The organism is Pseudomonas sp. R2-37-08W (assembly GCF_003851705.1).
In the GTDB taxonomy this organism is placed as follows: Bacteria; Pseudomonadota; Gammaproteobacteria; order Pseudomonadales; family Pseudomonadaceae; genus Aquipseudomonas.
In genome coordinates, this window is record NZ_CP027728.1 from 642627 (window position 1) to 757969 (window position 115343).

102 protein-coding genes, 2 tRNA genes and 2 pseudogenes (2 of these 106 cut by a window edge) are annotated in these 115343 nt (G+C 61.5%); 47 read left to right on the forward strand and 59 right to left on the reverse strand.

Annotated elements, in window-relative coordinates:
• Positions 1-684 carry the 5' portion of an iron ABC transporter substrate-binding protein gene (locus C4J93_RS02695; protein ID WP_124369395.1) on the reverse strand. The gene continues 342 nt to the left of window position 1, outside the view, so 684 of the gene's 1026 nt are visible here — the first part of the coding sequence; it begins with the start codon at positions 682-684; its stop codon lies off the left edge, out of view.
• A gap of 141 nt (positions 685-825) precedes the next feature.
• Positions 826-912 (reverse strand) — tRNA-Leu (locus tag C4J93_RS02700).
• On the opposite strand from C4J93_RS02700, the gene C4J93_RS27060 reads away from it, so the two are divergent.
• The gene (locus C4J93_RS27060) at positions 887-1057 is read left to right on the forward strand and encodes a hypothetical protein (RefSeq protein WP_164485227.1); all 171 of its coding nucleotides are present in this window, start codon (positions 887-889) and stop codon (positions 1055-1057) included. The genes C4J93_RS02700 and C4J93_RS27060 overlap by 26 nt on opposite strands.
• 8 nt (positions 1058-1065) lie before the next feature.
• Here C4J93_RS27060 and C4J93_RS02705 read toward each other — a convergent pair.
• Positions 1066-1152, reverse strand: a tRNA-Leu gene (locus tag C4J93_RS02705).
• Between the two features lie 226 nt (positions 1153-1378).
• Between C4J93_RS02705 and rnr the strand changes: the two genes are divergently transcribed.
• From rnr to dnaB, 7 genes are all read left to right on the forward strand, one after another.
• Positions 1379-4012, forward strand: a complete 2634-nt coding sequence (gene rnr, locus C4J93_RS02710; protein WP_124428524.1) for a ribonuclease R — start codon at positions 1379-1381, stop codon at positions 4010-4012.
• Positions 4009-4770 carry a 23S rRNA (guanosine(2251)-2'-O)-methyltransferase RlmB gene (gene rlmB / locus C4J93_RS02715; RefSeq protein WP_124428525.1) on the forward strand — a complete coding sequence of 254 codons (762 nt, stop codon included), beginning with the start codon at positions 4009-4011 and terminating at the stop codon, positions 4768-4770. The genes rnr and rlmB overlap by 4 nt, the downstream gene beginning before the upstream one ends.
• Before the next feature lie 308 nt (positions 4771-5078).
• Positions 5079-5501, forward strand: coding sequence for a 30S ribosomal protein S6 (gene rpsF / locus C4J93_RS02720; RefSeq protein WP_003236224.1), 423 nt, complete (start codon positions 5079-5081; stop codon positions 5499-5501).
• Positions 5502-5529: 28 nt separating this feature from the next.
• The gene (gene rpsR, locus C4J93_RS02725; protein WP_002551829.1) at positions 5530-5760 is read left to right on the forward strand and encodes a 30S ribosomal protein S18; all 231 of its coding nucleotides are present in this window, start codon (positions 5530-5532) and stop codon (positions 5758-5760) included.
• Between the two features lie 36 nt (positions 5761-5796).
• Positions 5797-6690, forward strand: coding sequence for a hypothetical protein (locus C4J93_RS02730; RefSeq protein ID WP_124361031.1), 894 nt, complete (start codon positions 5797-5799; stop codon positions 6688-6690).
• An 18-nt stretch (positions 6691-6708) separates the two neighbouring features.
• Entirely contained in the window at positions 6709-7155 is a 447-nt protein-coding gene (gene rplI / locus C4J93_RS02735; RefSeq protein ID WP_003171376.1) for a 50S ribosomal protein L9, read from the forward strand.
• Between the two features lie 111 nt (positions 7156-7266).
• Positions 7267-8664: a replicative DNA helicase gene (dnaB, locus tag C4J93_RS02740; protein WP_003188079.1), complete on the forward strand. Its 1398-nt coding sequence runs from the start codon at positions 7267-7269 to the stop codon at positions 8662-8664.
• 6 nt (positions 8665-8670) lie between these two features.
• Here dnaB and C4J93_RS02745 read toward each other — a convergent pair whose 3' ends face one another.
• Together C4J93_RS02745 and C4J93_RS27280 are read right to left on the reverse strand one after the other, a co-directional pair.
• Positions 8671-11610: a DUF6543 domain-containing protein gene (locus C4J93_RS02745; RefSeq protein ID WP_256660127.1), complete on the reverse strand. Its 2940-nt coding sequence runs from the start codon at positions 11608-11610 to the stop codon at positions 8671-8673.
• A 29-nt stretch (positions 11611-11639) separates the two neighbouring features.
• The gene (locus C4J93_RS27280; protein ID WP_256660128.1) at positions 11640-12626 is read right to left on the reverse strand and encodes a dermonecrotic toxin domain-containing protein; all 987 of its coding nucleotides are present in this window, start codon (positions 12624-12626) and stop codon (positions 11640-11642) included.
• Positions 12627-12843: 217 nt separating this feature from the next.
• Between C4J93_RS27280 and C4J93_RS02750 the strand changes: the two genes are divergently transcribed.
• The 6 genes from C4J93_RS02750 (at position 12844) to C4J93_RS02775 (ending at position 23738) form a co-directional block, all read left to right on the forward strand.
• Entirely contained in the window at positions 12844-15147 is a 2304-nt protein-coding gene (locus C4J93_RS02750; RefSeq protein ID WP_012721927.1) for a YgiQ family radical SAM protein, read from the forward strand.
• A 209-nt stretch (positions 15148-15356) separates the two neighbouring features.
• Positions 15357-16286, forward strand: a complete 930-nt coding sequence (locus tag C4J93_RS02755) for an NAD synthetase (protein WP_124428526.1) — start codon at positions 15357-15359, stop codon at positions 16284-16286.
• Entirely contained in the window at positions 16274-16723 is a 450-nt protein-coding gene (locus C4J93_RS02760) for a hypothetical protein (protein ID WP_124365636.1), read from the forward strand. Before C4J93_RS02755 ends, C4J93_RS02760 begins: the two co-directional genes overlap by 13 nt.
• 187 nt (positions 16724-16910) lie before the next feature.
• Positions 16911-20201: a DUF2126 domain-containing protein gene (locus C4J93_RS02765; RefSeq protein ID WP_124428527.1), complete on the forward strand. Its 3291-nt coding sequence runs from the start codon at positions 16911-16913 to the stop codon at positions 20199-20201.
• A gap of 160 nt (positions 20202-20361) precedes the next feature.
• Entirely contained in the window at positions 20362-22848 is a 2487-nt protein-coding gene (locus C4J93_RS02770; protein ID WP_124428528.1) for a circularly permuted type 2 ATP-grasp protein, read from the forward strand.
• Positions 22848-23738, forward strand: a complete 891-nt coding sequence (locus C4J93_RS02775; RefSeq protein WP_124365639.1) for a transglutaminase family protein — start codon at positions 22848-22850, stop codon at positions 23736-23738. The genes C4J93_RS02770 and C4J93_RS02775 overlap by 1 nt, the downstream gene beginning before the upstream one ends.
• A gap of 115 nt (positions 23739-23853) precedes the next feature.
• Here C4J93_RS02775 and C4J93_RS02780 read toward each other — a convergent pair whose 3' ends face one another.
• On the reverse strand, positions 23854-24036 hold the full coding sequence (locus C4J93_RS02780; RefSeq protein WP_057724239.1) for a hypothetical protein: 183 nt from the start codon (positions 24034-24036) through the stop codon (positions 23854-23856).
• 332 nt (positions 24037-24368) lie between these two features.
• On the opposite strand from C4J93_RS02780, the gene azu reads away from it, so the two are divergent.
• Positions 24369-24815, forward strand: coding sequence for an azurin (gene azu / locus C4J93_RS02790; protein ID WP_124428529.1), 447 nt, complete (start codon positions 24369-24371; stop codon positions 24813-24815).
• Positions 24816-24940: 125 nt separating this feature from the next.
• Here azu and nadE read toward each other — a convergent pair whose 3' ends face one another.
• The 3 genes from nadE to C4J93_RS02805 form a co-directional block, all read right to left on the reverse strand.
• Positions 24941-25768 (reverse strand): ammonia-dependent NAD(+) synthetase, encoded by an 828-nt coding sequence (gene nadE / locus C4J93_RS02795; protein WP_124428530.1) that lies wholly within the window; start codon positions 25766-25768, stop codon positions 24941-24943.
• A 3-nt stretch (positions 25769-25771) separates the two neighbouring features.
• Positions 25772-26986: a nicotinate phosphoribosyltransferase gene (gene pncB, locus C4J93_RS02800; protein WP_124428531.1), complete on the reverse strand. Its 1215-nt coding sequence runs from the start codon at positions 26984-26986 to the stop codon at positions 25772-25774.
• Between the two features lie 208 nt (positions 26987-27194).
• Positions 27195-28085: a LysR family transcriptional regulator gene (locus tag C4J93_RS02805; RefSeq protein WP_124428532.1), complete on the reverse strand. Its 891-nt coding sequence runs from the start codon at positions 28083-28085 to the stop codon at positions 27195-27197.
• A gap of 154 nt (positions 28086-28239) precedes the next feature.
• Between C4J93_RS02805 and C4J93_RS02810 the strand changes: the two genes are divergently transcribed.
• From C4J93_RS02810 to C4J93_RS02855, 9 genes are all read left to right on the forward strand, one after another.
• Positions 28240-29730 (forward strand): aldehyde dehydrogenase family protein, encoded by a 1491-nt coding sequence (locus tag C4J93_RS02810; RefSeq protein ID WP_124402909.1) that lies wholly within the window; start codon positions 28240-28242, stop codon positions 29728-29730.
• Positions 29731-29898: 168 nt separating this feature from the next.
• Entirely contained in the window at positions 29899-31182 is a 1284-nt protein-coding gene (locus C4J93_RS02815) for an FAD-binding oxidoreductase (RefSeq protein ID WP_124428533.1), read from the forward strand.
• A 374-nt stretch (positions 31183-31556) separates the two neighbouring features.
• Positions 31557-32693 carry a branched-chain amino acid ABC transporter substrate-binding protein gene (locus C4J93_RS02820; protein WP_124361046.1) on the forward strand — a complete coding sequence of 379 codons (1137 nt, stop codon included), beginning with the start codon at positions 31557-31559 and terminating at the stop codon, positions 32691-32693.
• A 200-nt stretch (positions 32694-32893) separates the two neighbouring features.
• Positions 32894-33808, forward strand: coding sequence for a branched-chain amino acid ABC transporter permease (locus tag C4J93_RS02825; protein ID WP_048727385.1), 915 nt, complete (start codon positions 32894-32896; stop codon positions 33806-33808).
• 2 nt (positions 33809-33810) lie between these two features.
• Positions 33811-35088 carry a high-affinity branched-chain amino acid ABC transporter permease LivM gene (gene livM, locus C4J93_RS02830; RefSeq protein WP_124361047.1) on the forward strand — a complete coding sequence of 426 codons (1278 nt, stop codon included), beginning with the start codon at positions 33811-33813 and terminating at the stop codon, positions 35086-35088.
• Entirely contained in the window at positions 35085-35960 is an 876-nt protein-coding gene (locus tag C4J93_RS02835; protein ID WP_124384883.1) for an ABC transporter ATP-binding protein, read from the forward strand. Before livM ends, C4J93_RS02835 begins: the two co-directional genes overlap by 4 nt.
• Positions 35957-36673 (forward strand): ABC transporter ATP-binding protein, encoded by a 717-nt coding sequence (locus tag C4J93_RS02840; RefSeq protein WP_124361049.1) that lies wholly within the window; start codon positions 35957-35959, stop codon positions 36671-36673. The genes C4J93_RS02835 and C4J93_RS02840 overlap by 4 nt, the downstream gene beginning before the upstream one ends.
• A 772-nt stretch (positions 36674-37445) precedes the next feature.
• On the forward strand, positions 37446-38210 hold the full coding sequence (locus C4J93_RS02850; RefSeq protein ID WP_124361050.1) for an SDR family oxidoreductase: 765 nt from the start codon (positions 37446-37448) through the stop codon (positions 38208-38210).
• A 187-nt stretch (positions 38211-38397) separates the two neighbouring features.
• Positions 38398-39303 (forward strand): cation diffusion facilitator family transporter, encoded by a 906-nt coding sequence (locus tag C4J93_RS02855; protein ID WP_124428534.1) that lies wholly within the window; start codon positions 38398-38400, stop codon positions 39301-39303.
• A gap of 108 nt (positions 39304-39411) precedes the next feature.
• On the opposite strand, the gene C4J93_RS02860 is transcribed toward C4J93_RS02855, so the two are convergent.
• The 5 genes from C4J93_RS02860 to ureE all read right to left on the reverse strand — a co-directional run bounded on the left by C4J93_RS02860 (position 39412) and on the right by ureE (position 43084).
• Positions 39412-40512, reverse strand: coding sequence for an AGE family epimerase/isomerase (locus C4J93_RS02860; RefSeq protein WP_124428535.1), 1101 nt, complete (start codon positions 40510-40512; stop codon positions 39412-39414).
• Positions 40513-40682: 170 nt separating this feature from the next.
• The gene (locus C4J93_RS02865; RefSeq protein WP_124428536.1) at positions 40683-41255 is read right to left on the reverse strand and encodes a HupE/UreJ family protein; all 573 of its coding nucleotides are present in this window, start codon (positions 41253-41255) and stop codon (positions 40683-40685) included.
• Between the two features lie 20 nt (positions 41256-41275).
• Positions 41276-41890, reverse strand: coding sequence for an urease accessory protein UreG (ureG, locus tag C4J93_RS02870; protein WP_057724209.1), 615 nt, complete (start codon positions 41888-41890; stop codon positions 41276-41278).
• A 22-nt stretch (positions 41891-41912) separates the two neighbouring features.
• Positions 41913-42587 carry an urease accessory protein UreF gene (locus tag C4J93_RS02875; RefSeq protein ID WP_124428537.1) on the reverse strand — a complete coding sequence of 225 codons (675 nt, stop codon included), beginning with the start codon at positions 42585-42587 and terminating at the stop codon, positions 41913-41915.
• Positions 42584-43084 carry an urease accessory protein UreE gene (gene ureE / locus C4J93_RS02880; protein ID WP_124428538.1) on the reverse strand — a complete coding sequence of 167 codons (501 nt, stop codon included), beginning with the start codon at positions 43082-43084 and terminating at the stop codon, positions 42584-42586. Before ureE ends, C4J93_RS02875 begins: the two co-directional genes overlap by 4 nt.
• 339 nt (positions 43085-43423) lie before the next feature.
• Here ureE and C4J93_RS02885 point away from each other — a divergent pair, with 339 nt between their 5' ends.
• Complete coding sequence (locus tag C4J93_RS02885) at positions 43424-43921, forward strand: C40 family peptidase (RefSeq protein ID WP_124361056.1); 498 nt, start codon at positions 43424-43426, stop codon at positions 43919-43921.
• Positions 43922-43925: 4 nt separating this feature from the next.
• Here C4J93_RS02885 and C4J93_RS02890 read toward each other — a convergent pair whose 3' ends face one another.
• Positions 43926-44558: a TetR family transcriptional regulator gene (locus C4J93_RS02890; RefSeq protein WP_057702615.1), complete on the reverse strand. Its 633-nt coding sequence runs from the start codon at positions 44556-44558 to the stop codon at positions 43926-43928.
• A 151-nt stretch (positions 44559-44709) separates the two neighbouring features.
• Complete coding sequence (locus C4J93_RS02895) at positions 44710-45081, reverse strand: hypothetical protein (RefSeq protein WP_124428539.1); 372 nt, start codon at positions 45079-45081, stop codon at positions 44710-44712.
• Positions 45082-45438: 357 nt separating this feature from the next.
• Here C4J93_RS02895 and C4J93_RS02900 point away from each other — a divergent pair, with 357 nt between their 5' ends.
• Positions 45439-47505: an AsmA family protein gene (locus tag C4J93_RS02900; protein ID WP_124428540.1), complete on the forward strand. Its 2067-nt coding sequence runs from the start codon at positions 45439-45441 to the stop codon at positions 47503-47505.
• Positions 47506-47623: 118 nt separating this feature from the next.
• On the opposite strand, the gene C4J93_RS02905 is transcribed toward C4J93_RS02900, so the two are convergent.
• Positions 47624-48154, reverse strand: a complete 531-nt coding sequence (locus tag C4J93_RS02905; RefSeq protein ID WP_124402921.1) for a bacterioferritin — start codon at positions 48152-48154, stop codon at positions 47624-47626.
• Between the two features lie 235 nt (positions 48155-48389).
• Between C4J93_RS02905 and C4J93_RS02910 the strand changes: the two genes are divergently transcribed.
• On the forward strand, positions 48390-48689 hold the full coding sequence (locus C4J93_RS02910) for a PsiF family protein (RefSeq protein ID WP_124361061.1): 300 nt from the start codon (positions 48390-48392) through the stop codon (positions 48687-48689).
• A gap of 177 nt (positions 48690-48866) precedes the next feature.
• Positions 48867-49880 carry an AI-2E family transporter gene (locus tag C4J93_RS02915; RefSeq protein WP_124361062.1) on the forward strand — a complete coding sequence of 338 codons (1014 nt, stop codon included), beginning with the start codon at positions 48867-48869 and terminating at the stop codon, positions 49878-49880.
• Between the two features lie 123 nt (positions 49881-50003).
• On the opposite strand, the gene C4J93_RS02920 is transcribed toward C4J93_RS02915, so the two are convergent.
• Positions 50004-51272 carry an Hsp70 family protein gene (locus C4J93_RS02920; RefSeq protein ID WP_124365657.1) on the reverse strand — a complete coding sequence of 423 codons (1269 nt, stop codon included), beginning with the start codon at positions 51270-51272 and terminating at the stop codon, positions 50004-50006.
• A gap of 236 nt (positions 51273-51508) precedes the next feature.
• On the opposite strand from C4J93_RS02920, the gene C4J93_RS02925 reads away from it, so the two are divergent.
• A complete protein-coding gene (locus C4J93_RS02925) occupies positions 51509-52447 on the forward strand; it encodes a DnaJ C-terminal domain-containing protein (RefSeq protein WP_124428541.1) in 939 nt (312 codons plus the stop codon).
• 122 nt (positions 52448-52569) lie between these two features.
• On the opposite strand, the gene ureC is transcribed toward C4J93_RS02925, so the two are convergent.
• From ureC to C4J93_RS03020, 19 genes and pseudogenes are all read right to left on the reverse strand, one after another.
• Positions 52570-54270: an urease subunit alpha gene (ureC, locus tag C4J93_RS02930; RefSeq protein WP_124428542.1), complete on the reverse strand. Its 1701-nt coding sequence runs from the start codon at positions 54268-54270 to the stop codon at positions 52570-52572.
• 135 nt (positions 54271-54405) lie between these two features.
• Positions 54406-54711: an urease subunit beta gene (locus C4J93_RS02935; protein WP_124428543.1), complete on the reverse strand. Its 306-nt coding sequence runs from the start codon at positions 54709-54711 to the stop codon at positions 54406-54408.
• The gene (locus C4J93_RS02940; RefSeq protein ID WP_124428544.1) at positions 54708-55241 is read right to left on the reverse strand and encodes a GNAT family N-acetyltransferase; all 534 of its coding nucleotides are present in this window, start codon (positions 55239-55241) and stop codon (positions 54708-54710) included. The genes C4J93_RS02935 and C4J93_RS02940 overlap by 4 nt, the downstream gene beginning before the upstream one ends.
• A 5-nt stretch (positions 55242-55246) precedes the next feature.
• A complete protein-coding gene (locus tag C4J93_RS02945; protein ID WP_124428545.1) occupies positions 55247-55759 on the reverse strand; it encodes a GNAT family N-acetyltransferase in 513 nt (170 codons plus the stop codon).
• A 9-nt stretch (positions 55760-55768) separates the two neighbouring features.
• Positions 55769-56071: an urease subunit gamma gene (gene ureA / locus C4J93_RS02950; RefSeq protein ID WP_003171437.1), complete on the reverse strand. Its 303-nt coding sequence runs from the start codon at positions 56069-56071 to the stop codon at positions 55769-55771.
• Positions 56072-56215: 144 nt separating this feature from the next.
• Positions 56216-57055 carry an urease accessory protein UreD gene (locus tag C4J93_RS02955; protein ID WP_124428546.1) on the reverse strand — a complete coding sequence of 280 codons (840 nt, stop codon included), beginning with the start codon at positions 57053-57055 and terminating at the stop codon, positions 56216-56218.
• Between the two features lie 31 nt (positions 57056-57086).
• Positions 57087-57785: an urea ABC transporter ATP-binding subunit UrtE gene (urtE, locus tag C4J93_RS02960; protein WP_124428547.1), complete on the reverse strand. Its 699-nt coding sequence runs from the start codon at positions 57783-57785 to the stop codon at positions 57087-57089.
• A 77-nt stretch (positions 57786-57862) separates the two neighbouring features.
• A complete protein-coding gene (gene urtD / locus C4J93_RS02965; RefSeq protein ID WP_164484508.1) occupies positions 57863-58696 on the reverse strand; it encodes an urea ABC transporter ATP-binding protein UrtD in 834 nt (277 codons plus the stop codon).
• The gene (gene urtC, locus C4J93_RS02970; protein WP_124428548.1) at positions 58693-59760 is read right to left on the reverse strand and encodes an urea ABC transporter permease subunit UrtC; all 1068 of its coding nucleotides are present in this window, start codon (positions 59758-59760) and stop codon (positions 58693-58695) included. Before urtC ends, urtD begins: the two co-directional genes overlap by 4 nt.
• Positions 59760-61261, reverse strand: a pseudogene (gene urtB / locus C4J93_RS02975) (urea ABC transporter permease subunit UrtB). The gene urtC and the pseudogene urtB overlap by 1 nt, the downstream one beginning before the upstream one ends.
• Positions 61262-61337: 76 nt before the next feature.
• A complete protein-coding gene (urtA, locus tag C4J93_RS02980) occupies positions 61338-62603 on the reverse strand; it encodes an urea ABC transporter substrate-binding protein (protein ID WP_124428549.1) in 1266 nt (421 codons plus the stop codon).
• A gap of 196 nt (positions 62604-62799) precedes the next feature.
• On the reverse strand, positions 62800-64161 hold the full coding sequence (locus C4J93_RS02985) for a PepSY domain-containing protein (RefSeq protein WP_124428550.1): 1362 nt from the start codon (positions 64159-64161) through the stop codon (positions 62800-62802).
• Positions 64162-64300: 139 nt separating this feature from the next.
• Positions 64301-66361, reverse strand: a complete 2061-nt coding sequence (locus C4J93_RS02990) for a TonB-dependent copper receptor (RefSeq protein WP_124428551.1) — start codon at positions 66359-66361, stop codon at positions 64301-64303.
• Positions 66362-66454: 93 nt separating this feature from the next.
• Complete coding sequence (locus C4J93_RS02995; protein ID WP_124406175.1) at positions 66455-66844, reverse strand: DUF2946 domain-containing protein; 390 nt, start codon at positions 66842-66844, stop codon at positions 66455-66457.
• Between the two features lie 10 nt (positions 66845-66854).
• A complete protein-coding gene (locus tag C4J93_RS03000) occupies positions 66855-67337 on the reverse strand; it encodes a copper chaperone PCu(A)C (protein ID WP_124428552.1) in 483 nt (160 codons plus the stop codon).
• Between the two features lie 47 nt (positions 67338-67384).
• A complete protein-coding gene (locus C4J93_RS03005) occupies positions 67385-67777 on the reverse strand; it encodes a DUF2946 domain-containing protein (protein ID WP_124428553.1) in 393 nt (130 codons plus the stop codon).
• A 382-nt stretch (positions 67778-68159) separates the two neighbouring features.
• Entirely contained in the window at positions 68160-68483 is a 324-nt protein-coding gene (locus C4J93_RS03010; RefSeq protein WP_124365671.1) for a DNA-binding protein, read from the reverse strand.
• A gap of 5 nt (positions 68484-68488) precedes the next feature.
• Positions 68489-68821 carry a type II toxin-antitoxin system RelE/ParE family toxin gene (locus C4J93_RS03015; protein ID WP_124428554.1) on the reverse strand — a complete coding sequence of 111 codons (333 nt, stop codon included), beginning with the start codon at positions 68819-68821 and terminating at the stop codon, positions 68489-68491.
• Between the two features lie 255 nt (positions 68822-69076).
• Positions 69077-69367, reverse strand: a complete 291-nt coding sequence (locus tag C4J93_RS03020; protein WP_124428555.1) for an addiction module antidote protein — start codon at positions 69365-69367, stop codon at positions 69077-69079.
• A gap of 432 nt (positions 69368-69799) precedes the next feature.
• Between C4J93_RS03020 and C4J93_RS03025 the strand changes: the two genes are divergently transcribed.
• Positions 69800-70045, forward strand: coding sequence for a DUF6124 family protein (locus C4J93_RS03025; protein ID WP_124428556.1), 246 nt, complete (start codon positions 69800-69802; stop codon positions 70043-70045).
• A 58-nt stretch (positions 70046-70103) separates the two neighbouring features.
• Here C4J93_RS03025 and C4J93_RS03030 read toward each other — a convergent pair whose 3' ends face one another.
• From C4J93_RS03030 to cbiE, 4 genes and pseudogenes are all read right to left on the reverse strand, one after another.
• Positions 70104-70592, reverse strand: coding sequence for a PIN domain-containing protein (locus C4J93_RS03030; protein ID WP_124428557.1), 489 nt, complete (start codon positions 70590-70592; stop codon positions 70104-70106).
• A complete protein-coding gene (locus C4J93_RS03035; RefSeq protein ID WP_124369427.1) occupies positions 70589-70867 on the reverse strand; it encodes a hypothetical protein in 279 nt (92 codons plus the stop codon). Before C4J93_RS03035 ends, C4J93_RS03030 begins: the two co-directional genes overlap by 4 nt.
• 125 nt (positions 70868-70992) lie before the next feature.
• A complete protein-coding gene (locus tag C4J93_RS03040; RefSeq protein ID WP_124428558.1) occupies positions 70993-71718 on the reverse strand; it encodes a cobalt-precorrin-6A reductase in 726 nt (241 codons plus the stop codon).
• Positions 71715-72919: pseudogene (gene cbiE / locus C4J93_RS03045) on the reverse strand (precorrin-6y C5,15-methyltransferase (decarboxylating) subunit CbiE). The gene C4J93_RS03040 and the pseudogene cbiE overlap by 4 nt, the downstream one beginning before the upstream one ends.
• A 38-nt stretch (positions 72920-72957) precedes the next feature.
• On the opposite strand from cbiE, the gene cobG reads away from it, so the two are divergent.
• The 5 genes from cobG (at position 72958) to C4J93_RS03070 (ending at position 78308) form a co-directional block, all read left to right on the forward strand.
• Positions 72958-74304, forward strand: a complete 1347-nt coding sequence (gene cobG / locus C4J93_RS03050; RefSeq protein WP_124428559.1) for a precorrin-3B synthase — start codon at positions 72958-72960, stop codon at positions 74302-74304.
• A complete protein-coding gene (locus C4J93_RS03055; protein ID WP_124361086.1) occupies positions 74297-74923 on the forward strand; it encodes a precorrin-8X methylmutase in 627 nt (208 codons plus the stop codon). The genes cobG and C4J93_RS03055 overlap by 8 nt, the downstream gene beginning before the upstream one ends.
• Positions 74923-75654 (forward strand): precorrin-2 C(20)-methyltransferase, encoded by a 732-nt coding sequence (locus C4J93_RS03060; protein WP_124365677.1) that lies wholly within the window; start codon positions 74923-74925, stop codon positions 75652-75654. Before C4J93_RS03055 ends, C4J93_RS03060 begins: the two co-directional genes overlap by 1 nt.
• Positions 75654-77291: a precorrin-3B C(17)-methyltransferase gene (cobJ, locus tag C4J93_RS03065; protein WP_124428560.1), complete on the forward strand. Its 1638-nt coding sequence runs from the start codon at positions 75654-75656 to the stop codon at positions 77289-77291. Before C4J93_RS03060 ends, cobJ begins: the two co-directional genes overlap by 1 nt.
• A 237-nt stretch (positions 77292-77528) precedes the next feature.
• A complete protein-coding gene (locus C4J93_RS03070; RefSeq protein ID WP_124369432.1) occupies positions 77529-78308 on the forward strand; it encodes a hypothetical protein in 780 nt (259 codons plus the stop codon).
• On the opposite strand, the gene C4J93_RS03075 is transcribed toward C4J93_RS03070, so the two are convergent.
• From C4J93_RS03075 to C4J93_RS03085, 3 genes are all read right to left on the reverse strand, one after another.
• On the reverse strand, positions 78305-78901 hold the full coding sequence (locus C4J93_RS03075) for a MarC family protein (RefSeq protein ID WP_065883442.1): 597 nt from the start codon (positions 78899-78901) through the stop codon (positions 78305-78307). The genes C4J93_RS03070 and C4J93_RS03075 overlap by 4 nt on opposite strands.
• Before the next feature lie 138 nt (positions 78902-79039).
• Positions 79040-79498, reverse strand: a complete 459-nt coding sequence (locus C4J93_RS03080) for a hypothetical protein (protein WP_124402942.1) — start codon at positions 79496-79498, stop codon at positions 79040-79042.
• Positions 79476-79859 (reverse strand): polymorphic toxin type 44 domain-containing protein, encoded by a 384-nt coding sequence (locus C4J93_RS03085; RefSeq protein ID WP_372238158.1) that lies wholly within the window; start codon positions 79857-79859, stop codon positions 79476-79478. The genes C4J93_RS03080 and C4J93_RS03085 overlap by 23 nt, the downstream gene beginning before the upstream one ends.
• A gap of 431 nt (positions 79860-80290) precedes the next feature.
• On the opposite strand from C4J93_RS03085, the gene C4J93_RS03090 reads away from it, so the two are divergent.
• Positions 80291-80545, forward strand: a complete 255-nt coding sequence (locus C4J93_RS03090) for a DUF6124 family protein (protein WP_124402943.1) — start codon at positions 80291-80293, stop codon at positions 80543-80545.
• Positions 80546-80905: 360 nt separating this feature from the next.
• Here the strand turns inward: C4J93_RS03090 and C4J93_RS03095 are convergent, their stop codons facing one another.
• From C4J93_RS03095 to C4J93_RS03160, 13 genes are all read right to left on the reverse strand, one after another.
• Positions 80906-82030: an IS481 family transposase gene (locus C4J93_RS03095; RefSeq protein WP_124428561.1), complete on the reverse strand. Its 1125-nt coding sequence runs from the start codon at positions 82028-82030 to the stop codon at positions 80906-80908.
• 507 nt (positions 82031-82537) lie between these two features.
• Positions 82538-85309 (reverse strand): hybrid sensor histidine kinase/response regulator, encoded by a 2772-nt coding sequence (locus tag C4J93_RS03100; RefSeq protein ID WP_124365680.1) that lies wholly within the window; start codon positions 85307-85309, stop codon positions 82538-82540.
• 100 nt (positions 85310-85409) lie between these two features.
• Positions 85410-86702 (reverse strand): phosphoribosylamine--glycine ligase, encoded by a 1293-nt coding sequence (gene purD, locus C4J93_RS03105; RefSeq protein ID WP_124369434.1) that lies wholly within the window; start codon positions 86700-86702, stop codon positions 85410-85412.
• Positions 86703-86838: 136 nt separating this feature from the next.
• Positions 86839-88446: a bifunctional phosphoribosylaminoimidazolecarboxamide formyltransferase/IMP cyclohydrolase gene (gene purH / locus C4J93_RS03110; RefSeq protein ID WP_124428562.1), complete on the reverse strand. Its 1608-nt coding sequence runs from the start codon at positions 88444-88446 to the stop codon at positions 86839-86841.
• 81 nt (positions 88447-88527) lie between these two features.
• Positions 88528-88848, reverse strand: a complete 321-nt coding sequence (gene fis / locus C4J93_RS03115; protein ID WP_003221275.1) for a DNA-binding transcriptional regulator Fis — start codon at positions 88846-88848, stop codon at positions 88528-88530.
• Entirely contained in the window at positions 88845-89858 is a 1014-nt protein-coding gene (dusB, locus tag C4J93_RS03120) for a tRNA dihydrouridine synthase DusB (protein ID WP_124361093.1), read from the reverse strand. Before dusB ends, fis begins: the two co-directional genes overlap by 4 nt.
• A 185-nt stretch (positions 89859-90043) precedes the next feature.
• On the reverse strand, positions 90044-91258 hold the full coding sequence (locus C4J93_RS03130; RefSeq protein WP_124428563.1) for a DUF3426 domain-containing protein: 1215 nt from the start codon (positions 91256-91258) through the stop codon (positions 90044-90046).
• Between the two features lie 30 nt (positions 91259-91288).
• Entirely contained in the window at positions 91289-92167 is an 879-nt protein-coding gene (gene prmA, locus C4J93_RS03135; protein WP_124365685.1) for a 50S ribosomal protein L11 methyltransferase, read from the reverse strand.
• 278 nt (positions 92168-92445) lie between these two features.
• Positions 92446-93807: an acetyl-CoA carboxylase biotin carboxylase subunit gene (gene accC / locus C4J93_RS03140; RefSeq protein WP_124365687.1), complete on the reverse strand. Its 1362-nt coding sequence runs from the start codon at positions 93805-93807 to the stop codon at positions 92446-92448.
• A 17-nt stretch (positions 93808-93824) separates the two neighbouring features.
• A complete protein-coding gene (gene accB / locus C4J93_RS03145; protein WP_124428564.1) occupies positions 93825-94286 on the reverse strand; it encodes an acetyl-CoA carboxylase biotin carboxyl carrier protein in 462 nt (153 codons plus the stop codon).
• Positions 94287-94310: 24 nt separating this feature from the next.
• Positions 94311-94766 (reverse strand): type II 3-dehydroquinate dehydratase, encoded by a 456-nt coding sequence (aroQ, locus tag C4J93_RS03150; protein ID WP_065951442.1) that lies wholly within the window; start codon positions 94764-94766, stop codon positions 94311-94313.
• Positions 94767-95059: 293 nt separating this feature from the next.
• Positions 95060-97021 (reverse strand): methyl-accepting chemotaxis protein, encoded by a 1962-nt coding sequence (locus C4J93_RS03155; RefSeq protein ID WP_124369440.1) that lies wholly within the window; start codon positions 97019-97021, stop codon positions 95060-95062.
• Between the two features lie 53 nt (positions 97022-97074).
• Positions 97075-98745 (reverse strand): PleD family two-component system response regulator, encoded by a 1671-nt coding sequence (locus tag C4J93_RS03160; RefSeq protein ID WP_124361098.1) that lies wholly within the window; start codon positions 98743-98745, stop codon positions 97075-97077.
• Positions 98746-99042: 297 nt separating this feature from the next.
• Here C4J93_RS03160 and C4J93_RS03165 point away from each other — a divergent pair, with 297 nt between their 5' ends.
• The 4 genes from C4J93_RS03165 (at position 99043) to speA (ending at position 103165) form a co-directional block, all read left to right on the forward strand.
• A complete protein-coding gene (locus C4J93_RS03165; protein WP_124369442.1) occupies positions 99043-100110 on the forward strand; it encodes a DUF2333 family protein in 1068 nt (355 codons plus the stop codon).
• A 2-nt stretch (positions 100111-100112) separates the two neighbouring features.
• On the forward strand, positions 100113-100649 hold the full coding sequence (locus C4J93_RS03170) for an NUDIX hydrolase (protein WP_124428565.1): 537 nt from the start codon (positions 100113-100115) through the stop codon (positions 100647-100649).
• Positions 100650-100737: 88 nt separating this feature from the next.
• Positions 100738-101109 carry a translation initiation factor Sui1 gene (locus C4J93_RS03175; protein WP_124365690.1) on the forward strand — a complete coding sequence of 124 codons (372 nt, stop codon included), beginning with the start codon at positions 100738-100740 and terminating at the stop codon, positions 101107-101109.
• A 142-nt stretch (positions 101110-101251) separates the two neighbouring features.
• Positions 101252-103165: an arginine decarboxylase gene (speA, locus tag C4J93_RS03180; RefSeq protein WP_124361102.1), complete on the forward strand. Its 1914-nt coding sequence runs from the start codon at positions 101252-101254 to the stop codon at positions 103163-103165.
• Positions 103166-103293: 128 nt separating this feature from the next.
• On the opposite strand, the gene C4J93_RS03185 is transcribed toward speA, so the two are convergent.
• Positions 103294-104637 carry an MATE family efflux transporter gene (locus tag C4J93_RS03185; RefSeq protein WP_124369444.1) on the reverse strand — a complete coding sequence of 448 codons (1344 nt, stop codon included), beginning with the start codon at positions 104635-104637 and terminating at the stop codon, positions 103294-103296.
• Between the two features lie 277 nt (positions 104638-104914).
• Here C4J93_RS03185 and C4J93_RS03190 point away from each other — a divergent pair, with 277 nt between their 5' ends.
• Positions 104915-109810, forward strand: coding sequence for an alpha-2-macroglobulin (locus tag C4J93_RS03190; RefSeq protein ID WP_124428566.1), 4896 nt, complete (start codon positions 104915-104917; stop codon positions 109808-109810).
• Between the two features lie 138 nt (positions 109811-109948).
• On the opposite strand, the gene C4J93_RS03195 is transcribed toward C4J93_RS03190, so the two are convergent.
• The gene (locus C4J93_RS03195; protein WP_124428567.1) at positions 109949-110242 is read right to left on the reverse strand and encodes a hypothetical protein; all 294 of its coding nucleotides are present in this window, start codon (positions 110240-110242) and stop codon (positions 109949-109951) included.
• Between the two features lie 90 nt (positions 110243-110332).
• On the opposite strand from C4J93_RS03195, the gene pbpC reads away from it, so the two are divergent.
• From pbpC to C4J93_RS03225, 6 genes are all read left to right on the forward strand, one after another.
• Positions 110333-112663 carry a peptidoglycan glycosyltransferase PbpC gene (gene pbpC / locus C4J93_RS03200; protein ID WP_124428568.1) on the forward strand — a complete coding sequence of 777 codons (2331 nt, stop codon included), beginning with the start codon at positions 110333-110335 and terminating at the stop codon, positions 112661-112663.
• 158 nt (positions 112664-112821) lie between these two features.
• Positions 112822-113130 (forward strand): MazG-like family protein, encoded by a 309-nt coding sequence (locus tag C4J93_RS03205; protein WP_048723087.1) that lies wholly within the window; start codon positions 112822-112824, stop codon positions 113128-113130.
• Entirely contained in the window at positions 113123-113872 is a 750-nt protein-coding gene (locus tag C4J93_RS03210; protein ID WP_124428569.1) for a methyltransferase, read from the forward strand. Before C4J93_RS03205 ends, C4J93_RS03210 begins: the two co-directional genes overlap by 8 nt.
• Before the next feature lie 24 nt (positions 113873-113896).
• Positions 113897-114499, forward strand: coding sequence for a DUF4136 domain-containing protein (locus C4J93_RS03215; protein ID WP_124428570.1), 603 nt, complete (start codon positions 113897-113899; stop codon positions 114497-114499).
• A gap of 45 nt (positions 114500-114544) precedes the next feature.
• Positions 114545-115102 carry a DUF4136 domain-containing protein gene (locus tag C4J93_RS03220; protein ID WP_124428571.1) on the forward strand — a complete coding sequence of 186 codons (558 nt, stop codon included), beginning with the start codon at positions 114545-114547 and terminating at the stop codon, positions 115100-115102.
• A gap of 98 nt (positions 115103-115200) precedes the next feature.
• Positions 115201-115343 carry the 5' portion of a pilus assembly protein TadG-related protein gene (locus tag C4J93_RS03225; RefSeq protein WP_124428572.1) on the forward strand. Its footprint extends 1840 nt past the window's final position, so 143 of the gene's 1983 nt are visible here — the first part of the coding sequence; its start codon is at positions 115201-115203; its stop codon lies off the right edge, out of view.

Genomic DNA, 115343 nt, shown 5'->3' on the forward strand with positions numbered 1-115343 from the left:
GTTGTTCACCAGTACCGTAGCCACTTCGCCGTTTTCCACGGCTTTGAGCGCAACCATATTGTTGCTGTACACCTTGCCGAATGCGCGCAGGCCGGTCAGCCATTCTTCTGCGGCTTCACGCCCGTGCAGCTTGATGATCGCCACCGCCTGTTCCTGGAACGCACCGCTGGTGGGCACGAAGCCAACCTTGCCTTGCCACTCGGGACCGGCGAAATCCAGTACCGATTTGGGCAGGTCTTTTTCGGCAATCAGCTTGGGGTTGAAGGCGACTACGCGGGTGCGTGCGGTCACGCCCATCCAGTCACCGTTACTGCCGACGTAGTCTTTGGGCAATACATCGAGGGTGCTGGCGTCGATCCTGGCCAGCAGGCCTTGCTCGCCCAGCTTGTTCAGCGGCGGCGATTCTTCGGTGTAGATCACGTCGGCAGGCGAGCGGTCGCCTTCTTCGACGATTTGGCTGGCCAGTTGATTGCTGCTGCCTTTGCGTACATTGACGTGAATGCCGGTCTTGGCTTCGAAGGCTTTGGCGAGTTCATCGCCGACTTCCTTGTGCTGGCCGTTGTACAGGGTCAGGGAGATCTTTTCGGCGCTATGGGCGGCGGGCGAGAGCAGGGTCAGGCCGAGCAGAGTGATGGTCAGGCCACGCAGAAGGGAGGTCTTGAGACGGGTATCGCGGATCATCATCCGGGGTTTTCCTCACTTGTAAGCTACAAATTCTTACAAGGATAAACGATAAACCTTCTCAAGTGCGCATGAGCAGGCCCCACCACCAAGTTTTAAACCCCAGAAACGAAAAAACCCGCTTTCGCGGGTTTGATCTGAATTTGGTGCCCAGGAGAAGACTCGAACTTCCACGACCTTGCGATCACCAGCACCTGAAGCTGGCGTGTCTACCAATTTCACCACCTGGGCATTATCAAGCAACGTTGCCGCCGTTGATGGGGCGAACTATACGGCGGGCTTTTTGATCTGTAAACCCCTGATTCAAAAAAATAAATCAGGTTTTACGTTAAGAATCAAAGACCTGAAACGAAAAAACCCGCTTTCGCGGGTTTGATCTGAATTTGGTGCCCAGGAGAAGACTCGAACTTCCACGACCTTGCGATCACCAGCACCTGAAGCTGGCGTGTCTACCAATTTCACCACCTGGGCATTATCAAGCAACGTTGCCGTCGTCGATGGCGCGCACTATACGGAGCCCTTTTTCAGCTGTAAACCCCCGGTATGAAAAAAGCCTGGAAAATTCCCTCAATGGTCGTGCAAGGTATGCGTCGGTGGGCTACAAAGGGCTTTTAAACACTTGTTGATGCCTGAAATTTCCCGTTTCAATACGCGTATGCCAAACTAACCCGCATATAGACAAGGTGAAAACTCTCTAATGGCCGATTGGCAGTCCCTCGATCCCGAGGCCGCTCGTGAAGCGGAAAAATATGAAAACCCTATTCCTAGCCGCGAACTGATCCTGGCGCACCTCGCCGATCGTGGTTCGCCTGCTAGCCGTGAGCAGCTGGTTGAAGAATTCGGTCTGACCACCGAAGACCAGCTCGAAGCCCTGCGCCGCCGTTTGCGTGCGATGGAGCGCGACGCTCAGCTGATCTACACCCGCCGTGGCACCTATGCGCCGGTCGACAAGCTCGACCTGATCCTCGGCCGCATCGCCGGCCACCGGGACGGCTTCGGCTTCCTGATCCCGGATGATGGCAGCGACGACCTGTTCATGAGCCCCGCGCAAATGCGCCTGGTGTTCGACGGCGACCGCGCCCTGGCACGTGTTTCCGGCCTGGACCGTCGTGGTCGTCGTGAAGGCGTGATCGTCGAAGTGGTGTCCCGTGCCCACGAGTCCATCGTCGGCCGTTACTTCGAAGAAGGCGGTATCGGCTTCGTCGTGCCGGATAACCCGAAGGTCCAGCAGGAAGTGCTGATCACCCCGGGCCGCAATGGCGCCGCCAAGGTCGGCCAGTTTGTCGAGGTGAAAATCACCCACTGGCCAACTGCGCGCTTCCAGCCCCAGGGCGACATCGTTGAAGTGGTCGGCAACTACATGGCGCCGGGCATGGAAATCGACGTCGCGCTGCGCACCTACGATATTCCTCACGTCTGGCCCGACGCTGTGCTCAAGGAAGCCGCCAAGCTCAAGCCGGAAGTCGAAGACAAGGACAAAGAGAAGCGCATCGACCTGCGCCATCTGCCGTTCGTCACCATCGACGGCGAAGACGCCCGCGACTTCGACGATGCGGTCTACTGCGAAGCCAAGCCTGGCAAACTGCGCCTGTTCTCCGGCGGCTGGAAGTTGTACGTCGCGATTGCCGATGTGTCCAGCTACGTGAAGATCGGTTCGGCCCTGGATAACGAAGCCCAGGTGCGCGGCAACTCCGTGTACTTCCCTGAGCGCGTGATCCCGATGCTGCCCGAGCAGCTGTCCAACGGCCTGTGCTCCCTGAACCCGAAAGTCGACCGTTTGGCCATGGTGTGCGAGATGACCATCTCGAAAACCGGCGAAATGACCGACTACCAGTTCTACGAAGCGGTGATCCATTCCCAGGCGCGCCTGACCTACAACAAGGTCAGCACCATCCTGGAAACGCCGAAGACCAGCGAAGCCAAAGCCCTGCGTACCGAGTACGCCGACGTGGTGCCGCACCTCAAGCAGCTGTACTCGTTGTACAAAGTGTTGCTGGGTGCCCGTCATGTGCGTGGCGCGATCGATTTTGAAACCCAGGAAACCCGGATTGTCTTCGGTTCCGAGCGCAAGATCGCCGCGATCACCCCAACGACGCGTAACGACGCGCACAAGCTGATCGAGGAATGCATGCTGGCCGCCAACGTTGCCACCGCTGAATTCCTGAAAAAGCACGAGATTCCAGCGCTGTACCGGGTGCACGACGGCCCGCCGCCGGAGCGCCTGGAAAAACTGCGCGCCTTCCTCGGTGAGCTCGGCCTGTCCCTGCACAAAGGCAAGGACGGCCCGACGCCGAAGGACTACCAGGCTCTGTTGGCCAGCATCAAGGACCGTCCGGATTACCACGTGATCCAGACCGTCATGCTGCGTTCGTTGAGCCAGGCGGTGTACAGCGCCGATAACCAGGGCCACTTCGGCCTGAATTACGAGGCGTACACCCACTTCACCTCGCCGATCCGTCGTTACCCGGACCTGCTCACGCACCGCGCGATCCGCAGCGTGATCCATTCCAAGCAGAACACCCCGCACGTCAAGCGCGCCGGCGCCATGACCATTCCGAAGGCACGGATCTATCCGTACGACGAAGCGGCCCTGGAACAGTTGGGCGAGCAGTGCTCCATGAGCGAGCGCCGCGCCGATGAAGCCACCCGCGATGTGGTGAATTGGCTCAAGTGCGAATTCATGAAGGATCGCGTGGGCGAGTCGTTCCCGGGTGTGATCACCGCCGTGACCGGTTTCGGCCTGTTCGTCGAGCTGACCGACATCTACGTCGAGGGCCTGGTGCACGTCACCGCCTTGCCGGGTGACTACTACCACTTCGACCCTGTGCATCACCGCCTGGCGGGCGAGCGCACCGGGCGCAGTTTCCGCCTGGGTGACACGGTAGAAGTGCAGGTCATGCGCGTCGACCTCGACGAACGCAAGATCGACTTCGGTATGCCTGACAAGCCGGCCGAGCCTGCGGGTCGCAAAAAGCGTGGCGGCGAAACCACCACGCCGGCCAGCAAAGGCAAAGGGGCTCCTGCAAAAGCGGCGGCCGCCGAGCCTGCGCCGGCCAAGGCTGGTCGTCGTTCTTCGGCCAAGGAAAAGGCCCCGGAAGCCTATCGCCCAAGCGACGCTGCGGCGAAAAATGCCGAGCTGCGCAAGAGTCGCGAATTGAAGCAGCAGTTGCTCAACGAAGCCAAAAGCGGTGGTAAAGCGGCGTCTGGGGGAAAGTCCCAAGGGGCGGAAAAACCCTCGAGCAAACTCAGTAAACACCGTAAAGGCCCGCCCAAAGCGGGTTCGGCCCCCGCGAAAAGCGGCGGGTCGCGCAAACCTAAGGCCAAGCCATGAGTCTGGAAAAAATCTACGGCGTGCATGCCGTAGAAGCACTGCTGCGTCACCACCCCAAGCGCGTCAAGCAAGTGTGGTTGGCGGAAGGTCGCAGCGAGCCACGCGTGCAGGCGCTGGTCGAGTTGGCCAACCAGAACAAGGTTGCCATCGGCCAGGCTGAACGCCGTGAAATGGACGTATGGGTAGAAGGCGTTCACCAAGGCGTGGTTGCCGACGTCAGCCCTAGCCAAGTGTGGGGCGAGGCCATGCTCGACGAGCTGCTCGACCGTACCGAAGGCGCGCCGTTGCTGCTGGTGCTGGACGGCGTGACCGACCCGCACAACCTCGGCGCCTGCCTGCGTTCGGCGGATGCCGCCGGCGCGCTGGCGGTGATCGTGCCTAAAGACAAGTCGGCGACCCTCACGCCGGTCGTGCGTAAAGTCGCCTGCGGCGCGGCGGAAGTGATTCCGCTGGTGGCCGTGACCAACCTGGCGCGCACCCTGGAAAAGCTCCAGCAGCGCGGCTTGTGGATTGTCGGCACGGCGGGGGAGGCTGATGTCAGCATCTATGACCAGGACCTCACCGGCCCGACCATCCTGATCATGGGCGCCGAAGGCAAGGGCATGCGTCGCTTGACCCGTGAGCATTGCGATTACCTGGTGCACTTGCCGATGGCCGGTAGCGTCAGCAGCCTGAACGTGTCGGTGGCGACGGGCGTGTGCCTGTTCGAAGCCCAGCGCCAGCGCGGTGCGAAGGCGAAGGCCAAGCCCAAGAAGTAAGCTGGGCCTAGCCTGGATCAACATGTGGGAGGGGGCTTGCTCCCGATAGCGGTAGATCAGTTACAAATTATGTGACTGACCCACCGCATCGGGAGCAAGCCCCCTCCCACATTTGTTTTTGTGGTGTTTGGGGGATTGTTCAAATAATCACCAATCACCTTGCGCCGCTCCTTCCCCTTCTCTACAATTGCGCCCCTTGCCCACCTGGCAGGCACGCATGTGCCTCCCCTGCGGCAAGATCCATAAGTGTCATTCACTCCTTGTCTGACCGTTTTTGAGCGGCAGGCTACAACCCGTAAGGAGCATTCATGCGTCATTACGAAATCATCTTTTTGGTCCACCCGGATCAAAGCGAGCAAGTCGGCGGCATGGTTGAGCGTTACACCAAGCTGATCGAAGAAGACGGCGGCAAAATCCACCGTCTGGAAGATTGGGGCCGTCGTCAACTGGCCTACGCAATCAACAATGTTCACAAGGCTCACTACGTGATGCTGAACGTTGAATGCACTGGCAAGGCCCTGGCCGAGCTGGAAGACAACTTCCGCTACAACGATGCAGTGATCCGTAACCTGGTCATCCGTCGCGAAGAAGCCGTTACCGGCCAATCCGAGATGCTCAAGGCTGAAGAAAACCGCAGTGAGCGCCGTGAGCGTCGCGACCGTCCTGAGCACGAAGGCGCTGATAGCGCTGATAGTGATGACAGCGACAACAGCGATAACGCTGACGAGTAATCCACGGACCTTTTAAGGAGCCTATCAAATGGCACGTTTCTTCCGTCGTCGTAAATTCTGCCGCTTCACCGCTGAAGACGTGAAAGAGATCGATTACAAAGATCTCAACACTCTGAAAGCCTACGTATCCGAGACCGGCAAAATCGTTCCAAGCCGTATCACCGGTACCAAAGCACGTTATCAGCGTCAGCTGGCCACCGCTATCAAGCGCGCCCGCTTCCTGGCCCTGCTGGCCTACACCGACAGCCACGGCCGCTGAGACCGGGCAGTCGACAAGTAGTAAGGGATTGAATGCATGCGCGCCTTAGCTGAGTTCATCATGCGCGGTCGTATGCAGGCCACTCTGGTAGTGGCTGGCTGTGCGGCATTGCCGTTGCTTTATTGGTTGGGTGCTGCCGCAGGTTGCCTCGTGCTCCTGCGGCGCGGTTTGAAGGACGCCCTTGGCGTTCTTGCCCTGGGTTTGTTGCCGGCCTTGATCTGGTGGCTGCAAATGGGTGATCCACGGGTACTTCTGGTACTGCTGGGGTCATCGAGCCTTGCGTTGGTTTTACGCGCAAGTGAGTCCTGGGTCCGCACGCTGCTGGTCAGCGTGGCATTGGGGTTGGTGTACTCAGTGATGCTTGGCGCGGCTTTCCGCCCGCAAATCGAGGCGCTGGCGCAGGAAATCGTCAAGATCCTGCCGCTGGCCCTCGGGGATCTCTACCAGCAGTTGTCGGTAGATGAGCGAGCGCGGTTTGCATCACTGATTGCGCCGGTCCTGACCGGTCTGATTGCGGCTTTGTTGCAGGTTGTCAGCGTGCTGAGCCTGATTCTTGGGCGTTATTGGCAGGCGTTGTTGTACAACCCGGGTGGTTTTGGTCGCGAGTTTCGCAGTATCAGAATTCCTGCGGGGCCGGCGATGTTGCTGCTGGCGTGCATGGTTGTCGGGCCGAACTTCGGTCCACAGATGGCCTTGTTGGCGCCGATTTGCAGCGTACCGCTGGTGTTTGCCGGGCTGGCCCTGATTCATGGGCTGGTTGCGCGCAAGCGCCTGGCCAGGTTCTGGCTGGTGGGGTTGTACGTCACGCTGTTGCTGTTCATGCAGCTGATCTATCCGTTACTCGTGGTTTTGGCCATTGTCGACGGCCTGATTGATTTTCGCGGACGTCTGGCGTCGAAAGATGCCGATAGCGCGAACGGTGAAGGTTAAAAGTTAGAGGATTTTCACATGCAACTGATCCTTCTGGAAAAAGTCGCCAACCTGGGCAACCTGGGCGACAAAGTGAACGTTAAGGCCGGTTACGGTCGTAACTACCTGCTGCCATACGGCAAAGCCACCGCTGCAACCGCTGCCAACCTGGCTGCGTTTGAAGAGCGTCGTGCTGAGCTGGAAAAAGCAGCAGCAGACAAAAAAGCTTCGGCCGAAACTCGCGCTGCCCAACTGGCTGAGCTGGAAGTGACTATCACTGCCACCGCCGGTGACGAAGGCAAGCTGTTCGGTTCGATCGGCACCCACGACATCGCTGATGCACTGACCGCCTCCGGCGTTGAAGTGCAGAAGAGCGAAGTTCGTCTGCCGAACGGCACCATCCGCAACGTAGGCGAATTCGACGTAGCCGTGCACCTGCACGCCGAAGTTGAAGCCACCGTACGCGTTGTCGTGGTAGCAGCTTAAGCCGCACCTAACTGACTGGCACCTCGCGTGTCAGCCGGTTAACATCGGGCACGATCCTGTTTACAGGTCGTGCCTTTTGTTTTTCTACACACCCCTAAATTCCAAGTGGCCATGAACGAAATCTCCGCTCCTGAGCAATACGATCTGCAAACCGCTGCCCTGAAGGTGCCGCCGCATTCCATCGAGGCCGAACAGGCCGTGCTCGGTGGCTTGATGCTGGACAACAACGCCTGGGAACGCGTGCTGGATCAAGTCTCGGACGGGGATTTCTATCGTCATGACCACCGCCTGATCTTCCGTGCTATCGCCAAGCTGGCCGACCAGAACTCACCGATCGACGTGGTGACCCTGGCCGAGCAACTGGACAAGGAAGGCCAGACCTCCCAAGTCGGCGGCCTGGGTTACCTCGGCGAACTGGCGAAAAATACGCCGTCCGTCGCCAACATCAAGGCCTATGCGCAGATCGTCCGCGAGCGCGCCACCCTGCGCCAGTTGATCGGCATCAGCACCGAAATCGCCGACAGCGCCTTCAACCCTGAAGGCCGCACCGCCGCCGAGATCCTCGACGAAGCCGAGCGCCAGATCTTCCAGATCGCCGAAGCCCGCCCGAAAACCGGCGGCCCGGTCAGCGTCAACGACCTGCTGACCAAGGCCATCGACCGCATCGACACCTTGTTCAACACCGATGCCGCGATTACCGGTATTTCCACCGGCTACACCGACCTCGACGAGAAGACCAGCGGCCTGCAGCCGTCCGACTTGATCATCGTGGCCGGCCGTCCGTCGATGGGCAAGACCACCTTTGCGATGAACCTGGTGGAAAACGCCGTACTGCGCAGTGACAAGGCGGTGCTGGTGTACTCCCTCGAGATGCCAGGCGAATCGCTGATCATGCGTATGCTTTCGTCACTCGGCCGTATCGACCAGACCAAAGTGCGTTCCGGCCAACTCGAGGATGACGATTGGCCGCGCCTGACCTCGGCGGTCAACCTGCTCAACGACCGTAAGCTGTTCATCGATGACACTGCCGGTATCAGCCCGTCCGAAATGCGCGCGCGCACCCGTCGCCTGGTGCGTGAACACGGCGACATTGCGTTGATCATGATCGACTACCTGCAGTTGATGCAGATTCCGGGTTCCAGCGGCGACAACCGCACCAACGAGATTTCCGAAATCTCTCGGTCCCTCAAGGCCCTGGCCAAGGAATTCAACTGCCCGGTGGTGGCGCTGTCCCAGCTCAACCGTTCCCTGGAACAACGTCCCAACAAACGTCCGGTGAACTCCGACTTGCGTGAATCCGGCGCGATCGAGCAGGATGCCGACGTGATCATGTTCGTGTACCGCGACGAGGTGTATCACCCCGAAACCGAGCACAAAGGCATTGCCGAAATCATCATCGGCAAGCAGCGGAACGGGCCGATCGGCTTTATCCGCCTGGCGTTCATCGGTAAGTACACACGCTTCGAGAACCTCGCGCCGGGCAGTTACAACTTCGATGACGATGAGTAATCGGCTTCAGGCGTTTGCCTGAGGGAGCGCACCGAACAGCGCTCTCACCGTGGGCTCGTTGTATTGGTAGTTCCAGCGCAACTCGGTACCGGCAGGGATATCTTCACTGGCAAAGAATGCACTGAGGAAAAAGTTGTCCCTGGGTTGCTCAGCAATCTGTGTCGTGACGTTGAACCGCGCAACCTCTAAGTTATAGCCCGTGGATGCCTGCCTGATCGGCAGATTTGCTTCGTACTCAAAAATCGTATTTATTCGCGAAAGTACGTTGTCACCCGACAAAATGACCGGCTGTGGTGCAGCGGGAATGGGTTCAAAAGGTTTGACATCGATCAAATAGGGATCCTGCCGATAAGCCGCCACATAATACGGCACCAGTTCCCCGCCATAGACGCCGAGCGCCTCACCTTTTATCAGCGGCTTCCTGCTTATGACGGTCTGCTCGCCGATCATCACTGCCTCCTGCACACACTTTTGGTGGGCCGCGGTGAAGGGTGTCACTTCTAGTTTGTCTTCATAGAGGCGTGCAACCCGTTCATACCCTTCCCACTGCAAAAAAGGCAGGATCAGCTCCTTGCTGAAAGTTTGATCGGACGTGAGCGATTTGCTGCGGATTTGTATGCTTCTGATCCGCAATGGGCGACCGGTTAAATCGCGCAGGGGGTAGCGGCCATTGTTGGCGCGATCATAAATGCGTCGATAGTTCTGGCTGTGTTGATAGCTTCGTGTGGACCGCATGGCCTCCATCTCCGTCGGCGTATACAGGCTGTTGACCGTGCCTTCTTCTGCTGAGTCGTATTCGCTGGATGAGTGCGCCGACTCAAACTCGTCGCTAAGCTCCATCGGCTCTCCCGACGGCAAAGCCGCCGCTTGCATGCCACCCATCAACCCCTGGCTGCTCGGATCGATATCCCAGCCACCGGAGGTTTTTGCGCGCAGGTAGGGCCGGTAAGCCCTGAACGGGCTGCGGGCATCGATCAGTCGCCATTTCTGCCCTTCGGCTTTGACCTGAAAGTAGTTCCCGCCCTCCAGGACGTAATAGTGATAGCCACCGTTGGGCAGCGGGGCTGACTGATGGATACCATCAGCGCGCAGCGTCAGGCCTGCCGGGGCGGTTTGCGTGGCGAACAGTGGATCAAGCGCAATCCCGAGGGCCTGCACTGGCGCCGTTGGGGCTAGCCTGGCGAGCGGCGGCAGCGGCGGTTTGGCGATCATTGCCAGGCTATGCTGGTGGATGGCTTGTTTGAGCGTACCTGCATTCGACTCACGCAAAAGCGCGCTGCGCTCGGCCTCGGTCAGCGTATGTTCCAGCGCGCTGAACAGCGTGCTCGGTGCATGCAGCTCTGTCGCCTCGGCGTCCTGCACGGCGTACTGCTCGCCCTGGCGGATCAGGATGTGACGCGCACTGTCCTGTTCGCTGCCAATATGTCCCAGCAGCGGGCCGCTGTTATCATTCTCGTACACTTCGATGCGGCGTGCGCCTGGCCAGCCTGGCAACTGTCCCAGAGCGTGCAGCACCAGTGGCACGCTCTCGTTACTGCTCATCGAATCGAGAAAAATGCCTTTGTGGATGCGTGCGCTGCGCGCCACGTCGCGGTATTGGGTGGCTTCCCACTCTTGTGTTGACGGCAGTTTTTTCTCCTGGTGCAGGCGTTGCCGTTCCTGCGGGCTGAGGGTGGTTTCCATTTCTTCAAGGTGACGCTTGGACAGTTCGGGCATGGTTGGGCGAAGGTCCTGTTCAACCTGGCTAAGGGGTTGCTCGCCGTGGCTATCGAGCAACGAAAACAGGCGCTGGCGTTGTGCCGGAACGCTTTCCAGCAGGCGCGAGGCAAGGTTTTCGACCGGGGTGAAATAGTCGATGTACAGCGCAGGTAGCAGTTGATTGAATTCTGCCCGCGGCATCTGCTCCTCCAGTGCATGCAGCAGTTCGCCTTTTCTGAAGCGTGAAGCGCTCACCTCGATCGCGTTGGCGCCGTTACCGTGGCTGATCAGTATCTGTTGCCGTTCGTCGACGATTTTCAGCCGCCGGGTCGCAGGCCATTCCGGCAATGCACACACCAGGTGGAACTGGATGAAGGGGGACTGCGGTGTGACCGTGGTGCCTTCGGCGCGATCGAGGTTGAAGTCGGCGATCTCCTGGTCCAGGTTGAAGTGCTTGATCGTGTCCCGCAGCAACGGCGGCGGCCTCAGCATGTCCTGATGGAGCTCGCGCAGGCCGGCGCTGTCCATGCCGCCGAGCAGGAGGATCGGCTCAACGGCGGGCTGTTTGATCGTGGCCCCGTCAGGGCCCAGGCGTTGGATCAGCTTGAGGTCGTCCCAGTCGGCGGGGGTCTCATGCTCGACGCGCCATCCGCCGACAGAGTTGCCCCGCACGGGCGGCGCGTAGGCGTCGGGGTCGGTGGGGTGGGACAACTGCCATTGCTGGCTATCGGGCGCCCGTTGCAAGGCATGAACCTGATCATCGAGCTTCAGGTAATACCGCTGCGCGTGTTCATACAAACCCTGTTTATCCGCGACCAGGCTGTCGGGCAGCACTTTGGGATGCCGATAGGGGGTCAGGTCGGGGTTCCACAGGCGCAAGCCCTTGTTGGCCACATGCACTTTCAGCAGTTTTACACCGAAGCCGGCGGTCTTGATCACGCCTGCGGTGGCAACTGCCATCGCGACGTCGTCCACCGCGTCGAGAAAATCGTTCAAGGCCTCTTCGCTATCGCCGCGGCTCCAGGCGGCGAAGCCCTCATAGACGGTATTGAGCAGCTGCAAGGCGCTGACGGCCAACAGCACTTCACCGACGATTGGAATAAATGACGCAGCAAAAAACAACAGTGACTTACCCAGTTCCAGATAGCCCTGCAGACGCTTTTGCCGGCTCATCAGGTCGACATCGGCAGTGGGCACGGCCAGGATGCGCGCGTCATTCCTGATCTGGATGATGCGTTGCGTAGCCATGTCCTGAAACACATGCGTACGGACCGGGGTCAGGTTGAGCCTGCTCTCCAGGTTCGGGCGCGCATTCGGCGACGGTCGGGGGCCAGCTTCAATGGGCTGCCCTGATGTTGCAGCGGTACCAGACGAGTGAAAAAAGCCAGGTATTGCGGCTGTTCCAGGCGTTCGGCCAGGCCGTGGTGGAGATCCTCCCAGGTTGGATGCAGGCGAAACGCCGCGCTGGGGTCCTGGGGCGTGTAGAGAACCATCGGCAGCCCGATCGCCGACGCCTGAATCACCATGACATTGGGCAGAACAACATCCTGGAGGGTCAAAAGGCTGCACCGTATGTCGATGTTATTTCCAGTGGTCTGGAGGCTGCGCAGCTGCAGAAACTGCCAGGTGGTGAACGCCTTCTGCAGGTAGGCGATATGCAGTGCGACCCCAAAGGCAAGCTGCTCTTGACTGGACAAGAGTTGCATGACCTCGGCGGCGGTACGGGACGTGCCGGAGTTGGGCGCGGGTTCAAGCACGTTATCGATATGCGCGAGGTACTGGCTGCCGATATCCAGGTTGCGGCAGACGCTGGCGAAGCGTGTCGCAGCAATAATGCTCAGCACTTCGCCGGTGGGGCCGGGATTGTAAATGGCGGTGCCGGTTTCCATGCCGCCGGTCTCGGCTTCGGTCGCTTCGAAATTCTGCAGGGCCGCTTCCAGCAGCGTCTGCCGGGTGGTGCGGGCGTGTGTACGGATCAGGCCCAGCAGATGATGGTTTTTCCATTCACGGGACAAGATGGCGTTCTCGTCGTCCTGCAAACCGAAAAACTCGGTTCGCAGGGTCTGGCGTAACAAAGGCCGGGCAAACTCCTCGGGGTTCTGCAGTTCATCCATCAGGGCCTTGAGGTCGTGCCTGGCCTGATTGCTGCTGATCAGGTCGCGGCGAAAATCGGCGAGCTGCGAAGTCGGCGCCTGGGTCAGCCAGGCCGGTAAGTTGGATTTGATGAATGCCTTGTGGGGCGATTGTGGCAAGGGACTGCTCATGGGCTAGGCCATCCGGAGTGATGATTGACCTGCCGCAGATTACCCATGGAATTTTCGATCAACGGTTAACGGATTAGCCCCAGTGCCTTTTATAAAGGAGATTAGTTTGCGGGCCCGCGAGCCTATGGCTTAAAAGCCGACCGCCATCGTCGGAATTGGTCAAAATTTGTGCTATATTCCGCGCCCGCGATTTTTCATCTCAACACCGGTCACCGTCATGCAAACAGCCAAGCCGTTATTTGACTATCCCAAGTACTGGGCCGAATGTTTCGGTCCTGCGCCATTCCTGCCGATGAGCAGGGAGGAGATGGATCAGCTTGGCTGGGATTCATGCGACATTATCATCGTCACCGGTGATGCCTACGTTGACCATCCGTCGTTCGGCATGGCGATCATCGGCCGGCTGCTGGAGTCCCAGGGCTTTCGCGTCGGGATCATTGCCCAGCCGAACTGGCAGTCCAAAGACGACTTCATGAAGCTCGGCGAGCCGAACCTGTTTTTCGGCGTCGCGGCCGGCAACATGGACTCGATGATCAACCGCTACACCGCCGACAAGAAAATCCGTTCCGACGACGCCTACACCCCAGGCGGCATGGCCGGCAAACGCCCGGACCGCGCCAGCCTGGTGTACAGCCAGCGCTGCAAGGAAGCCTACAAGAACGTGCCGATCGTGCTCGGCGGCATTGAGGCCTCCCTGCGCCGCATCGCTCACTATGACTACTGGCAGGACCGCGTGCGCAACTCGATCCTGATCGACGCCACCGCCGATATCCTGCTGTACGGCAACGCCGAGCGGGCCATTGTCGAAGTCGCCCAGCGCCTGTCGTGGGGCCACAAGATCGAAGACATCACCGATGTGCGCGGCACCGCGTTCATTCGTCGTGATACTCCGGCCGGCTGGTACGAAGTGGACTCCACGCGCATCGACCGTCCGGGCAAGGTCGACAAGATCATCAACCCGTACGTCAATACCCAGGACACCCAGGCTTGCGCTATCGAGCAAGAGAAAGGCCCTGTCGACGATCCGGAAGAAGCCAAGGTCGTGCAGATCCTGGCCAGCCCGCGCATGACCCGCGACAAGACCGTGATCCGCCTGCCGTCGGTGGAAAAAGTCCGTGGCGACGCGGTGCTCTATGCTCACGCCAACCGCGTGTTGCACCTGGAAACCAACCCAGGCAACGCCCGCGCCCTGGTGCAGAAGCACGGTGAAGTGGACGTGTGGTTCAACCCGCCGCCCATTCCCATGACCACTGAAGAAATGGACTACGTGTTCGGCATGCCGTACGCCCGCGTACCGCATCCGGCGTATGGCAAGGAGAAGATTCCGGCCTACGACATGATCCGTTTCTCGGTGAACATCATGCGTGGCTGCTTCGGCGGCTGCACCTTCTGCTCGATCACCGAGCACGAAGGCCGCATCATCCAGAACCGTTCCGAAGAGTCGATCATTCGCGAGATCGAAGAGATCCGCGACAAGGTGCCGGGCTTTACCGGGGTGATTTCCGACCTCGGCGGCCCGACCGCGAACATGTACCGCATCGCCTGCAAGAGCCCGGAAATCGAATCCGCGTGCCGCAAGCCGTCGTGCGTGTTCCCCGGCATCTGCCCGAACCTGAACACCGACCACTCCTCCTTGATCCAGCTGTACCGCAGCGCCCGTGCGTTGCCGGGTGTGAAGAAGATCCTGATTGCCTCCGGCCTGCGCTATGACCTGGCCGTCGAGTCGCCGGAATATGTGAAAGAGCTGGTTACCCACCACGTTGGCGGCTACCTGAAGATCGCCCCGGAGCACACCGAGGAAGGTCCGCTCAACCAGATGATGAAACCGGGCATCGGCAGCTATGACAAGTTCAAGCGCATGTTCGAGAAGTACACCAAGGAAGCGGGTAAGGAGCAGTACCTGATCCCGTACTTCATCGCCGCCCACCCCGGCACCACCGATGAAGACATGATGAACCTGGCCCTGTGGCTCAAGGGCAACGGCTTCCGCGCCGACCAGGTGCAGGCGTTCTACCCGTCGCCGATGGCCACCGCTACCGCGATGTACCACTCGGGCAAGAACCCGCTGCGCAAGGTCACCTACAAGAGCGACGCGGTGACCATCGTCAAGAGCGAGGAGCAGCGCCGTCTGCACAAGGCGTTCCTGCGCTACCACGACCCGAAAGGCTGGCCGATGCTGCGTGAAGCGCTGACCCGCATGGGCCGCGCCGACCTGATCGGGCCGGGCAAGGACCAACTGATCCCGCTGCACCAGCCGTCCACCGACAGCTACCAGAGCGCCCGTCGCAAGAACTCGACGCCGGCCGGCAGCCATAAGGTCGCCAAGGAAACCACCACCAAAATCCTCACCCAGCACACCGGCCTGCCACCCCGTGGCAGCGACGGCAGCAACCCGTGGGACAAGCGTGAACAAGCCAAGGCAGCGGCCCAGGCGCGAAACAAGCAGGCGGCGAAGGAACGTACCGATGCGGCGAAGGGCAAAGGCGGCAAGCCTGCGCGTAAGCCGGTTGTGCCGCGTTGATTGCGGCTTGAAATGCCAAACGCCAGCCTAGTGCTGGCGTTTAGCTTTCTGGCCGGTGGTGAGCCTGTTTGGTAAGGTGGCGGCCATTGAAGCGCTATCGGGAGCAAGCCCCCTCCCACATTTTGAATGTATTCACACATCCAAGTGTGGGAGGGGGCTTGCTCCCGATAGCGTCAGTCCAGTCACCCCCTTCAAGGAAGAGCACCTTCATGAGCAACCCCCTGCTCACCATCGGCATGGACTCCAACCGCTCCCAGTTCATGGCGCGCCAGCGTATTGAAAGCCAGATCAACCTGCCGCGCCTGTTCGCGGCCATCGACGCCGACCCAGGCATCGTTGGCGCAGGCGTCGTCTACATCGACGCTGACTTCAACGTCATTACCCTGCGCGAATTCAAGCCCATCTGCAGCATCCAGCCCAAGCGCATCATCCTGCGGGAGGCGCAGAAATACGTTGCACCCACACAATTCGCTCAACATGTGACGAGCAACCCCAGAGAGTCCAGGCTGATCGGCGAGGCTGTGAACACCGGGATCTCTTGTCTGGGCGCTGTCATCAGTTGGGCTGCGATTGCCAGCGGTACTCTCCTGGTGCCGTTCAGTGCGGGCGCCAGTTCCGTCGTTGTGGTGATAGGGTACGCGGCGGCGGGCGCGAGTTCGCTGCAATGCATCAATGGCCTTGCCCGCACGACGCTTGAGGTGGCCAAGCCCGAGGTCAACGATTGGCTCGACAGTGAAGGCTGGTACCAGAATGCTTCCATTGTGCTCGACGCAGCGTCGCTGGTCGGCGTGGGCGCTTCGACCCTGACGACGATCAAGCTGGTCAGGGCCGCCAAAGCCTCGACGGGCAAGAGCCTGCGGGATGTGCTTCGCGGTTTGAACCGGCAGGAAAGAGCCAGGCTGACGAAAGAGCTGCTGAGCATCAACCATCCCAGCTTGACCGCGAAGATGCTCAAGTTGAGGCAGGCGTCGGGTGAACTCACCAAGCGTTTCACCCCTACGCAGCTCAAGCACGGCACAACGACCCAGATCAAGGACGCCCTGAGCGCAGTCGTAGGGTTCGGCGGGAGCGCCTACTCCGGAAACGTCAATACCATCGCGATCGGGCTGTACGAGGAAGTAAAAGAATGGGCGAATTGATGACGCTCCGGGACTTTTTCAGGCATTACTTTCTGACGTTTCTGGGCGGCGTATTTGCGGCGTATTTTTCATTGGCGTTGGCCGTGGCGCTGGCGTTCGTCACCTATTTTGATGATGCGCCCCTTGCTCAAGTCGGGCTCAAGATCATGCTGGCCGGGGCGGTGTTCACGCTGCTGACGGTGCATAGCAACTTTATGATCTTGCGCGGTAAGCCCGCTTGGACATGGGTGATGGTCGGTATCTACGTCGCCTGCCTGCTGTTTGTGTTGCCGATGATCCAATACGGCCCTCATCGTGTTCTTTATGGGTTGGCGCTGGTTTTTCCACTGTTCGGGCTGCTGATACTCAACAGCAAGGGGCAGCGCGAGATGCGCGCCAAACTCGTTGAAATTCGCCACCTGCGCCAAGCCCTCGGCGCCAGGCACAAGGCCCCATGACTGGGTAGATTCGCCACCTCCCTCCAAGGGTTCGCCACAAATATGTGCGGCGGTTGCACCACGGCACGTACGATGGCGTCGTTTTGGTGCTGTACTGCACCGGGGCCCACGATAAAGTGCAATGACTGCCGCTCTGGCATAAGTCTTGCGCGCGTTGTGCCCATGCCCTGGCTCGCAGGAGGCCGCCGTGTCGATTCATGTCGCGTTGCACCACGTTACGCATTACCGCTACGACCGCGCTGTCGAACTCGGCCCGCAGATTGTGCGCTTGCGCCCGGCTGCCCACAGCCGCACGCGGATTTTGTCCTACGCGCTGAAAGTGCTGCCCGAGCAGCATTTCATCAACTGGCAGCAGGACCCCCAGGGCAACTACCTGGCGCGCCTGGTGTTTCCGGAAAAGACTGACCAGCTGCGCATCGAAGTCGACCTGGTCGCCGAGATGGCGGTATTCAACCCTTTCGACTTTTTCCTCGAGCCCTACGCCGAGAACATCCCTTTCAGCTACGCCGCCGATGAGCAGCGCGAGCTGGCGCCCTACCTGGAAACCTTGCCGCTGACGCCGAAGTTTGCCGCCTACCTGGCCGGTATAGACCGCACACCGTTGCCGGCCGTGGATTTCCTGGTCGGGCTCAACCAACGCCTGGCCGCCGATATCGGCTACCTGATCCGCATGGAACCGGGCGTACAAACCCCGGAATTCACCCTGGAAAACGCCTCGGGCTCGTGCCGCGATTCGGCCTGGCTGCTGGTGCAACTGCTGCGCAACCTGGGGCTGGCGGCGCGGTTTGTCTCTGGCTACCTGATCCAGCTCACCGCCGACGTCAAGTCCCTGGACGGCCCCTCCGGTACCGAAGTGGACTTCACCGACCTGCACGCCTGGTGCGAGGTGTATTTGCCCGGCGCTGGCTGGATCGGCCTGGATGCCACCTCCGGGCTGTTCGCCGGTGAGGGGCATATCCCGTTGGCCTGTAGTCCAGATCCGTCGTCCGCCGCACCAATCAGTGGGCTGGTGGGACCGTGCGAGTGCGAATTCACCCACGAAATGTCGGTAGAGCGGATTTGGGAGGCCCCGAGGGTCACCAAGCCCTACACCGAAGATCAATGGCTGGCGATCCAGGCCCTGGGTCGGCAGATCGATGGTGACCTGCTCCGGGACGATGTGCGCCTGACCATGGGCGGCGAACCGACGTTCGTCTCCATCGACGACCCCGACGGCGCCGAGTGGAACACCGCTGCCCTGGGGCCGGACAAACGTCGCCTGTCCGCCGAGCTGTTCCAACGCCTGCGCAAGCACTACGCGCCCCAGGGCCTGGTGCACTTCGGCCAGGGCAAGTGGTACCCCGGCGAGCAATTGCCGCGCTGGTCGCTCAACTGCTACTGGCGCCGCGATGGGGTGCCGATCTGGCACAACAGTGCGCTGATCGCCGATGAGCAAGCAGACTATGGTGCGGATGGCGTGATGGCCGGGCGCTTCCTGGCCAGCGTCGCCGAACGCCTCAAGTTGCCGGCGCGCTTTGTGTTTCCGGCGTTCGAAGACAACTTCTACTACCTGTGGCGCGAAGGCGCGCTACCGCAAAACGTCAGCGCCCAGGACCCGCGCCTGAGTGACGATCTGGAGCGCGAACGCCTGCGCAAAGTCTTCGGCCAAGGCTTGGATAAAATCATCGGCCAGGTGCTGCCGCTGGCGCGCACTGCCGCCAATGATCGCTGGCAGAGCGGGCGCTGGTACCTGCGCGACGATCACTGTCGCCTGGTGCCCGGCGATTCGCCGTTGGGTTATCGACTGCCGTTGGCCTCGCAGCCCTGGGTGACGGCGGCGGAATATCCGTTCGTGCATCCGACCGACCCGAATCAGGATCAACCGCAACTGCCGACCACCGCGCAATTGCAAAGCCATGGCGAGCCCGCGCCGAGTGAAGAGCGTGTGCCACAGCTGGATGAATCCGCCGACTGGCTGACCCGCACCGCGCTGTGTGCCGAAGCACGGGAAGGGCGCCTCTATCTCTTCATGCCGCCGCTGGAGCGCGTGGAAGACTATCTGGAGCTGGTGACGGCCATCGAGGCCACCGCCGAAGAACTGCAATGTCCGGTGTTGCTGGAAGGCTATGAGCCGCCGGCCGATACGCGCCTGAGCAACTTTCGCGTCACGCCGGACCCTGGCGTGATCGAGGTCAACGTGCAGCCGTCCGCCACCTGGGACGAGTTGGTGGAGCGCACCGAATTTCTCTACGAAGAAGCGCGGCAAACCCGCCTGACCACCGAGAAATTCATGATCGACGGCCGCCACACCGGCACCGGCGGCGGCAACCATTTCGTGTTGGGCGGCGCGACACCCAAGGACTCACCGTTCCTGCGCCGGCCCGACCTGCTGCGCAGCCTGATCAGTTACTGGCACAACCATCCATCGCTGTCCTATCTGTTTTCCGGCCTGTTTATCGGCCCGACGTCCCAGGCACCCCGGGTGGATGAAGCGCGCAACGACGCACTGTATGAGCTGGAAATCGCCTTTGCGCAAATGCCCGCGCCGGGCGAAGAATGCCCGCCCTGGCTGGTCGACCGGCTGCTGCGCAACCTGCTGATCGATGTCACGGGCAATACCCATCGTGCCGAGTTCTGCATCGACAAGCTCTATTCCCCCGACGGCGCCACCGGTCGTCTGGGCTTGCTGGAACTGCGCGCATTTGAAATGCCGCCCCATGCGCGCATGAGCCTCACCCAGCAGTTGCTGTTGCGGGCGCTGGTCGCGCGTTTCTGGCGTGAACCTTACGCGCCACCGAAGCTGGCGCGCTGGGGCACCGAACTGCATGACCGCTATTTGCTGCCGCACTTTATCGAACAGGATTTCGCGGATGTGATCGTCGAGCTCAACGCCGCCGGTTATCCGCTGCGCGCCGAGTGGTTTGCCGCGCACCTGGAATTCCGTTTCCCCAAGGTCGGCGACTATGCCGTCAGTGGTATCGAGCTGGAACTGCGCCAGGCCCTGGAACCCTGGCATGTGCTGGGCGAGGAGGGCGCGGTGGGCGGCACGGTACGGTATGTGGATTCGTCCCTGGAACGCCTGCAGGTGAAATTGAGCGGCTTGCCGCCGCAACGCTATCTGCTGACCTGCAATGGCATCCCGGTACCGCTGCAGCCCACCGGCCGCATCGGCGAGTTCGTCGCCGGCGTGCGTTACCGCGCCTGGCAACCGTCCAACTGCCTGCAACCGACCATCGCCGTACATGCGCCGCTGGTGTTCGACCTGCTGGACACCTGGATGCAGCGTTCGCTGGGCGGCTGCCAGTATCATGTGGCCCATCCGGGCGGGCGCAATTACGACAGCCTGCCGGTAAATGCCAATGAAGCCGAGAGCCGGCGGATGGCGCGGTTTTTCCGCTTGGGGCATAGTCCAGGCAAGCTGGATGTGCCAACTGTAGTGGTGAACGATGAATTGCCAATGACCCTGGATTTACGCCGCTTCCCCAATAAAAATGATTGAATGCGATCCAAATGTGGGAGGGGGCTTGCTCCCGATGGCGCAGCATCAGCCGATACATGAGTTGACTGATTCACCGCCATCGGGAGCAAGCCCCCTCCCACAGGGGATTTGCAGTGTTTGTTGAGTTAACCTGACTTCCCTTGCCTCTGCCGAGCGTTCCATGTCCGATTTGCTCGACCGTTACCCCCTGACCCCAGGCACCTATCACGAACTGCTGGATGACAGCGGCGCAGTGCGGGCCCATTGGCAGCGCCTGCTCGACCACCTGCAACGCAGCACGCCGGCCCAGCTGGCCCAGCGCCAGGCATTGCTGACCCGGCAGATTCAGGAAAACGGCGTGACCTACAACGTCTACGCCGACCCCAAGGGCGCCGATCGCCCATGGGAACTGGACCTGGTGCCCCACGTGCTGGCCGCTGACGAGTGGCAGCACCTGTCGGCCGGCATCGCCCAGCGGGCGCGTCTGCTCAATGCCGTTCTCGCCGACCTCTATGGCCCGCAGCGCCTGATCAAAGAAGGCCTGCTGCCCGCCGAGCTGGTTTTTGGTCACAACAACTTTCTCTGGCCGTGCCAGGGTATCCAGCCGCCGGACGGGACCTTTCTGCACCTGTTCGCCGTGGACCTGGCCCGCACGCCGGATGGTCGCTGGTGGGTGACCGCCGACCGAACCCAAGCCCCGTCGGGCGCCGGTTATGCCCTGGAAAACCGTACCATCGTGTCCCGCGCCTTCCCGGATTTGTACCGTGACCTGCAGGTGCAACACCTCACCGGTTTCTTCCGCACCCTCCAGGACACCTTGGCCCGCCAGGCGCCCGGCGATGACCAGCCGCCGCTGATCGTGCTGCTCACGCCGGGGCGCTTCAACGAAAGCTATTTCGAACATCTCTACCTCGCCCGTCAGCTCGGTTACCCGCTGGTGGAAGGCGGCGACCTCACCGTGCGAGACAGCACGGTGTTCCTCAAGACCCTCAGTGGCCTGCGCCGCGTAAACGCGATCATGCGTCGCCTGGACGACGACTTCTGCGACCCCTTGGAGCTGCGCACCGATTCGGCCCTCGGCGTACCCGGCCTGCTCGATGCCGTACGCCAAGGCAATGTGCTGGTGGCCAATGCCCTGGGCAGCGGCGTGCTGGAGTCGCCGGGGCTGCTCGGTTTCCTGCCGAAGATCAACGAGTTTTTATTTGGTGAACAACTGATCCTGCCGTCCATCGCCACCTGGTGGTGCGGTGAGGCGCCGGTGCTGGCCGAGGCGCTGGAAAAGCTGCCGCAGTTGCTGATCAAACCGGCGTTCCCCTCGCAGAGTTTCGCCCCGGTATTCGGGCGCGACCTGAACGCCGAACAACGCCAGGCCCTGGCCGAGCGCATGCGCGCGCGGCCCTACGCCTACGTTGCCCAGGAGTTGGCGCAGCTGTCCCAGGCGCCGGTGTGGCACACCGTGGATGACCACTTGCAACATCGTGCCATCGGCATGCGCGTGTACGCCGTGGCCAGTGACGACGGCTACCGCGTACTGCCCGGCGGCTTGACCCGCGTGGCCGCCGACGCCGACGCCGAAGTGGTGTCGATGCAGCGCGGCGGTGCGAGCAAGGACACCTGGGTACTCGGCGAACGTGCCCCCGGTGGCGAGCAATGGCGCGCCCAGCGCGCGATCGGCGCACACGACCTGGTGCGCCGCGATCCGTATCTGCCGTCACGCGTGGTGGAAAACCTGTTTTGGTTTGGCCGTTATTGCGAGCGCTGCGATGACAGCGCGCGCTGGTTGCGCATCGTGCTGGCGCGCTATGTCGACGGTGACGATCCGTTGGCGCTGCAGGCGGCGGTGGAGCTGGGTGAGAGCCTGCGATTGTTGCCGGATGAAGGGGCGCTTCCCGAACGCTTGCTGGCCGCGTTGCTCGGCGATGATTGGCCGTCGAGCCTGCGCGCCAATTTGCAGCGTTTGCAGTGGGCGGCGTCCCAGGTGCGCGGCAAGTTGTCCCGGGAAAACTGGCAGGCCCTGGTGGAGCTGCAACGCGAAGCCCTGCAATTGGAGAGCGAAACCCCGGACTTCGGCGAGTTGCTGGATTTCCTCAACCGCTTGGTGATGTCCCTGGCGGCGCTGTCGGGGTTTGCCTTGGACGATATGACCCGCGATGAAGGCTGGCGCTTCTTGATGATGGGCCGGCGTATCGAGCGCCTGCAGTTTCTCAGCAGCAGCCTTGCCGCGTTCCTGCGCGGTGTGGCGGTATTCGATCAGGCGGGGTTGGAGTGGTTGCTGGAGCTGGGCAACAGCAGCATCACCTATCGCTCGCGTTACCTGGCAGTGCCGCAACTGATTCCGGTGCTCGACCTGCTGTTGCTCGACGAGCAGAACCCCCATGCGGTGCTGTTCCAGCTGAAACTGGTGAGCCGTACCTTGCGGCGCTTGAACGATGATTTCGGCGTACCACGGGAAACCGGCCTGGGGCCGTTGGTGGAGCAGTTGGCGCGCTTTGACCTGGGGTGCCTGGAGAACCCGCTGTTCGGCGAATCCAGCGTGCGTGCCGCGTTGGATGGCCTGGCCGACCTGCTGCAAGCGGTGGCCGATGAGAGTGGGCAAGTGTCGGATCGCCTGGCCTTGCGTCACTTTGCCCATGTGGATGATGTCAGCCAGCAAACGGTGTCGGTGTGATGAGTGCGCGCTACCAGATTTTCCATGACACCCATTATCACTACGACAGTCCGGTGTCCCTGGCCCAGCAGCTGGCGCATTTATGGCCACGGCCCTGTGCGTGGCAACGCTGCACCTGGCAAACCCTGGATATCAGCCCGCAGCCCTCTTCACGCCGCGATGAACTGGACGTGTTCGGCAACCCGATCACGCGCCTGGCGTTCGAGCGGCCCCATGATGAACTGTTGGTCAATGCAGGGCTGACCGTGGAAGTGCTGGCGCGACCCGCGTTGGACTTTTGGCAATCGCCGCCGTGGGACCGCACCCGTGACAGCCTCACCTACAGCAGCCAACCGCTGTCGCTGGAGGTGATCGAAGCCTGCCGCTATCGCTTCGAATCGCCTTACGTGCATTTGAAAAAAACCTTCGTCGAATTCTCCGAAAGCTGCTTCCCGCCTGGCGCGCCCTTGTTGATAGGCGTGCAGGCATTAATGCACAAGATCTTCAGCGAATTCACCTTTGATGCCGAAGCCACGCAAGTCGCCACGCCGCTGGTGGAAGTACTGGAACGCCGTCGCGGCGTGTGCCAGGACTTCGCCCACCTGATGCTCGCCTGCCTGCGCTCGCGGGGGCTGGCGGCACGCTATATCAGCGGCTACCTGCTGACCCAGCCACCGCCCGGCCAGCCACGGCTGATCGGCGCCGATGCGTCGCATGCATGGGTGTCAGTGTTCTGCCCGGAGTCGGGCTGGGTAGACTTCGATCCAACGAATAATGTGCAGCCGGCGCTGGAGCACATCACCCTGGCGTGGGGCCGGGATTTTTCCGATGTGTCGCCGTTGCGAGGGGTGATCCTGGGAGGAGGGAGCCATGACCCGGAGGTGCGGGTGACGGTGATGCCGCTGATGTAACGGGATCGTTCCCACGCTCTGCGTGGGAACGCCTGCGGTGAAGCTCAGCGTCACTGTGCGCCGGGACGCGAAACGTCCAAGGCTGCATTCCCACGCAGAGCGTGGGAACGATCAATTATTCAGCCGGGTCTTTCGGTGTTTCAGTCTCGTCTGCTGCCACTTCACCTTCCGCATCCGGGTTCAGTGCACCAGCTTCTTCATCTGCAGCGGCTTTCTTGCGTTGCAGCTTTTCCTCTTTCTTCTGTTCCTTGGCCAAGTCTCTCTGACGTTTGGCGAAGGAGTAATTAGGTTTGGCCATGGGCGATCCTCTAGGGTACGAAGGTGAGGGTGGGCGGCGCGCGGCTGCCTTGGGTCGCTATGGTAGCAGCTTAGCAGCGCGCTTGGCCTTCACTTACCGCTGGCGTAAGCGGCCAGCAGGCCGTTGAACAGTTGATTGAGGTGCATGGCTCAGGCTCCAAGGGTGATGGGCCGATCATATTCAGTTGCGGCGAGGTTGGCTGGTAGATTGTGTTGATCAGTCTGATAGCCTAAAGTTGTATACAATCTGTTGATGCAGATCATAAGAACTCACGCCTGAATGAGGCACCCTTGTCGCAATACGCGTTATTCAACCCTGCCTTGGAGATTCACATGTTCGCCAAACTCGTTGCTGTTTCCCTGCTGACTCTGGCTAGCGGCCAGTTGCTTGCCGCAGAGTGCAAGGTCACTGTCGACTCCACCGACCAGATGTCGTTCAACACCAAAGAAATCACCATCGACAAGAGCTGCAAGCAGTTCACCGTTGAGCTGACTCACTCTGGCAGCCTGCCGAAAAACGTCATGGGCCATAACTGGGTGCTGACCAGCGCCGCCAACATGCAGCCCGTTGCCACCGACGGTATGGCCGCAGGTATTGACAAGGACTACCTGAAAGCCGATGACGACCGCATCATTGCCCACACCAAAATCATTGGTGCCGGCGAGAAAGATTCGGTGACCTTCGATGTGTCCAAACTGGCCGCAGGTACGGATTACGCGTTTTTCTGCTCGTTCCCAGGCCACATCTCGATGATGAAGGGTACTGTGGTCCTCAAATAAGACCGCGTTATCGTTCATCGGGGGCAAGCCCCCTCCCACATTTGAATGTATTCACAAATCAAGTGTGGGAGGGGGCTTGCCCCCGATAGCGGTCTGACAATCAACGCAACACTACCTGCCTCATCTCAAGGCGCAAACGGCATCACCCGCTTGTGCTCAGTCTTGCGGTAAGTCTCGCAAATAATCCTGAACGCCTCCTCCCGCACCGGCTCGCCGTGCAGGAACGCATCGATCTCGGCATAGGTCACGCCATGTGACGCTTCGTCCGGTTTGCCGGGCGACAGGTCTTCCAGGTCGGCGGTCGGCACTTTCTCCACCAACGACTCCGGCGCGCCGAAATGCCGCGCAATCGCCCGCACCTGGTTTTTCACCAGCCCGCTCAGCGGCGCCAGGTCGCAGGCGCCGTCACCGAACTTGGTGAAAAAGCCCATCACCGCTTCCGCCGCATGGTCGGTACCGATCACCAGCCCACCGGCCGCGCCTGCGATGGTGTACTGCGCGACCATACGCATGCGCGCCTTGGTGTTGCCCAGCACGAAGTCGCGGGAGGCCACCGGTTTGCCCTCGAACGCCGCCACTTCATTGGCCAGGGCTTTGACCGCCGGGCCGATGTTGACGGTATGGCGCTCGTCCGGTTCGATGAAGTCCACCGACGCCTGGGCTTCGAGTTCGTCGAACTGGGTTTCGTAGGGCAGGCGCACGGCGATAAACCGAAAGGCCTCGTCGCCGCTGCTGGAGCGCAGTTCCTGCACGGCGCGCTGGGCCAAGAGGCCTGCGGTCAGGGAGTCGACACCGCCACTGATGCCCAGTACCAACGACTTGAGCCCGGAATTACGCAGGCAGTCCTGGATAAAAGCCACGCGCCTGGCGACTTCTGCCTCAAGGGCGGCCTGGTCTTTGAACGGCGCTTGCACCTTGAGCTGCTGCGCAATCTCACGCTGTACGGCTTGCATGATTCACTCCTTGCTGGATAGGGCAGGTACTTTGAAAACGTGACGCAAATAGGCGACGAAATTGGGGTCGGTGCAGTGGGTCTTGCCCGCTTCATCGGAAATCTTCGCGACGGGCTGGCCATTGCAGGCGGTCATTTTAAGCACGATGCTCATCGGTTCCACCCCTGGAATATCGCAGGTCAGGTTGGTGCCGATGCCAAAGCTCACATTGATCCGACCGCGCAGCGCACGGAAAATCTCCAGGGCCTTGGGCAGCGTCAGGCTGTCGGAGAACACCAGGGTCTTGCTCATCGGCTCGATGCCGAGCTTGTGATAGTGGGCGATGGCTTTTTCCGCCCACTGCACCGGGTCGCCGGAGTCGTGGCGCAGGCCATCGAACAGCTTGGCGAAGTACAAATCGAAGTCGCCGAGGAATGCATCGGTGGTGATGCAATCGGTCAGGGCGATGCCCAGCAGGCCACGGTATTCGCGGACCCAGCAATCGAGGGCGGCGATCTGGCTGTCGATCAGGCGCGGGCCGAGTTGTTGGTGGGCCATGATCCACTCATGGGCCATGGTGCCCAACGGTTTCATATCGAACTCGCGGGCCAGGTGCACGTTGCTGGTGCCGACAAAACGCCCGGGGAAGTCGTGCTTGAGCACGCTGACTACTTCCTCCTGCACCCGGTACGAGAAGCGCCGACGCGTGCCGAAGTCGGCCACTTGCAACTCGGACAGCTCATCGCTGCTGGCGTTGGCGGTCAGCCAGTCGAACTTGCGGTACAGCTGCTCGCGGGCCTGTTCCAGGATCACGGTCTGGTAGCGGTAGCGGTTACGCACTTCGCTGACGATGGCCAGCATCGGCACTTCAAACAGGATCACATGCAGCCACGGCCCGCGCAGGCGGATAAACAGCTCGCCGTTCTCGATACCGGTCTGCACGTAGCGCAGGTTGAAGCGGAACAGCCCGAGAAAACGCAAGAAATCCGGCTTCATGAAGCTGATGCGCTCCAGGAAACCCAATTGGTCCGGGCTCAGGCTCAGCTCGGCGAGGCGCTCGATCTGGTGGCGGATCTCCGCCAGGTAAGGGCGCAGGTCTTCGCTGTTGCGGCAACGGAACTCCCATTCAACTTCCACGTTCGGGTAGTTGTGCAGCACCGCCTGCATCATGGTCAGCTTGTAGAAGTCGGTGTCGAGCAGGTTCTGCACGATGCGATCGGCAAACACACTCTCGCTCATAACGGGAATCTCCAGACGGGTCGGCGAGGGGCGCCGGCCTTTACGCTCAATTGAGGAAGGGGGCTAGTGGCGCATAGACCTGGGTCGGTTTGCCAGTGATTTTTTTGCCAAGGCCACTGGCGCCATCGGGGGCAAGCCCCCTCCCACATTTTGAAATGCATTCCAACCTGTGGGAGGGGGCTTGCTCCCGATAGCGGTATTTCAGGCACTACACAACTTGCTCCATCATCCACTTCACGAATTCGCGCACCTTGGGCACCTCCGCCGAATGCTCCGGATAGGAGAGGTAATACGCATCCTGGCTGGGCATTGCATGCTGCCAGGGAATCACCAGCTTGCCGTCGGCCAGTTCCTCTTCCACCAGAAAGCGCGGCAGCAGCGCCACGCCGCAGCCGACTTGCGCCGCGCGAATGCACATATAGAAGGTGTCAAAGCGCGGCCCGTGATAACTGTGCTCGGTGTGAAAACCCTGGCTGGCGAACCAGTCATGCCAGCCCTGGGGGCGTGAGGCGTTTTGCAGCAGCACCAGCTCGCTCAGTTGGGTGGGGTCGGTGAACGGCGCTGTCGGCAGGCTCTCCGGGGAGCACACGGGGATGAGTTCTTCGCTGAACAGCTTCAAGCTCTCGGTGCCGGGGCGTGAACCCTGGCCGAAGTAGAACGCCATGTCGGCCTTGCCTTGCAGCAGTTCGTCCGGTTCCTGTTCGTTGCACAGGTCCAAATGAATCTGCGGGTGGCGCAGGCGCCAGCCCTTGAGGCGCGGCACCAGCCAGCGCGCCCCGAAGGTGTAGGGCGTGGACACGCGCAGTACTTCGGTTTCGCCGCCGTAGGAACGCAGGTAGTGGGTAGACATCTCCACCTGGGTGAGGATCTTGCGCACTTCCACCAGGTACAGATCGCCCGCCGGGGTCATCTGCAAGCGGCGCCGCACCCGGCGAAACAGCAGGTGTTGCAGCAACTCTTCCAGCTGCGCCACCTGTTTGCTCACCGCGCTTTGGGTGAGGTTCAGTTCCTCGGCGGCGCGGGTAAAGCTCAGGTGGCGGGTGGCGGCTTCGAAACACTGCAGGGCGGTGATCGAAGGCAAATGTCTTTTGTTCAGCACGGCATGCCTCTTTTTATTCTTTGCATGAATAAACGGAATGATATCTCGCCTAATCGTCGTTTGTTGGCAAGTCTTGGGCCAGCTACAAATGAGGCCTGGAACGCCGCGCCGGTTGCGGCGCACATTTTTCTGCTTTTGTTTGAAGGAGTGACCCATGGTTGCCGCATTGCTTGACCGTCTAGGGGTAAACCCGGCGCTGTACCAGGCGGGTACCCAGCCCGTGCATTCGCCGATCGATGGCAGCCGTATCGGCAGTGTGCACTGGGAAGGCGCCGCCGAGGTGGAGCAGCAGGTCAGTCGCGCCGAGCATGCATTCGACGCCTGGCGCAACGTGCCGGCCCCGCGACGCGGCGAGCTGGTGCGTCAGTTGGGCGACATGTTGCGCCAATACAAGGCCGACCTTGGCGAGCTGGTCTCTTGGGAAGCCGGCAAGATCACCCAGGAAGGCCTGGGGGAAGTGCAGGAAATGATCGACATCTGCGACTTCGCCGTCGGCTTGTCGCGCCAACTCTACGGCTTGACCATCGCCTCCGAGCGTCCCGGCCACCATATGCGTGAAACCTGGCACCCGCTGGGCGTGGTCGGCGTGATCAGCGCGTTCAACTTCCCGGTGGCCGTGTGGGCGTGGAACACCACGCTGGCGCTGGTGTGCGGCAATGCGGTGATCTGGAAGCCGTCGGAAAAGACCCCGCTCACCGCGCTGGCCTGCCAGGCGCTGTTCGAACGGGTGTTGAAGAACTTCAAGGATGCACCGCAGTACCTCAGCCAAGTGATTATCGGCGGCCGCGATGCCGGCGCCGCGCTGGTGGATGACCCGCGTGTGGCGCTGATCAGCGCCACCGGCAGCACCCGCATGGGCCGCGAAGTGGCGCCGAAAGTCGCCGCGCGCTTTGCCCGCAGCATTCTCGAACTGGGCGGCAACAATGCGATGATCCTCAGCCCCAGTGCTGACCTGGACATGGCCGTGCGCGCCATCCTATTCAGTGCGGTCGGCACCGCCGGCCAGCGGTGCACCACCCTGCGCCGGCTGATCGCCCATGAATCGGTCAAGGCCGACATCGTCACCCGTCTCAAGGCCGCCTACGCCAAGGTGCGCATCGGCCACCCGCTGGAAGGCAACCTGATTGGCCCGCTGATCGACAAGCATGGCTTCGACAACATGCAGGACGCCCTGGAGCAAGCTCTGAGCGAGGGCGGCAAGGTGTTCGGCGGCAAGCGCCAGCTCGAAGACCAGTTCCCCAACGCCTACTACGTGTCGCCGGCGATTGTGGAAATGCCCGAGCAGAGCGATGTGGTGTGCACCGAGACCTTCGCGCCGATTCTGTATGTGATCGGTTACACCGACTTCGCCGAGGCCCTGCGCCTGAACAACGCGGTGCCACAAGGGTTGTCGTCATGCATCTTCACGACCGATGTGCGCGAAGCCGAGCAGTTCATGTCGGCAGTGGGCAGTGACTGCGGGATTGCCAACGTCAACATCGGCCCGAGTGGCGCGGAAATCGGTGGTGCGTTTGGCGGTGAGAAGGAGACGGGCGGCGGGCGTGAGTCGGGCTCGGATGCGTGGCGCGGGTATATGCGGCGCCAGACCAATACCGTGAACTACTCGCTGGAGTTGCCGCTGGCTCAGGGCATCACCTTCGACTGAAGCCGCAGTGAGATCAATGTGGGAGGGGGCTTGCCCCCGATAGCGGTGGATCAGCTGTGCAACGGTTGGCTGACACGCCGCCATCGGGGGCAAGCCCCCTCCCACAGTTGATTGGGTTTGCACGTCAAAATAATCGTTGTTTGTTAGGTTTCATCCCGGAGTCTGGCAATGGCATTACGCGAAACATGTTTGTGGGAACACCTCACCCCGAGCCGGCCGGATCGCGCTGCGCTCAAAGGCGAAATCAAGGTGGATGTGTGCGTGATCGGTGCCGGCATCACCGGTTTGTCGGCGGCCATTCACTTGCTGGAACAGGGTAAAAGCGTCGCGGTGCTGGAGGCTCACCGCACCGGACATGGCGGTTCGGGGCGCAACGTCGGGCTGGTCAACGCCGGCATGTGGATCCCGCCGGACGAGATCGAAGCCGGTTTCGGCGAAGCCGTGGGCAGTCAGCTCAACCGCATGTTGGGCGCCGCGCCGTCGCTGGTGTTCGGCCTGATCGACAAATACGCCATCGATTGCCAACTGCGCCGCGAGGGCACTTTGCACATGGCGCACAACGCCCGTGGCGAGGCGGACTTGCGCAGCCGCGAAGCGCAATGGAAGCGCCGCGGTGCGCCGGTCGAGTTGCTGACCGGGCAGGCGTGCGAGCAGGCCACCGGCACCACGAAAATCGCCGCCGCGTTGCTGGACCGACGCGCCGGCACCTTGAACCCGATGGCCTACACCAGCGGCCTGGCGAATGCGGCCGTTGGGTTGGGCGGGCAGTTATTCGATCATTCCCCGGTCACCCAGCTTGAGCGCCAGGGCGCAGACTGGCTGGTGCAGACCGCCCAGGGTGCGGTGCGGGCCGCACAGGTGGTGATCGCTTCCAATGCCTACACCGAAGGCGAATGGACCGAGCTGCGCCGCAATTTCTTCCCCGGTTATTACTATCAGGTTGCGTCGGCACCGCTCACCGATGACGCCGCCACACGCATCCTGCCGGGTGGCCAGGGTTCATGGGATACGCGCCAGGTGCTGAGCAGCATCCGCCGCGATGCCGATGGCCGCCTGTTGCTCGGCAGCCTGGGCAACGGCAACCAGAAGCCGGCCTGGTTCCTCAAGGCGTGGGCCGATCGGGTGCAGCAGCACTACTTCCCGTATCTCAAATCGGTGCAGTGGGAATACACCTGGACCGGCTGCATTGCCTTTACACCCGACCATTTGATGCGTTTGTTCGAGCCGGCGCCGGGGCTGGTGGCGGTCACCGGCTATAACGGGCGTGGAGTGACCACCGGCAGCGTGGTCGGTAAAGCGTTTGCCGACTATTTGTGTCACCAGAATCCCCAGGCGCTGCCGATTCCCTTTACACCGATGCAGCCGCTGGCGGGCGCAGGCCTGCGCAGTTGCCTGTATGAAGCGGGATTCTCGCTGTATCACGCCGGGCAATGTCTGCGGATCGTGATCTGATCCGCGAAATAGCGCGCGGAAGCCGGCATTTTCTTAGCCGGCTACCCATCTGTATTGGTGCAAGTCGTAGCAATCGCGCACTGTAAATGTGCAGTTCCGTTACGCAGCTGGTTACAAGTAGTGGAGCTGTCGTTTATCCCTCCGGTTGCAGGTGCCACCGTTCGGGGTTGTACTTTTTTGGTGTGCCGGTTGCACCTGTCGGAGCTAGACGGTTGCACGTCCTGGCGAAAGGACTCGAAACGCCAGCAATAACAATGACACCGTGTCTTTTTGAAGAATAAAAAAGTAATGGCACGCGGCTTGCTCTGAGCTTTCAGTGAAAAGTTTGAATGCAAGTTGTCGTGCCAAAAATCAAAAATATCGGAGCACCACTCATGTCCCAGACGTTTTACAAGAAAGGTTTTCTGGCCCTCGCCGTTGCAGCGGCGCTGGGTGTTTCTACGTTTGTTCAAGCTGATGTGAAAATTGGCGTGGCAGGCCCGATGACGGGTGCCAACGCCGCTTTCGGTGAGCAGTACATGAAGGGTGCCCAGGCGGCAGCCGATGAGGTCAACAAGGCGGGTGGCGTCAACGGCGAGAAAATCGTGCTGGTGGCCGGGGATGACGCCTGCGAGCCGAAACAAGCGGTGGCCGTGGCCAACCGCCTGGCCGACCAGGACAAAGTGATCGGCGTGGTCGGGCACTTCTGCTCCTCCAACACCATCCCGGCCTCCGAGGTGTATGACGAAGCGGGCATCATCGCAATCACCCCAGGCTCCACCAACCCACAGGTGACCGAGCGCGGCCTGGGCGCCATGTTCCGCATGTGCGGGCGTGACGACCAACAAGGCATCGTCGCCGGCGACTACATCGTCGACGTGCTCAAGGGCAAGAAAGTCGCGGTCATCAACGACAAAGACACCTACGGCAAGGGCCTGGCCGACGCCACCGCAGCCCAGTTGACCAAGCGCGGCGTGAAGCCGGTGCTGGAGGAAGGCCTGACCCGTGGCGAGAAAGATTTCAGCGCCCTGGTCACCAAGATCCGCTCCCTGGGCGCCGACGTCGTGTACTTCGGCGGCCTGCACCCGGAAGCCGGCCCGCTGGTTCGCCAGATCCGTGAAGCCGGCTTGAAAGACGTCAAGTTCATGTCCGACGACGGCATCGTGACCGACGAACTGGTGGCGACCGCCGGTGGTGCGCAGTACGTGGACGGCGTCTACATGACCTTCGGCGCCGACCCGCGCCTGTTGCCGGACAGCAAGGCGGTGGTGGAGCAGTTCCGTAAAAACGGCACCGAGCCTGAAGGCTACACCCTGTACGCCTACGCCTCGATCCAGGCCCTGGCCGCCGGCTTCAACGGCGCCAAGTCGAACAAGGGCGAGGACGCAGCCAAGTGGCTGAAGGCTCACCCGGTTAAAACCGTCATGGGCGAAAAGGCCTGGGATACCAAGGGCGACCTGAAAATCTCCGACTATGTGGTTTACCAGTGGGACAAAGACGGTAAATACCACCAGCTGGAAAAGCAGAAGTAAGGCTCTGCACCACAGTCCCAATGTGGGAGGGGGCTTGCTCCCGATAGCGGTGGATCAGGTTCAAATCTATTGACTGGCACACCGCAATCGGGAGCAAGCCCCCTCCCACAGGAGACCGTGCTGTTATCAAGATCTGTCTTTTCCTCCAGAAGAACCGCACACCCACCGGTGTGCAGGTTCTCACCGCGTGAGATTGCGTTATGGATGGTATTTTCCTGCAGCAACTGGTCAACGGCCTGACCCTCGGGTCGGTCTATGGCCTGATCGCCATCGGCTACACAATGGTCTATGGCATCATTGGCATGATCAACTTCGCCCACGGCGAGGTTTATATGATTTCCGCTTACCTCGCGGCGATCAGTCTGGCACTGCTGGCTTACTTCGGCATCGAATCCTTCCCGCTGCTCATTCTCGGCACTTTGGTCTTCACCGTCGTCGTCACCGGCGTGTACGGTTGGGTCATCGAACGTGTCGCCTACAAACCGCTGCGCAACTCCACCCGACTGGCTCCGCTGATCAGCGCCATCGGTATCTCGCTGATCCTGCAGAACTACGCGCAGATCGCCCAGGGCGCCAAGCAACAAGGCATTCCCACCCTGCTGGCCGGCGCCTGGCGCGTCGATATCGGCACCGGGTTCGTGCAACTCACCTACACCAAAGTGTTCATCCTCGTGGCGGCATTCGCCGGCATGGCGTTGCTTACCTACATCATCAAATACACCAAGCTCGGCCGCATGTGCCGCGCCACCCAGCAAGACCGCAAGATGGCCTCGATCCTTGGCATCAACACCGACCGTGTGATCTCCTACGTATTCGTCATCGGCGCCGCCATGGCCGCCCTGGCCGGCGTGCTGATCACCCTCAATTACGGCACCTTCGACTTCTACGCCGGCTTCATCATCGGCATCAAGGCGTTTACCGCAGCGGTACTCGGCGGCATCGGCTCCCTGCCTGGGGCGATGCTGGGCGGGATCATCCTCGGTATCTCCGAGTCGCTGTTCTCGGGGTTGATCAACTCCGACTACAAAGACGTGTTCAGTTTCTCCCTGCTGGTGGTGATTCTGATTTTCCGTCCCCAGGGCCTGCTTGGTCGCCCACTCGTGGCGAAGGTGTAAACATGTCTGCTGCCAAATCTATCGATATCAAGAAAAGTGTGGTCGATACGGTCCTCGCCGGGCTGATTTCGCTGATCGTGTTCGGCCCGATCGTCGGCGTGGTGCTCGACGGCTACAGCTTCAACCTGGAACCGGCGCGCGTGGCCACGTTGGTCGCCATCGTGATGGCCGGGCGCTTTGCCCTCAGCCTGTTCCTGCAAACCCCCAAGGGCGTGAAGATCCTGCAGGGTTTCGAAAGCAGCGGCTCCGGCGTGCACGTGCGGGCGCCGGACTACAAGTCGCGGCTGCGCTGGATCATTCCGGCGCTGATCGTGATCGCCATCGTGTTTCCGATCTTTGCCAACAAGTACCTGCTGACCGTGGTGATCCTCGGGCTGATCTACGTATTGCTCGGCCTGGGCCTGAACATCGTGGTGGGCCTGGCCGGTCTGCTCGACCTGGGTTATGTGGCGTTCTACGCCATCGGCGCCTACGGCCTGGCGCTGGGTTACCAATACCTCGGCCTGGGTTTCTGGACGGTGCTGCCGCTGGCCGCCATCGCGGCGGCGTTGGCGGGATGCATACTCGGCTTTCCGGTATTGCGAATGCATGGTGACTACCTGGCCATCGTGACCCTGGGCTTCGGTGAAATCATTCGCCTGGTGCTCAACAACTGGCTGTCGTTCACCGGTGGCCCGAACGGCATGCCGGTGCCTTCGCCGACCTTCCTCGGCCTGGAGTTCGGCAAGCGAGCCAAGGACGGCGGCATCCCCTTCCACGAGTTCTTCGGCATCGATTACAACCCCAATATCAAGTTCATGTTCATCTACATCGTGCTGTTCCTGGTGGTGCTGGCCGTGCTGTACATCAAGCATCGCCTGACCCGCATGCCGGTCGGGCGTGCCTGGGAAGCCCTGCGCGAAGATGAAATCGCCTGTCGCTCCATGGGCCTGAACCACGTACTGGTCAAGCTCTCGGCGTTCACCATCGGCGCCTCCACGGCCGGTTTGGCCGGGGTGTTCTTTGCCAGCTACCAGGGCTTCGTCAACCCGTCGTCGTTTACTTTCTTCGAGTCGGCGTTGATCCTGGCCATCGTGGTCCTGGGCGGCATGGGCTCGACGGTCGGTGTGGTGATCGCGGCGTTCGTGTTGACCGTTGCCCCGGAACTGCTGCGCAGCTTCTCTGAATACCGCGTGCTGCTGTTTGGCGTGTTGATGGTGGTGATGATGATCTGGCGACCGCGCGGCTTGATCCGCATCAGCCGTACCGGTGTAACACCACGTAAAGGAGTGGCGCCATGAGCAAGGAAGTCGTCCTTTCCGTTGAACACCTGATGATGCACTTCGGTGGCATCAAGGCCTTGAGCGATGTGAGCCTCAAGGTGAAGCGCAACTCGATCTTTGCCCTGATCGGCCCCAACGGCGCCGGCAAGACCACCGTGTTCAACTGCCTCACCGGTTTCTACAAGGCCAGTGGCGGCAAGATCGAACTCAACGTGCGTGGCAAGCAGACCAATGTGATCCAGTTATTGGGTGAGCGCTTCCAGGCCACCGATTTCGTCTCGCCGAAAAGCTTCCTCAGCCGGGTGTACTACAAGATGTTCGGCGGCACCCACTTGGTGAACCGCGCGGGCCTGGCGCGGACCTTCCAGAACATTCGCCTGTTCAAGGAAATGTCGGTGCTGGAAAACCTGCTGGTGGCCCAGCACATGTGGGTCAACCGCAACATGCTCGCGGGTATTCTCAATACCAAGGGCTACCGCAAAGCTGAAAGCGATGCCCTCGACCATGCCTTCTACTGGCTGGAAGTGGTCGATCTGGTGGACTGCGCCAACCGCCTCGCCGGCGAGCTTTCCTACGGCCAGCAGCGCCGCCTGGAAATCGCCCGCGCGATGTGCACGCGGCCGCAGATCATCTGCCTGGATGAACCGGCGGCGGGCCTCAACCCTCAGGAAACCGAAGCCCTCAGCGCGATGATTCGCCTGCTGCGCGACGAACACGACCTCACAGTGGTGCTGATCGAACACGACATGGGCATGGTGATGAGTATTTCCGACCACATCGTGGTGCTGGACCACGGCAACGTGATCGCCGAAGGCGGGCCGGACGCGATCCGCAACGACCCGAAAGTGATCGCCGCCTACCTGGGCGCAGACGAAGAGGAACTCGTATGAACGGGCCTATCCTCGAAATGAAGGACCTGGACGTGTTCTACGGCCCGATCCAGGCCCTGAAAAAAGTCTCGCTGTACATCAACGAAGGCGAAACCGTGAGCCTGATCGGCTCCAATGGCGCGGGCAAATCCACGCTGCTGATGTCGATCTTCGGCCAGCCACGGGCCGAGTCGGGGCAGATTCTCTACAACGGCGTGGACATTACCCACAAGTCGTCCCACTACATCGCCTCCAACGGCATCGCTCAATCGCCGGAAGGGCGGCGGGTATTCCCCGACATGACCGTCGAGGAAAACCTGCTGATGGGCACCATCCCCATTGGCGACAAGTTCGCGCAGGAAGACATGCAGCGCATGTTCGAGCTGTTTCCACGGCTCAAGGAGCGGCGTAACCAGCGCGCGATGACCATGTCCGGTGGCGAGCAGCAAATGCTCGCCATCGCCCGCGCGCTGATGAGCCGGCCCAAGCTGTTGCTGCTCGATGAGCCCAGCCTGGGCCTGGCGCCGATCGTGGTGAAGCAGATCTTTTCCACCCTGCGCGAGCTGGCCTCCACCGGGATGACCATCTTCCTGGTGGAGCAGAACGCCAACCACGCCCTGCGCTTGTCGGACCGCGCCTATGTCATGGTCAACGGCGAGATTCGCCTGACCGGTACGGGCAAGGAACTGCTGGTGAATGAGGAAGTGCGCAACGCCTACCTGGGCGGTCACTGACTGCGCGGTACCCTGTGGGAGGGGGCTTGCTCCCGATAGCGGAGTGTCAGTTTCAGATGTGCTGACTGACAAAACGCTATCGGGAGCAAGCCCCCTCCCACATTGTTTTGTGTGATCCACAAGGCCTGCACCAAATTGTGGAAAACAAATTCAGCCCCCCTCCAAAGCGCGACATATAGCCGCCGCAAATCCCTGTTTTGTCACAGTTTTGACTTGTCCCCATCCGCTGTGGAACCGGCTGTGGGTAAGGTGGGAGTAGCTGGCTGAAAGCCTCTGAAACCGTGGCTTGCAGCGGTGTGGTTAGTATTTGACCAGCCACTTTTTCGGGACCCTTCGAGGGGTTTGTCAACCTGTTTAAAGACACAGGTATATGACCGTTGCGTGTCACTCCAGCCTGTGGATAAGTCTGTGACTAAACTCTGGAAAGACTGCCGCAGAGGCCGGATTGACTGGCCTGGAGCCATCGTCTAGATGTTCACCGGGGAAAACGCCTACATACGCCTCTGTCCAGGTCAAGCAAAAAACTTTCTAAAAGCTCCTGCAGGCCTTGTATAACGCGGCTCAAGGCGATTTGCACTTGCCCCCAAAGACTGTGGGCGCAGTTGTGGATAACCTGCGCGTATGTGGCTGCAGGCCTTGATCTGCATAGCTCTGCCAAACGTGGTTAAAAAATGATCAGGCGAGTATGAAGGTGCGCGCTTAGCGGTTGCCGCGAGGGCAGCGTAAGGGCATTCTGCTGGCAACTTTTCCCGTTGCCCGCAAGGAGACCACCATGTCCGACACGCTGTTTATTACTGGCGCCACTTCAGGTTTCGGTGAAGCCTGTGCCCGCCGTTTTGCCGAAGCTGGCTGGAAACTGGTGCTCACCGGTCGGCGTGCCGAGCGCTTGAATGCGCTGGTCGAAGAACTTTCCAAGCAAACCGAAGTGCATGGCCTGGTGGTGGACGTGCGTGATCGCAAAGGCATGGAAGACGCCATCGCCAATTTGCCGCCATCGTTCGCCACGTTGCGCGGGCTGATCAACAACGCCGGCCTGGCCGTGGGCACCGACCCTGCGCCCAAGTGCAACCTCGACGATTGGGAAACCATGGTCGACACCAATATCAAAGGGTTGCTGACCACCACCAACCTGCTGCTGCCGCGCCTGATCGCCCATGGCCGTGGTGCCGGGATCATCAACCTGGGTTCCATCGCCGGTAACTACCCTTACCCGGGCAGCCATGTGTATGGCGGGTCCAAGGCGTTCGTGAAGCAGTTCTCGCTGAACCTGCGCTGCGATCTGCAAGGCACCGGTGTGCGGGTGACCAACATCGAGCCGGGCTTGTGCGAGAGCGAATTTTCCCTGGTGCGTTTCGGTGGTGATCAGGCGCGTTATGACGCGACCTACGCGGGCGCCGAGCCGATCCAGCCGCAGGATATTGCCGACACGATCTTCTGGGTGCTGAATACGCCGGCGCACGTGAATATCAACCGCTTGGAGCTGATGCCGGTGAGCCAGACCTGGGCTGGGTTTGCGATTGAGCGCGGGGCCAAGTAAGGCTTAACACCGAGTCGCCTGCATCGGGGGCAAGCCCCCTCCCACATTGGATCGGGTTCACATAGCCAAGTGTGGGAGGGGGCTTGCCCCCGATGACGTCAAATCTGCCAAAAACAGGGCATAAGGTACACTCCACGCCTGAAGACCCTCCGCACTGTGCGGTTTAAAGGTTTTGACGGGAGGAAATGTGAGTAACCGAGGTGAGCAGGCACTGCTCAAACAATCGACCATCCTGATGTTCGCAGTTGCGATCGCCGGGATTGTCACGGGTGTGATATCCGGCGCCCAATCCATTCTGTTCGACGGCTTTTTCTCGCTGATCGCCACCGCCATCAAGGTGTTGATGCTGATCACGGCCAAGCTGATCGCCAAGAAAAGCAACGAGCGGTTCCAGTTCGGCTACTGGCACCTGGAGCCTATGGTGCTGTTGATCGAAGGCAGCTTTCTGCTGTTGATCGCCATCTATGCGTTTCTCAACGGCGTGTTCGGCATCATCAACGGCGGGCGCGAGATCGAGTTGGGGCTGGTGATCATTTATGCGGCGGTATTTACCGTGGTGGAGTTCGCCTACTTCTTCTATGTGCGCTACCGCAATCGCGCGCTGAAATCCTCGTTGATCCAGTTCGACAATATCAGTTGGCTGGTGGACGCAATGCTGTCGGTGGGCCTGTTGATCAGCTTTCTGGCGGCGCTGTTGCTCAAGTCCCAGGGGTATGGCGAGTGGGCGGTGTATGTCGACCCGCTGATCCTGATCCTGTTGGCCCTGAGCATGCTGGCGCCGGCCTTCAAGATCCTGCGCCCGGCGTTGCGTGAGGTGCTGGGGATTGCCCCGGATCATTTGGACGACACCGTGCGCGAAGTGATGGACGCGGCCAAGGCCAGGCATGGTTTCGATGACTACGTGTCCTATGTGCAAAAGCACGGGCGGGCGCGGTTCATCGAAATCCATGTGGTGTTGCCGGCGGATTACCCGGTGGATAACGTCGCGACCCTCGACCTGCTGCGCGAGGAGATATCCACAGGGCTAGGCACGCCGGATGCGGCGCGCTGGTTGACGATCAGTTTTACTGGGGATCGCAAGTGGATTGCGTGAAGTCAGTCAGACCGAGGTAAGGCTATCGGGAGCAAGCCCCCTCCCACACTTTGATTTGTGAATACATTCAAATGTGGGAGGGGGCTTGCTCCCGATGAGGCCTGAAGGTCAGCCCAAATGCTGAATCAGCCCCTGATAGCAAGTAGCCAAATGGTAAGGCGTGGTCGAGGGCATGTCCCGTCGGCTCACCGCACCCTGGGCATCCAGGCATTCATGCCAGCCCTTGTCGTGCAGGAAGTTGTTCTGCAGCGCCAGCAACTGGCGTTGCACCACCGTTTCGCTGCCGGGCCGCAAGGTCAACGCCCGCAGGTATTCAGCCTGCGCCCAGATACGTTGAGTAGCGTCGCGCACGCTGCCGTCCAGGGCAAGCATGCCGCTGACCGCACCGCTTAACCTATCCACACCCTTTTGCTCAGCATAGGCAAACGCTCGTGTCAGTGAGGCATGCAGCGCTGTACCGCGCAGCACCTCTGACGACTCGAGCAAAAAGAACCACTCGAACTGATGCCCTGGCTCGAACCAGTTATCCACAGCGCCCAGGGGTTTTTCCATCATCACGCCGTGCTGGCGGTCGATAAAGCGCTTTTGCAGGGCGCCGGCCAAGTCCAGCAATGCGTCACGCGTGAGGGAATCGTCACGCACCGCCAGTGTGGCGAGAAAGCCTTCGGCCAGGTGCATCAGCGGGTTCTGCAAGGGGCCCGACTTGAGGCTTGACCAGTTGCGCTCGAGCACCGCTTCGTAGAGGCCGTCGCCGCTGGCGAAGCGTTCGGCGACCACGGCAAGCGCGGCATTGAGCACCGATTCCACCAATGGTTCACGCACCTTGGCCCAGTAATGGGCGCAGGCAAAGATGATGAAGGCGTGGGTATAGAGGTCTTTGCGTTTATCCAGCGGCTGCCCGGCCGGGTCGATGCTGTAGAACCAGCCGCCGTGTTCGGCGTCGTGGAAGTGCCTTTGCAAGGAGCGGAACAGGGTGGCGGCGCGCTCCTCTGCAAAGGCTGCACCGGGTTCGCCGATCAGGCTGGCGAACAGGTACAACTGCCGGGCGCAGGCCATGGCGCGGTAGCGTTGTGGGGGTAACGGCTGGTGATCGGCGTCCAGTGCCTCGTACGGCAGCGCCAGGTCGGCATTCCAGCCCGGGCCCTGCCAGAGCGGCACGATCAGGTCGTGGAAGTGCGTGAGCACGGAATTCAAAAGAGGTTGGGGCATCGGCTGGCGTCGTCACGGCAGGGGTGTGGCGCGCATGGTATCAGGCTTGGGAACTGTGTTGTCTGTGGCACCGCTATCGGGAGCAAGCCCCCTCCCACATTTTAATTTGTGAATACATTCAAATGTGGGAGGGGGCTTGCCCCCGATGAGGCCCTCAGCAGCGCTGAAGATCAGCCCGCCAACAACCAGACCCCAGTCGCCGCCGACGCAGCCCCGGCCACCCGCACCAACGGTGCCGCCGCCGCTGGCAGCAAACGTACCACCGCATAGCCCGCCGCGTGCAACGCCGCAGTTGCGCCGACGAACCCCGCCGCATACGCCCAGGGGCTGGACATGTCCGGCAGCTCCAAACCATGGGCCACGCCGTGAAACAGCGCAAACAACGCCGTTGCCGCCACCGCCACGAACAACGGCGGCCGTACCGCCAGCGCCACCGCCAGGCCCAGCGCCAGCACCGAGGCGGCAATCCCGCTTTCCAGCGCCGGCAATTGCAGGCCTTCAAACCCCAGCATGCCGCCAATCAACATGGTGCCGACGAAGGCGCAAGGCAGGGCCCAGCGTGCATTGCCTTTTTGCTGCGCCGCCCACAGCCCGACCGCAACCATGGCCAGCAAGTGATCGAGACCGCCCAGGGGGTGGCTGATGCCGGCAACCAGGCCATTGTCGCCGTGACCCGGGTGAGCAAACGCGAGGGCGGGGGCCAGCAGCAACATGGCGGCGGCGAACAGTTTCTTGAGGTTCATACACACGCTCCGTAGGGGGATCAGGCAGCGGTCAGCAGGCCTTGGCGTTCGATAAAGGCGACGATTTCATCCAGGCCGACGCCGGTTTTCTGGTTGCTGAACACAAAGGGTTTGCCATTGCGCATGCGTTGGGTGTCGCTGTTCATCAACTCCAGCGAGGCACCCACCAGCGGCGCGAGGTCGATCTTGTTGATCACCAGCAGGTCGGATTTGCAAATACCGGGCCCGCCCTTGCGCGGGAGTTTGTCGCCGGCGGACACATCGATCACATAGATGGTCAGGTCTGACAGCTCGGGGCTGAACGTCGCCGACAGGTTGTCGCCGCCGGACTCCACCAGAATCAGGTCCAGGCCGGGAAAACGCCGGTTGAGTTGGTCCACCGCCTCCAGGTTGATCGAGGCATCTTCGCGGATAGCTGTGTGCGGGCAGCCACCGGTTTCCACGCCGATGATGCGCTCCGGCGCCAGGGCCTGGTTGCGCACCAGGAAATCGGCGTCTTCGCGGGTGTAGATGTCGTTGGTGACCACCGCCAGGTTGTAGCGCTCGCGCAGCGCCAGGCACAGGGCCAGGGTCAGGGCCGTCTTGCCGGAGCCTACCGGGCCGCCGATGCCGACGCGCAGGGGTTGTGTGTTCATGTCAGGTTCTCCAAAAACGGTCTCAGGAACGGAACAGGCGGCTGTACTGGCGTTCATGAGCCATGCACGCCAAAGACAGGCCAAAGGCGGCGCTGCCCAGATGATCGGGTTCGATGCGGTCGGCATGCTGCTGGGCCTGTTGCAGCAGCGGCAGCAGCTCGCTGGTCAGACGCTGCGCGGCTTGCTGGCCCAGGGGCAGGGTTTTCATCAGCACGGCCAGTTGATTTTCCAGCCAGCTCCATAGCCAGGCGGCGAGCGCGTCTTCGGGGCTGATTGCCCAGGCCCGCGCGGCCAGCGCCCAGCCGAGGGCGAGATGGGGTTCAGGGTGTTGGGCAAGAAAGTCGCGGGCGGCGGCGTCCAGTTCCGGCAAGCCATTGAGCAGTTGCTGCAGGGAGTAGCCCATCTGCCGGCTCTCCTGATACAGCTCGCGGGTTTCGCGGCTGGCACGGTGTTCTTCACACAGCTGCGCCAGGCGTGGCCACGCCTGTTCTGTGGCCGCGCCGCAATGGGCGAGCAGCAACGGCGCTTCGAAACGCGCGAGGTTGAGCAGCAATTGATCACTGATCCAGCGCCGCGCGCTGGCGGCATCGTTGACGCGGCCGTTGTCCACGGCCATTTCCAGGCCCTGGGAATAGCTGTAGCCACCAATCGGCAACTGCGGACTGGCCAGGCGCAACAGCGCCCAGGCTGGGTTCATAGACGCACGCCGAACTGATGCAGTTTGGGCGCGTAGTTGAACGCTTCATCGCCATGCCGCGAATGATGATGGCCACCGCCGTAGGCCCCGTGTTCAGGCTGGAAGGGCGCCTCGATGGTCTGCACGTCGGCGCCCAGCTGCTCAAGCATGGCCTTGAGCACGTAGTCATCGAGCAGGCGCAGCCAGCCATCGCCGACCTGCAGGGCCACATGCCGGTTGCCCAGGTGATAGGCGGCGCGGGTCAGTTCAAACGCGTTGCGGCAGGTGACATGCAGCAGTTGTTCAGGGCGCGCGCAGACACGTACGACGCGTCCGTCTTCAGCTTGTAGGAATTCGCCATCATGCAGCGGCGGTTGCCCGCGCTCCAGAAACAGGCCGACGTCTTCACCCTCGGCACTGAAACAGCGCAGGCGGCTTTTGCTGCGGGCTTCGAAGTTCAGCAGCAGTTCGGCGGCCCAGAGGGCTTGCGGGGCGATTCGGCGGTGGATCACCAGCATCAGAAAGCTTCCGGCTATGAGCGATAAGGGAGCTAGAGCAAGGGGCTTGCCAACCCGGCAGGCGCGTAGGAATTTCCTGTCAGCAGGGCGCGAGCGCCACAAGGCAGGGCACTCGCTGAGTGCATCTGTGTGGCAATTTGGTGCGCTTGAGCGGGCTTTAGCACCGTAAAAGGGCATTTTGCGTGGTGAACCTCCATGTGTTGCATGAAACTTCTTTCATCCAATTCTTCGTGGCGTTTTTAAGGATTTTTCCCACAAGGTCACGGGAATCGGCCTTCGTGGAGTTACACGGGGGTTGTTTAAGATTCGCGCCGTGTTTAATTCACTGCGATGTTCATCATGTTCAAGTCACTTATCTGTTCCGTCATTGTCAGCCTGTCGTGCCTTATCTCATCAGCCTCGGCCACTCTTCAACAGCCGCCCACCTTTGTTTCCAAGCCCGCATCGTCCTCGGTCGACGATGTGATCGACCGGGCCCATCAATTGCTCGGCACACCCTACAAGTGGGGCGGTACGTCTACCGAGCAAGGGTTCGATTGCAGCAGTTTCCTGGTCTATCTGTTCAAGACCGAAGCGAATATTCAGCTTCCGCGCACCACGGCTGCGATGCACCGTTCCACCGCCGCGACCATCAAGCGCACTGCGTTGAAGCCGGGCGACGCGGTCTTTTTCAAAGGCAACGGGCAGGGGCGGGTGAGTCACGTTGGGCTGTATATCGGCGAAGGCAAATTCATCCATTCACCGCGTACCGGCAAGAATGTGCGTATCGATTCGTTGAGCAATACCTATTGGAGCAAGAACTACACCACGGCCAAGCGCTTTCATACGGCCGGCTGAGGCATTACTCGGTACTGCCCAGGCCTTGCCAATGCTTGAGGCCGATAAAGATGAAGCGCAATTGCTGGGTGATCTTCGCCTGGGGCGTGAGATGGGCAGGCAACGCGTGGGCGGGTGGGTCGATGATATCGGGCAGGGTGGCGAACACACTTTTGACGATGAGGTCGGCCATTACGTGCAAACCTTCGGCATCCAGGTGTTGCAGCTTGGGCATCAGCGTGAGGTCGGCCGCCAGGTCGCGGGTGATGTCTTCGCGCAGGGCGCCGATGGCTTGGCGCACCGCCAGGCAACCGCCATATTGTTCGCGGGCCAGGAACAGGAATTGGGAACGGTTGGCCGAGACCACATCGAGAAAGATCCGCACGGACGCATCGATGATCCCGCCCATTACGAATTCGTTGTGACGCACCAGGCGAATCGTGGCGCGGAAGGTCTGGCCGACTTCACTGACCAATACGAGCCCAAGCTCGTCCATGTCGGCGAAATGGCGATAGAACCCGGTGGGTACGATACCCGCTGTCTTGGCCACTTCGCGCAGGCTCAGGCTGCCGAACCCACGGCCACACTCCATCAGATGGCGGGCAGCGTCCATCAAGGCGAGGCGGGTCTGTTGCTTCTGTTCGGCGCGGGGCAGCATGAGCGGATGGGCTTTGTCGGCGAGTACAGCGACGCACTCTAGCAAAACCGCTTTGCCGGCGTCGAACTTGGCGGGGGCGAGACGTGACGCGGTCTATATAAAAGCGAAAGCCCGATCGACAGACCGGGCTTTTTTATGGGCCACCATGGGCTTAGCTCTGTGCTTGATGCAGTTCTTCCAGACGGTCGGCACCGCCTTCAGCAAGACCTTGGGTGTAGGCGCGATCATTGGCTTGTTCAGCACCGCCTTCTACCAGACCTTTTTCTTGCAGGCGGTCGTTGCCACCTTCGGTCAGGCCTTCGGTGTAGGCGCGTTTGTTGGCCTGTTCCGAACCGTTTTCAGCGACAGCGCCTTTGGCGTAGTCACGGTTTTCGTCTTCTTGCGAACCGCTGCGCGCCAGGGTCTGGCTGGACTGCACGGCTTGGGCTTTGTTCTGTGGGGTGGCCTGTTCGGCGGCTGGCAGGGCAAAGGCACTGGTAGCCAGGATGGATAACAGGACGGTAGCGAGTACTTGGCGTTTCATGAGGGTTGCTCCTTGGGAGGGCGATAAAGTGGGTACAGGGCTAATGCTACTCTTGATAAGTCGATATAAAAGTTCATAAAGACAATGGTAATAATCAACAGAATTGATTGTTCCCACGGGAGGCTCTAGAACGCGCCTCTCAAGCACGCGGTTTTGCACCGGGGTGGGTATTTTCGACACGAACCTGGGTAACAATGGTGCGTCGTTGATGATCAACCTTGTCGGATTGATCAGGAAAATCGGTTTTTTCGGCTAAATCGGCCGTTGCGTTAAACCCCCAGGCACTTTGCCAGTCGTAGTCCTATAAGCTGTGTCAAAGGCTGTTGCCCAGCCAGTCGTATTCAGGAGCCCTGTGCAATGACGCGCACTCGAAAAATTGTCGCTTGGAGCTGCGCCAGCTTCGTTCTGTTGATTGCCATCGCGGTATTGGTCCTGGTGTTCTTCGACTGGAACCGCATCAAGCCCCCCCTCAATGCCAAGGTCTCCGAAGAGTTGCACCGCCCGTTCGCCATCAATGGCAACTTGGCGGTGGTGTGGCAGCGTGAGCCCGACGAAGGCGGCTGGCGCGCATGGGTGCCGTGGCCCCATGTGATTGCCGAAGACCTGAGCCTGGGCAACCCCGACTGGTCCAAGCAGCCGCAGATGGTCACGCTGAAGAAAGTCGAGTTGCGTATTTCGCCATTGGCCTTGCTGGCACAACGTGTGGTGATCCCGCGTATCGACCTCACCGAACCGAGCGCCGACCTGCAGCGCCTGGCGGACGGCCGGGCCAACTGGACCTTCAAGTTCGACCCCAAGGACCCCGACGCCGAGCCTTCCAGCTGGGTGGTGGACATCGGCGCCATCGGCTTCGACAAGGGCCACGTCACCCTCGACGACCAGACCCTCAAGACCCGCCTCGATGTGATCATCGACCCGCTGGGCAAACCGATTCCCTTCGGTGAAATCGTCGGTGACGCCGATGCCAAAAAGGTCTTGGAGAAAGGCTCGGCGCCGCAGGACTATGCGTTCGGCCTCAAGGTCAAAGGCCAATACCATGGCCAGGCGCTCGCCGGCACCGGCAAGATCGGCGGGTTGCTCGCCTTGCAGGACGCGGCCAAGCCGTTCCCGCTGCAGGCCCAGGTCAAGATAGCCGACACCAGCATCGCCCTGGCCGGCACCCTGACCGACCCGCTCAACCTCGGTGCCCTCGACCTGCGCCTGAAGCTGTCGGGCAGCAGCCTCGGCAACCTCTACCCGTTGACCGGCGTGACATTGCCCGATTCGCCGGCGTATTCAACCGACGGCCATTTGATCGCCAAGCTGCACGAAGGCAGCGGCGCTTCATTTCGTTATGAAAACTTCAACGGCAAGATCGGCAACAGCGACATCCACGGCAACCTGGCCTACGTTGCGAGCCAGCCACGGCCCAAGCTCAGCGGCGCACTGGTGTCCAACCAGCTGCTGATGGATGACCTGGCACCCTTGATCGGTGCCGACTCCAACGCCAAGCAAAAAGCCCGTGGCGGCGAAAGCAAACAACCGGCGACCAAAGTCTTACCGGTTGAAGAATTCCGCACCGAGCGCTGGCGCGAGATGGATGCCGATGTGGAATTCACCGGCAAACGCATTGTGCACAGCGCCGACCTGCCTTTCACCGACCTCTATACGCACCTGGTGCTCAATGATGGTGAGCTGAGCCTCGAGCCCCTGCGCTTCGGCGTGGCCGGCGGCAAGCTCGATGCGCAGATCCGCTTGAACGGGCGCACCACGCCGATGGAGGGCCGCGCGAAACTCACGGCGCGTAACTTCAAGCTCAAACAGCTGTTCCCGACCTTTGAACCGATGAAAACCAGCTTTGGTGAACTCAACGGCGACGCCGATATTGCCGGGCGCGGCAACTCCGTGGCAGCACTGCTGGGCACGGCCAACGGTGACTTGAAGATGCTGATCAACGACGGCGCCATCAGCCGTGGCCTGATGGAAATCGCTGGCCTTAACGTGGGCAACTACGTGGTGGGGCGCCTGTTTGGCGACAAGGAAGTGAAGATCAACTGCGCGGCGGCGGACTTCGGCATCAAGACCGGTTTGGCGACGACACGCTTGTTTGTGTTCGATACCGAGAACGCGATCATCTACGTCGATGGCACAGCGAATATGGCGACCGAGCAGTTGGACCTGACCATTACGCCGGAGTCCAAGGGCTTTCGTCTGTTCTCCCTGCGCTCGCCGTTATATGTGAACGGGCCGTTCATCAAGCCCAATGCCGGGGTGAAAGCCATCCCCCTGGCGCTGCGCGGCGCGGGCATGGTCGCCCTGGGTGTGATCGCCGGCCCGGCTGCCGGGTTGCTTGCACTGGTCGCCCCAAGTGGCGGCGAGCCGAATGCGTGCGCACCGTTGCTGCAACAGATGCGAGAAGGCAAGGCGCCGAAAACCGTGAAGTAATAACGAAATGTGGGAGGGGGCTTGCTCCCGATAGCGGTGTATCAGCCAATCAATCTTTGACTGAAACAATGCTATCGGGAGCAAGCCCCCTCCCACAGTGGTATTGCGGTGTTACGGGTTACAGACCCTGCAGAATATCCGCCATGTCATCGGCGTGTTCTTCTTCCTGGGCCAGGATCTCTTCGAAGATGCGACGGGTAGTCGGGTCTTTATCGCCGATGTACTGAATGATCTCGCGGTAGCTGTCCACCGCGATGCGCTCGGCCACCAGGTCTTCGTAGACCATTTCCTTCAGCGAATTGCCCGCCACGTATTGGGCGTGGGAATTCTTCGACAACAGGTCGGGGTTGAACTCCGGCTCGCCGCCCAGTTGCACGATGCGTTCGGCGAGTTTGTCGGCGTGTTCGGCTTCCTGGGTGGCGTGCTCCAGGAACTCGTCGGCGGCGACGCTGGCTTTCAGGCCGCTGGCCATGAAGTAATGACGCTTGTAGCGCAACACGCAGACCAGCTCTGTGGCCAGCGCTTCGTTGAGCAGGCGGATGATTTCTTCGCGGTCGGCACCATAGCCTTCGGTCACGGCACCGTTTTCGACGTTCTGGCGGGCGCGGCTGCGCAGGGTCGCAACGTCAGTCAAGTGTGCTTCAGTCATCTCAATCTCCTGGGGCTAATCCGGTTTTACGCCACGCTCTGCCGGCGTGATCGCTCCAGGTTGTGAGTCGCGGAAAGGGCGAAAAGTTTTATCGGATTTACCGGATGTGTCATGAGCACTCCATGTACTGGCATCGCGGCGACTGGAATATCCATGGCCGGTGAAGTTGTAACGAGTTTTGACTACACTGCGCTGTAGGCCGCGCCCTTCGGCACGGTAACCGGGAGAAAACTCCATGAAGATGCTGCGTATTCCGTTGATCATGATGAGCCTGCTGCTGTGTTCCCAAGGTTTTGCCGCCACCGCCCAGCAAAACAAAATGACCACCTGCAATGCCGAAGCCTCTACCAAGACCCTCAAGGGCGACGAGCGCAAGGCCTTCATGAAGACCTGCCTGTCGGCCCCGGCGGCCAATGACGCTAAGACCCTGACCCCGCAGCAGCAGAAGATGAAGGATTGCAACGCGTCGGCGAAAACCAAGGCGTTGGCCGGTGATGCGCGCAAGACCTTCATGAGTACCTGCCTGAAGAATTGATAGCCCCAGGCCATAGAAGGCTGCGACACTCGTACACAGCCCCCCTGTAGGAGCGAGCTTGCTCGCGAAGAACTCAATTACCCCCGCGTTTATTCAGAATAAACGCGTTATCGTTGGCGACCTTCGCGAGCAAGCTCGCTCCTGCACATCCTTTAACGCCGTTCGTTTTGAGGCTGTATGCCAACGTTTTCTCAGCGTCATGTGTTGTTGCTGTCCAGCTACATCATCATTTTCGGCGGGTTGCTGCTGGTGCTGCCGCTGAAACTGCTGCCCAGCCTGCTGGCTGGCCTGTTGGTCTATGAACTGGTCAACATGCTTACGCCCCAACTGCAGCGGCTGATCGAAGGGCGGCGTGCGCGCTGGCTGGCGGTGGCCTTGCTGGGTACCTTGATCGTCAGCGTGCTCACGCTGATCTTCGCCGGCGCGATCAGCTTCCTGCTGCACGAAGCGGAAAACCCCGGCGCCTCGCTGGATAAATTCATGCACGTGGTCGACCGCGCACGCGGCCAGTTACCGCCGTCCATCGATGCCTATCTGCCCGCCAGCGCCGCCGAATTCCGCGTGGCCATCGGCGACTGGCTGAGCAAACACCTGAGCGAACTGCAACTGGTCGGCAAAGACGCGGCCCACATGTTCGTCACCTTGCTGATCGGCATGGTGCTCGGCGCGATCATCGCCCTGCAGCGCGTGCCCGACCTGACCAAGCGCAAACCCCTGGCCGCCGCGTTGTTCGACCGCCTGCACCTGTTGGTCCAGGCGTTTCGCAACATCGTCTTCGCCCAGATCAAGATCGCCGCGCTCAACACCGCCTTCACCGCCGTGTTCCTCGCCGTGGTGCTGCCGCTGTGCGGCATTCACCTGCCCCTGACCAAAACCCTGATCGTGCTGACCTTCCTGCTCGGCCTGCTGCCGGTGATCGGCAACCTGATGTCCAACACCCTGATCACCATCGTCGCGTTGTCGCTGTCGATTTGGGTCGCCGTGGCGGCGCTGGGGTATTTGATCGTGATTCACAAGGTCGAGTACTTCCTCAACGCGCGCATCGTCGGCGGGCAGATCAGTGCCAAGTCGTGGGAGTTGCTGCTGGCGATGTTAGTGTTTGAAGCGGCATTTGGGTTGCCGGGGGTGGTGGCGGGGCCGATTTATTATGCGTATTTGAAGAGTGAGCTGAAGCTGGGTGGGATGGTTTAGGTTTTGTGTTGCCTGGGCTGACGCCATCGGGAGCAAGCCCCCTCCACATTTTGACCGTGTTCACAAATCAAAGGTGGGAGGGGGCTTGCTCCCGATGGGGGCGCCGCAGATTCAAGTTACAACTCAGTTGCCGTAACGTTTGCTGGCCTCAATCGCCAATCCACTGCCGATACTGCCAAAGATATTACCTTCCACATGCCGCGCATTCGGCAGCATCGCCGAGATGCTGTGGCGCAGTGCCGGGATCCCGCTGGAACCACCGGTGAAGAACACCGTGTCCACCTGGGCCACATCCACCGAGGCGTCGTTGAGCAGTTGGGTCACGCTGTTGCGCACGCGCTCGAGCAGGCCATCGATGGCCGATTCAAACAGGTTGCGGCTCAGTTCCACGCTCAAGCCAGGCTCAACCCGGTCCAGCAACACCAGGCGGCTGTCTTCATGGGTCAGCTGGATCTTGGTCTCTTCCACTTCCATCGCCAGCCAGTGCCCGGCACGCTGTTCGATCAGCTTGAACAGGCGGTCGATGCCGCCGGTGTCTTCGATGTCGTAGCGCATGCTGCTCAGGGCCAGCTGGGATTTCTGCGAGTACACCGAGTTGATGGTGTGCCAGGTAGCCAGGTTCATGTGGTGGCTGGTCGGCATATAGGCGCCGCTTTTCATGCGGCTGCCGTAGCCGAACAGCGGCATCATGCCTTGCAGGCTGAGCTGCTTGTCGAAGTCGGTACCGCCGATGTGTACGCCACCGGTGGCGAGGATGTCGCTCTGGCGGTTGTCGTTATGACGACGGTCCGGTGACAGGCGCACCAGGGAGAAGTCGGAGGTACCGCCGCCGATGTCGACGATCAGCACCAGCTCTTCTTTTTCGATGGTCGACTCATAGTCGAACGCGGCGGCAATCGGTTCGTACTGGAACGAGATGTCCTTGAAGCCGATCTTGCGGGCCACGTCGACCAGGGTGTTTTCCGCTTCCTGGTCGGCCATCGGGTCGTCATCGACGAAAAACACCGGGCGCCCCAGCACCACTTCTTCGAACTCGCGGCCGGCGGTGGCTTCGGCGCGGCTCTTGAGCTGGCCGATGAACAGCGCCAGCAGGTCGGTGAACGGCATCGCCGTGCCCAATACGCTGGTGTCGTGCTTGATCAGCTTGGAACCCAGCAGGCTCTTGAGCGAGCGCATCAAGCGGCCTTCGTAGTTCTCCAGGTATTCGTGCAGCGCCAGGCGACCGTATACCGGGCGGCGCTCCTCGAAGTTGAAGAACACCACCGACGGCAGGGTGATCTTGTCGTCCTCCAGCGCGATAAGCGTCTCCTCGCCGGGGCGGATCCAGCCGACGGTGGAGTTGGACGTGCCGAAGTCGATGCCGCAGGCACGGGCTGGGGATGGGTTTTTCATGTCGATCGGGTTCCGGTTGCAAAACGGCCGCGCAGTGTATGCCAGTCGACGCCGGATGCGTAGGCCGACCATCCGTTAAATAGCGCTTGAAAGCGCGTGATTCGCCCCCACATCTGGTGCATACGGCAAGTGCCTGTAAAACTCCGACGCACCCCAGGCCGCAAGACTCAACACGTGCAAACCAGCGCACCTTGTGTCCGGGCTGTGCGATCTCGTTTAAGGATGGTGAACCACCGATGGATTTCAAAGACTACTACAAGATTCTGGGTGTCGAGCCGAGCGCCGACGACAAGGAAATCAAAGCCGCCTATCGCAAGCTCGCGCGCAAATATCACCCGGACGTCAGCAAGGAAAAAGACGCCGAAGCCAAGTTCAAGGACGCGTCCGAAGCCTATGAAGCCCTCAAGAGCGCCGACAAGCGTGCCGAGTACGACGAGCTGCGCAAATATGGCCAGCACGGTCAGCCGTTCCAGGGGCCACCTGGCTGGCAGAGCCGTGGCGGTTTTGGCGGTGGCGCGGGCACTGAGGATTTCTCGGACTTCTTCAGCTCGATCTTCGGCTCGCGCAGTGACGGGTTCGGCGGCGGCCAGCGCCGCCCTGCCGGGCGCAAGGGCCAGGACGTGGAGATGCAGCTGTCGGTGTCCCTTGAGGAGACGCTGTCCACCGAGTCCAAGCAGATCAGCTTCCAGGTGCCTCAGTACGATGCTTCGGGCCGGCACGTGAGCAATACGGTCAAGAGCCTGAACGTGAAGATCCCGGCCGGTGTGGCCGACGGTGAACGCATCCGCCTCAAGGCCCAGGGCGCGCCCGGTATTGGCGGCGGTGCCAACGGTGATCTGTACCTGATCATCAAGTTCGCGCCGCATGCCAAGTTTGAAGTGGATGGCGAAAACCTGGTGATCAACCTGCCGCTGGCGCCGTGGGAATTGGCGCTGGGCACGGAAGTCCCGGTGCCTACGCTGACCGGCAAGATCAACCTCAAGGTGCCCGCCGGCAGCCAGAACGGCCAGCGCATGCGCGCCAAGGGCCATGGGCTACTGAACAAGGCTGGCCAGCGAGGTTTCCTGTTCGTGCAGCTCAAGGCGGTGATGCCGCCGGCAGGTAGCGACGAGGTGAAAGCGTTGTGGCAGGAGCTGGCCAAGAAAGCCAACTTCAATCCGCGCGAGAACTTCTAAGCGGCCTTACTGTAGGAGCGAGCTTGCTCGCGAAGAACGTCAACGATAACGCGTACAACCTGAATAAACGCGGCGTCCTTGAGTGTTTCGCGAGCAAGCTCGCTCCTACAGTGAGGCGGTTGTCAGAACAGGAAATATCGCTGCGCCATCGGCAACACATCCGCCGGTTCACACCACAGCAATACGCCATCGGCCTTGACCTGATACGTCTGCGGATCCACTTCGATATCCGGCAGGTAATCGTTATGGATCAGGTCGGTCTTCTGCACATCACGGCAGCCCTTGACCACCGCAATCTGCTTTTTCAAACCCAGGGCCTCGGGCAGGCCGGCCTCCTGCGCGGCCTGGCTGATAAAGGTCAGGCTGGTGGCATGCAGTGAGCTGCCGAAGCTGGCGAACATCGGCCGGTAATGCACTGGCTGCGGGGTGGGAATCGAAGCGTTGGCATCGCCCATCAGGCTCGACGCAATCGCGCCACCCTTGAGGATCAGCGTGGGCTTGATCCCGAAGAACGCCGGGCGCCACAGCACCAGATCGGCCCATTTGCCGACTTCGATGGAACCGACGATATGGCTGATGCCATGGGTGATCGCCGGGTTGATGGTGTACTTGGCGATATAGCGCTTGGCGCGAAAGTTGTCGTTGCCCGGGCCATCACCGGGCAGGGCGCCGCGCTGTTTTTTCATCTTGTCGGCGGTCTGCCAGGTGCGCGTGATCACTTCGCCGACGCGGCCCATGGCCTGGCTGTCGGAGCTGATCATCGAGAACGCGCCGAGGTCGTGCAGGATATCTTCGGCGGCAATGGTCTCGCGGCGGATGCGGCTTTCGGCGAAGGCCACGTCTTCGGCGATGCTCGGGTCCAGGTGATGGCAGACCATCAACATGTCCAGGTGTTCGTCGATGGTGTTGCGGGTGAACGGCCGCGTCGGGTTGGTGGAGCTGGGCAGCACGTTCGGCAAGCCGCAGGCCTTGATGATGTCCGGTGCATGCCCGCCACCGGCCCCTTCGGTGTGGTAGGTGTGAATGGTGCGGCCCTTGAGCGCGGCGAGGGTGGTTTCGACGAAGCCGGATTCGTTGAGGGTGTCGCTGTGGATTGCCACCTGCACGTCGTATTCATCGGCGACGCTCAGGCAGTTATCGATGCTGGCGGGCGTGGTGCCCCAGTCTTCGTGCAGCTTCAAGCCAATGGCGCCGGCCTTGACCTGTTCGATCAACGGCTCGGGCAGGCTTGCGTTGCCCTTGCCGGTAAAACCGATGTTCATCGGGAACGAATCACTGGCCTGCAGCATGCGCGCCAGGTGCCAAGGCCCTGAGGTGCAGGTGGTCGCGTTGGTGCCGGTGGCAGGTCCCGTGCCGCCGCCGATCATGGTGGTGACGCCACTGGTCAGCGCCTCTTCGATCTGCTGCGGGCAGATGAAATGCACATGGGAGTCGATACCGCCGGCGGTGAGGATCATGCCTTCGCCGGCGATCACTTCGGTGCTGGCGCCGATGGCCATGGTCACGCCGGGCTGGATGTCGGGATTGCCGGCTTTGCCAATGGCGTGGATGCGGCCGTTCTTGAGACCCACGTCGGCCTTGACGATGCCCCAGTGGTCGATGATCAGCGCGTTGGTGATCAGGGTGTCGACCACTTCATGGGCGAGCAACTGGCTTTGGCCCTGACCGTCACGGATCACCTTGCCACCGCCGAATTTCACTTCTTCGCCATACACGGTGAAGTCCTGCTCCACTTCGACGAACAACTCGGTGTCGGCCAGGCGGACCTTGTCGCCAACGGTGGGGCCGTACATGTCGGCGTAGGCTTGGCGGGTGATTTTCATGTGTGGTTGCCCTGATAGAAATGTGTTGAATGTGAGATCGCTATCGGGGGCAAGCCCCCTCCCACCTTTGATTTGTGAACACCGTCAAAATGTGGGAGGGGCGGTGCGACGATTCGACTTGCCCCCGATGAGGCCCTAAAGGTCGCCCATGATCCGACCGGCAAACCCAAACACCCGGCGCCCACCGCTCAAGTCCACCAGCTCGACCTCCCGACTCTGCCCCGGCTCAAACCGCACCGCCGTGCCCGCCGGAATATTCAGGCGCATGCCACGGCTCGCGGCGCGGTCGAAGGTCAGCGCATCATTGGTCTCGAAAAAATGATAATGCGAGCCCACCTGAATCGGTCGGTCGCCGCTGTTGGCCACGCTCAGGCTGATGGTGCGCCGGCCCACGTTCAGTTCGATCTCGCCAGGCTGGATCTGGAATTCGCCAGGAATCATGCAGGTTGCCCCAGGGTCTTGAAGTAAATGGCGGTCGGGCTGTAGCGCCCGTCCGGGCTTTGGCAGTAGTCGGGCAATTCGCCGACCTTGGTGTAGCGCAGCGACTGGTAGAAGGCCTCGGCGCCGGAGCCGGCTTCGGTGTCGAGGTAGAGCAAGCCGCGCTTGTGCTGGCGTGCGGCGAGTTCCAGGGCATTCATCAATTGCTGCCCCAGGCCGTGGCGCCGCGCATTGCTGTGCACCAGCAGCTTCTGCACCTCGGCACGGTTCAGGCCATTGGCTTTCTGGCACAGGGCCAACTGCACGCTGGCGACCACCTGCTCATCGCGCACCACTACCCACAGCAACAGGCTGGCGTCTTCGATGCCGGCTTGCACACCGGTCAGGTAGGCGCGGGCCTGGGTCTCATCGAAGTCGGCCATGAAGCCCACCGAGGCGCCATGTCGGACCGCGTCCAGCAACAGCTCGATCAAGCCGAGGCGGTAATGGGCAAAGCTTTCAGCATTGACTCGACGCAGTTGCGCAGCGCTCATCGATCTCACTCCTTGGGCGGTTCGGCGCCCGGGTTCAAGGCCAGTTGCATAAAGGTCAGGTCGAGCCAGCGGCCGAACTTGATACCCACTTGCGGCATCTGCCCGGTGGTGATGAAACCCAGGCGTTCATGCAGGTGGATCGAGGCCAGATTGCCGCTTTCGATGGCCGCCACCATTACCTGTTTGCCGCCGCTGCGCGCGCGTTCGATCAGGGCCTGCAGCAAGCGCGGGCCGAGGCCCTTGCCGCGCTGGTCGTTGCGCACGTACACCGAGTGCTCGACGCTGTAGCGAAAGCCTTCGAAAGGCCGCCAGTCGCCGAACGAGGCGTAGCCGGTGACTTCGGCGTTTTCCACCGCCACCAGGATCGGATAGCCCTGGGCCTGGCGGGCGCTGAACCACGCCTGGCGGTTAGCCAGGTCGACCGGCTGTTCGTTCCAGATCGCCGTGGTGTTCAACACTGCGTCGTTGTAGATATCGCGGATTGCCGGCAGGTCTTGCTCGGTAGCATCACGAATCATTGCCGCGCCTCACGCAATGGGTTGATGAACGGTGACCAGCTTGGTGCCGTCCGGGAAGGTGGCTTCGACCTGGATGTCCGGGATCATTTCCGGAATGCCTTCCATCACTTGTTCACGGCTGAGCAAGGTCGTGCCGTAGTGCATCAGGTCGGCCACAGTGCGGCCATCGCGGGCGCCTTCCATCAGCGCGGCGGAAATATAGGCGATGGTTTCCGGGTAGTTGAGCTTCACCCCACGCGCCAGGCGGCGTTCGGCTACCAGGCCGGCGGTGAAGATCAGCAGTTTGTCTTTTTCCCGTGGGGTCAAATCCATGGTTCAGTCCGTCGTGAAATACATTCATAAATACAATGAAGATCAAGTGTGGGAGGGGGCTTGCCCCCGATGGCGGTGGTTCAGTGACAAATGCATTGCCTGACACTCCGCTATCGGGGGCAAGCCCCCTCCCACATGTGATCTTCATGTGCTCCAGATTCTGGGTGATACCGCTTCGCGGCCCAATACGGCGGGGCGCAACAGTTTCCATAATTCAATCAACCATCCCCGCGCCAGCAGCGCTTCGCTGGCCAGGCAGCGCGCAACCAGCAAACCGGGCAGTTGGGTCAAATCGCCGCGCACCGCGTTGGGCAGTGAACGGCAGTGTTCGAGCAATTGAGCATCGATTTCACCGGTCACCAGCAGTGTGGCAAACACCGGTTGCCCATCCAGCCCGATAGGCGAATCCAGCAGCCCATCGCCGCCCACAATGCGCTGGCGCTCATGCCAGAGCAACTGGCCGTCGCGACGGATATCAAGGTGCGATTGAAAGTGGCCGAGGTCGAACCGTTCGCCGCTGGCCGGGCGCCCGAGGGCGACCACGTCCCAGTAGAACAACCGCGCATCGCCGTGCAGGTCGATGCGCGTGCTGAGTTCGGCCTGGGCGGCGCTGAATACGATGGTTTCCTGGGGCAGCCATTCCAGGGTCGCGCCGGCCTCCACGCGCAAATTCAACTGCTGAAACGCCGGGCCGCTGGCGCGGTACCACTTGGCCGCGCCGGGGCTGGTCAATTGCGCCCAGGCGCCTTGGGCAACCTGTGCGCTGATATCGAGTCGATCACCGCCGGCAATGCCGCCGGGCGGGTGCACGATGATGTGCTGGCACACCTCGGGGCCTTCGGCGTACAGGTGTTTTTGCACGCGCAGCGGGCCGAGGTGACGGCGCAGCACCGGGCGTGTGGTGTCGCCGAAACGCGCATAGCCCAATTCCAGCTCGGCGCGCCAGCTGGGGGTGAACAGGGCAGGGGTGACGGGGAGGTTCATGGTTTTGTGCTTATCGTTAGGACGCTACAGATTAGATGGTTACCAGTCCGCGTACACCCTCGCTTTGCATATTTTCCCCCCGGCCCTGCTGCACGATTTCGCCACGGGACATCACCAGGTACTGGTCGGCCAGTTCAGCGGCGAAGTCGTAGAACTGCTCCACCAAGAGAATCGCCATGTCACCGCGTGCCGCGAGTTTCTTGATCACCGCGCCGATTTCCTTGATCACCGAGGGCTGAATGCCTTCGGTGGGCTCATCGAGAATCAACAACCGCGGGCGACTCACCAAGGCGCGGCCGATGGCCAACTGTTGCTGCTGGCCGCCGGACAAATCCCCTCCGCGCCGGTGCTTCATCTGCAGCAACACCGGGAACAGCTCGTAGATAAAGGCCGGCACTTCCTTGGCTTGGGCACCGGGGAAGCGCGAAAGGCCCATCAGCAGGTTTTCTTCCACCGTCAGCCGGCCGAAAATTTCCCGGCCCTGGGGCACGTAGGCAATGCCAGCATGTACGCGCTGATGCGGCTTGAACCCGGTGATCGGCTTGCCCTCCCAGTTCACCGCGCCTTCCTTGGCCGGCAGCAGGCCCATCAGGCATTTGAGCAGGGTGGTCTTGCCCACGCCATTACGCCCGAGCAGGCAGGTGACTTCGCCGATCTGCACGTCAAACGACAGACCGCGCAGGATATGGCTACCGCCGTAGTACTGGTGCAGCTTGTCGACTTGCAGCATTCTCAAACCTCCTGATGAAAGGACGCGGAGCGTCCGGGGCGGCATTCCCACGCGGAGCGTGGGAACGATCAACCACCTTAGCGACCGAGGTAGACTTCGATCACCCGCTCATTTTCCTGCACCTGTTCCAGCGACCCCTCGGCCAACACGCTGCCCTGGTGCAACACGGTGACGTGGTCGGCAATCGAGCCGACAAAGCCCATGTCATGCTCCACCACCATCAACGAATGCTTGCCCGCCAAGCCCTTGAACAGTTCGGCGGTGAATTCGGTTTCGGCATCGGTCATGCCCGCCACCGGTTCGTCAAGCAGCAACAGTTGCGGGTCCTGCATCAGCAGCATGCCGATCTCCAGGAACTGCTTCTGCCCGTGGGACAGCAACCCGGCCGGGCGCTGCGCCGAGGCCGTGAGGCGGATGGTGTCGAGCACTTCGTCGATGCGGTCTTTCTGCTCGCCGCTCAAGCGCGCGCGCAGGCTGGCCCAGACGGACTTGTCGGTCTTCTGCGCCAGCTCGAGGTTTTCGAACACCGTGAGGGCTTCGAACACCGTGGGCTTCTGGAACTTGCGGCCGATACCCGCCTGGGCGATCTGCACTTCGCTCATGCCGGTCAGGTCCAGGGTTTCGCCGAACCAGGCCTTGCCGTGGCTGGGCCGGGTCTTGCCGGTGATCACATCCATCAGCGTGGTTTTGCCTGCGCCGTTGGGGCCGATGATGCAGCGCAGCTCGCCGACGCCGATGTACAGGTTGAGGTCGTTCAAGGCCTTGAAGCCATCGAAGCTGACGCTGATGTCTTCCAGGGTCAGGATGGTGCCGTGGCGGGTGTTCAGGCCCTTGCCCGCAGCCTGGCCGATGCCGATGGCCTCGCGGCCGCTGCCCGCGTCGAAAATAGGTTCAAGCATGACGTTCCTCATTTCTTCAGCAGGCCGATAACGCCCTTGGGCAGGTACAGGGTGACGAGAATGAACAACGCCCCGAGGAAGAACAGCCAATATTCCGGAAAGGCCACGGTGAACCAGCTCTTCATACCATTGACCACGCCGGCGCCGAGCAACGGGCCGATCAAGGTGCCACGCCCGCCAAGCGCCACCCACACGGCGGCTTCGATGGAGTTGGTCGGCGACATTTCGCTGGGGTTGATGATGCCCACTTGCGGCACATACAACGCCCCCGCCAAGCCGCACAACACTGCGCTCAATACCCACACGAACAGCTTGAAGCCGCGCGGGTCATAGCCGCAGAACATCAGACGGTTTTCCGCATCACGCAAGGCGGTGAGCACCCGGCCGAACTTGCTGCGGGCCAGGCGCCAACCGAGGTACAGGCTCGTCACCAGCAGCAGCACCGTGGCCACGAACAACACCGCCCGCGTGCCCGGCTCGGTGATGCCGAAGCCCAAGATGCTGCGGAAATTGGTAAAGCCGTTGTTGCCGCCGAACCCGGTCTCGTTGCGAAAGAACAGCAGCATGCCGGCAAAGGTCAGGGCCTGGGTCATGATCGAGAAATACACGCCCTTGATCCGCGAGCGGAAGGCGAAGAAGCCGAACGCCAGGGCCAGCAACCCCGGCGCCAGCACCGCCAGGCACAGCGCCCACCAGAAGTGTTGGGTGCCCGCCCAGTACCAGGGCAATTCAGTCCACGACAAGAAGGTCATGAACGCCGGCAGCGCATCGCCGGACGCCTGGCGCATCAGGTACATGCCCATCGCATAACCGCCCAGGGCGAAGAACAGACCGTGGCCCAGGGACAACATCCCGGCGTAGCCCCACACCAGGTCGAGCGCCAGGGCGACGATGGCATAGCAGAGGATCTTGCCCACCAGCGTCAAGGTGTAGGCGGAGATATGAAAGGCGTTTTCCGCCGGCAACAGCGACAGCAACGGCAGCGCCAGCAGCACCGCGAGCAGGATCGCGCCGACGGTGATCGTCACCTTGGGGCCGGCTTTCTGTGCTGCCGTAAGCATCAATGGCTGGTTCATCAGTCGATCACCCGTCCTTTCAGTGCGAAGAGTCCTTGCGGGCGTTTCTGGATAAACAGAATGATCAGCGCGAGGATCAGGATCTTGCCGAGCACGGCGCCGATCTGCGGTTCAAGAATCTTGTTGGCGATGCCCAGGCCGAAGGCCGCCGTGACGCTGCCGGCGAGCTGGCCCACACCGCCGAGCACCACCACCAGGAACGAGTCGATGATGTAGCTCTGGCCCAGGTCCGGGCCGACGTTGCCGATCTGGCTCAGGGCGACGCCGCCCAGCCCCGCGATGCCGGACCCCAAGCCAAAGGCGAGCATGTCTACCCGCCCGGTCGGCACACCGCAGCAGGCGGCCATGTTGCGGTTCTGGGTGACGGCGCGCACGTTGAGACCCAGGCGCGTCTTGTTCAGCAACAGCCAGGTCAGCACCACCACGAACAGCGCAAAGGCAATGATCACCAGGCGGTTGTACGGCAGCACCAGGTTGGGCAGCACCTGAATGCCCCCGGACAGCCAGGCGGGGTTGGACACTTCGACGTTCTGTGCGCCGAACACCAACCGCACCAGTTGGATCAGCATCAGGCTGATGCCCCAGGTGGCGAGCAGGGTTTCCAGCGGGCGGCCATACAGGTGACGAATCACCGTACGCTCCAGCGCCATGCCGATGGCGGCAGTGACAAAAAACGCCACCGGCAGCGCGATCAGCGGGTAGAACTCGATGGCCTGGGGCACGTAGCGCTGCATCAGCAGCTGCACGACATAGGTGGAATAGGCGCCGAGCATCAGCATCTCGCCGTGGGCCATATTGATCACCCCCAGCAGGCCGAAGGTGATCGCCAAGCCCAGGGCCGCGAGCAGCAGAATCGAGCCCAGCGACATGCCGCTGAAGGCTTGACCAAGGATCTCCCCGATCATCAATTTGCGTTTGACCTGAGCCAGGCTGGTTTCGGCGGCGGTGTGCACGGTGGCTTCGGTTTCGACGCCGGGCGCGAGCAAGGCTTCGAGGCGAGTGCGGGCCAGCGGATCGCCCGTGCTGCCGAGCAAGCGCACGGCGGCCAGGCGCACCACCGGGTCGCTGTCGACCAGTTGCAGGTTGGCCAGGGCCAGGCTGAGGGCGCTGTGCACTTGCTCATCGGGCTCGGTGGCGAGCCGTTGGTCGAGGAATTTAAGCTGGGCCGGCACCGCGCTTTTTGCAAGGTGCGCGCCGCATCAAGGCGTACCTTGGGATCGGCCGCAAGCAGTCGCTGGCTGGCCTGTACATTCTCGATCAGGCCGCGCAGGCGGTTGTTCAGACGTACGGTCTTGGTTTCACCGTTGACGGTGAGTTGGCCTTGTTGCAGGGCGTCCACCAGTTCGATGCGCGCCGGGTCTGGCTGGGCGGCCCAGTCCTGAAGGAGCTTGGCTTGCTGCGCCGGGTTGGCGTTGATGAAGTCTTCGGCGTCGCTGGCGTGTGCGGCCAAAGGCAGCCACAGCAGCAAGGCGAGGAAATAGCGATTGAGGGCAGCGGGCATAAACAAGTGTCCTAGTCATGCACGGACAGTGTGGGAGGGAGCAAGCCCCCTCCCACATTTGGCCTGTGGTGGGGCTTTAGTTACTCTTCACGGCGTAGTCCGGCTTTTTTTCATTGCCCGGAATGTAAGGGCTCCACGGTTGTGCTCGAATCGGCTCATTGGTCTGCCACACCACCGAGAACTGCCCGTCAGCCTGGATTTCGCCGATCATCACCGGCTTGTGCAGGTGGTGGTTGGTCTTGTCCATGGTCAGGGTGAAGCCGGACGGAGCGGCGAAGGTCTGGCCGGCCAGGGCTTCACGCACTTTGTCGACGTCGGTGGAGTTGGCCTTCTGCGCCGCCTGCGCCCACATGTGGATGCCCACGTAGGTGGCTTCCATCGGGTCGTTGGTCACGGCCTTGTCTGCGCCTGGCAGGTTGTGTTTCTTGGCGTAGGCTTTCCAGTCAGCCACGAACTTCTGGTTCACCGGGTTCTCCACCGACTGGAAGTAGTTCCAGGCCGCGAGGTTGCCCACCAGTGGCTTGGTGTCGATGCCGCGCAGCTCCTCTTCACCCACGGAGAACGCCACCACCGGTACATCGGTCGCCTTCAGGCCCTGGTTGGCCAGTTCCTTGTAGAACGGCACGTTGGAGTCGCCGTTCACGGTGGAAATCACTGCGGTCTTGCCGCCGGCGGAGAATTTCTTGATGTTGGCGACGATGGTCTGGTAATCGCTGTGGCCGAACGGGGTGTAGACCTCTTCGATGTCTTTGTCCGCCACGCCTTTGGAATGCAGGAACGAGCGCAGGATCTTGTTGGTGGTGCGCGGGTACACATAGTCGGTGCCCAGCAGGAAGAAGCGCTTGGCGCCACCGCCTTCTTCGCTCATCAGGTATTCCACCGCCGGGATCGCCTGCTGGTTCGGCGCCGCGCCGGTGTAGAACACATTCGGCGACATCTCTTCGCCTTCGTATTGCACCGGGTAGAACAACAGGCCATTGAGCTCTTCGAACACCGGCAAGACCGATTTGCGCGACACCGAGGTCCAGCAACCGAACACCACGGCGACCTTGTCCTGGGTCAGCAACTGGCGGCCTTTCTCGGCGAACAGCGGCCAGTTGGACGCGGGGTCGACCACCACCGGCTCAAGCATCTTGCCGTTCACACCGCCCTTGGCGTTGATCTCGTCGATGGTCATCAGCGCCATGTCCTTGAGCGAGGTTTCGGAGATCGCCATGGTCCCGGACAACGAGTGCAGGATGCCGACCTTGATGGTCTCGGCGGCCTGGAGGGTCCAGGTCATGCCCATGGCGGCAATGGATGCCGACAAAGTGAAAGCCTTGATCAAGCTGCGACGCTTCATGGTGCGATCTCCGTAAAACCGATAGTTTTTGTTGGGCAGATACACACGACTTTGCAAGGGCTGTGCCTGCTACGCGAGGCACAGGATTACAGGCGGGTTCGGGAGGCGCTCAGGCACAGTGGCGCACCAGCATGGCGCCACATTCCGTTGTGGAGTGCACGGCAAGCTTCAAAACAGGGCGTTGCGCAATCCACTACTAAGCGGTGACGCTGACCCGTGACAGGAGCAGTCGGTCCAGCACCCACACGACGATCAGCGAAGCGCCCACCAACGGGAAAATGATTGCCAGGCCGAGCATGATCGCCATGGCAGTTTTCCATCTGGGCAAATCATGACGCAGGGGCGGCACACCCAGCCCACCCTGCGGCCGACGCTTCCACCAGATCACCACGCCACTCACCGCGCTGAGCAGGATCATCAGGCAGATCACCAGCACGATCAGTTGGTTGACCCAGCCGAACATCTTGCCTTCGTGCAACATCACGCCGGTTTCGGTGGCGCGTGCGACGCCGTTGTAATCTGCCCAGCGCACGTCGGCGAGCACCTTGCCGGTGTACTGGTCCACATGCAGTGTGGCGTCGTTGCGTGGGTCGTCGGCGAACACCGCGACCGTGAACACGCCCGTGGCCGTGGTGGGGAAGGTGATGCTGTAGCCGGGCTCGACCTTGCGCGCCGTGGCCAGGTCGACCACCTGTTGCAGGCTGACGCTGGGCGCGGCGGGGCCTGCATGCATGGCGCCGTGGTTCATGTGTTCGGCGTGATCGCCCGACATCGGCATCGGCGTGTTTTCCATGGCCCAGGGCACGGTCTGCTGGCTGGCGGTATTGAGCGTGCGCGCCTGCTGGTCCGATTGCGGCACGTTGTTCCACATCGCCGCCGGGAAGGTGTTCCACAGGTCGGCGTATTGCTTGCCCCAGAACCCGGTCCAGGTCATGCCGCTGAGCAGCATCACCAGCAGAAATGCCGCGCCCCAGAAACCGGCGACGGCGTGCAGGTCGCGCCAGAACAACCGCCCTCGGCTGCCCAGGCGTGGCCATAACACACCCGCCGATGACTGACCGCGCGGCCACCACAGGTACAGGCCGGACACCACCAGCATCACGCCCCAACCGGCAGCGAGTTCAATCAGACGATCGCCCGTGGTGCCGATCATCAGCTCGCCATGCAGGGCGCGGGCGATGGCTTGCAGGTTGTTCTTGGCGTCCTGCTCACCGAGCACGGTGCCGCGATACGGGTCAACGAATACAGTGATTTCGCGGCCTTGGTGTTGCATCACGAACTGCGCGCTGGCGGTGGCATCGGCGGGCGGCAGGTATTTGCTGATCGCGGCCTGGGGGTAAGCGGCCTTGGCCCGTTGCAGTTGCGCGTCGGCGCTCAGTGCCTGCGCGGCGGCGGGTACTTTGAGCAGGTCGCCGTACATCAGGGGATCGAGCTGGGGTTTGAACAGGTAGATGATGCCGGTCAGGGCCAGCAGCACCATGAAGGGGGCGACGAAGAGCCCGGCGTAGAAGTGCCAGCGCCAGGCCAGGTTGTAGAAGGAGATTTTTTGAGTGGTCATCGAGGGCTCCGCAAGGCTTTGGTTTATTTATGTCAGTTACACCGCCATCGGGGGCAAGCCCCCTCCCACACTTGACTGTGTTCACAAGGCTCAATCTGTGAACCTGATCAATGTGGGAGGGGGCTTGCCCCCGATGCTTTTAGAAGCTCATATCCACCTTGGTCCAGAGGGTTCGCCCCGGCTCCTTGATGGCTTGCGGGTCGCTGGCCGGGTAGCCGAACCCGGCATTCCCCGCCAGGTTCAAATGCTCGGCATAAGCCTTGCCGAACAGATTGTCGACACCAGTACTGACCTTGAAGTTTTTATTGATGCGGTACGCCGCATTCAGTGAGAACACACCAAAGCCGCCGCTCTTGTCGAAGTCCTTGCCGACCACATTGCCCTTGTTCGGGTCGATACGGTTTTGCGCCGCGACCACGCGCCACAAGGCCCCGGCGCTCCAGTCATCTTCGCTGTAGGTCAGGCCCAGGCGCGCATCCAGCGGCGGCATCTGTGGCAGTGCCTTGCCGTCGCTGCTGTTCTTGCCCCAGGCGTAGGCGAGGCTGGCGTCGGCTTTCCAGTGTTGCGTCAGTGTGTAGGCCGCACCCAGTTCACCGCCCATGATGCGCGCGTCGACATTGCGCGCCTGGGAGGTGGTGCCCATCATGCCGGGCCGGTAGTCGAACAGGATGAAGTCGCGCACCTGGCCGACGTAAGCCGAGGCCCAGGCTTGCAGGTCGGCGGTTTTGTATTGCGCGCCGACATCCAGCTGGGTGGTCTTCTCGGGCTTTACGCCGTCAAAGGCATTGGCCGAGCCGAGCGCGCCGGTGTTGGGGGAAAACAGCTCCCAGTAATCCGGGAAGCGTTCGGCGTGACCCACGCCGGCATACAGCGTGGTGGGGGTGTCCGCCAGGTCGTGCTCGTAGCGCACAAAGCCGGACGGCAAGGTATCGGCGCGGGTGTCGCCAGCGGTCGGGTTGGGGCGCGACATCATTCCCGAGCCCGTGCGTTGGCGAAAGTCCTTGGCCGAGGCGCGGTCCAGGCGTGCGCCGGTGATCAGGCGGTCGCGGTCGGCGGCGTACCAGGTCAGCTCGCCAAATACGCCGTAGTTGTGGAAGTTGGCGTCCTTGTCGCGCGGCAGGTCCTTGTAGGTGTCGACGCCCATGCTGCTGCGCGCGCGGTGTTCGTTGGTCTGCGCGTCCAGGCCGCCGATCAACTGCACATCGGCCCAGCGCCACGTGGCCTTGACCCTTGCACCGAGGGTGCGGCGGTCGACGTTGGAGGCCATGGGCCCGGCCATCATGCCGGTGCCGGACGGTACGCGCAGACTGTAGTTGTCCATCACGTGGTCGGCGTAGTTGTAGTAGACCTGGGCCTCAAGCTTATCCAGCACCTCGCCGAGGTTGGACTTCTCGAAGCGCAGCCCCAGGCTTTCGCGCAGGAACTGCGACCCGTCCATGCCGCGTCCGGCGTAACGTGCCTCGCCGTCGCCACGGCCGGCGGTGAGCTCGAGCAGCGTATCCGCGTCGGGGGTGAAGCCGACAGCGACGTCGCCGTTCCATTTGTCATAGCGCGACGCGACCGTGTCGTTGTTGCCGTCCTTGTAATCGTCGGCGTGGGCCTGGTTGCCGATCACCCGCACATAGCCCAGCGGCCCGCCGGCAGCGGCATCGATGACCTTGTCGAAACGGCCGTTGGAACCGGCCAATACGCTGGCGTTGAGCCGCGTGCCCAGCTCGCCGAAGTGTTCCGGCTCACGCTCGAACAGCACGGTGCCGGCTGACGCACCGGGGCCCCACAGCACGGTTTGCGGGCCCTTGATCACGGTGAGCTTGTCGTAGGTTTCCGGCGAGATGTACGAGGTGGGCGCATCCATCCGGCCGGGGCAGGCGCCGAGCATCATGCCACCGTTGGTGAGGATATTCAGGCGCGAGCCGAACATGCCGCGCAGCACCGGGTCGCCATTGGTGCCGCCGTTGCGTACCAGGGCGAAGCCGGGGATGGTCTTGAGGTAGTCGCCTCCATCACTGGCGGGTACCGGCTGGCGTGGGTCTTTCGGGTTGGTGACAACGGTGAGTGGCGAGCTGGGGGCGATCGCGGTGATCACCGTGGGGCTCAACTCGTGTTCCTCCGCGTGGGCCTGCGAAGCAAGCAGTGCGCCGCACAGTACGGCAAAAACAGGGGCAACCCCCAAACGGGTGTCGACAGGAAACCTGGACATGAAAAATTCCATCAATCAATCGTAAACGACACGGCCAGCAGCCTGCGGCTGTCTGTTAAAAGTCGGCCGGTGTGAAGTAACGCGATGTGGGGCTTACGAGGCGATGGGCGGCGCACGACTGCGGGCGCCGGGGAAGATGCTTTGCCGGGCATGGCCCAGGCGCGGGGCGGGGGGAAGGGCGTTGGCGGGCGGCGGGGCGTCGAGGGCGATGAAGGACACGCCGCCGGGCAGGGCCGGGCAACTGAAGAGCAGGCTGCAATAGCCGCACTTTTCCCAGAGTACGTGGTGCTCGTCGGGGGCCTTGGTGGGCTTGGGCTCGCCATGGCAGCTCGGCATGTCCATCGACATACCGGCGTGATGATCCATCGGCATCGCTTGGGAAATCAGCGGGCCGATAAAGATCATCAGCATGGCGAACAGGCTGATCCAACTGCCACGCATCAAGCGCGGGCGTGGAGACAACCTGGCGCGAGAGGCGCCCATCGAGGTCAGCCTATTGGGCGTGCTGATGCGCGTGGGCGGCCACCGGCGGCGTTTTCTGCACCGATACGTTCACGTCGACCTTGCCGGCCTTTTCAAAGGTCAGGGTCAGCGGGAACTGCTTGCCGTCGGCCAACAGGCTGCGGTCTTTGAGGCCCAGCAGCATGACGTGGTAAGCCATCGGCGCGAAGGTCAGCTCGCCCTTGGCCGGCACGGCGACGCTGGGCACTTCGCGCATCTTCATCAGGTCGCCTTGCATCACATGCTCGTGCAACTCGGCTTTTTCGGCGACGCTGGTTTCGACGCTGAGCAGGCGGTCCGGGGAAGCGCCGCTGTTATGAATCACGAAGTACGCTGCGACGGTGGGCGCATTCGGCGGCAATTCCTGGGACCAGGGATCGCTGACCAACAGGTCGCCGACCTTGTAGTCATCGGCATTGGCGGCACTGAACACCGGCAGCAGCAACGCCGCCAGAAGCAGGGAAGATTTGAGCATGGCAGTTCTCCAGAACAGTTCTAAACGCAGTTCACTTGCGAAGCAGATCAGACCGTTGGAGAGGCGCGGGGGTTGAGGCTCGGCCATTGCTGGCGTGGCGTGGGGTTTTGCAAGGCAGGCGCGGGCAGGCTGCGCAGTGCTTCGAATCGTGTGACATACAATTGCGGCACATGCCCCGGCAACGCCACCCACGACGCCGAACCTGAGCAACACCAGCAATGCTGCATGGCAGAGTGATCATCCGGCGCCGCCGGAACCTCCAGCGAGCCTAGGGCGAGCGTCTGCAGGCTGGCGCCGTTGGACGAACAGAAACTGCCCCACATCAACCGCTTGACCGGGTCATCCACCTGCTGCATCGCACCGGCCAGCGGCATGGCAAACGCATTGAACAGCACTGCAAGGCAGGCGATCCAGGCAATTGCAAAGCGTTGACGGGCCATGGCGGATAATCCGTAGGGTTAAACGATCAGGCGGGTATTTAGCCTGATCGGGGGGATAAGTAAAAAGGGGCGGTGTGGTTTGGTGTCGCAGTGCCGGGTTTGAGGATAGACGGGGAATCGAGGGAGTGCCGATCAACAAGGCAACACAGGTCCAGTGTGGGAGGGGGCTTGCCCCCGATAGCTGAGTGTCAGTCAGCCCATGTACGGCTGACACGTACCCATCGGGGGCAAGCCCCCTCCCACATTTGGATTCGATTGTTCCCACGCTCTGCGTGGGAATGCAGCCCAGGACGCTCTGCGTCTGCTCTAGTAATTGTGACGCGCAGCGTCACGGGATGCGTTGCCACGCGGAGCGTGGCAACGATCAAATCTCGTTGGACGTTTATGCAATGGGAACTCCGTGGACCTGCATATCGACACCTAAGGCTTTTCTAATCACTGCAAAAATCGCCGCGAGGTTATCCATACTAGGATTGCCGCCGGCTGACAGCATCCGGTGCAGGCTTTTACTCGGTTTGGCGGTTTCTTTCGCCAGGCCTTCAAAGCCCACTGTGGCGTTGACCAAATCACGTAGAATCACGCGCGAAATTTCCGGCTCACCATTGAGAAACAGCGTAGCGGCCTCATCAAGGAGCGCTTGGGCAAATTCAGGGTCGCGCTGAGCACGTTCGGCGATGGTGTGTTTGTAGCTGCGGGTAAGCGCCATGTTGGTTACCTCTTTTGTTTCAATTTCTTGCCACGCTGATGCTCATTGATCAGCGACTTTACGACTTTGATATCGCGTTTTTGACTGGACTTGTCGCCACCCCCGAACAGGATGATTAATCGGTGGCCTTCTTGTATCAGATAGATTCGCAGGCCTGGTCCCCAATCGATGCGGTATTCGCCTAGCCCATCGAACCACTTGATGTTGCTGGTGTTGCCCGTTTCAAGTCGAACCAAAGCGGTTGAAACTCGAGCTGCCGCTGGGACACTCAAAGATGAAAACCACTCATCGAACGGACTGGATTCGTTAGCGCGTCGGTATTCTTCAATCTCAATCATTAGCCGTCCTGAAGGTAACAAATAGGTTACTGATCAAGCAAGCGAGCGATCCTGACTTATCAAATGAAATTTGCCAACGAGCTGAGTGTTTCTTCAGGCGACAGGAGTTGTCTACTTGAGCCAATATCGGTGGCTTTGGACGCTCTGCGTCCGTTTTCAAGTCGCAACGTGGGAGCGTCACAAGATGCATTTCCCACGCGGAGCGTGGGAACGATCAAGTAAAAAAGGGAAATGTGGTTGGATGTCGCAGTGCTATCAGATTGCTGTGACGTGAAGCTTGAGACCCAAGGCCTTCATTACTTTCATGACAGTCGCGAACTCGGGATTGCCAGTGCTGGAGAGGGCTTTGTACAGACTTTCTCGTCCGAGGCCGGCATCGCGGGCTACCTGCGTCATGCCTTGGGCGCGGGCGATGTCGTTGAGAGCAGTACGAATCAAAAGACCATCACCCGCATCATCTTCGAAGCAGGTCTCCAGATATGCGGCCATCTCCAAAGGTGTATTCAAATATTTTGCCGCGTCGAAGCGGGTAAAGGACTCGCTCATGATTTATTCCTCGCTACCAGATTCGATCGTTCCCACGCTCTGCATGGGAATGCCGCCCAGGACGCTCTGCGTCTGCTCTAGTAATTGTGACGCGGAGCGTCACGGGATGCGTTGCCACGCGGAGCGTGGGAACGATCAAACAGAAATCTCCGACAACTCTTTGAGGTTGCCGGTAGGAAACTCAATCTCTAGTCTCCGTACACCGCTGCAAACTCAGCGGTCGGGCGTCGCGGCTCGGATTGATTAAGCATTGCCTCCTTTCAGTTGACGCTTTTTTATCGTCTACTGTGCGGCGCTATGGTGGCTGTGCGCGGGATACCTTCGGGTATGCCGGCTTCCTTAATCTCCGGTCCGCGAACCTGCGCACAGCTGCCACCCCCATCGCGTCGCGGCGATTAGTTGGCAGCTCCACTTAGATTAAGGAGCTTCACAATGATCAAACCCACCCCAAATCCCCCCATCCGGCTGTTCACCGTGGTCGATGGAGTCAGCACCGAAGACCTGCTGGTCAACCTCAGCGAAACACTCGCCTCGGCCAATGCGCTGAGTTGCGACATTGCCTTTAACCTGGAAGGCGCACCACGCGAGGAATTGCTGGGCGTTGCGCAGTTGATCGAGCTGGCGCAATTGCTTGCTGACAGGGTGCACGAAGGTGTAGGGCAGGCTGCAAGTCGTTAACAAGTTCGATGAGCGATCGTTCCTGCGCTTAAGCGTGGGAATGATCGTGTGGCAGGTATCAGACCTCCCAGCTGGCTTCCCGTATATGATTGAAATTAACGACATCTACGCAGTGCTGATGAGCAAACCCTGCGACCCTGAGATCATCAGTCAAAACCAGATAATTATCTTTTGCTGCGGCAACAATGCCGACGTCGGTAAGACCGTAGGGCGATAGCTCATAATCACGACTTATATCCAAGGCTGGATTATGAATCTCGATTATTGTTGACAGTGAATTTTTTAATGTTGAATAAAAATCGCGCAGCTTGCTTCCATGAAGTCCGTTTGTAAGGTTGCTGACTTCAGCGAGTATGTGAGGGGTTGCAACAAGTTTTTCGAACTGATCAATCACTTTGAGTAGAAGTTGATAGTCGTCATCGCTGTAGCCGCGTGTTCTCTTGAACGCTACGATGCTGGACGTTCCGCCTATCAGGGCCAGGAGTAACAAATTAGTGTCAACGATGAGTCCTTTTCTTCGATATTGCTTGATATAGGCCTCTATCATACTTCGCGAATCTTCATGGAGCGGAACTCGCCAGTCTCCGAGTCAATGATGAATGTTTTGTATTTTCGTGCATACATGTGTCCCGCTAGAGATGCACCTAGCCGTTCATATTGATTGGGGTTGGGAACATTGAAGCCCAGTGTAATTGCCCAGGTTTTATTATCTGGATTTAACTCTACTTCCTCGAGCATCAGGTCTTGTAGGGCTGTCTCTTGTCCGAGAAAGTCGTTTGCGGCTGCCTTGGCAACTTGGACGGCTTCTTTAACTTCTATCATGTCAGCTCCTGAATATCCTTGGGTCTGGCTTGAACTGTTCCTGGAGTTTAGCACTTCGTGTTGTGGGTTCATCGCCGTCCCTTGTAGCAACAATAGATTGGATAAAGGTGGCGGATGATCCTGATCTATCGAATGAAATCTGCCAACGAATCGATTGTTTCCGCGGGCGACAAAAGCTCCCTGTCCACCGCCAACAACACCGGCCGCTTCAACACCAACACCGGCACCCCGCGTTCCCGCGCCACTTCCAGCTTCGGCTCGGTGGCTGTGCTGCCACTGTTCTTGCTGATCAGCACATCAATCCCGCGTCGTTCAAACAGCGCACGTTCGTCTTCAAGCAGGAACGGACCGCGTGCGCCAATCACTTCACAGCGATCATTGCCCGGATACACATCCAGCGCGCGCAGCGTCCAGAATTGGTTGGCGGGGATTTCGTCGAGGTGCTGCAACGGTTCGCGACCCAAGGTGAAGAGGGGACGATTGAACGGTTTGAGTGCTTCGATCAGCTCGGCCCAATCACTGACCTCACGCCAATCGTCACCGGCCTGCGGCTGCCACGCTGGTCGGCGCAACGCCCAGCAGGGGACACCGCACAACTGCGCCGCCTGTGCCGCGTTCTGGCTGATCTGCGCCGCGTATGGATGGGTCGCATCGAGGATCAGACTGATCCCCGCATCCCGAACAAACTGCGCCAAGCCCTCAGCGCCACCGTAACCGCCGACCCGCACTTGGCAGGTGAGATCGGTCGGCACACGTCCCACGCCCGCCAGGCTGTAGATATGTTCCGGCCCTAACGTCCGCGCGATGGCCAGCGCTTCGGTCACGCCACCCAGCAGCAGAATCCTTTTCATAGCGGCTTGACCACTTCCAGCAAGGTAATCGGCAGCGCCTGGCGCCAGGTATCGAACTCTCCCAGCGGCTGCGCCTGGGCCACATGGACGCGCGTCAGTTCGCCGCCGTGCTCCGCGCGCCAGTTCATCAGGGTCATTTCACTTTGCAGGGTTACGGCGTTGGCGACGAGTCGACCACCGGGGCGCAGCTGTTGCCAGCAACTGTCGAGCACGCCGTCGCGGGTGACGCCGCCGCCGATGAAGATGGCGTCGGGTGTCGGCAGGCCATGCAAAGCGTCCGGGGCGGTGCCGCGTACCAGGTGCAGGCCGGGCACGCCGAGGGCGTCGCGATTGTGTTCGATCAAGTCTTGGCGGCCTGCGTCGGCTTCAATCGCCAGTGCGCGGCAACTGGGATGAGTGCGCATCCATTCGATACTGATGGAACCGCTGCCTGCGCCCACGTCCCACAGCAGCTCGCCAGGCATGGGGCCAGGCGCGCGAGGGTCATGGCGCGCACATCGCGCTTGGTCAGTTGGCCGTCGTGCTTAAAGGCGCTATCCGGCAGGCCTGCCAGGCGCGACAGGCGTGGCGTGTCGGGCGAGGCCAGGCACTCGATGGCGACCAGGTTCAGATCGGCGGCCGAGTGGTGCTGCCAATCCTCGGCCAGGCCGTCGATACGTCGCTCATTCGCCCCGCCCAAGTGTTCAAACACGCTCAATCGGCTCGGCCCGAACCCGGCCTCGGTCAACACAGCAGCGATCAACGCAGGGCTGCCACCGTCATTACTCAGCACTAACACGCGCACACCGCTGGCCAGATGCGCGTTGATTGCCGCGACGGGCCGCGCCACCACGGATAACGTCACCACGTCCTGTAACGGCCAGCCCAAACGCGCGGCTGCAAGGGATACCGACGACGGCGCGGGCACAATCAGCAACTCTTGCGCCGCAATCTGTCGCGCCAGACTTGCGCCCACGCCATAAAACATCGGGTCGCCGCTGGCGAGCACACACACAGGCGTACCGCGCCGCGCCAGTACCGGTTCCAGGGAGAACGGGCTCGGCCACAACTCGCGCTCACCGCGAATGCACACCGGCAACAGGTCCAACTGGCGCTGCGCCCCTATAATCCGCGTGGCGCGCAGCAAGGCGTGCCGGGCGTTTCTTCCCAGGCCCTTGAAGCCGTCTTCACCGATGCCTACTACCGTCAGCCAGGGCGACATATCAATTCCTTGAACGACATCCGACGGGCAGGCTTTTCATGCCGTCGGACAAAGCAGGCATAATACCGCGCCTTTACCCGTCAACCGGAAGCCCCGTGAACCCAACGCCCGCTCTGAATACCTTGCGCCCCTCGGCTTGTCCGGGGTTGTTGCGCATCGTCCAGGCGCTGGACGGCGGTATTTGTCGGATCAAACTGGCCGGTGGCTCGATCACCGCGGCCCAAGCCAACGCCGTGGCGGACGCTGCCCAGGCGTACGCAGGCGGGGTGATCGAGGCGACCAACCGCGCCAACCTGCAGATTCGCGGGATCGGCGCCGAGCAGGAGGCCTTGATCGCGATGTTGCTGGCGGCAGGCCTCGGCCCGAGCAATGCGGGCGGTGATGACGTGCGCAACCTGATGCTCAGCCCCAGCGCCGGCATCGACCCGCAGATGCTGTTCGACACGCGCCCACTGGCCGGGCAGATCCTCGCCACCCTGGAAAACCATCCACGCTTTCATGAGCTGTCGGCCAAATTCGCCGTGCAGCTGGATGGCTTCGAGGCCTTGGCGATGCTCGAACATCATCATGATCTGTGGCTGTCGGCCTTCGAACAGGCGGGTGAAACCCTGCTCGCGTTCGGCATGGCCGGCTGTCCTGGGCTGAATGCACCGTTGGCCGCTGTGCGCCTGGACCAAGGCCATGCCCTGGTGGTGGCCGTGCTCGAAGCCTTTCTCGACCTGGCCACGCCGGAACAAACGCGCATGCGCCAGCTGGTTGTAGATAACTTACTGAGCCGCCTGGGCCTGCCGCTACTGCCGGCGGATGGCTTCAACCGCCCGGCCAGCAGCGCGTCAGGCCATCCGGGCAGTTATCCACAGCGCCAGCAAGGCCGGTTCTATGTCACCGCCGTCGCGCCATTGGGCCGCCTGGACTCGGCGATGCTCAAGGGCGCTGCACAGCTGGCCTGCGAGTATGGCGACGCCACCTTGCGGTTCACCCCTTGGCAGGGCGTGCTGCTGCCTAACCTCACACAGCCAGGCGTGGTGACCGAGCAGTTGGCGCAACTGGGCTTTCTCTGCGCAGCCGACCAGCCCCTGGCGCGGATGATCGCCTGCACCGGTTCCAGCGGCTGCGGCAAAGGCTTGTCGGATACCAAGGCCGACGCCGTGCAATTGGCCGCCCTGCAACCGGGTCACGACGTTCACTTGTCCGGCTGCCCGCGCTCCTGCGCCGCCGCACACACCGCGCCGGTCACCTTGCTGGCGGTGAGCCCCGGCCACTACGACCTCTATTTTCGCGACGCTGCTCATCCAGGTTTTGGCCGGCTGCACGCGCGCACTCTTTCTATTGACGCGGCGGGCGCCTTGCTGCGCGCTCGCCCACGGAGCAACACCGATGATTGATTACATCCGCGACGGTCAGGAGATCTATCGCAACTCCTTCGCCATTATTCGCGCGGAGGCCAACCTGGCGCGTATCCCGGCGGATCTGGAGAAACTCGCGGTGCGGGTGATTCATGCATGCGGCATGGTCGAGGCCATCGACGGCCTGCAATTTTCCGACGGCGCAGGCAAGGCCGGGCGCGACGCGCTGGCGGCGGGCGCACCGATTTTATGCGATGCGCGGATGGTCTCCGAAGGCGTGACCCGTGCGCGCCTGCCGGCCAACAACAAGGTGATCTGCACCCTGCGTGACGACAGCGTGCCGGAGCTGGCGCGCGAGCTTGGCAACACACGCTCCGCCGCTGCCCTGGAACTCTGGCGCCCGCATTTGGCCGGCAGCGTGGTGGTGATCGGCAACGCACCGACCGCCCTGTTCTACCTGTTGGAAATGCTCGACGCCGGCGCGCCGAAACCGGCGTTGATCCTCGGTTTTCCGGTAGGTTTTGTCGGTGCCGCCGAATCCAAGGCGATGCTCGCCGCCGATAGCCGTGGCGTGCCGTTCGTGATCATGCAGGGCCGCCTGGGTGGTAGCGCCATGGCCGCCGCCGCCGTCAATGCGCTCGCCACGGAGGTTGAATAATGCCTGCACGCGGACGTCTGATCGGCCTGGGCGTAGGGCCCGGTGACCCGGAACTGATCACCCTCAAGGCCCTGCGCCTGCTGCGCGAATCGCCGGTGGTGGCGTACTTCGTGGCCAAGGGCAAGAAGGGCAATGCCTTCGGCATCATCGAAGACCACCTGGTGCCCCAGCAAACCCTGATGCCGCTGGTGTACCCGGTGACCACCGAGGCGCTGCCGGCGCCGCTGTCCTATGAGCAGGTGATCAGCGATTTCTACGACACGGCCAGCGTCGCCGTGGCCGCGCATCTGGATGCCGGCCGCGATGTGGCGGTGATCTGCGAAGGCGACCCGTTCTTCTACGGCTCTTATATGTACCTGCATGACCGCCTCGCCGAACGCTATGAGGCGCAGGTCATCCCGGGCGTGTGTTCGATGCTGGGCGGTGCTTCGGTATTGGGCGCGCCGCTGGTGTATCGCAATCAGAGCCTGTCGGTGCTCTCTGGCGTGTTGCCCCACGATGACCTCAAGCGCCGACTGGCGGACGCGGATGCGGCGGTGATCATGAAGCTGGGGCGCAACTTTCCCAAGGTGCGCCAGGTATTGGAAGAACTCGGTCTGGCCGGGCGCGCGCTGTACGTGGAGCGCGCCACCATGGCCAATCAGAAAATCGTGCCGCTGGATCAGGTGGAGCCGATGTCGTCGCCGTATTTCTCGTTGATCATCGTGCCCGGTGAACGGTGGCAAGGTTGATGAGCCCGGCGATTGTCATTCTGGGCCAGGGCAGCCTGGCGACCGCGCGCAGGATCCAGCAACTTTACCCGGCTGCGCTGATCCATGGCCTGGATGGTCGGGTTGAGGGGGCAGACCAACGCTACAGCGAATTCGGCGCCACCCTGCGCCAGCTCTACCAGCAAGGCACGCCGCTGATTGCGCTGTGCGCCGCCGGCATTGTGATCCGTACCCTCGCGCCGCTCTTGCTCGAAAAAGGCGAGGAGCCGGCCGTGCTGGCCGTCGCCGAAGACGGCAGCGCCGTGGTGCCGCTGCTGGGTGGCCTGGGCGGCGTGAATGTGATGGCGCGCGAGATTGCCGCCGCATTGGGCGTGGCAGCGGCGATCACCACCAGCGGCGAGTTGCGGTTCGGCACCTGCCTGCTCAACCCGCCCAAGGGTTACGAGCTGGCGGACCTGGAGCTGGGCAAGCGCTTCGTCTCGGACCTGCTGGCCGGTGAAAGCGTGCGCATCGAAGGCGCGGCGCCCTGGCTGGAGCAGGCCAATTTGCCGCAGGATCCACAGGCCCGCCTGGCGATTCATGTGGGCAGTGCCGAGCGTACGCCTGCCGCCAACGAATTGCTGATCTACCCGAAGACGGTGTGCGTCACCTGCAAGCCCGGTGCGCACCTGGCGGCACGTGTGCGCACGGCCTTGCAGGAGGCGGGCGTTGCCGTGCAAGCGCTGGCGTGCCTGCTGGCGAGCGACACGCAGATGGCCGAAGCCTCGTTGCATGAGGCCGCGTCGGAGCTGGGTGTGCCGCTGCGCTTTGCCAAGCTTGAGCCGCACGCGGACATCACCCTCAGCGTGGCCGAGCAGCCGGTGGATGTGTCACAGGTTGGCCGCCCGCGTGGCCGTCTCGCCGTGATCGGCCTTGGCCCTGGCGCCGCTGACTTGATGGTGCCGGCCGTCAAGGCCGAGTTGGCGCGCTGCACCGATGTGCTGGGCTACGAAACCTACGTGCGCATGGCCGGGCCGTTCCGTGACGACCAGGTGCAGCATTGCACGGACAACCGCGAAGAAATGCAACGCGCACGTCACGCCTTCGAACTGGCCGCCCAAGGGCGCTCGGTGGTGGTGGTGTCGTCTGGCGACCCCGGTGTATTCGCCATGGCCGCTGCGGTGATCGAGGCGTTGCATGAGTCCAGCGACCCGGCCTGGCATCAGGTCGACCTGCAGATCCTGCCTGGCGTCTCGGCTTCCCTGGCCACCGCTGCCCAGGCGGGCGCGCCGCTGGGGCATGATTTCTGTGTGATGTCGCTGTCGGATAACCTCAAGCCCTGGTCGATCATCGAAAAGCGTCTGGACCTCGCGTCCCAGGCCGACCTGGCGCTGGCGTTCTACAACCCGATTTCCCGTGCGCGCCCGTGGCAACTGGGGCGTGCGCTGGAGATCGTCGCCCAGCACCGCACGCCTGAAACACCGGTGGTACTGGGCCGTGATATCGGTCGCCCCGGCCAGACGCTGCGCGTCACCACGCTGGGCCAGCTCACCCCGGACCAGGTGGATATGCGCACCATGGTGCTGGTTGGCTCGTCCACCACCTGCACCTTTGCGCGTGCCGGCGGCGGGGAGTGGGTGTACACACCGCGCTGGTACGGCGGTAAACCCGTCTCCTGAAAACGCCTCGGCGGTGGTCCGAAAGCTCCGAATGACTCAAGGACTTTCCTGTAGTCATCCGGGGCTTTTTCTTTTTTTCACGGCGAAACCATGAAGCCCTTCGTGCATGCCGCGCTATTGCTGGACGGCGCGCTTGGCCGAGCCGCGCCAAGGGATGTTTGTCGCCTGGAAAGCCCGTCGGTCAGTGGACTAGTGTGGTTACAAGCCCCGAGTCGGGGTGTACGTGGAGAATTGGAAATGGAGCGACATCACAGAAGGATCAACAGTACCAAAAGGCGCAAGTTGATTGCCGCCTACAAATTGCCGGGTGCGCCAGGCACGCACGCGGCTTTACCACTGGACACCGAAGATGACTGCAATGCGGCGGTGGTCAACAACGGCGTGATTTCTTTCGCCGAGGGACTGTCCGGGCTTAACCGCGAGTACATCCGCAAAAGCTACCTGTTGGCCAGCAGTTATGTGAGCGATGTATTGAAGGTTCATCGGGGCACCGAGGCCTGGTACGACGAATTTATCAAGGTGATGGTCAGCCTCGGCTGGTTGCCGTTGCGCAGCAGTTTTGAGCGAGTCTCACGCGTCGGCGAGGGGCTGACGGTGCAACTGGCGGCATTGAATATCATCGGCGCGATGCTCGCGTCGATGTCGTTGTCGGGGCCGCTGCTCAGCCTGCTGCCGAAACTGGCCGCGGATGCGCTGGAAGCCTTGAAGCAACAGCCGGCGTCGTTCGATTTGTTCAAGCGCAACTGCAGCGTGCACCAGGGCGGTGACTTTGGCGTGGCGTCCTGCGCGCAAACCAATGGCGAAGTGATGATGGTGCTGGTGACCTACAGCAGCCATGGCGTGAGTAAACAGGTGGGTTTGCCGTTCCTTGAATGGGACAGCTCATCGTTCGAGGCCTTCAGCGGGCAGACCTGCCTGGTGCTGAATACCTCGGTGGTCAACGAGAAGACCCTTCAACTGATGCGTGACAGCGCGGGTGACAAGGTGCAGTCGGCCATTGCCAAATACCGGATCTAGGTCACCAGATAACCGCGCACCCCGGTAAAGATAATTTGCGCGGCCAGGGCACACACGAACAACCCCATCAACCGGCTGACAATCTGCAAGCCCTGGTCGCCGAGAATTCGTTCGATCCGATTGGACAGGTACAGCACCACGCCCACGGTAAGGCTGGCCAGGGCGATGCTGAGGATGGCGGTGAGCTTGTCGTCCCAGTGGGGCTGGCTTACCCCCATCACCAGCAGCGCGCCGATGGTGCCGGGGCCGACCGTCAGCGGGATGGTCAGCGGTACGATGGTCACGTCCTGCTGCACGTTATCGGTCTGCACCGCCGACTTGCCCTGGGCCATGCCCAGGGCGGAGATAAACAGCACGCTGCCGGCACCGATGCGAAAGGCATCCACGGTGATGCCGAACACACTGAAAATCACCCGGCCGAACAGGTACAGCAGCACGCTCGACACCAGCGTCGCCAGCGCGACTTTCCACGCCAGGCGCCGCCGCTCCTTGCTGGAATAACCACGGGTCAGGCTGATAAAGCAGGACAGCACAAAGAACGGGCTATAGAGCACCAGCATCTTCAGGTAAACGCTGAACAACACATGGAGCATGAGGGGCGGCTCGCGGCAGAGGAAAGTTGGCAGAGTCTATCAGGCGACATAGAACAAATGTGGGAGGGGGCTTGCTCCCGATTGCGGTATACCAGCCAGATATTACTCACTGACCCACCGCGACTTAAGCCCAACCTATCAATCGTTCATACTCGGCCGACTTTCAAGAAAAACAGTCACCGCTGTGTAGTCACTGCCATTGGCATGTCGATACAGCGTACGGCTGTGATAGTCCGATACATCTCCCGCCACCGAGACAGTGATCGTTTGGCCTTGCACTTCAACCTTTGCCGATGCATCACGCGTAATCAGAAATGGACTGGCACCTTCCAAAGCAGACAATATTTCTCGATCAGCCCCCAAGGTGCGGTAGACGTAGTATCGGTAAGTGAACGGAACAGTTGCCCCTCCACGATCATCCTTCACGCCGTAGACCGAAGCATCACTGCTCAGAGGCGTGCGGAGTACAACCTCTGTCAATTTCGGGCGACCTGGCGAAAGAAGCCAGCCGCCGCCGATATACACCAAGCACAGCGCCAGCAGGATCGTGGTAACAATAGAATAAAGCGACTTTTTAGTAGTTCCTGAATCTGGCATACCTGATTCCTTCCTTGATCCAATATTGGTCGACAGGATCATCGCCGAATGGTGCATTCCCCCACCAACGACCAAATTCGTCTTTGTCCGTACCGGCGCTGTTTTGAGCAAGGCCCGCTGCGCGCAAAAGCACGTTCTCGCTAAAACCGCCAGCAATCCCTACCGCACCATAATGGAAGTTTCCAAAAGCTTCATATTCAATGGATATTTGCTTGTAATCCCAAGGTCCGCGATTACGGACCTGAGTATAAAACCAAGAGTACATAAACGCTGAGCCAGCCTTTAGCACATTCTTTTTGTGGAACGCGGTGGCCATATTTTCATCAAGTGATACGCCGGGTGGCGGCATAGGGTTCGCCATTGCATGCTTCCTCTGCATTAGGGGCTTGCGCAGCGGAACCTAACACCAGAAGGTCAGAATGATGAGCGGAGCAAGGAACAAAAGAGAATTCGTACGAAGGAGTAGGACATGCCTCACGTCACTGCATAATGATGAGATGTTTCCTACAGTTCTTTCGGGTTGCTGGTCGGAACGGGCATCAATAGTCTTCGCCAGCCGCTGCCAATTCAGCGGCCGGACGTGAGAAATCCGAACTACTCCATTGGCGCAAAAGCGCCCACCATATACAGTGCAGGCGCTTTTCTATGCCCGCTGTTATGGCGGCTGTGCGCGGGCACGCTTCGGCGTGGCCGAGTTCCTGGAGACTTGGTTTTCTCACTCCGCGTACAGTTGCCACCCACAGTTCGTGAGAAAAACTTGGTGGTAGCCCTTAATTCTCCAGGAGCTACATCATGATCAAAGACAGTCCAAACCCTCCTTCAGATTCAAACCTGCTCTTCATCCTCCGTCCTGACCTCGACAACGAAACCCTGCTGGTCAACGCCTCTCAGGATCTAGAATCCATCAATGCCATCGCGACCCACCTAGCCTTTGAAGTCGATGGTCCACAGCGCAGTGTGGTGTTAGGGCTTTGTCGAATGGTCGAGGGAGTGCAGTTACTGATAGATCGAATGGTTGATGGATGCGGCGAGGCTCGAGCACAGTAGTAGCGGCCGGCTTTAGAGCCTCATCGCGGCATAGGTATCTACACAACCTTGTAGCAGCCAACGGTAACCACGATGCGAAGCGAGTCGCTCTTGATCTTGCTCTTGATCTAGGCGCCCCGTTAAACCACGCTGGCCGGAATTCGACATTGATTTGGGGGGTAAACCGGCAGGGATGCCGGTTTAGCCGCCCCGCGCCATGGATGGCGCGGGGCGGCGGCCCCCCAAATCACTGTCGGATTACGGGCACACCGAGCCGGGGCGAGGTGCCGAGTGGTGGGGCAAGAGCGTTTTGCTTACTTTTGCGCTTTTTGTACGGACCGGACACATGGTTGACACCTGTGCGGGGACATAGTGGACACATTATGCCCCGTAGTCAGGGTTATTCACGTCGAAGGTCCGTAGAAATTGATGACAGAAGTAGACGTCAAATAAGCCATCTCTCTCAGCGTTAGGACGTATTGCGATGTGTTGTCCACGCAGACCTTTGGCGATGCTGAAGTAGCGTTTCTGAAAGCGAAATCGACTGTCATAAACCTTAGCCAACACATCATCTGGGCCATATTCAAATTCCGACAGTTGCTGTGGATACGCCCAGGGACTGCTCCGATAGCGGTCCATAGGCACCTTGTAACCCAGCGCCTGATGAGGGCGCTGCAGGTTATAAATCTCACGCCATTGATCAAAAGCCGATTGAGCCTCCATCAGTGTGGAAAAATAACGCCCATCAAGCACTTCTGCTTTGAGCGAGCGGTGGAAACGTTCGATCTTCCCATTGGTTTGAGGATGGCGAGGACGGCTGAAGCTGATCCGAATTCCCAGGCGAATCAGCCAGATACTCAGTTCTGAAACTTCACCCGGATTGCGTGGCGAGCCCCAGGGAGCGCCGTTATCAACGTTGATCCGAACTGGCAAGCCATAGCGCTGGAAAACCTCGATCATCTTCTCCTTCACCGTGGCTCCCCGTTCGTTATCACAGGCATCAATGGCTAGGCTGAACCGGGAGTGGTCATCCAACAGAGTCAGGGGGTGGCATCGACCTTGTTGCAGTGCGAAATGTCCTTTGAAATCCATCTGCCACAGATCATTAGGCGCGTCGTGTTCAAATCGCAACGTCGCCGTATGTTCCTTCTGAGGCGGTTGAATCAGGCCATGGCGGTGCAAGACATTGGTGACGGTGCTGGGAGCAATGCGCTTTTCCAACAGGCTACTAATGGTGCGTCCACCCCATGCTGGATGGGCCTGTCTAAGTGCGATGATTTGGGCTTCCAAAGCCGTCTGAGTCAGTTTAGGGCTGGTCGCTGGCCTGCGGGATTTCTCTTGCAGACCAGGCTGACCCAGCGCCTCGTAGCGTTTGAGCCACTTGTACGCTGTTTGTGGGCTGATACCGAATCGTCGACACAACTCACGTTTGTTGCTGCCGGGTTGCCGTGCTAAGGCAACGAACTCTTCTTTCAGGCTCATGGCGTCTCTCGTAGTCCAAGGCATGATGGCTTTCCGACGAAGTTGGCTCGCCGCAAAGTGTCCACCATGTCCCCGCACACCCGTCAACCATGTGTCCGGTCCGTACACGCTTTTCAAAAGTGAGCCGCCGTAAGGGCGGAACCCATAGCAGCCGTTACCGCAGCAACGGATATGTACTCGCCCTGATCCAACATCCTGGTCGGCTGTCAGGCCGCCATCGGGGGCAAGCCCCCTCCCACATTTGGATCGCGCGGCATCAGTCAGATAGCTATTGGCCGGCAGGCCGCCACGGGAGCACGCGCCCTCGCCACAGGTTCAAGGCCACGCCAAAAGCTGTGTAGATACCTATGGCCATCGGGGGCAAGCCCCCTCCCACATTTGGATCGCGCGGCATCAGTCAGATAGCTATAGGTCGGCAGGCCGCCACGGGAGCAAGCTCCCACGCCACAGGTTCAGGGCCACGCCAAAGTTGTGTAGATACCTATGGCCATCGTGGGCAAGCCCCCCTCCCACATTTGATTGCGTTTCAAGTCAGGAGGGCGCGTGCTCTGGCCGTTGTTGGCGCTGCGCCACCCAGAATTCCACCAATTCACGCAACTGCGACAGCTCCACCGGCTTGGCCATATGCCCATCCATCCCGGCCTGGCGCGCACGTTCCTTGTGTTCCGAAAGAATGTGCGCGGTCAGGGCCACCACCGGCGTGCGTACGCGTTGGTGGCTGACTTCCCACGCGCGCAGTTGCTGGGTGGCGGAGAAACCATCGAGGATCGGCATTTCACAGTCCATCAACACCAGGTCATAACGCTGGGCTTTCATCGCCTCCAGCGCTTCTTCGCCGTTGCTGGCGGTGTCCGGGTTGAGGTTGAGCTTGCCGAGCATGCCACGTATCACTTTAGTTGAGATGCTGTTGTCTTCGGCCACCAGGATGCGGAAGTCGCTGGGCACCGTAATCACTGCCGGGGCGGCTGGCGCGGGGCGAGGGTGGGTCACGCCTTTGCTGCGTTGGGCCAGTTCGTCGGCCAGGGTGGTCTTGAGCGTATAGCCGGCCACCGGTTTGGCCAGGATGCGTTTGATCCCGCAGTTGCGCGCGATGATCTTGCTCGGCGCGTTGCTGATGCCCGTGAGCATGATCAGCAGGATATCGTGGTTCAGGCTCGGGTCTTCCTTGATCTTCGCCGCCAGTTGCATGCCGGTCATGCCGGGCATGTTCTGGTCCAGGAGTACCACGTCGAAGTAATCGCGCAGGTGCGCCTTGGTACGCAGCAGGGCCAGGGCCTCTTTGCCGGAAGCCACGGCGCTGACGTTCAGGCCCCAGGCCGAGCATTGCTGCAACAGCACCTTGCGGCAGGTGTCGTTGTCGTCCACCACCAGTACGCGTGCGTCCTTGAGCGGGCCGTCGAGATCGGAGGTCGGATGCTCCAAGCGTTCCGGGTCCAGCGGCAGGGTCAGCCACAGCGTGCTGCCTTGGTGACTGCCGCTCTTTATACCGAACTCGCCGTTCATCAACAGGATCAACTGGCGTGCGATAACCAGGCCCAGGTGGCCGCTCAAGCGTGTCGCCGAGAGGAAGTTCTTGCTGTGCAGTTCGCTGTGCAGCAGGGCGTCGCGTTCGGCGGCTTCCATCGGCACGCCGCTGTCTTGTACCGCGATGCGCAGGCGTGGCTTGGTGCTGCGTTCGTCGAGGGCCACGACGATCAGCACTTCGCCCTCGTCGGTTTTGTGCAGGGCGTTTTCCAGCAGGCTCAGCAACGCCTGGCGCAGGCGTGTCGGATCACCGCTGATCACGCGCGGCACCTGGGGCTGGATGAAACTGATCAGCTCGACATTCTGCTGCTCGGCCTTGGCGCGGAAGATGCTCAGGCAGTCGTCGATCAGCGCGTTGAGGTCGAACTGCACATCATCGAGTTCGATCTGTCCCGACTCGAGCTTGGAGATGTCGAGGATTTCGTTGATCAGCGTGAGTAACTCGTTGCCGGCGCTGTGGATGGTCTGCACATAGTCGCGTTGTTTCACCGACAACGGCGTGCCCAGCAGCAACTCGGTCATGCCCAGCACGCCATTCATGGGGGTGCGGATTTCGTGGCTGATCTTCGCCAGGAATTCGGCCTTGGCGGCAATTTCGGCGTTGCTGGCGGCCAGGTCGCGGCTGAGGCTGAAGCGGGTTTCGACAATGGCGCGCTGGCGCTCGCCGAGGGCCAGGCTCATCAACAGGCCGCTGAGGCAGATAAACGTGAGCAGGGTCACGATCAGGCCTTGCGGCGCCACCAGCGTGAGGCCGAGCAGGGCGGGCAGAATGATCAGCGTGCCGATGTTGAACACCACCATGCCGGCCACGAACAGGCGCGCCGGGCGATAGCCTCTTTGCCAGTGATAGGCCGAGACAAACAGCATGCTCAGGCCGGCCAGCGCGACCAGGGCATAGGTGATGATGTTCAGCGGCAAGGTGTTGACGAACAACAGCAGCAGGCCACACAGCACGATCAACAAGATGTCGGCCATCAACAGTTTGTTCAGCGGGTGTGGGCCCAGGGGCATGAAGAAACGATAGGCAAACATCAGCCCGCACGGCGCGGTCAGCAGCAGCGCGAGGTAGGCGCCAGGGGTCTGGATCGCATGCCAGTTCGGCAGCCATGGCCCCACCACGTTGAGCAACAGCGCCAGGCTGAGCATCAACAGCACTTCGCAGGCCGCCAGCCACAGGCTGCTGCGCGAGCGGTGGTAGGCGAAGCGTGTGAGGTTATGCAGGATCAGCATCAGCAGCACGCCGAACAACAGGCCATAGAGCAGCGTCTGGTTCTGATTGGCGGCGGCCAGTACGGCGGGTTCCAGGGTGATGTAAGGGCGTAGCTCGTGCTCCGACACCAGGCGCAGGTACACCTCGAGCGGGCGCTGGCTCTGCGGCATCGGGAGCATGAAGTCACTGCTCGGCAGCGGGCGCTCGGCCTGGGGCTGGCGCGTGCCGGTGGTCTGCTGTTCCACCAGGGTATCGCCGTCCAACACATACAGGCTCAGGTGCGACAGGTCCGGCGCGAACACCCGCAGCACTTGTTCATGCTTGCCGGGTTGCAGCTTGAAGCGTACCCACAACGCACCGTCTGGCTGCGCGGCGGTAATCCGGTCCAGTTCGATGGGGCTGAATTGATTGGTGTAGCGGGCGGAGCGGATATCGCTCAGTTGCAGGTCGGCCTGCTCATCGAGCAATACTGCCCAACCACTGCCTTGCGCAGCGGCTTGAGCCGGGGCCAGGCAGAGCAAGGTCAGCAGGCTGACTGTAAAAGCTAAGGCGATCCTGAGCCAGCGCAAGGCGAAGTCCCTTCGTAGGTGAATGCACGGGTTAACTATGCGCGGGGGGCATGAGTACGGCAAGGGCCAGAGGCCCTTACCTACCCGAACGGATAGCTACTCAGTTGCTCTCGCCACGTTCACGGGCAATGGCGCGGTAACCGATGTCTGTGCGATAGAAGCAGCCTTTCCAGTCGATTTTCGCGGCCAGTTTGTACGCCTGTTGCTGCGCGGCGTCGACACTGGCGCCCATCGCGGTGGCGCACAGCACGCGGCCACCGGCGGTGACGACCTGGCCGTCCTTCAGCGCAGTGCCAGCATGGAACACCTTGCCTTCCAGCGCTGCCGCCGCCTCCAGGCCCTCGATCACATCGCCCTTGGCGTAATCGGCAGGGTAGCCACCGGCCGCCAGCACGATACCGACGCTCGGGCGTGGGTCCCACTGGGCTTCGACCTTGTCCAGGGCCTGGGCCAGCGCGGCTTCCACCAGCAGCACCAGGCTCGACTGCAGGCGCAGCATCACCGGCTGGGTTTCCGGGTCGCCAAAGCGGCAGTTGAACTCGATGACTTTCGGGTTACCGGCTTTGTCGATCATCAGGCCGGCATAGAGGAAGCCGGTGTAGACGTTGCCTTCGTCGGCCATGCCGCGCACGGTCGGCCAGATCACCAAGTCCATGACGCGCTGGTGCACATCGGCGGTGACCACCGGCGCCGGGGAGTAAGCCCCCATGCCGCCGGTGTTCGGGCCGCTGTCGCCGTTGCCGACGCGCTTGTGGTCCTGGCTGGTGGCCATTGGCAGTACGTTCTTGCCGTCGACCATCACGATGAAGCTGGCTTCTTCGCCGTCGAGGAATTCTTCGATTACCACGCGCGAACCGGCGTCACCAAAGGCGTTGCCGGCGAGCATGTCGCGCACGGCGTCCTCGGCTTCCTGCAGGGTCATGGCGACGATCACGCCTTTACCCGCAGCGAGGCCGTCGGCCTTGATCACGATCGGCGCGCCTTTTTCACGCAGGTAAGCCAGGGCCGGCTCGATCTCGGTGAAGTTCTGGTAGTCGGCAGTCGGGATCTTGTGGCGCGCCAGGAAATCCTTGGTGAAAGCTTTCGAACCTTCCAATTGAGCGGCGCCGGCGGTCGGCCCGAAGCAATCCAGGCCACGGCTGCGAAACAGGTCGACAACGCCGGCCACCAGCGGCACTTCCGGGCCGACGATGGTCAGGGAGACGTTTTTCTCGGCGAAATCTGCCAGTTGCTCAAGCGCCAGCACGTCGATAGCGACGTTCTCGCACTTGGCTTCAATGGCGGTACCGGCGTTACCCGGTGCAACGAAAACTTTCTGGACGCGTGGGTCCTGGGCAACTTTCCAGGCCAGGGCGTGTTCACGGCCACCGCTGCCAATGATCAAAACATTCATTTCAAAAACCTCAAATTCTGTAGGCGCTGCTGGAGCGCTTCATGTGGGAGGGGGCTTGCTCCCGATGGCGGTGTGTCAGTCAGAACATTTGGATCTGATCCACCGTAATCGGGGGCAAGCCCCCTCCCACATTGGATCAGTGGCGGAAGTGGCGCATGCCAGTGAAGACCATGGCGATGCCAGCTTCGTCGGCAGCAGCGATGACTTCAGCATCGCGCATCGAACCGCCCGGTTGGATCACGGCGGTCACACCGGCTTTCGCGGCGTTATCCAGACCGTCACGGAACGGGAAGAACGCATCGGAAGCCATTACCGAGCCGGCTACCTGCAAGCCGGCGTGTTCGGCCTTGATCGCAGCGATACGTGCCGAGTTCACGCGGCTCATCTGGCCGGCGCCGACACCGATGGTCTGGCGATTCTTGGCGTAGACGATGGCGTTGGACTTAACGTACTTGGCGACTTTCCAGGCGAAGATCAGGTCGTTGATCTCCTGCTCGGTCGGCGCGCGTTTGGTCACGACTTTAAGGTCCTGGCTGCCGACCATGCCGATGTCGCGGCTCTGCACCAGCAAGCCGCCATTGACGCGCTTGTAGTCCCAGGCGGCGGCGCGTTCAGCCGACCATTCGCCGCAGGCCAGCAGGCGCACGTTGGCCTTGGCGGCGACGATGGCGCGGGCTTCTTCACAGACGCTTGGCGCAATGATCACTTCGACGAACTGACGCTCGACGATGGCCTTGGCCGTCTCGGCATCCAGTTCACGGTTGAAGGCAATGATGCCGCCGAATGCCGATTCGGTGTCGGTGGCGTAGGCCAGTTCGTACGCCTGGCGGATCCCGCCTTCAGCGTCCGGGCTCACGGCCACGCCGCACGGGTTGGCGTGCTTGACGATCACGCAGGCCGGCTTGACGAAGCTCTTCACGCACTCCAGCGCGGCGTCAGTGTCGGCCACGTTGTTGTAGGACAGTTCCTTGCCTTGCAACTGGGTGGCGGTGGCGATGCCGACTTCGGCTGGCTTGGCCTCAACGTAGAACGCCGCGCTCTGGTGCGGGTTCTCGCCGTAGCGCATTTCCTGGGCCTTGATGAACTGGCTGTTGAAGGTGCGTGGGAACTGGCTGCGGCCTTCGGTGCTCAGGACGTCGGCGGCCTGGTTCACGGTGCCCATGTAGTTGGCGATCATGCCGTCGTAGGCGGCGGTGTGTTCGAACGCCTTGAGCATCAGGTCAAACCGCTGGGCGTAGGTCAGGCCACCGGCTTTGAGGCTGTCGAGCACTTGGGTGTAGTCGCTGGCGTTGACCACGATGGCCACGTCTTTGTGGTTCTTGGCGGCCGAGCGAACCATGGTCGGGCCGCCGATATCGATGTTTTCGATGGCGGTCGGCAGGTCGCAGCCTGGCTTGTTGATGGTAGCTTCGAACGGGTAGAGGTTAACCGCCACCAGATCGATCGGCTTGATGCCGTGCTCGTTCATGATGGCGTCGTCGATGCCGCGACGGCCAAGGATGCCGCCGTGGATTTTCGGGTGCAGAGTCTTGACCCGACCGTCCATCATTTCCGCGAAACCGGTGTAGTCCGCGACTTCTACTGCGGCCACGCCGTTGTCCTGCAGCAGTTTGAAGGTCCCGCCCGTGGAGAGGATTTCCACGCCAAGGAGCTGCAAGCTCCGGGCAAATTCGAGGATCCCGGTCTTGTCGGAAACACTGATCAAGGCGCGGCGGATCGGCAGGCGGGTAGTCTGGTCGGTCATCTCAATTTCCATCAAAAGCAAAGGAGTCAGCAAAAAAGGCGACCGTTTTTACGCGGGCGCCTTTCTGGTTTGATTGAATGCTTACAGCAAATCGTATTGCTTGAGCTTTTTGCGCAACGTGCCCCGGTTGAGGCCCAGCAGCTCACTGGCTTTGGTCTGGTTGCCCTTGACGTAGTTCATCACGCTTTCGAGCAGGGGCGCCTCGACTTCGGAGAGCACCAGGTTGTACACGTCCGTGACGGAAGCGCCTTCGAGGTGGGCGAAATAATTGTGCAGCGCCTTCTCGACACTCCCGCGAAGGGTCTGGCCTTCTTCGCTCGGCGTGTTGAGGTGCTGTTTCAAATTGACGTTGTCGCTCACGGGTGCTGTTCCACTCACTAAAGTCTCGGTCATCATCGTCATGCGGCCACCCCTTCTCCATCCCCTGTTCCCAGGCTCTTGTCACGTTCGGCGAAGAACTCACGAACGGTGGCGACCTGTGCCTGCGTTTCATCCAAACGGTTGAACTGAGCGCGAAATTCCCTGGCGCCCGGCAAGGTGGCGAGGTACCAGCCGACATGCTTGCGAGCAATGCGTACGCCCATCACATCCCCATAGAAGGTGTGCAGGGCGGCCAGATGCTCTAGCAGAATACGTTCCACCTCGGTCAGTCCCGGTGCCGGCAACACGTTGCCGGTACGCAGGAAATGCTCGATCTCACGGAAAATCCATGGCCGCCCCTGGGCGGCCCGGCCGATCAACACGCCGTCGGCACCGGTTGCGTGCAGCACGCGCCGGGCTTTCTCGGCTGAATCGATATCGCCATTGGCAAACACCGGCATCGACACCGCCTGCTTGATTGCGGCGATGGTGTCGTACTCGGCTTCCCCGGTGTAAAGGTCGGCGCGGGTGCGGCCATGCACCGCCAGCGCTGCAATACCTGCCTGTTCGGCGATCTTCGCCACCGTCAGGCCATTCTTGTTGTCCCGGTCCCAGCCGGTCCGAATCTTCAGGGTCACCGGCACATCGACTGCGGCGACAACGGCCTGCAGGATCTCGGCAACCAACTGCTCATCTTTCAACAGGGCGGAGCCTGCGGCCTTGTTGCAGACCTTCTTGGCCGGGCAGCCCATGTTGATATCAATGATCTGCGCGCCCAGCTCCACATTGGCCCGAGCCGCATCCGCCAGCATCTGCGCATCACCCCCGGCGATCTGCACCGAGCGTGGCTCGGGATCACCTTCGTGGATCATGCGCATCCGCGACTTGCGGGTGTTCCACAAACTCATGTCGCTGGTGACCATTTCAGAGACTACTAGACCCGCGCCCAAACGTTTGCAGAGCTGACGAAAGGGCTGGTCCGTGACGCCCGCCATTGGGGCGAGGATCAAGCCGTTGTGCAATGTATATGGGCCGATGCGTACCGCCGACATAGGACTTCCCTGTTGTGGGGCCGGATCATTAGAGTTCGAAAAAGGGTTGGCATGATACCCGCTCTCGATGACTGGATAAAGGCTGAATTGGATAAAATCTGAACAGTTATTTTTTTATCGCCAGCGGTTTGGTTGACGTCGGCGCAGTCAATAAACCGCCGTCAAACCTCGGTACTGGCGCAGCTTCACTCGGGCGAATGGAAGCTCAGGCTGTAGTTCACCGCTTTGCTGCCGGGGTCAAGGATGTCCAGGGAGATGTGGATCGGTGTCTGCGACGGCATTTCGCTGACCCCGGCCAACTCGCCGCTGAGGTACTCGGCCGGCTTGAAGCGCCGACTGGCGATCAGGCCGCCGTTTAGGTCGGCAAAGCGCAGTTCCAACTGCGGAAAGGGCTGGGAGAAGGTCGCGCGGTTGTAGATGATCGCATCCACCACCAGCGCCCCGGCGAACTCCGGATGGCTGCGCACCACCAGGTTGCTGCTCTTGATGTGGGCGATGTCGACCCGTGATGGCACGGTGCAGCCCAATTTCGGGCACAGTTGCTGGAACCACGGACGATAGGCGTCCTGGCGGGCCAGTTCGTCGAATTGGTAGGCAATGTACTGGCCCGCCAGGCCGGCGGCGGCGAGCAGTACCAGCACGATCCAGGTCAGGCGGCGGCCCAGGCCTGACGGACGCTTCTGCGCATACAGGTGCAGCGGGTCGTCCTCCAGGTCCTGGAACACCTCGTCGACATTGGCCTCGGCACGCGCGCGCTTGCGCCGGGCGTGGGGGCGGTCGTCGGTGGCTTGCGCCGCTGGCGTCAGGGGCGTGAAGGGTGGATCGGGATCGTCGTCCGGGGTCGAGCGAAGTGGCGGTTCGTCGTCGTCGAGATCGTCGCGGTGAAACGACAGGGACGGCTCGGTGCGCTCGCTCGGCTCCGGCTCGGCTTCGGCGGGCAGGACGCGCTCTTGCGGCGGCTCGCTGAACAGGCTGGCGGCCCACTTTTCTTCCTCGGCCTTGACTGTATTGCGGCTGGCGCTGAGGGCATCTTCCTTGTGCCGACGCTCGGCACCGGGCTGGCGGCGGTCCGCGCCGACGGGCTGGGTGTGCTGAATTTCGCGGCGCTCGAGCTTGGCCAGTTCCTCGTCCAGGTCCAGGTTGTCCAGGTCCAGCTCTTGGGCTGTCCACTGTTTCTGGCTGATTGCGCGCGGCGGCTCAGGCGAGGGTTCATCAGCGCCAGACTGTTCAGGTTGCGCTGCCGGCACCGAGGCCCGCTGCTCCAGCAACTGGCGCGCGGCGTTGAACACCTGCAGGCAGGAGCCGCAGCGCACCACGCCACGGGCCACGCTCAATTGAGCGTGGTTGACGCGAAAGCGTGCTTGGCAATGCGGGCACTGGGTGACGAAACTGTCGCTCATGCGGCCATCCGATTCAGACAAGCGCTCATTCTAGCGCCGACGACCGCTGATGCGTACCCAGCCGTCACGGTTGGCGATGGGGTCCAGCTCGAAATCCCTGGCGTAGGCGGCGGCGACCTCTTCACCTTGCTCGGCGAGAATGCCCGACAGTGCCAGGCGCCCGCCTGGCTTGACCAGGTTCGACAACTGCGGCGCCAGCGACACCAACGGCCCGGCGAGGATGTTGGCGACCAGCACATCGGCCTGTACCTGGGGCAAATCCTCAGGCAAATAGAGTGGGAACTTGCCTTCGGGAATGTGGTTGCGCCCGGCGTTATCGCGGGAAGCTTCCAGGGCCTGCACGTCGATATCGGTGCCCACGGCCTGCTTGGCGCCTAGAAGCAGCGCGGCGATGGCCAGGATCCCCGAGCCGCAGCCGAAGTCGAGCACGTTGCAGTCGCTCAGGTCCTGGCCGTCCAGCCATTCCAGGCACAGCGCGGTGGTGGGGTGAGTGCCGGTGCCGAACGCCAGGCCCGGGTCCAGCAGCAGGTTGACGGCATCCGGCTCGGGGGCGGCGTGCCAGCTGGGTACGATCCACAGGCGCTGGCCGAAACGCATGGGCTGGAAGTTGTCCATCCAGCTGCGTTCCCAATCCTGGTCTTCGATCACTTCGCTGTGATGCTCCGGCAGCGGGGTGCCGGTGAGCAATTCCAGATGGGCCAGCACGCTGGCGGCCTCGGTACCGTCTTCGAACAGGGCCAGCAAGTGGGTGTGGGACCACAGCGGGGTGGTGTTGAGTTCCGGTTCGAAGATCGGCTGGTCTTCAGCGTCCATGAAGGTCACCGACACGGCGCCGACTTCGAGGAAAGCGTCTTCGTAGGTTTCGGCTTGTTCTGGGCTGATGGCGAGACGGACTTGCAGCCAAGGCATGGCGGGCACCTTTGAAAAAATGAGTGTGCAGCGGGATGGGGCTGCGAAAGCGCGCAAGTTTACGCGAGCGGCGTGCAGAAGACGACATTACTGACTGAACGCCGACCAAATGTGGGAGGGGGCTTGCCCCCGATAGCGGTGTGTCAGTCTCAACATCTGTAACTGAGCCACCGCCATCGGGAGCAAGCCCCCTCCCACATTTGAACTGTGTACATCCTGGAAATCGGAGTTCCAGAAACAACAAAGCCGCCCGAAGGCGGCTATGTTGGGTGGAGCACTTACTGGTTGGCCAGCTTGTGTTCCAGGTAGTGAATGTTCACACCACCTTCGCAGAAGCCTTCATCACGCACCAGGTCCCGATGCAGCGGGATGTTGGTCTTGATGCCGTCGACCACGATTTCGTCCAGGGCGTTGCGCATGCGGGCCATGGCCTCATCGCGAGTCGCGCCCCAGGTGATCAGCTTGCCGATCAGCGAGTCGTAGTTGGACGGAACCTTGTAGCCGCTGTACAGGTGCGAATCTACGCGTACGCCGTTGCCGCCGGGCGCGTGGAAATGCTTGACCAGCCCAGGGCTCGGCATAAAGGTTTGCGGGTCTTCGGCGTTGATCCGGCATTCCAGGGAGTGGCCATGGATCTTCACGTCGTCCTGGGTGAAGGACAGCACGTTGCCGGCGGCGATGCTGAGCATCTCCTTGACGATGTCGATACCGGTGACCATCTCCGACACCGGGTGCTCTACCTGCACGCGAGTGTTCATCTCGATGAAGTAGAAACGGCCGTTCTCGTAGAGGAACTCGAAAGTACCGGCGCCACGGTAGTTGATGTCGATGCACGCCTTGACGCAGCGCGCCAGGACTTCCTGGCGAGCTTTCTCGTCCAGGCCCGGTGCCGGGGCTTCTTCCAATACCTTCTGGTGACGACGCTGCAGCGAGCAATCGCGGTCGCCCAGGTGGATCGCATGGCCCTGGCCGTCGGACAGTACCTGCACTTCCACGTGACGTGGGTTGGTCAGGTACTTCTCCAGGTAGACCATCGGGTTGCCGAACCAGGCAGCCGCTTCGGAGCGGGTCTGCTTGGCGGCTTCGATCAGTTCTTCTTCCTTGTGCACCACGCGCATGCCGCGACCACCACCGCCACCGGCGGCCTTGATGATCACCGGGTAGCCGACTTCACGGCCAATGCGCAGAGCGGTTTCCTCATCTTCCGGCAGCGGGCCGTCGGAGCCGGGAACGGTAGGCACGCCGGCCGCGATCATGGCGTCCTTGGCCGAGACCTTGTCGCCCATCAGGCGAATGGTTTCGGCTTTCGGGCCGATGAAGGCAAACCCGGATTTTTCCACCTGTTCGGCGAAATCGGCGTTTTCCGCGAGGAAACCGTAGCCTGGGTGAATGCCATCGGCGCCGGTCACTTCGGCGGCAGCGATGATGTTCGAGACTTTCAGGTACGAGTTGGTCGCCAGGGGCGGGCCGATGCAGATGCTCTCGTCCGCCAGTTTCACGTGCATCAATTCGGTATCGGCCGTCGAGTAAACAGCGACGGTCTTGATGCCCTCTTCCTTACAGGCGCGCAGGATACGCAGCGCGATCTCGCCGCGGTTGGCGATCAGGACTTTTTGCAGTTTCTTCGCAGGTTTCAACATCGAAGGCGCTCCGCGGTTCAAACGATGGTGAACAGCGGCTGGTCGTACTCAACCGGCTGACCGTTTTCTACCAGGATGGATTCGATGACGCCGGCTTTTTCAGCCGTGATGTGGTTCATCATCTTCATCGCTTCAACGATGCAGATGGTGTCGCCCACTTTCACGGTCTTGCCCACTTCAACGAAGGCTGGCGAGGTCGGTGCCGGGGTGCGGTAGAAAGTACCGACCATTGGCGACTTGACCACGAAACCGTTCAGCTCAGGGGCTGCTGGCGCCGCAGGCGCGGCGGCGGCTGGAGCGGCGGCAGGTGCGGCAGCGGCGGGAGCCGGTGCTTGCATCTGTGGCGCGTAGAACTGTTGAGCCGGGGTCTTGCTGTGACGGCTGATCCGTACGGACTCTTCGCCTTCCTTGATTTCCAGCTCGTCGATACCGGATTCTTCCAGCAGTTCGATCAGTTTCTTAACTTTACGGATATCCATGAATCATCAACTCCCAAGGGTCGGTCAGGGGCGTTTAGCCTGTTCTTCAACGTGTTCCAGGGCGGCCTCCAGGGCCAGTCGGTAACCGCTGGCGCCAAGGCCGCAGATCACTCCTACCGCTACATCGGAGAAGTAAGAGTGATGGCGGAAAGCTTCGCGTTTGTGCACGTTCGACAAATGCACTTCGATGAATGGGATGCTCACCGCCAGCAGCGCGTCACGTAATGCAACGCTTGTGTGCGTAAAAGCGGCGGGATTGATCAGAATGAAATCCACGCCTTCGCCACGCGCGGCATGGATGCGATCAATCAATTCATACTCGGCATTGCTTTGCAGGTAGAGCAAATGGTGGCCGGCGACACGGGCCCGCTGTTCCAGATCGAGGTTGATCTGATCCAGGGTCACTGCCCCGTAGACGCCCGGTTCACGGGTGCCGAGCAGGTTCAGGTTGGGTCCGTGAAGAACCAGTAAGGTCGCCATCGGCTGTTCCTTGTTATTGGTGGGGTACGACAGAACCCGGCGACTATGCCGCAAAGCCTTTGTGACTGTCCAGTTCTATGCAGTAGCCAGCACGATTAGCGAGGATTGCGCGAAATTTGTGACTGTGGCTCAGGATCTGGTCATTGGCAATGCAATCGAGAACATGTGGGAGATCAATGTGGGAGGGGGCTTGCCCCCGATAGCAGTGTGTCAGTCTCGACATCTGTAACTGAGCTACCGCAATCGGGGGCAAGCCCCTCCCACATTTGTTCTTCATAGGGCGCGGGATCGGGTCAGACCCGGAAGGCTTTCACAGCCGTATTGAGCTGCCCACCCAGCACCAGTAGATGCTCGCCCTGGCTGCGTCCCTGGCCGATACGCCGCAGGTTGTCTTCACCCAGTTGGTGAATTCTTTCGCTGTTGTCGCGAATCTCACTCACGGCCCCGCTTTGCTGTGCTGTCACGTCAGCGATGCGCACGGCGGTCGCGGAGATGGTCTGGATCGCCCCGACGATTTCATCCAGCGCGCCATCGGCGGCCTGGGCTTGCTCGGCGGTGGCTTCGGCGTGTTCGACCTGTGCCCGCATGCCTTGTACCGATTGGTGGGCGGCGGTTTGCAGGCCGGCGATCAGGCCCTGGATTTCGGCGGTGGCGCCGGCGGTACGCTGGGCCAGGGAGCGCACTTCATCGGCGACCACGGCAAAACCGCGCCCGGCCTCACCGGCGCGGGCCGCTTCGATCGCCGCGTTGAGCGCCAGCAGGTTGGTCTGCTCGGCGATCGAGCGGATCACCGTGAGTACACCGCCGATGGTCGCGGACTCTGCGGCGAGTTTCTCGATCATTTGCGCATTTTGCTGCACTTCACCCACCAGGGCATGCAACCCGGCCAGGCTCAGGCCGATCACCCGCTGGCCTTGTTCCACGGCGACGCCGGCACTGCGACTCGCGCCTGCAGCCTGGCTGGCATCACCCGCCACTTGCTGGATGGTCGCCTCCAGTTCGCCCAGGGAGTCACGAATCTGCGCGGTGTCCCCGGCCTGGCGTTCGGCGCCGTCGTGCAAACCGCTGCTCAGTTCGGCCAGGGTGCGGCTGCTGCCGGCGACTTCTTCGGCATTGCCGCGGATCGTGCCGACGAGGTCCACCAGATAAGCGCGCAGGCGGTTCAGCGAGGCTTCGATGTCGTGCAGTTCGCGATTGGTCCTGCCCAAGGCGATCGGCTGGCTGAAGTTGCCTTCGGCCCAGGTGGACAGCGCCGGGGCGAGGTGAGTCAGCACCCGTGCCAGACGGCGTTGCAGGGTATCGATCAACAGTGCGATCAGCAGGATCAGGCCAATCATCAGCCCCTGCATCAGGCGCACTTCGCCCTGGATGTTGGCGTGCTGTGCGCGCACCACCGGCTCCAGGCCGGCGATGGCTTGTCGCACGCGGGTGATCTTGATGTGTGTGGCGGCGGCGAGGTCGGTACGTTGCTGGATCTGTTCGCGGGTGCGCTTGAGTTCGGCGGGGTAGCGGGTCAACAGGCTGTTGAGTTCACGTTTGAGGTCGACGCCGGTGTCCTGGGCTTCGGTTTTTTCAGCGTTTTCCAAGCCCATCAACGCGGAAAAATCGTCGCTGCTGGATTCGGCGCTGGCCTTCACCCCGAGCAAAGGCAGCTGGGCCAACAGGTCGGCCTGGGTACGAATGTTGGCGATTTCACGCTCGACATCATCGGCCAATTCGGCGCGACCGCTGCTCACCAGTTTGTCCCGGGCCAAGGACAGCTTGCCCAAGTGTTGCGAGGCGGCCAGCAGTGGCGGCAGATAGCGCGCCGCGTCCGGGGCATTCACGGCGCTGGCGTACTGGCTCAGTTGCTCCAGGTTCGCCCCCAGCTCGCGTTCGGCCTGCAATAACAGCGCTTGCGGGTCGCCGGCCAGTTTGCCGGCGGCGAGCAGGTCGGTTTTGCTGAAGGTGTCTAGCTCCGTGAGGCTGGGCCGCAGGTTCTGCGCCAACTCGGGCGGCAATGAATCGAGCTGCTGCAGCAGGCTTTCCAGGCTCTGGCCGGCGCTGCTCAAGCGCAGGGCATCGCCGCTGGCCAGGTAGTCGTCGATATTGCGTGCGGCCTGGTTCTCAAAGGCCTGGGACAGCCCCAGATAGCGCTCCATCAACAGGTACGGGCGCTCCAGTGCTCGTTGCGACCACCAGAGCGTCGCTCCGAGTGCGAGGCACACGGCCACCAACAAAAGGGTATTGAGATTGGTCAGCAGCTTCAGGCGCATGCGTGGTTTCAACCGACAGCAAAAGATAAGTGCCTGAAGTTATTGCGTTTACATTACAAAGTTATGACCGAATCAGTGGATTCCGGTGAAAAGATGGCACTTTGCTTTGATGTGCGAGCGGCTTGCACGCGGTTACGTCCGGCATGCTTGGCGCGGTACAGCGCCTCATCGGCCTGGGCGGCCATCGTCAGGCTGTCGGAACCGTCGCACAATTCCACCAGCCCGGCGCTGAAGGTGCACCATAAATCCTGGGGTTGGGCCGGGTAGTGGATTTCCGCAAAACGCCCACGAATCTCGTCCAGCACTTTGCAGGCCGATTCGAGGTCGGTGTCGGGCATCACAATGGCGAATTCCTCACCGCCATAGCGGCCGATATAGTCGCTTTTGCGCAAACGCTGCTTGAGAAACAACGCCAGGCTTTTGATCACGCGGTCGCCCATGGGGTGACCGTGGCTGTCGTTGACCCGCTTGAAGTGGTCGATATCGAGCATGGCAAAGCTCAGCGGCTTGTTCTCGCGGCGGGCGCGGAAGCTGCAGTCTTCGAGCAGTTGCAGGATATGCGTGTGGTTGTACAGCCCGGTCAGGCTGTCGCGCACCATCCGCGCTTTCAAATTGCGCGCACGCGCCGCGCGGTTGCGCACGGTGGTGATCAGGTGGCGCGGTTTGATCGGCTTGGTCAGGAAATCGTCACCGCCTTCGCTCATCGCATCCAGCTGTTTGTCCAGATCGTCTTCGGCCGACAGGTAGATGATCGGTACGCTGACATAACGGTCGTTGTGACGAATCACCTTGGCCAGCTCGGTGCCGGTGCAGGCGGGCATGTACATGTCGAGGATGATCAGGTCGGGCTGGAAGTCGGCCAGTTCGGCCATGGCCCGGATCGGCTCGATCAACGTGCGGGTGACGATGCCGGCGCTGTTGAGCAGGCGCTCGGTATGCAACGCCTGGGCGCGGGAGTCGTCAATGATCAGCACTTTATACGGCTCATATTGAGCCACGCAGGTCAGCACTTCGATCTTTTCCAGCAGGCTCGAGGCCTCCAGCGTGCCGGTCAGGAATTCTTCGCCGCCGGCGCGCACGGCGGCCAGACGGGTCGGGGTGTCGGTTTCATGCAGGCTGAAAAACAGCAGCGGCAGCTTTTGCTCCAGGCCTTCCTGGGCTTCGGCAGCCAGTTTCAGGCCCAGGCCGGTGCCGCAGAAATCCACGTCCATCACGATGGCCGACGGCAGGCGCTCGGCCATGGCGGCGCGAAAGGCTGCGACGCTGTCCAGGGACTGGGCGCTCATGCCGAAGAATTCCAACTGCTTGGCCAGGCGCTCGGCGCGGTTATGGTCGGCCAGCATCACGTAGATCGGCTTGCGCATCGGCGGCAGCAGGGTTTGTTCCAACTGATCGCCCTGGCGCAACCCGGTGCGCGATAAGCGCTGCATCAAGCGATTGAGCTCGGTGATCAATTGGCTGCTCAGGCGCCCGCGGTTTTCATCCACCGCTTTGAGGGACTCGCCAATGTGCTGGGCCAGTTGGCGGTGTTCGGGCTGTTCGAAGCGCTCGGCAAAGCGCTGCAGGCGCAGATTGGCTTCATTGAGCTCGGAGAAATCCGCGTTGGACCATTCGCTACGCTGCAGGCGTTGCCAGATCTCAAGAATTTGACGTGCCTGATGAATTACCCGCTGGGCAAAGTGCTGCTTGAGACGCTCGCGGCTGGGGTCTTCTGACTCGGTCATATCCTGACTACTGTGCGGGTGCATGCTGAGGTCGACTGATGGCTCTATGCTAGCATCTCTTTTCTGACGAATGAGTGTCATACGTCAATTAAGTACGTGTCTGCGGTATTCATTTTTTGACCTCGTGGTCGCGCTGTGTAAAAAGCGTGCATCCTTTATAGTCCAACCTTCGGTATGCGCCAATTTGGTTTAAAAGCCCGCACCGATGGGCACGATGGGGTAGGGTTGTGGTCGGAATGTTTGACCGCACCCGGACAATTGATGTGCATGAACTCAAGTGATTGAAAGGATATCGCCATGCTGGACTGGAAAAACCGCGAAGGCAGTGCCAAAGGCCCCGCCCCTGAGCCCAAGTCGGCCAACCGCAGCTACGTTCGCAACCTGCTGATGAGCCGCGCCTTGCTCAGCGTGATCTGCTTGTACTTGCTGGTCGCCGGTGGCCTGGGTTGGTATTGGAGTCAGGAACCGGCGTTGTTCCCGGTCCAGCAAAACGCCCAGCTGGCCGCCGAGAAGGAAGGCAAGCAGATGGTGATCGGCTACACCACCGTCGAAACCCTGAAAACCGTGGTCGGCACCTTGCTGAACAAGCCCGGTGGCTACATTTCCAACGACCGTTTCCCGCCAGGCCTGTGGATGGACAACATGCCCAGCTGGGAGTACGGCGTGCTGGTGCAGGTGCGTGACCTGACCCGTGCCCTGCGCAAAGACTTCGCCCGTTCCCAGTCGCAGTCGGCTGAAGACGCTGACCTGGCCAAGGCCGAGCCACGTTTCAACTTCGACAACAAGAGCTGGGTGCTGCCGTCCAGCGAGTCGGAATACCAGGAAGGCATCAACTCCCTGAACCGCTACGAAGCACGCCTGTCCGACCCGAACCAGAAGGGCGCGCTGTTCTATTCCCGCGCCGACAACCTGAACAACTGGCTGGGCGATGTCGCCACCCGCCTGGGTTCGCTGTCGCAACGCCTGTCGGCCAGCGTGGGCCGGGTCAAGCTGAACACCGCGTTGAAAACCGAAGCGCTGGCGCCGGGCGAAGTGCCGCAGGTCGATGAGGAAGTGGTGGAAACCCCCTGGATGCAGATCGACAACGTGTTCTACGAGGCCCGTGGCCAGGCGTGGGCACTGTCCCACCTGCTGCGCGCCATCGAAGTCGATTTTGCCGACGTGCTGGCCAAGAAAAACGCCACCGTCAGCGTGCGCCAGATCATTCGTGAGCTTGAGGCCTCGCAGGAACCGGTGTGGAGTCCGATGATTCTCAATGGCAGTGGTTTCGGCGTACTGGCGAACCATTCGCTGGTAATGGCCAACTACATTTCCCGGGCCAACGCTGCAGTGATCGACTTGCGTCAGCTCCTCAACCAGGGTTGATGATGGACGCTACTCAAAGGGAGGCCGCCCACCGCGAGGCCTCCGATGCTGAACTGATCTGCTGGGTCGACGAGCAGGACAACCTGCTCGGCCACCTGGTCAGGTCCGACCTTCGCCGGCGCGGCTTGATCGGCCGTTGCACCTTCATATTCCTGTTCAATACCAAGGGTGAGTTGTGCGTGCATCGGCGCACCCTGAGCAAAGCGCTGTACCCGGGGTTCTGGGACACGGCTGCGGGCGGGATGGTCGCGGCAGGGGAAACCTATGCCGATTCGGCGGCTCGTGAGCTTGCAGAAGAACTCGGCGTCAGCGGCGTGGAATTGGCCAAACATGACCATTTCTATTTCGAAGACGGCGACAGCAGGCTTTGGTGCACCTCCTACTCTGCGGTATGGGACGGGCCACTGTGCCTGCAGCCCGAAGAAGTCATGGAAGCGCGCTTCCTGCCGATTGAAACGGTGTTGAGCGAGGCGAAACACAAGTCTTACTGCCCGGACGCTCAAGAGGGCCTGCGGCGCTATCTGGCGTTGCGTCGCTAAAGTTGCATGAAATGGCGCCATTTGGCCCTTAGCAACTTAGCTTTTTGCCGTTACACTGCGCCACTTTTCATCCCCTAGAGGATTGCCGGTGGCCAAGAAAGCCGCATCCTTCGCCGCCCTGGGTGGCCTGGTATTTTCCACCGACGCAGGTCGACACTGCCCGGACTGTCGTCAGCCCGTGGACTCGTGCACCTGCAAACACACCCTGATTCCCGAAGGCGACGGCATTGCCCGCGTACGCCGCGAGAGCAAAGGCCGAGGCGGCAAGACGGTGACCACCATCACCGGCGTGCCGCTGGCCGAAGAGGCGCTCAAGGAGCTTGCCACCGCGCTGAAAAAGCGCTGCGGCACCGGTGGCGCGTTGAAAGACGGGGTCATCGAAATCCAGGGCGATCACGTCGAACTGCTGTTGGCCGAGTTGATCAAGCTCGGTTACAAGGCCAAGAAGTCCGGCGGCTGAAAGCCTCTTCCCAACCTGTGTCTAAACTCTGTCCTGCAAGCGAGGTCTACCTCCCTCACAGGCAAATCGTCATTTTCATTCTTTAGACTGCGCCAGCCTCCGCTTGAGGTGGCGCCTTCGCCTTCATTTATAGGGGACTTCGATGTCCGTACGACGCACACGCAAAGACGATGGCAGCCAATGGACAGTTGCGGACAGCCGCAGCGTTTATGGGATTCGCCATTGGGGGGCCGGTTATTTCGCGATCAATGAAGCCGGTCGCGTAGAAGTCCGTCCGAACGGTCCGAACAGCACGCCCGTCGATCTGTACGAGCAAGTCGACGCGCTGCGCAAAAGCGGCCTGTCGTTGCCGCTGCTGGTGCGCTTCCCCGATATCCTGCAAGACCGTGTCCGCCAGCTCACCGGTGCCTTCGATTCGAACATCGAGCGCCTGGAATACCAGAGCCAATACACCGCGCTGTACCCGATCAAGGTGAACCAGCAGGAAGCGGTGATCGAGAACATCATCGCCACCCAGAACGTCTCCATCGGCCTGGAAGCCGGCTCCAAGCCTGAGCTGCTGGCCGTATTGGCCCTGGCGCCGAAGGGCGGCACCATCGTCTGCAACGGTTACAAGGACCGTGAGTTCATCCGCCTGGCGCTGATGGGCCAGAAGCTCGGCCACAACGTGTTTATCGTGATCGAGAAAGAATCCGAAGTAGGGCTGGTGATCGAAGAGGCTGCCAGCCTCAAGGTCAAGCCACAGGTCGGCTTGCGTGTGCGTCTGTCGTCGCTGGCTTCGAGCAAGTGGGCTGACACCGGCGGTGAAAAGTCCAAGTTCGGGTTGTCGGCGGCGCAACTGCTGTCGGTGGTCGAGCGTTTCCGCGCGGCGGGCCTGGACCAGGGCATCCGCCTGCTGCACTTCCACATGGGCTCGCAGATCGCCAACCTGGCCGACTACCAGCACGGGTTCAAGGAAGCCATTCGTTACTACGGCGAACTGCGCAACCTCGGCCTGCCGGTGGACCACATCGACGTAGGCGGTGGCCTGGGCGTGGACTACGACGGTACCCACTCGCGTAACGCCAGCTCGATCAACTACGACATGGACGACTACGCCGGCGTGGTGGTGGGCATGCTCAAGGAATTCTGCGACGCGCAGAGCCTGCCGCACCCGCACATCTTCTCCGAAAGCGGCCGTTCCCTGACCGCCCACCACGCCATGCTGGTGGTGCAGGTGACCGACGTCGAGAAACACAACGACGAAATCCCGACCATCGAAAACAAGGAAAGCCTGCCCGAAACCGTGCAATGGCTGGTGGACCTGCTCGGCCCGACCGATATCGAGATGGTCACCGAAACCTACTGGCGCGCCACCCACTACATGAGCGACGTGGCCACCCAGTATGCCGACGGCAAACTGACCCTGGCCGAGAAAGCCCTGGCCGAACAGTGCTACTTCGCCGTGTGCCGCCGCTTGCACAATTCGTTGAAAGCCCGCCAGCGCTCGCATCGCCAGGTGCTGGACGAACTCAACGACAAGTTGGCCGACAAGTACATCTGCAACTTCTCGGTGTTCCAGAGCCTGCCGGACACCTGGGCCATCGGCCAGGTACTGCCGATCCTGCCGCTGCATCGCCTGGACGAAGAGCCGCTGCGCCGCGCCGTGCTGCAAGACCTGACCTGCGACTCCGACGGCAAGATCAAGCAGTACGTCGACGAGCAGAGCATCGAGACCAGCCTGCCGGTACATGCCCTGAACGAGGGCGAAGACTACCTGCTGGGTATTTTCCTGGTGGGGGCTTACCAGGAAATCCTCGGTGACATGCACAACCTGTTCGGCGACACCGACTCGGTGAACATCTACCAGCGTGAAGACGGTTCGGTGTACAGCGCCGGGATCGAGACCCACGACACCATCGAAGACATGCTGCGCTATGTGCACTTGTCGCCGGAAGAGTTGATGACGCATTACCGTGACAAATGCGCCAGCGCGAAGATCAGTGCGTCGGAGCGCACCCAGTTCCTCGATGCGCTGCGCCTGGGCCTGACGCGGTCGTCGTACCTGTCCTCGTAATAGCAACTGATACAGCTCTAAAAATGTGGGAGGGGGCTTGCCCCGATAGCAGTGGATCAGTCAGAACATTAGTGGCTGACACGCCGCAATCGGGAGCAAGCCCCCTCCCACATTTGGTTTGCATTTCTTCAGTTGGCGCCCAGCCACAGTCCTTGCCGATTCAACCGCCACGCAATCGCCCACAGCGTCAAACTGCGCACCGCCATGAACACCAGGAAGGTTATCCACAACCCGTGGTTGCCCAACCCCTGCAGTGCCCAGGCGAGCGGCAGCACCAACAGCACCGTCAGCAACATCCCATTGCGCATTTCCCGCGCCCGCGTTGCGCCGATAAACAGCCCATCCAGTAAATAACTCCACACCGCAATCAACGGCAATACCGCAAGGTAGGGCAGGTAGATATCGGCGGTTTCGCGCACGCTGGGGATATCGGTCTGCATGGCGATAAACACATGGCCGCCGAAGGTAAAGAGCAATGCGAAGCCCAGGCTGGCGATCAATGACCAGCCACAGGCCACCACCAATGAACGTCTCAACGCCTGGCGATCATGCGCACCGATGGCGTGGCCGCACAAGGCTTCCACCGCGTGGGCCAGGCCGTCCAAAGCGTGAGCGGTCAGCAGCAGGCCGTTGAGCAACAGCGCATTGGCGGCCACGGTGGCATCGCCCAGGCGCGCGCCTTGTACCGTGATCATGAAAAACACCGACTGCAACGCCAGGCTGCGGATAAAGATGTCGCGGTTCACCGCCAGCAGCGGGCGCCAGCTTTCCCACAGTTTCAATGCGCCCCAGGCGATATGCCCAGGGTAGGCGCGCAGGGCTTTTTGCGTGAGGGCCAGGCCGAGCAGGGCGCCGGTCCACTCGGCGATCACCGAGGCGCGGGCCGAACCGACCACGCCCCAGTCCAGGCCGAGTACGAACCACAGGTTCAGCGCGATATTGACCAGGTTGGTGGTCAGCAGAATCGCCAGCGGCGCACGGGCGTTCTGGGTGCCGAGGAACCAGCCGACCAGAGCATAAGTGGCCAGTGCGGCAGGCAAACCAAACAGGCGCGTATGGAAGAACTCGCGGGTCAGCTGTTTCAGTTCGGCGGAGGGCTGCATCCACTCCAGGGCCAGATGGCTCAGCGGAATGCCGACGGTTCCCAGCAACATCGCCAACCCCAGCGCCAGCAACAAACCCTGCAGCAGGATCTGGCGCAAGGCCGCGCCGTCATTACGCCCGGCAGCCTGGGCGGCGAAGCCGGTGGAGCCCATGCGCAGGAAACCCATGGCCCAGGCGAGGAAGGTATACAGGCTGGCCCCGACGGCCACGGCGCCCAGTTGGTGAGCGTGGGGCAGGTGGCCGATGACCATGCTGTCGACCAGGGCTACCAGCGGCACGGAGATATTCGACAGGATCATCGGCGCGGCCAGGGCCCAGACACGACGATGGGTGGGGCGGTGGCGCCAGTCGGCGAGCAGGGTGGTCATGAAGGCTCCTTGGTGGAGCGGCATTGTACCCGGCCACCCAGCACACCGCAGTGCCAATGTGGGAGGGGGCTTGCCCCCGAATGCGGTATCTCAGTGGATGAATCTGTGCCTGACCCACCGCCATCGGGGGCAAGCCCCCTCCCACATTTTTTGATCTCCATTGACTGTGGGATTGGGCTTGGCCCACCCTCCGTCGGTCAATGTGACCGGCGCCACAACGGCTTGGCCGGCGCTGATATATAGTTCACCCCCGGTTTCCTCTGACGACGAGTGCCCCATGCTTAACAAAGGATTGTTCCTGGCCTGCGCGCTGGCCCTGCTGAGCGCCTGCGATTCTTCCGATAAACCGTCTGCGCCCTCCGCCCCAGCGGCGAGCGTGGCGCCCAAGCCGGCCAAGGCGGCAGTGGATGTGGCGGCGTTGAAGCAGCGCTACGCCGGGCGCGAGTTGAGTGTGGTGGACGTGTCCGAGGTGCAGTTGGATGGGGCCAGCACCTTGTCGGTGAGTTTCTCCATTCCCCTGGACCCTGATCAGAAGTTCGCCGACAAAGTCCATCTGGTGGACAGCACCTCGGGCAAGGTCGATGGCGCCTGGGAACTCTCCGACAACTTGATGGAATTGCGCCTGCGTCACCTGGAGCCGCAGCGCAAGCTGGTGCTCACGGTGGACCCCGGTGTCAGAGCGGTGAATAACAACCTGCTGCCCGCCGAGTACAGCGCCCGCCTGGAAACCCGTGACCTGCAAGCCACCGTCGGCTTCGCCAGCCGTGGCACGTTGTTGCCCACGCGCCTGGCCGAAGGCTTGCCGGTGATCGCGCTGAACGTCGACAAGATTGACATCGAATTCTTCCGCATCAAGCCCGAGTCCCTGCCGTCGTTCCTCGCGCAGTGGGGGCGCAATACCAGCCTGCAAAGTTACGAGTCCCGCGAATTGCTGCCGATGGCCGATCTGGTCTACGGCGGGCGTTTCGACTTGAACCCGGCGCGCAACACCCGGGAAACCCTGTTGCTGCCGATTGCCGGCCTCAAGCAATTGCAGCAGCCCGGTGTGTACTTGGCGGTGATGCGCGCCTCAGGCACCTACAATTATTCGCAACCGGCCACGTTGTTCACCTTGAGCGATATCGGCCTGTCGGTGCACCGCTACGCCAATCGCCTGGATGTGTTTACCCAGGCGCTGGAAGGTGGCAAGGCGCTGAACGGCGTCGAGCTGGAAATTCTCGATGCCGAAGGCCGTGTGCTCGGCCAGGGCAAGACCGAAGACGGTGGCCACGCCGAGTTGCCGCTGCCGAAAAAAGCCCAGGTGCTGCTGGCCAAACAAGGCGAACAGACCAGCTTATTGCGCCTCGACAGCGCCGCGCTGGACCTGGCCGAGTTCGACATCGCTGGCCAGCCATCCCATCCGCTGCAGTTTTTTGTGTTCGGTCCGCGTGATTTGTACCGTCCCGGTGAAACCGTGCTGCTCAACGCGCTGTTGCGCGACAAGGACGGCAACGTCGTCAAGCCGCAACCGGTAAGCGTCGAAGTGCGCCGCCCCGATGAGCAGGTCAGCCGCAAGTTCGTGTGGGACGCCGACGCTTCCGGCCTCTATCAATATGCGCTGCAACTGGCCGGCGAAGCACCGACCGGGCGTTGGCAGTTGGTGTTCGACTTGGGCGATGGCAAGCCGCAGCTGTATGAGTTCCTCGTTGAAGACTTCCTGCCCGAGCGCCTGGCGCTGGAACTCAAGGGCAGTGACACCGCACTGAGCCCGGCGGATGACCCGGTCATCCAGGTCAACGGCCGTTATCTGTACGGCGCGCCGGCCTCGGGCAACCGGGTCAGTGGGCAGGTTTATGTGCGCCCGCTGCGTGAGGCGGTCAAAGCCCTGCCGGGCTTCCAGTTCGGTTCGGTCACCGAAGAAGAGCTGAGCCAGGATTTCGAACTGGACGAGAGCACGCTCGACGCCAAGGGCCAGGAAGAACTGACCCTGGAAAGCAAATGGGCCGAGGCCAAGTCGCCGCTGCAACTGATCGTGCAAGCCAGCCTGCAAGAGTCGGGCGGGCGGCCGATCACCCGGCGCCTGGTGCAGCCGATCTGGCCGGCCGAGCAATTGCCGGGCCTGCGCGGGCTATTTGACGGCACTGAAACCAATGGCGACGGCCCGGCGGAATTCGAAGTCGTGGTGGCTAACCAGGACGGGCAGAAACTCGCCGCGCAGAACCTCAAGGTGCGTCTGGTGCGTGAGCGCCGTGACTACTACTGGAACTATTCCGACAGTGACGGCTGGAGCTATCACTACAACGAGAAATTCCTCAACCTCGACGAACAGACCCTCGACATCAAGGCTGGAGATACCGCCAAGGTCAGCTTCCAGGTGGAGTGGGGCCCTTATCGCGTGGAGGTCGAAGACCCGCAGACCGGCCTGATCAGCAGCCTGCGCTTCTGGGCCGGCTACCAGGCCCAGGACAACACCGAAGGCGGCGCCGTGCGCCCCGACCAGGTCAAGCTGGCGCTGGATAAACCCGCCTATGGCGATGGCGACACCGCCAATGTCACCGTCACCCCGCCGGCTGCCGGCAAAGGCTACTTGCTGGTGGAGTCTGCCGAAGGGCCGTTGTGGTGGCAGGAAATCGACGTGCCGGCCGAAGGCAAGAGCTTCGCCGTGAAGCTCGACCCGAAATGGTCGCGGCATGATCTGTACGTGAGCGCACTGGTAATCCGTCCAGGCGAGCGCAAAGCCAATATCACCCCCAAACGCGCGGTGGGCCTGCTGCACCTGCCGTTGGATCGTACCCAGCGCAAGCTTGGCCTCACGCTGACCGCGCCGGAAAAAATGCGCCCCAAACAACCGCTGACGGTGAAGATCGCCGCCAGGAATGCCGACGGCAGTGTGCCCAAGCAGGTGCATGTGCTGGTGGCCGCGGTGGACGTGGGCATTCTCAATATCACCGAATACCCCACACCCGATCCGTACGCCAGCCTGTTCGGCCGCAAGGCCTACGGCGTGGACCAGTTCGACATCTACGGCCAGTTGATCGAAGCCGGGCAGGGCCGCCTGGCCAGCCTGGCGTTCGGTGGCGATGCGGCACTGGCCAAGGGTGGCAAGCGCCCGGACACCAGCGTGACCATCGTCGCCCTGCAAAGCGCGCCGGTCACCCTCAACGAAAAGGGCGAGGGTGAAGTCAGCGTCAATATTCCGGATTTCAACGGCGAACTGCGCCTGATGGCCCAGGCCTGGAGCGATGATCGCTATGGCATGGCCGAAGCCAAGACGGTCATCGCCGCGCCGCTGATCGCCGAGCTGTCGGCGCCGCGCTTCCTGGCCGGGGGTGACCAGACCACCCTGGCGCTGGACCTGTCCAACCTCTCGGGCAAGGCGCAGAAGCTTGACGTGCAACTGAGTGCCGAAGGGCAGTTGGAGTTGGTCAACACTGGCGCGCAAACCGTCGAACTCAAGCAAGGCCAGCGCACCACCCTGCGTATCCCGGTAAAAGCCTGGGGCGGTCTGGGGCAAGGCAAAGTTAAGGTCACGGTCAATGGCCTGGACCTGCCCGGTGAAAACCTGCCGCCGTTCAGCCGTGAATGGACCCTGGGCGTGCGCCCTGCTTACCCGGCGTTGCTCAAGCATTACCGCGCCGTGCTCAAGGACCAGCCGTGGAGCTTGCCGGCAGGCACCCTGGAGCAGTTCGACAGCTCGGGACGCGAGGCGTTGTTGAGCCTGTCCAGCCGGCCGCCGTTGAACCTCGGCGCGCAGATCAGTGCGCTCAAGGCTTACCCCTACGGCTGCCTGGAACAAACCGCCAGCGGTCTGTACCCCTCGCTCTATGCCGACGACGCGCTGCTCAAACGCCTGAGTATCAAGGGCGAGCCGGATGCCGAGCGTAAACGCAAGATCGAGCTGGGCATCGAACGCCTGTTGGGCATGCAGCGCTACAACGGCAGCTTCGGTTTGTGGGGCGCGGACGGCGAGGAAGAATATTGGCTGACCGCCTACGTCACCGACTTCCTGCTGCGCGCGCGCGACCAGGGTTTTGCCGTACCGCCCGAGGCGCTGAAGAAAGCCAGTGAGCGTCTGCTGCGCTACGTGCAGGAGCGCAACCTGATCGAAGTCGACTATAGCGACAACGCCGACCACACCCGTTTCGCCGTGCAGGCCTACGCCGGCATGGTCCTGGCGCGCAGTCAGCAGGCGCCGCTGGGGGCCTTGCGCAGCATCTTCGAACGCCGCAGCGATGCGCGTTCCGGCTTGCCGCTGGTGCAGCTGGCCATCGCCCTGCAGAAAATGGGCGACCAGCCGCGTGCGGACCAGGCGTTGCTCGCGGGCCTGGCGGCGCAGCGCAGCGCCAAGGAATGGTTGGCCGACTACGGCAGCCCATTGCGCGACCAGGCGATGATCCTGGCCTTGCTGGAAGAAAATGACCTGGCCAAGGGCAAGCGCGAGGAACGTTTGTTTACCCTGGCGGACCAGTTGGCGGCCAGCCCGTATCTGTCGACCCAGGAGCGTAACTCGTTATTCCTCGCCGGGCGCCTTGGGCTCGCCCAGCCAGAGGCGAGCTGGCAGGTGTCGCTGACCGGCAGTGGCGCGGTGCGCGAACTGAACAATCAGCAATCGACGCTGCAACTGGATGACAAGCTGCTGTCCAGCGACTTGACCCTGAGCAACCAGGGCGAAACGCCGGTGTACCAGCAACTGACCCTTTCCGGTTATCCACAAGTGCCACCGGCAGCGGGCGGCGAGAATCTGAGCATCCGTCGCGAATACCTGGGCATGAACGGCCAGCCGCTGAACCTGCACAGCCTTAACAGCGGTGATTTGGTGTTGGTGCACTTGGCGGTCAGCGCCAAACAACGGGTGCCGGACGCCCTGGTGGTCGACCTGCTACCGGCCGGCCTGGAACTGGAAAACCAGAACCTGGCGCAAAGCGCGGCCAGCCTGGAGAACGCCAGCAGCCAGGTGAAGGAATGGCGCGAATCGATGCAGAACGCCTCGCTCAAGCATCAGGAGTTTCGTGATGACCGTTATGTGGCGGCGATGAATCTGGATGGCTATGGGACGACGCACTTGCTCTATCTGGCGCGGGCTGTAACGCCGGGCACCTACCGCGTGCCGCCGCCGCAGGTGGAGTCGATGTACCGGCCGAACTGGCAGGCGGTGGGCGAAACCCCGGCAGATATGGTGATCAAGGGCCGCTGATCGCTGAAGTTGAAATGGGGACTATTGTGGGAGGGGGCTTGCCCCCGATGGCGGTGTGTCAGTTGCCGGATGCATTGACTGAAACACTGCTATCGGGAGCAAGCCCCCTCCCACATGGGATTGGGGACATTCTTGGATCTAGTGCACAACCCAACTGAGCAGCCACAACCCCAGGATCAACCAGATAATCCCCATGATGACCGACGCGCGCATGAACGCCCGCACGGCCGAGTACAGCAGCAACAGCCCGACGATCAGGGTAAGGATGCTGATGATCGAGGTGTCCATGCCCAGGGTGCGCGACAAGCCATCGATAAAGTTGCCGCCGGCGTGGGTCAGGGCTCCGAACAAGCCGCTCAGACCGTCGACGATAAAGCGGATGACGGAGCCGAGCGCCTGGCCCAACCACTCGAAAAAGCTTTCTACCTGCATGTGCGTGTCCTGATAAGAAGGTGGGCGTAACTGTGCCTTTGGTCGTTGTAGCGACAGGCGAGTTCCCTACAAGCATAGAGGTTTGCCCGCTTGAATTTGCGTTTTGTTGCCCGCTGGACACTGGTGAGCCTGTTGTTGGCGATTGCCCTGCTATGGCTGGCCGACCGTATCTGGCCCTTGCCGTTGCCCCAGGACGACCTGGCGCGGGTGGTGTTGGCCGAGGATGGCACGCCGTTGTGGCGCTTTGCCGATGCTAATGGCGTGTGGCGCTATCCAGTGCAAACCAGCGAAGTCTCGCCGTATTACCTGGACGCGTTGCTGACCTACGAAGATCGGTGGTTCTATCGGCACCCCGGGGTAAATCCGTTGGCATTGGCGCGGGCGACGTGGCAAAACCTGACCGGCGCACGGGTGGTGTCGGGCGGCAGTACGTTATCGATGCAAGTGGCGCGTTTGCTCGATCCGCATTCGCGCACCTTCCTCGGCAAGTTGCGTCAGCTGTGGCGTACCGCGCAGTTGGAGTGGCACCTGTCCAAAGAGCAGATCCTCAACCTGTACTTGAACCGCGCGCCGTTCGGCGGCACGTTGCAGGGCGTGGCGGCGGCCAGCTGGGCTTATCTGGGTAAATCCCCGGCGCAATTGACCCACGCCGAAGCGGCCCTGCTCGCGGTATTGCCCCAGGCACCGAGCCGCTTGCGCCCGGACCGTCACCCGCAGCGCGCTCAGCAGGCCCGCGATAAAGTGCTGCGCCGGCTCGCCGAGTTCCAGGTATGGCCGCAATCGGCGGTGGACGAGGCGCTGGAAGAACCGCTGCTGCTCGCGCCGCGCCTGGAACCGAGCCTGGCGCCGTTGCTCGCGCGGCGCTTGAACCGTCCCGACAGCCCGCCGCTGATCCGCACCACGGTGGATGCCACGTTGCAGCGCCGTCTGGAAGACCTGCTGTTGGGCTGGCGCGCACGTTTGCCCGAACATACCTCCGCTGCGATCCTGGTGGTCGAGGAGGAGACCATGGCCGTGCGTGCCTACCTCGGCTCGGTGGATATCAATGACGCCAAGCGCTATGGGCATGTGGACATGATCAGCGCGCTGCGCTCGCCCGGTTCCACCTTGAAACCCTTTCTCTATGGCATGGCACTGGACGATGGCTTGATTCATTCCGAATCCCTGCTGCAGGACGTGCCGCGACGTTACGGCGATTACCGGCCGGGCAATTTCTCCATGGGCTTTACCGGGGCGGTGCCGGCGAGTACGGCGCTGTCCAGCTCGCTGAACCTGCCGGCAGTGCAATTGCTGGAAGCCTACGGGCCGAAACGCTTCGCCGCGCAGATGCGCATCGGCGGCATGCCGCTGGCGTTGCCGGCGTTGGCCGAACCGAACCTGGCGCTGATCCTGGGCGGCGCGGGCAGCCGCCTGGAAGACCTGGTCAGCGGCTACAGTGCGTTCGCCCGCGACGGTAAGAGCGCCACCCTGCGCTTGCAGCCGGATGACGCGTTGAGGGAGCGGCCGTTACTGTCGCCGGGAGCGGCCTGGATCGTGCGGCGTATTCTCAGCGGCCAGGCGCGCCCCGACCGCGACCCACGTGCCGAACTCGTGCAACGCCCGACGCTGGCCTGGAAAACCGGCACCAGCTATGGCTTTCGCGATGCCTGGGCGATTGGCGTGGGCCCGCGTTACCTGATCGGCGTCTGGATCGGCCGACCGGACGGCACGCCGGTACCAGGGCAGTTTGGCCTGGCGTCTGCGGCGCCATTGATGTTGCAGGTGCATGACGTGCTGGCCAACCGCGACAGCCAGCGCGGCATCAGCGCAGCGGTCAAGCCGGTGCCGGCCAATGTCGGCGTGGCGGCGATTTGTTGGCCGCTGGGCCAGCCGATGAGCCGCAACGATCCCAATTGCCGTCGCCAGCGCTTTGCCTGGACCCTGGACAACACCACGCCGCCGACCTTGCAGGCGCTGGACCAACCCCTGAGCGTGGGGTTGATGGAAAACCTTTGGGTCAACGCCAAGGGGTTACGGGTGGATGCCCATTGCCCCGGCGCAGAAGCGACCAATATCGCCCTGTGGCCGGCGCCGCTGGAGCCTTGGTTGCCCAGGGCGGAGCGACGCGAAGCGCGCATCCCGGCAGCCGACCCGGATTGCCCGCCGCCGGCCCTGGCCGCCGCTTCGCCGTTGTCCATTGTGGGCGTGCGCGAGGGCGATCAACTGCGTCTGCCCGCCAACAGTCAGCAGGCCTTGCGCCTGAAAATTTCCGCCTTGGGCGGTAGCGGGCGGCGGTGGTGGTTTGTGAATGGCGCGCCGTTGGGGGATAGCGCCAATCAGGACAGTATCAATGCCAGTTTCGAGCGGCTGGGGCGTTATCAGCTCAGTGTTCTGGATGAAGCCGGGCAGACCGCCAGGCTTGAGTTCAGTGTTGTGGATTAGGGGCCTCATCGGGGGCAAGCCCCCTCCCACATTTGATTTGTGAACACATTCCAGTGTGGGAGGGGGCTTGCCCCCGATGGCGTCCTCAAGCCCACTACCCCTATTCACTTGCCTTCGCTCCCCATCCCCCTGAAGCTATACCCATTCAGGAGCCCCCAATGAACCTCGAACACCTCACCGAACGCCTGCACCGCATCCGCGATACCAACGATTGGAAGCAGTTCCACAGCCCGAAAAACCTGGCCATGGCCGCCAGTGTGGAAATGGCCGAACTGGTGGAGATCTTCCAGTGGCTGAGCGAAGACCAGTCGCGCCAATTGCCCGCCGATAAGCTGGCTCACGCCGGCCAGGAAGTCGGCGACATCGTGCTGTACCTGCTGTTGCTGTGCAGTGAGCTGGGCCTGGACATGAACGAGGTGGTGCGCGCCAAACTGGCCGACAGCGAGCGGCGGTTTGCCCATGAGTGATCGGCATTTCGACCAGTTGGCCGCGCGCTTCGCCGAAAAAATCTATGGCGGCGCCAAGGGCGCGATTCGCCTGGCGGTGCTGCAGGCCGATCTTACCGAAGCTTTGCCGGACCGCCCGTTGCGCGTACTGGATATCGGCGCGGGGTTGGGGCATATGTCGCTGTGGTTGGCAGAACGCGGCCATCAGGTGACCCTGGCCGAGCCCGCCGAGCCCATGCTCGAAGGCGCACGCCAGCGTTTCGCCGATGCCGGGCAGAACGCCACGTTCATCCACGCGCCCTGGCAAGACCTGCTCGGCCAACTCACCGAGCCCTACGACCTGGTGCTGTGCCACGCGGTACTGGAATGGCTGGCCGAACCCCATGCGATCCTGCCGGTGCTGCACCAATTGACATTGCCTGGCGGCTGGCTGTCCCTGGCGTTTTACAACCGCGACGCGCTGATCTACCGCAACCTGCTCAAGGGCCACTTTCGCAAGATGCGCAAGAACGATATGGCCGGCGAAAAGCAGAGCCTCACACCGCAGCAGCCGCTGGACCCGCGGGAATTGGCGGCGCAACTCGAAGGGCTCTGGCAGGTCGAAAGCCAAAGTGGCGTGCGCGTGTTCCACGACTATATGCCGGTGGAATTCCAGGCGCGCGCCGATCTGCAGGATTTGCTCGAGATGGAGCTCGCTCACCGTCGTCACCCAAGCTTTGCCGGACTTGGGCGTTATTTGCACTGGGTGTGCCGTCCGGTTTAAGCGGCCCAGTCTGCGGAGGTCGAAATGCGTCGTCTCGGTTTGCTCCTGTTGTCTCTCGGCTTAGGTGCCTGTTCCAGCCCTAACCCTTATGTGGCCGCTTCGGCGCCGATGCCGCCGGCCCCGGCGCAAGCGGCCACGACCTTCGATGCCAGTGCCTACCCGGCGCCGGTGCGCGACTATGGTGCCTACCGCAATTGGGCCTGGCGTAACGGCCAGTTGCCGGCCGGCACCGCGTGGGCGGATTCGGCCCAGGTGGCCGAAGCGGTCAGCGACGCACTGGACCAGCGCGGCCTGCGCCCGTTGCACGACAATCGCGCGCCCGACCTGTTGGTCAGCGCCGATGTGCGCCTGGAGAAACGCCTGCGGCAAGTCCAGGATGACTATGGCTACGGCTATGGCGGCTACAACCGCTATGGCAATGGTTACGGCATGTACAACTCGGTGCCGATGGTGCGTACCTATGAAGTGCAGGTCGTGGTGGTGCGGGTCAACCTGTTCGATGCCCGCAGCGGCCAGCCGGTGTGGAGCGCCAGTGCGGAAACGGGCAGCCAGGGCAGCCTCAGCGAGCGTGCGGATGCGCTGCGCCAGGCGGTGCAGAAGGCACTGACGGCGTATCCTCCGCGTTAACCGCTATTCTCATTTAACGCCTGGACCGAACGTTGGAGAGCCATCATGTTTCGTCGTATCGCTACGCTTGCCGTTGTGCTGCTGCTGGGCGGTTGCCAGAGCAACCAGGTCAACCACGATTTTGACGCCAGCCGCGACTTTGCCGCCTACCGTCACTGGGCCTGGAAGGAGCCGGCGCTGCAATACCGCCCGGATGACCCGCGCATCAAGAGCGACCTCACCGAGCAACGTATCCGCCAGGCCGTGGGCGAGCAGCTTGACCAGCGCGGCCTGCGCCCAGCAGCGCCCGGCATCAAGGCTGACCTGAATGTGCAGGCCTACCTGATCGTCGAAGACCGCCAGCAGCAGGTCTCCACCAACTACGGCGGTGCCTGGGGCGGGCCATGGAACGGCTACTGGGGCGCGCCGATGTACAACGAAACGCGCAACATCACTTACAAGGTGGCGACCCTGCAGATCGACCTGCTCGACGGCAAGGACGGCAAGCTGGTGTGGCGTGGCAGTGACGAACAAATCATGGCCAGCTCGCCGAACCCTCAGGACCGCAGCGCGGCCATTCGCAACACCGTGAGCAAAATCCTCGCTAACTACCCGCCGCGCTGATCCTGCCCTTTAGCAGCGCTGCGCCGGCAGCGCGTCTACACTTATCGATACCCTAAGGAGAGTAAGCGCACGGCAACTCGCCGGCACAGGAGTGCTCGATGTCTCCCCGACTTCATGGCAAGCAACGCGGCGCCATCGGCTTGATGGCGGTCGGTGTGTTGGCAGTGGTGTTGGCGTTCACGTTGCTGGCGGTCGACAGCGGACGGCTTTACCTGGAAAAGCGCAGGCTGCAAGGGGTGGC

Bases quoted from the DNA above. Each gene is read 5' to 3' on its own strand.
- purH (WP_124428562.1), bottom strand. From the start codon at position 88,446: ATGACCGACCAGACTACCCGCCTGCCGATCCGCCGCGCCTTGATCAGT.
- C4J93_RS02900 (WP_124428540.1), top strand. From the start codon at position 45,439: ATGACGCGCACTCGAAAAATTGTCGCTTGGAGCTGCGCCAGCTTCGTT.
- C4J93_RS02985 (WP_124428550.1), bottom strand. From the start codon at position 64,161: ATGACCACTCAAAAAATCTCCTTCTACAACCTGGCCTGGCGCTGGCAC.
- C4J93_RS03000 (WP_124428552.1), bottom strand. From the start codon at position 67,337: ATGCTCAAATCTTCCCTGCTTCTGGCGGCGTTGCTGCTGCCGGTGTTC.
- nadE (WP_124428530.1), bottom strand. From the start codon at position 25,768: ATGCAAGCCGTACAGCGTGAGATTGCGCAGCAGCTCAAGGTGCAAGCG.
- C4J93_RS03010 (WP_124365671.1), bottom strand. From the start codon at position 68,483: ATGGCGCTTACCCGCAGCTACAAACACACCATCGCCGAACGTGCTCAG.
- C4J93_RS03215 (WP_124428570.1), top strand. From the start codon at position 113,897: ATGCGTCGTCTCGGTTTGCTCCTGTTGTCTCTCGGCTTAGGTGCCTGT.
- C4J93_RS02815 (WP_124428533.1), top strand. From the start codon at position 29,899: ATGGCATTACGCGAAACATGTTTGTGGGAACACCTCACCCCGAGCCGG.
- C4J93_RS03220 (WP_124428571.1), top strand. From the start codon at position 114,545: ATGTTTCGTCGTATCGCTACGCTTGCCGTTGTGCTGCTGCTGGGCGGT.
- C4J93_RS02760 (WP_124365636.1), top strand. From the start codon at position 16,274: ATGGGCGAATTGATGACGCTCCGGGACTTTTTCAGGCATTACTTTCTG.
- C4J93_RS03060 (WP_124365677.1), top strand. From the start codon at position 74,923: ATGCCTGCACGCGGACGTCTGATCGGCCTGGGCGTAGGGCCCGGTGAC.
- rpsF (WP_003236224.1), top strand. From the start codon at position 5,079: ATGCGTCATTACGAAATCATCTTTTTGGTCCACCCGGATCAAAGCGAG.
- cobG (WP_124428559.1), top strand. From the start codon at position 72,958: ATGCCGTCGGACAAAGCAGGCATAATACCGCGCCTTTACCCGTCAACC.
- C4J93_RS02925 (WP_124428541.1), top strand. From the start codon at position 51,509: ATGGATTTCAAAGACTACTACAAGATTCTGGGTGTCGAGCCGAGCGCC.
- C4J93_RS03070 (WP_124369432.1), top strand. From the start codon at position 77,529: ATGGAGCGACATCACAGAAGGATCAACAGTACCAAAAGGCGCAAGTTG.
- C4J93_RS02895 (WP_124428539.1), bottom strand. From the start codon at position 45,081: ATGAAACGCCAAGTACTCGCTACCGTCCTGTTATCCATCCTGGCTACC.
- C4J93_RS03030 (WP_124428557.1), bottom strand. From the start codon at position 70,592: ATGATAGAGGCCTATATCAAGCAATATCGAAGAAAAGGACTCATCGTT.
- urtE (WP_124428547.1), bottom strand. From the start codon at position 57,785: ATGCTGCAAGTCGACAAGCTGCACCAGTACTACGGCGGTAGCCATATC.
- purD (WP_124369434.1), bottom strand. From the start codon at position 86,702: ATGAATGTTTTGATCATTGGCAGCGGTGGCCGTGAACACGCCCTGGCC.
- C4J93_RS02730 (WP_124361031.1), top strand. From the start codon at position 5,797: ATGCGCGCCTTAGCTGAGTTCATCATGCGCGGTCGTATGCAGGCCACT.
- rpsR (WP_002551829.1), top strand. From the start codon at position 5,530: ATGGCACGTTTCTTCCGTCGTCGTAAATTCTGCCGCTTCACCGCTGAA.
- C4J93_RS02865 (WP_124428536.1), bottom strand. From the start codon at position 41,255: ATGAACCTCAAGAAACTGTTCGCCGCCGCCATGTTGCTGCTGGCCCCC.
- C4J93_RS03025 (WP_124428556.1), top strand. From the start codon at position 69,800: ATGATCAAACCCACCCCAAATCCCCCCATCCGGCTGTTCACCGTGGTC.
- C4J93_RS03205 (WP_048723087.1), top strand. From the start codon at position 112,822: ATGAACCTCGAACACCTCACCGAACGCCTGCACCGCATCCGCGATACC.
- C4J93_RS02780 (WP_057724239.1), bottom strand. From the start codon at position 24,036: ATGGCCAAACCTAATTACTCCTTCGCCAAACGTCAGAGAGACTTGGCC.
- C4J93_RS03075 (WP_065883442.1), bottom strand. From the start codon at position 78,901: ATGCTCCATGTGTTGTTCAGCGTTTACCTGAAGATGCTGGTGCTCTAT.
- C4J93_RS03170 (WP_124428565.1), top strand. From the start codon at position 100,113: ATGGACGCTACTCAAAGGGAGGCCGCCCACCGCGAGGCCTCCGATGCT.
- C4J93_RS03080 (WP_124402942.1), bottom strand. From the start codon at position 79,498: ATGCCAGATTCAGGAACTACTAAAAAGTCGCTTTATTCTATTGTTACC.
- C4J93_RS03055 (WP_124361086.1), top strand. From the start codon at position 74,297: ATGATTGATTACATCCGCGACGGTCAGGAGATCTATCGCAACTCCTTC.
- C4J93_RS02995 (WP_124406175.1), bottom strand. From the start codon at position 66,844: ATGGGCGCCTCTCGCGCCAGGTTGTCTCCACGCCCGCGCTTGATGCGT.
- rplI (WP_003171376.1), top strand. From the start codon at position 6,709: ATGCAACTGATCCTTCTGGAAAAAGTCGCCAACCTGGGCAACCTGGGC.
- C4J93_RS03005 (WP_124428553.1), bottom strand. From the start codon at position 67,777: ATGGCCCGTCAACGCTTTGCAATTGCCTGGATCGCCTGCCTTGCAGTG.
- C4J93_RS02945 (WP_124428545.1), bottom strand. From the start codon at position 55,759: ATGATTCGTGATGCTACCGAGCAAGACCTGCCGGCAATCCGCGATATC.
- dnaB (WP_003188079.1), top strand. From the start codon at position 7,267: ATGAACGAAATCTCCGCTCCTGAGCAATACGATCTGCAAACCGCTGCC.
- C4J93_RS02920 (WP_124365657.1), bottom strand. From the start codon at position 51,272: ATGAAAAACCCATCCCCAGCCCGTGCCTGCGGCATCGACTTCGGCACG.
- C4J93_RS03015 (WP_124428554.1), bottom strand. From the start codon at position 68,821: ATGATTGAGATTGAAGAATACCGACGCGCTAACGAATCCAGTCCGTTC.
- C4J93_RS02825 (WP_048727385.1), top strand. From the start codon at position 32,894: ATGGATGGTATTTTCCTGCAGCAACTGGTCAACGGCCTGACCCTCGGG.
- C4J93_RS02990 (WP_124428551.1), bottom strand. From the start codon at position 66,361: ATGTCCAGGTTTCCTGTCGACACCCGTTTGGGGGTTGCCCCTGTTTTT.
- accB (WP_124428564.1), bottom strand. From the start codon at position 94,286: ATGGATATCCGTAAAGTTAAGAAACTGATCGAACTGCTGGAAGAATCC.
- C4J93_RS02750 (WP_012721927.1), top strand. From the start codon at position 12,844: ATGCAAACAGCCAAGCCGTTATTTGACTATCCCAAGTACTGGGCCGAA.
- prmA (WP_124365685.1), bottom strand. From the start codon at position 92,167: ATGCCTTGGCTGCAAGTCCGTCTCGCCATCAGCCCAGAACAAGCCGAA.
- aroQ (WP_065951442.1), bottom strand. From the start codon at position 94,766: ATGGCGACCTTACTGGTTCTTCACGGACCCAACCTGAACCTGCTCGGC.
- C4J93_RS02860 (WP_124428535.1), bottom strand. From the start codon at position 40,512: ATGCCCCAACCTCTTTTGAATTCCGTGCTCACGCACTTCCACGACCTG.
- speA (WP_124361102.1), top strand. From the start codon at position 101,252: ATGTCCGTACGACGCACACGCAAAGACGATGGCAGCCAATGGACAGTT.
- C4J93_RS03020 (WP_124428555.1), bottom strand. From the start codon at position 69,367: ATGAGCGAGTCCTTTACCCGCTTCGACGCGGCAAAATATTTGAATACA.
- C4J93_RS03035 (WP_124369427.1), bottom strand. From the start codon at position 70,867: ATGATAGAAGTTAAAGAAGCCGTCCAAGTTGCCAAGGCAGCCGCAAAC.
- C4J93_RS03190 (WP_124428566.1), top strand. From the start codon at position 104,915: ATGCTTAACAAAGGATTGTTCCTGGCCTGCGCGCTGGCCCTGCTGAGC.
- rnr (WP_124428524.1), top strand. From the start codon at position 1,379: ATGGCCGATTGGCAGTCCCTCGATCCCGAGGCCGCTCGTGAAGCGGAA.
- urtC (WP_124428548.1), bottom strand. From the start codon at position 59,760: ATGAACCAGCCATTGATGCTTACGGCAGCACAGAAAGCCGGCCCCAAG.
- C4J93_RS27280 (WP_256660128.1), bottom strand. From the start codon at position 12,626: ATGAGCAGTCCCTTGCCACAATCGCCCCACAAGGCATTCATCAAATCC.
- urtA (WP_124428549.1), bottom strand. From the start codon at position 62,603: ATGAAGCGTCGCAGCTTGATCAAGGCTTTCACTTTGTCGGCATCCATT.
- C4J93_RS02890 (WP_057702615.1), bottom strand. From the start codon at position 44,558: ATGCTGCCCCGCGCCGAACAGAAGCAACAGACCCGCCTCGCCTTGATG.
- C4J93_RS02905 (WP_124402921.1), bottom strand. From the start codon at position 48,154: ATGACTGAAGCACACTTGACTGACGTTGCGACCCTGCGCAGCCGCGCC.
- C4J93_RS02940 (WP_124428544.1), bottom strand. From the start codon at position 55,241: ATGAGCGCTGCGCAACTGCGTCGAGTCAATGCTGAAAGCTTTGCCCAT.
- rlmB (WP_124428525.1), top strand. From the start codon at position 4,009: ATGAGTCTGGAAAAAATCTACGGCGTGCATGCCGTAGAAGCACTGCTG.
- C4J93_RS03210 (WP_124428569.1), top strand. From the start codon at position 113,123: ATGAGTGATCGGCATTTCGACCAGTTGGCCGCGCGCTTCGCCGAAAAA.
- C4J93_RS02810 (WP_124402909.1), top strand. From the start codon at position 28,240: ATGGTTGCCGCATTGCTTGACCGTCTAGGGGTAAACCCGGCGCTGTAC.
- C4J93_RS03185 (WP_124369444.1), bottom strand. From the start codon at position 104,637: ATGACCACCCTGCTCGCCGACTGGCGCCACCGCCCCACCCATCGTCGT.
- azu (WP_124428529.1), top strand. From the start codon at position 24,369: ATGTTCGCCAAACTCGTTGCTGTTTCCCTGCTGACTCTGGCTAGCGGC.
- C4J93_RS02915 (WP_124361062.1), top strand. From the start codon at position 48,867: ATGCCAACGTTTTCTCAGCGTCATGTGTTGTTGCTGTCCAGCTACATC.
- ureC (WP_124428542.1), bottom strand. From the start codon at position 54,270: ATGAAAATCACCCGCCAAGCCTACGCCGACATGTACGGCCCCACCGTT.
- C4J93_RS03095 (WP_124428561.1), bottom strand. From the start codon at position 82,030: ATGCCTTGGACTACGAGAGACGCCATGAGCCTGAAAGAAGAGTTCGTT.
- C4J93_RS03160 (WP_124361098.1), bottom strand. From the start codon at position 98,745: ATGACCGAGTCAGAAGACCCCAGCCGCGAGCGTCTCAAGCAGCACTTT.
- dusB (WP_124361093.1), bottom strand. From the start codon at position 89,858: ATGTCGGCGGTACGCATCGGCCCATATACATTGCACAACGGCTTGATC.
- ureA (WP_003171437.1), bottom strand. From the start codon at position 56,071: ATGGATTTGACCCCACGGGAAAAAGACAAACTGCTGATCTTCACCGCC.
- C4J93_RS03195 (WP_124428567.1), bottom strand. From the start codon at position 110,242: ATGCAGGTAGAAAGCTTTTTCGAGTGGTTGGGCCAGGCGCTCGGCTCC.
- pncB (WP_124428531.1), bottom strand. From the start codon at position 26,986: ATGAGCGAGAGTGTGTTTGCCGATCGCATCGTGCAGAACCTGCTCGAC.
- C4J93_RS02835 (WP_124384883.1), top strand. From the start codon at position 35,085: ATGAGCAAGGAAGTCGTCCTTTCCGTTGAACACCTGATGATGCACTTC.
- accC (WP_124365687.1), bottom strand. From the start codon at position 93,807: ATGTTGAAACCTGCGAAGAAACTGCAAAAAGTCCTGATCGCCAACCGC.
- C4J93_RS02910 (WP_124361061.1), top strand. From the start codon at position 48,390: ATGAAGATGCTGCGTATTCCGTTGATCATGATGAGCCTGCTGCTGTGT.
- C4J93_RS02820 (WP_124361046.1), top strand. From the start codon at position 31,557: ATGTCCCAGACGTTTTACAAGAAAGGTTTTCTGGCCCTCGCCGTTGCA.
- C4J93_RS03155 (WP_124369440.1), bottom strand. From the start codon at position 97,021: ATGCGCCTGAAGCTGCTGACCAATCTCAATACCCTTTTGTTGGTGGCC.
- C4J93_RS03085 (WP_372238158.1), bottom strand. From the start codon at position 79,859: ATGGCGAACCCTATGCCGCCACCCGGCGTATCACTTGATGAAAATATG.
- livM (WP_124361047.1), top strand. From the start codon at position 33,811: ATGTCTGCTGCCAAATCTATCGATATCAAGAAAAGTGTGGTCGATACG.
- ureE (WP_124428538.1), bottom strand. From the start codon at position 43,084: ATGCTGGTGATCCACCGCCGAATCGCCCCGCAAGCCCTCTGGGCCGCC.
- C4J93_RS02955 (WP_124428546.1), bottom strand. From the start codon at position 57,055: ATGAACCTCCCCGTCACCCCTGCCCTGTTCACCCCCAGCTGGCGCGCC.
- C4J93_RS02745 (WP_256660127.1), bottom strand. From the start codon at position 11,610: ATGGCTACGCAACGCATCATCCAGATCAGGAATGACGCGCGCATCCTG.
- C4J93_RS03130 (WP_124428563.1), bottom strand. From the start codon at position 91,258: ATGAGCGACAGTTTCGTCACCCAGTGCCCGCATTGCCAAGCACGCTTT.
- C4J93_RS02755 (WP_124428526.1), top strand. From the start codon at position 15,357: ATGAGCAACCCCCTGCTCACCATCGGCATGGACTCCAACCGCTCCCAG.
- C4J93_RS02935 (WP_124428543.1), bottom strand. From the start codon at position 54,711: ATGATTCCTGGCGAATTCCAGATCCAGCCTGGCGAGATCGAACTGAAC.
- C4J93_RS02775 (WP_124365639.1), top strand. From the start codon at position 22,848: ATGAGTGCGCGCTACCAGATTTTCCATGACACCCATTATCACTACGAC.
- C4J93_RS03165 (WP_124369442.1), top strand. From the start codon at position 99,043: ATGCTGGACTGGAAAAACCGCGAAGGCAGTGCCAAAGGCCCCGCCCCT.
- C4J93_RS02840 (WP_124361049.1), top strand. From the start codon at position 35,957: ATGAACGGGCCTATCCTCGAAATGAAGGACCTGGACGTGTTCTACGGC.
- C4J93_RS02850 (WP_124361050.1), top strand. From the start codon at position 37,446: ATGTCCGACACGCTGTTTATTACTGGCGCCACTTCAGGTTTCGGTGAA.
- fis (WP_003221275.1), bottom strand. From the start codon at position 88,848: ATGACGATGATGACCGAGACTTTAGTGAGTGGAACAGCACCCGTGAGC.
- C4J93_RS03090 (WP_124402943.1), top strand. From the start codon at position 80,291: ATGATCAAAGACAGTCCAAACCCTCCTTCAGATTCAAACCTGCTCTTC.
- C4J93_RS02875 (WP_124428537.1), bottom strand. From the start codon at position 42,587: ATGAACCCAGCCTGGGCGCTGTTGCGCCTGGCCAGTCCGCAGTTGCCG.
- ureG (WP_057724209.1), bottom strand. From the start codon at position 41,890: ATGAACACACAACCCCTGCGCGTCGGCATCGGCGGCCCGGTAGGCTCC.
- cobJ (WP_124428560.1), top strand. From the start codon at position 75,654: ATGAGCCCGGCGATTGTCATTCTGGGCCAGGGCAGCCTGGCGACCGCG.
- C4J93_RS02885 (WP_124361056.1), top strand. From the start codon at position 43,424: ATGTTCAAGTCACTTATCTGTTCCGTCATTGTCAGCCTGTCGTGCCTT.
- urtD (WP_164484508.1), bottom strand. From the start codon at position 58,696: ATGAGGAACGTCATGCTTGAACCTATTTTCGACGCGGGCAGCGGCCGC.
- C4J93_RS02770 (WP_124428528.1), top strand. From the start codon at position 20,362: ATGTCCGATTTGCTCGACCGTTACCCCCTGACCCCAGGCACCTATCAC.
- C4J93_RS03040 (WP_124428558.1), bottom strand. From the start codon at position 71,718: ATGAAAAGGATTCTGCTGCTGGGTGGCGTGACCGAAGCGCTGGCCATC.